This is a genomic window from Pseudooceanicola spongiae (genome assembly GCF_014899185.1).
GTDB lineage: Bacteria > Pseudomonadota > Alphaproteobacteria > Rhodobacterales > Rhodobacteraceae > Pseudooceanicola > Pseudooceanicola spongiae.
The window spans coordinates 969,619-1,082,529 of record NZ_CP045201.1; the positions used below are offsets into that span (position 1 = coordinate 969,619).

Consider the following 112,911-nt stretch of genomic DNA (forward strand, 5'->3'; position numbering starts at 1 on the left):
CCCGCAAGACTTGGGTTTTCAGGCTGTGCTTCGTGCACCTGCGCAACGTGAGGGTCCTGCCTCCTTGGCTGTGCCTGAAAGGCCCACCTTGACCTTGACCTCGAGGGTATTCTGTTTTCGTCTCGAGATTTTCAATCTCCCGCGTGGTGAAGATCAGAGTTTAGGTCAGCGCGGGACGACCTCAGGAATAGACCAACCATCCCTACCCCGCCCGAAAAGTCATTACAGCCTGGGACAGCTCTTCCGGTCGTTCGCATCACGCGCAGCGAGATCGAAAGCGCAGTTGCAGAACCTTTGAGCGAGCTCACTTTTGTCTGGCCTGCGGCAAGGAGCCAGTCCGATCGAAAGGAGAAAAATTTCAATGTTCTGCAGATGTCGCCAGACACTTTATCAAGCTCAGACATTTCACGAGGCTGCTCAGAACACGCCGTGTTGCAGCTAGCAAAATGGTCATGTTGCAGAGGCATATGCCGGAAAAGTGAGTGCCGCGAAAAAACTCAGGCCAGTCGGGCCGAAGACGTGAACTCCGCAATATGCCCTACAGCTTTGCGTTGCGTTCCATGAGTACGGAATGCACTTGTCGCACGCCTCAGGGCTGCCGCTTCGGCTTGCAATGCATAGACCGCCGCGTTGGTTTCTTCGAGGGCCGCCACGTTGTTTTGAGATATGCGGTCCAGATCTTTCGTTGATTTGGAAATCTCCTCGATCCCGCTCGCAGTTTCATTCGACACGTTCACGATTTGCCGGATCTGTGATGAGGCGATATCGATTCCTCCGACAATGTCCTGGAATGCCCTGCCGGATGCCTGAACGAGTTCAACACCGCGATCAATGTTGCCCCCTGACGCTTCAATCAGATCTGCGATTTCACCTGCAGCTTCGGCAGAGCGTCGAGCAAGTGCGCGGACTTCGGTGGCCACGACGGCAAAGCCACGCCCCGCATCCCCTGCGCGCGCGGCTTCGACGCCCGCGTTCAAAGCCAGGAGATTGGTTTGAAAGGATATTTCGTCAATAACATGCAGTATGCTACCGATCGCTGATGATGAACTTTGTATAGCATCCATTGCGTCAACCGCCCGCCTGACGACGTCATAGCCAGCGGTCGCTCCCGACGAGACGCCCTCTACGGAAAGGCAGGCCGTCTCTGCAAAATCCGCTGCTGCCTTCACAGTCCTGGACATATGTTCAAGCTGCACAGCGGTACTTTCCAGCATCGAGGCATTCGTTTCCGAGCGTTTTGCCAGATCACTGGCCACAGTCGCGATCTCGCGCGACGAGACATCAACCGTTTCAGAGGATTCAGATATCCCCGCCAGAGTTTCCCCCAGTGTCTGCGTGGCGGTATTCATTTCCTTCGCAATCTGGGAAAATATGCCCGCGAAGTTTTCCGGCATGCGCTGAGTCAGATTTCCTGCAGCCATTTCCTGCAAGCCGCACAGAACCGCTCCCAGCCCCGTATTTGCAGCCTCGCCAACCTTGTTCAGCCCCTCGCATATTTCCGCAAACACGCCCTCTTTATCATCCGTGCGCAGGGATTTTGAGAAGTCGCCTGCAGCACAGGCCCGCACGACCTGCCCGATGTCCTCGACGATGGCGCGTTCTCTTGCATGCTTTGCCTGCATCGCCAGCTCTCGCTCTGCGGCGTCGCGTGCCTGCGCTTGCGCTTGGTCCACCCGCGATTTTTCCCTCTCGCGCTGCCGCTCGTGCTGCTGTTCAAGTGCGAGACGCTCACTCTCCTTGCGGCTGCGCGTCTCTGACAGACTTTGTCGAAAAGCATCAAGTGCCCGCGCAACCGGGCCAAGTTCGTCTGTTCTGCCCGGATCCAGTTTCCAACTGAGCTGATCAGTCGTTTCACTCATCACCGCAATAATGTCGCTGTCGAGATCGCTGAAACTGCGCGTCAGGGTGCGGAAAAGATAGATCACCCCCAAGGCCGTCACGATCGCTGCAAGAACGGAAAACACCCCGAGTTGCCACATCATGCGCGTATTGGCGGCGGTGACATCGTCGGTGATCGCAGTCAGCTGCGTGGCGAGTTTTTCTCGGTGGACGTCCATGACAGTCACAAGATTATCCATCGCGGCGCTCATCACCTCAGCCACCTCATCGAAGGCCTCCATCTGCGGGTTGCCCCCTTGCGGACCGGAATCTATATATGCTTTCGCCATTTTCTTTCCGCCCTGGTAGAAAGACGGGAAGGCGTTCAGAAGTCCGTCAAGCGCAACGGCAACATCGGAAATCCCCAGCATCTTGGCATGGTCCCTTGCCAGAGCGACGTCCTTTTCAAAGGTGTCGGCATAGACCTGAGCCTCACTGAAGCCGTCATCAAATCCGGGGGCTGCCCGGGTTGCCGAAATATCGGTCAGCCATTGCTGGACCTGGATCACATCGGTCTTTACGTCCTTCACCGCAGAAAACAGGGGCATCAGGTGATCCGTGAGGGCGCGGGACACATGCGCACTTTGCTCCATCCGCGTGTTCTGGACAATCAGCAACGAAATCGTCGTGAGTATTCCACCCCATGCCAGAAGTGTGACCAGCGCGAGAACGCTGAAAATCTTTCTCTTAAGGGTCATGTCTGACGGTCTCCGACGATGTGCTGTAAAGCTCCCGAGCATTTGCTGCATTTCATAACGTCATTATTATTTGGTGAACTCCCGCCGGTGCATCCTTATGGCATTTCTGTCTCTTTTTTGGTTTCTGCTCCCTGGAAGCGAATGCCTCGATATCCGCGTGACGCCGAGGGAGGTCGCGTTGGTCGTAGCTGACGTGGGTTCCCCCGCTTCACCTATCGCGTCAGCGGCGATAGCGTTTGCTTCAGCCGTTCTGCGAGGCCAAATCAGACCGGGTTCGGCGACATGCCAGTCAAGCGCATGAACTCCGGGTTGAAAATCGACTTTTTGGCAAATCCCGCAGCCAGCCAGATTTCAAGAACTGTCTTGTCGGAGTCCGTCTGCAACCGGCGAAGAGCCGGTGCGCAACGAGCGTCATGTCTGTGGTCCAGATCAATCGGATCAGAGCGAGGATGAGCACAAGTGTCGCCAACAGCGGCCGTGGCCCGAACTGCATGGCACGCGATCTCGGGGGCAGATGGCGTCGTCGCATCCTCAATTATGCAAAAGGATGTCCTTTATCGCGTTTCAGGGCGCCAGCGATGGGGAGACTGCAGACAGTCGCCTGTATTGCAACCTCCCCTGAAAGGATCGCGACATGGTCTCCGTTAAGCAATTTCTGACATCCGCCACTTTGGTCGCCGTGCTGGGGCTGGCAGGCTGGGCCGTTTGTACGTTGACCCGTCCCGCCTATGACGGGCGCGCCGGCATCGCCTATGGTCACGCCTTCGCGCCAGCACGGCAGGACGACGTCGCCTTTCACATCTGGTATCCTGCCCAGCCCGGTGGCCGGGCGGTCACCGTCGGCGGCAATGGCGTCTTCCATGGCACCCCGGCGGGCCGAAACGCGCCGCATGCGCCGGGGCGCTTTCCGCTGGTCATCATCTCGCACGGGGCGGGTGGCAATGCGGGGCAGTTCGGCTGGATCGCGTCGACGCTGGCCCAGGCGGGCTTCGTGGTCGTTCTGCCAAACCACCCGGGCACGACATCGGGCAATGCCTCTGCCCTGGCCGCCCTGCGGGTTTGGGAGCGTCCTAAGGATGTCTCTGCCGTCCTGGACGAGATCGCGGGCAACCCCGAGGAGTATCCCTTCGTCGATATCGATCGCGTGGCGGCGCTGGGGTTTTCCGCAGGCGGCTATACCGCCATGGCGCTCATGGGGGCGCGCGTCGATCCGGGGCGCTTGCAAAGCTACTGTGACAGCGGCGATCACGGGATGTCGGATTGCGCCTTCCTTGCGCACTTCGGGGTCGATCCGCAGGATTTCGATCTGACGGACGCGGCGCAGGACCTGACAGATCCACGCATCCGCACTGCCGTCGTTATTGATCCCGGCATCGTCGAGACACTGACCCCGCGCAGCCTGTCTCACATCACTCGACCCATGGCGCTGATTAACCTCGGGGATGCAGGCCGCGTGCCGCGCGGGGTGGACGCCGTGGCAGCGGCGGCGCTGATCCCGCAGGCCGAGTTTATCCGCGTCAACGACGCGATCCACTTCAGCTTTCTTGCAGAGTGCAAGCCCAAGGGGGCGGCGATCCTGCGCGATGAAGCCGAGCCGGATCCGCTTTGCGACGACGCGGGCGGGCGGGGACGGGCCGCTATCCATGCAGACCTGAAGCGGATCATCGTCGACTATCTGAGGCAGCATATGTCGCTAGGTGAACGACAGATCGGTTCCTGAAGGCGGAGCCTGTCGGCCCTCAAAAGCCGCCTGCCCGTCTGTCTCTACCCCGCATTCTCAACAGTGCTGCATCTGGAGCTGCTCAGAAAGCTGTCAACGTGGCGCTGTCAGCGAAAGAGAGCCATCAGGATGGCAAACTGGCCTAGACCGCCTCTCGGATCGTCTGGAAAATCAGGCTCAGATCCTCTGTTCCAATGCCTCCGAACGCGAGCCTCAGGGCCTGCAGAGTGGCGAGGGTCGTGGTAAACGGCTCGGCGCCCGACACCAGAACGCCCTGCTCTTTCAGGCGCGACACGATCGGTTCGGCCCTGATGCCCTTGTCGAGCGGCAACCAGACAAACCCCTTGTTGCGATGCGACAGGATCGCTGCCTCCCCCAAGACGGACCGGCAGATCTTCTGGCGCTCGGCCCCGTGTCGCCTGCGGGTCTCTTCGGAGCGGCACAGCGTGCCGTCCGCCACCTAGCCGGAGACCAGTGCGGAAATCAGCGCCGGGGCATTCCAGGTTATGGCCCGGATCGCCTCAAGCAGACCACCCGTTTGCGTTGGTGGGGCAATCAGGTAGCCCAGACGCAGCGCCGTCCCGAGGCTCTTTAAAAAGCTCCCGACATGGATCGTGCGTTCCGGCGCCAGAGCGACGAGGCTGGGCGGAGGGGCCGGCTCCAGAAAAGCATAGGCGGCGTCTTCGATGATCAGAAGGTCATGTTTGCGGGCGATTTCGATCAGACGCAGGCGCGTCGGCTCATCCATGACGGCCCCCAGCGGATTGTGAACGGTCGGCATCAGATAGACCCCTCGCAGCCTCGTCGCACGGCACTGTCTGTCCAGATCGTCAGGGTCCATCACGCCCTCCCACCCCTCGACCGGCACAAGGTTTAGCCCTTGCAATGCCGCAACCGATTTGAAGCCGGGATAGCTCAGCGGGTCGGTGGCGATCGCCTCGCCCAGCTGCAGGACCCCGAGGGCGATGCTCGCCAGCCCATGCTGACCGCCCGAGGTGACCAGAAGGCGGTCCGATCAATCTCGCCAAGGCGCGGCAGGAGGCTTTCGGCAAGGCTCCGGCGTTCATGCGTCCTGCCGCCGTGCGGCTGGTAGCGCAACATCGCCTCAAGATCGCCCGCCGCCGCAAGCCGCCGTAACCCTCCGCATCCTCCACCGCGCCCGGCATATTGAACACGAGGTCGACAAAGCCATCGGCGTCCGTCTGCTGAACCCCGAGCGTCAGCGGCAAGCCGAAATCGCGCAGGAACATGCCGCGACCGGCTTCGTCGACGATGCAGCCCCGGCGCTCCAGCTCGCCATAGGCCCGCGTTGCCGTGGCGATGGCGACACTGAACTGCTGCGCAAGCGCAGGATGCGTCGGTAGTTTGGTTCCGGGAGCCAGTCTGCCCTCCCGAATTGCCGCCGCGATCATGTCGGCCAGACGTATCTACCGGGCTGTCCTCATCCGCTCATTGTATCTAGGACAATAGAAAAATTGTCATGCGGAATGGCGCGTGGCATCCCGATCTCATGTCCCGCGTGTTTCCCGTTGCCCTGCTCGCTCTTGCCCTCTTTACGGTGAGGTTTGCCGTGAACCTTCAGGCCCCGCTCTATGATGTCTATGCGGCGGGACATGAGCTCCGGGCGACGGCGGTGACGGTTGCTTTCGCCGCCTATGTCGGGGGTCTCATGCCGACGCTCTTGCTGCTGGGCGGGCTGTCGGACCGGATCGGGCGACGCGCGCCGATTGCCCTCGCGCTGATCCTTGGCACGCTAGCGACAGCGCTGCTGCTGCGGCTGCCGGTCTTTCCCGCGGGTACATGGATGTTCGGGGCGGCGATGGCGCTGGCCGGGTCCACGACCGGCATGACCATCGCTGTCGTCCCGCTGGAGCTTGCGGCCAACGATCTTGGCGGATGGACGGGCCTCGTGATCTTTCTGGCGATGTTCGTCGCGTTCCTCTGCCAGCCGTTCGCGCGACGCATGACCAAGGACCGGGCGCGCGCGACGGCCGGCCTGTTCGTCTACGCCTACGTCGGGTTTTCACTTCCGGTCATCGCCAGCGATGCCTTGGCCGACCGGCTCGGCCTTTTGGCGGCGATGGTGGTTTTCGCCGTCGTTCAGAGCGCCATGACAGGTCTCATCGTCAAGCTCTGGAAAACGCGCACTGATCCGCTGGGCCAGCCGCAAAAACCGGGTTGAGATGCGATGAGTGAGACCTTCGCCCCTGCCCCACCTCAGGCCCGTCGCCTTTGTGCCGACGGGCCTGGCACTTTCTCAGACCAGAAGCGCACGCAAGGCGTCGAGCGTGCGCTCAATGCCCGCCTCTGTGGTCATAACGCCGGGCGACATCCGCAGGATCTGGCTGCGGTTATCGACGTAGATCTGCTGCTCGCGCAGGGCGGCCACCACATCTGCGGCGGGGATGTGATCTGGCAGGATGACCATCAGGCTGCCACCGCGCTTTTCGGGGTCCGACGGGCTGGCCAGCTGCAGTCCCATGCCTTCCAGCCCCGCCTGTAGCAGCGTCGTCAGAGCACGGTTCCCCGCTGCGATTGCCGCATCATCCTGCGCCATGCGCCACTGCATCGCGGGCAGACTGGCGAGGGCCGAAACGCTCGACGGGGTGCCGCTGTCGAGGCGGCGGGCATCATCGGCAAACGCGAAGGCATCCAGCGCCCATGAGAACGGATTGTCCTGCGAAAACCAGCCGCGCATCTCAGGCTCGCTGCGGGCCAGAAGGTCGCTGTCCATGTAGATGATGCCCGCGCCGGGGGTGCCGCACATCCACTTCAGGCTGGTCGACAGGGCGAAATCCACCTTCGGGGTCGTGACGTCATAGGGCAAAAGGCCCGCGCCCTGCGTCAGATCCACCCCGATCAGCGACCCCATGGCGCGGCCATGCGCGACCAGTCGTGGAATATCGAGGCGGTGCGAACTGGTCGAACTGACCCAGGTGAGCAAGGCCAGCGCCACGCCTTCGTCCCACTCCGCCATCATGTCCTCTTCCTCGACCCAATGCCCGCCCTGCCGGATCGGCACGGTGGTCAGGGTGAAGCCAAAGCGCTGCGACAGCCCGGTCAGCAGGAAGTGCAGCGAGGGAAAGCCGTCTTCGGACACAAGCACCTTCTTGCCACGTAAAGTGCCCTCGGGCAGCGCGCCGATCACGGCCATCAGGCCCGTGGTCACGCTCTCTGTCGTGGTGACAGTGCCCTTGGGCGCATGGATCAGCTGGGCCCAGAGGTCGATGAATTGCTGGCGCTTGCCCAGCACATCGCCCCATTGATCGCCATTGGGCGCGCCCCAGACATCTGCAAAGCCCGCAAGGGCCGCGGTCATATCTTCGCGCTTACCCTCGTATTGACCGATGGAGTGGTAGAGCAGATAGGCGTCGCCCTTTCCCGGGAGTGTGGACATGGTGGTCTCCGTTCATATGTGCGGTGCAAGGCCTGCGCCTGTTGATGGCGCGCGCGACAGAGCGCGTCTCAGCGATAGCCCCGCTTGAAATGTTGTTCGAGCCAGCCGGTCAGGCGCACCAGCGGCCACAGGATCGCGATATAGAGCAGCGCTGCCAGCACCAGCGGTGTCGGGTTGGCAAACAGCGCCTGCGCATCGGTGGCTTGCTTGAGCAGATCATCCATCGCCACGACCGACGCCAGCGAGGTGTCCTTCATGATGGCAACGCCATAAGAGGCCAGCGGCGGGATCATCATGCGGAAGGCCTGAGGCAGGACGACCTTGCGCATCGTTGTCGCGAACGACAGGCCAAGCGCGTCACAGGCTTCGAACTGCCCTTTAGGCACCGCTTCGATGCCCGCGCGCACCACCTCGGCCGTATAGGCCGCCAGCACCAGCGCCAGCGCAATGGTCGCGGCCACGAAGGACGAAAACACGATCCCCGCAAAGGGCAGCGCGTAATAGACAAGGATCAGCACGACCAGAACCGGGATGGCGCGAAAGATATCGATGTAGAACACCGCCAGCAGACGCAGCCACTTGGGCGCATAGAGCCGCACCAGACAGATCAGCACGCCGAGCACGCCCCCCACCACGATCGCCGCCGTGCCGAGGAAAATCGTGTTCAACATCCCGCGCATGAGAATGGGAAACGCACGGCGCATCACGTCGAGGTTGAAGAAGATGTCGAAGATTTCCATGGCGTGCTCCGATCAGGTCGCGGTGGTGTGGCGGGCCGACAGCTCAGGGCGCAGACCGCGAGGGATGCGGTCTGCGCCCGAAAAATCAGTCAGCCGAGGTTGGGATCGGCAGCGGCGTGACGGTCACGCTGTCCGCAGCCGGGGCAACGCCGAGCCATTTTTCATAGAGCGTCGCCATGGTGCCGTCTTCCTTCATGGCGGAAATGGCATCGTTGAACCCCTGCAGATGCGCGGAGTCTTTCGGCAGCATGATGGCAAACTTGTCGCCGGTCGGGATCTCGGCCGCGACCTCAAGCATATTCATCTGCGGTTGCGCAAAGGCATAGCGCAGGCTGACGATGTCGTTCACCGCCGCATCGATGCGCCCGCTGCGCAGATCGGTCAGCATGTTTGCGGTGGTGTCGTAGCTGGAATAGGCCTTGTAGCCCAGCTCGTCCTCACGCTCTTTCAGCCAGTTTTCCGGGAAAGACGTCGCGATCGAACCGATGCGCTTGCCCTTGAGGTCCTCGATGCTGCTGATGCCCGCATCCTTCTTGGTGCCCACACCAAGCGCGCCGGAGAAATATGGCTGCGTGAAGGACTGCGCCTCAAGGCGTTCATCCGTGATCGTGAGCGAGGAAATCACGGCATCCACACGGCCCGAGGCTGTCGCCACGAAAAGGGCGCGAAAGTCGAGGCCATCAATCTCGGTAGTCGTGCCGAGGCGGGCGGCGATCTCATTGATGATGTCGACTTCGAAGCCCTCAAAGTCACCCGCTTCGTTCTTGAATTCCCAAGGCGGATTCGCCGGATAGGAGCCGATCTTGAGGGCATCCTGCGCCATGGCCGCGACGCCGGAAAACGTGGTCAGCGCCGCAACTGCGAGGCCGGTGAGCAGAGTTCTTCTGGATGACATTGTGGTATCCCTTGTTGTGAGGTGCAGCGCGTTTTCGCGTCTTGGCATCGCTATCGCTGACATGTTTCGTATACGGATACAAACATTTTGTTTAGACTTAAAGCTTCTTATAGTGCGCTATACGCAGATTATGCTAAGCTGCCTGAAATTTAGCGTGTCGCTTCAGTATACAATTTGGGGATGATTATGGCCGAAATGCCCAAGCGCCACATGAAGGACAAGATTTACGAAACCTACCTCGGGCGCATCCAGAGGGGCGAGATCACCTATGACGACCGGCTCGTTGACACCGCGGTCGCCGAGGAATTTCATGTCTCGCGGATGCCGGTGCGCGATGCCCTGATGCGCCTGACCCATGAGGGGTATCTCGACAGCACGACGCGCGGCTTCACCTTGCCCAACCTGCAGCACGCCCAGATCCTCGACATCTTCGAACTGCGTCGCCTGCTGGAGCCTCGCGCGGCGGCGCTGGCCACAGCCAGGCTGACCGAGGCTGATCTGGAAACGCTGGCTCAGGCTGTCGCGCGATCCGAGCGCACCCTTGAGACGGGCGATATCGAGAGCCTCTATGCCGCGTCAGAGGACATTCGCCGTACCTGGATCATGGCTGTGCCGAACGTTGAGCTGCGCGAAACCATCCTGCGCTACATGGCGCAAATTCAGTCTGTCCGCCTCGTGACCCTGCGGGACGAGGAATCGCATCACACGCTGGTAGACCTGCACCGCCAGATGCTGAGGGCCTTTTCAAGCCGCAACGCCGCCCATGTGGAGCTTTTGCTGCTGCGCTACGTCTTCGCCGGTGAAGCGAGTTTCCTGCGGATCAAGGGATTGTCTGGCGCGCGGGAGGACAAGAACTGATCGCTGCGGAGGCTAACCGACCGAGCTTGGCACTCTCTATACGACGGTTGCGGCTCGCTGAACCATAGGTATTGCCTGTGTCTTTGCAGAACCGAGGCGCAGGCTCAGCGCAACACCCATGCCCTCGGCAAGACCCAAGGCTGCCGCCATTCTACACGTGCCTGACAATCAGGCAAATCGGTGTGGGACCAAAACAACGCACGCCAAACCTTTGCCAAATCTGCGAAGCTGAACCAGTCCCTCGCACCAACAAATCGATTGGTAAAAGCCGGTCGCAAGACTGGAATCGGCCACGTCCGCCTGATCAAAGCTCCAAACACTCGGAATTTCGCTTCATACCCAACAATATTTTGAAAAGTGGTGCACCCAACAGGATTCGAACCTGTGGCCTCTGCCTTCGGAGGGCAGCGCTCTATCCAGCTGAGCTATGGGTGCCTGCGGGGGTCTATAGCGGCTCGCAGGAATCTCTGCAATGGCTTGCGCACCGCTGGCGTACAGTTTTCCCGCTCATGCCTTCACGGCCTGCGCCAGCATCGTCATCTGCGGGATCATCGTCGCGATGCTGACGTCGGTAAAGCCGCCATCGCTCAGCGTGTCCGTCAGCCAGCCGGCATCCAGCGATCGCGCCTCTGGCGTGAAGGCCGTGTGCTGCAGCTGCCAGAGCGCCGCCAGCGACGGCCCGGTACGATCCGCCTCGACAATGAAATCATGGATCAGGATCTTGCCGCCGGGGTTCAGCACGGACAGCGCCTTTTCGATCAACCCGTCATGCGAGTCCCCCGGAACCCCGGAAAACAGATAGGACATCAGCACGACATCCTGCCCCTCGGGCCAATCGGCCTCCAGCGCGTTGCCTTCGCGGTAGCTGATGCGATCGCTCAGCCCGGCCTCCTCGACATAGGCGCGCCCTAGGCTCGCCACATTGGGAAACTCCAGAACGGTCGCGCTCAGATCGTCGAAGGCCTTGCACAGGGTGATGTCGAAGGCCGCGGTGCCCCCGCCGACATCCAGCAACGCCTTGCCGCCCGACAGATCCAGCGAGCGCGCCAGTTGCCGCGCCGGGCCCAGCGATCCAGCATGCTGGCTCTCGGAATAAAGCCGCGCCTCCTCGGGGTCGGAAAACCAGTCGGCATAGCTCTGCGTCGTGCCCTCCTCCATGGTGCCCATCAGCGCGCCCTCGATCTGGTCCAGCAGCGGATACATCTGCTTGCCGACCTGCAGGCGGATATAGTCGCCAAAGTCATACTTGGCCCCCTTGACCAGAAACGCCTCCGCCGCCGGAGAGTTGGAAAACACCACATCCTGCACACTGACAAGCCCGAGCCCGGCCAGCGCCGTCAGCAGCGTCATCGCACGATCCTCATGGATACCCTCGGCCTGCGCCAGTGCGGCCGCCGTCATCGGCGCCTCGGCCAGATGGGAAAACACCTTCAGCTCAAGAGCCGCGAACAGCGCCTTCGACCCCATGAATCCGAATGCGATGTGCGAAATTTCGTCAGCTTCGGTCAAAAGGGTCATGGAAAGCTCCTGTGTTTCGGAAAATCTACCCCGAGCCTAGGCCCCTTCCCGTCCCATTGATACCCATATGCCGAAAAACGACACACCAAGTGTCGCATCTGCGCAATTCAACCGCAAACGACAACGGCGCGAAGGCCCCTCGTGCCCCGCGCCGCTTCTTCTTGCCTTCATATTCCCGCCGGAGGCATGCCTGCCCCCGCGACCCGCGCCTCAGGCGAACAGATCGTGCGCCAGTTCCAGCGCCTCGATCAGCACATCCACCTCGGCCTCGGTGTTGTACATGGCAAAGCTGGCCCGGCAACTCGCCGTGATCCCCAGCGTTTCCATCAGCGGGCCAGCGCAGTGATGCCCGGCGCGCACGGCGACGCCCTTCTTGTCGAGGATGGTCGAGATGTCATGGGCATGTGCCGCACCGTCCAGCGTAAAGCTGAAGATACCGCCCTTGCCCGGCGCATTGCCCTGCACGTTCAGCCAGTTCAGCCCCTTCAGACGATCACTCGCATAAGCGGTCAGCTGCATTTCCCGCTCATGAATGGCCTGCATCCCGATGCCGGTCATGTAATCCAGCGCCACGCCGAGGCCGATCATCTGCACGATACCGGGGGTGCCGGCCTCAAACTTCATCGGCGGATCGTTGTAGATCACCGTGTCACGCGTGACCTCCCGGATCATGTCGCCGCCGCCCATGAAGGGGCGCATCTCGGCCAGCCGCTCGGCACGGCAATAGATCGCACCAGAGCCCGACGGCCCATAGAGCTTGTGCCCGGTGATCGCAAAGAAATCGCAGCCGATGTCCTGCACGTCGACGGGCATGTGCACCGCCGATTGCGAGCCATCGATCAGGCTCGCCACACCGCGGGCGCGCGCCGCCGCACAGATCGTTTTGACGTCGACAATCGTGCCCAGCACATTCGACATCTGGGTCACGGCGACCAGTTTGGTCTTTGGCCCCATCGCCTCGATGACCCTCTGGGGGTCCAGACTGCCGTCTGCCTCGACCTCGACCCATTTCAGCACCACGCCCATGCGTTCGCGCAGGAAATGCCAGGGCACGATATTGGCGTGATGCTCCATCACCGACAGCACGATCTCGTCGCCGGCCTGCAGATGCGGCATCGCCCAGGCATAGGCCACCATGTTGATGCCCTCGGTGGTGCCCGAGTTCATCACGATCTCATCTTCGCTGCCCGCATTCAGGAACCGCGCGATGGTGCCGCGCACGGCCTCGTACTTGTCGGTGGCGAGGTTCGATAGGTAATGCAAACCCCTGTGCACATTGGCATATTCCTGCGAATAGGCCTGCGTGATCGCGTCAATCACCACCTGCGGCTTCTGCGCCGAGGCGCCATTGTCGAGATAGACCAGCGGCTTGCCGTTGACCTGCCGCGACAGGATCGGGAAATCGGCACGGATTGCGTTCACGTCGAACATATCAGACCTCCACGGGCGCAACGCCCATAGCAGACAGCAGCACCGACAACAGCAGCACCGCCGAAACAAAAGTAACGCCCACAACGCCAACCGCCTTGAGGCGGGTGTCAAAGCCATGGGCGGCCGCGACGAAGCAGATCATCATGTAGATGCCCCAGATCCCCGCCGCCATGCCGACCATCCACGCCAGACCGGGCACGATCATGCCAACCACGCTGAGCACGACCTGCGCCGTCAGCCGCAGGATCTGCAGCCAGAGCGTCACGCGCAGCAGCGTCGTTGTGGTGCCATGGCCGCCGAACATCCGCCCGACAGCGGCCAGAATGGCGGCACTGCCCCAGACCACACCGCCGACCAGCGTCGCCAGCACGATGGGCGAGGCAAAGCCGCCGGAAAAGAAATCGACCGGCAGCAGGATACCGTAGAGCAGCCCGTTCAGCACCGCGACCAGCGCCAGCGTCAGCGGCACGACCGCCGGGTTCAGCGGTGTGCTGACCAGCAGCGGAGCGGCGGCCATCGGGTTCAGAATGCTTTGACGCGCAAGGTCAAGCCAGGATGAAGTCATGCGTGTCGGCTCCCCGATTGCGGGCTGAAGTGGGCTTCGATCAGCCCAGCCGTCCAGAAAACAAGGACGGCGAGGCACCATAATATTCCGACCGCGATCTTCGCCGGGCCGGGGCCGATGAAACCTCCGACCAGACCGTCCAGCAGCATCAGCGGCAAGGCTGCCGCCAGCGCCCAGAACAGCGCGATCCGGCTGGCATAGCCGCTGCCCTGCCCGCCAAAAAGACGCGCCAGCAGATGCGACAGCGCCGCCAGCACGTACATAAGCAGTGGCAGGATGAAGACCAGACCCAGCAGCGATCCCCCCAGCAACATTTGCAGATCTTCGCCACTGGCGTCCGCCACGCGCACCAGCCGGGGCCATTGCGCAACGAAGGCCATCGCGCCCACGCCCATGGCCAGCACCAGCGCACGATCCTCGCGCACGCCCGCCGACAGCAAGTGTCGGAGGACGCGGCGCGGATGCACATAGGTCGCCGCGATATTGCCGAGCAGCGACATCAGTCGATGCGTCGATCCAGCCAGGCGCTCAGACGCTCCAGCAGGACGTCACGCAGGGCTTCGTCCTCGATCTCCTCCAGCGCCTGCGCCAGAAACGCTAGTGTCAGAAGATTGGTCGCCTCGGCCTCGCTGACGCCACGGGCGCGCAGATAGAACAGCGCGTCCTCGTCGATGGCCCCGGTGGTCGAGCCGTGCGAACAGGCGACATCATCGGCATAGATCTCAAGCTCGGGCTTGGCGAGGAACTCACTGTCGCCGTCCAGCAGCAGCGCCTGGCTCAGCTGATAGCCATCGGTCTTCTGCGCCCCGGCCTTGACCAGGATCTTGCCCTGGAACACGCCCTTGGCACCGTTCCGCAGCACCTTCTTGAACACCTGACGGCTTTCGCAGTTCAGCGCGTCATGCGTCACGAACACCGTGTCGTCATGCAGAAAGTCACCGTCGCCCATGCAGGCACCCGCGACATGCGCCACCGCGTCATCGCCCAGCATCTCGATGATGCATTCGTTGCGCGTCAGCACGCCATTGGCGGTCATAGTGAAGCTCTTGAACAGAGCCTCCGCCTTGAGACGCGCAAAGATATGCGTCACGGCCCGGCGCTCATGATCGCGCCCCTGAGCGCGGACATGGTGGAACTTCGCCCCCTTGCCGACCTCGACCTCCATTACCTTGTTGAAGCGCGCGGCTGCAGGGCCGTTCTCCAGCAGGGTCAGCTCGGCCCCGTCATCCAGCTTGATGACATGGTGCATCATAACGTCCGAGGCTTCGTCGCGGTGATGATAGACGATCGAGACCGCCTTTTCCGTCTGCCCGCTGACCCGGATCAGCAGGCCATCGGTCGCCGCCCAGGTGTTCAGCGCCGCCAGAGGGCGCGGCACCGGATCCTGGCCAGCGGTCTCCAGCTTGCCGTAAAGGGCCTTGGCCCAGTGGATGTCCGAGTTGGCCTGCGACAGCCGTTCGATCGTGACGCCATTGGGCGCGAGAGCGTCGCTCTCCTCGGGATCGAAGACACCATCGACGAAGACGATCTTCACCCGGTCGACCCCGTCAAAGATCTGCGCTTCCCCTGCGTCGAACACCGCGGCTTTAGGGGCCTCGGGTTGCACCAGACTTTGCGGCTTGGTGAACTTCCAGTATTCATCGCGCGGGCCCGGAAGACCCATGGCACGCAGCCGGCTCAGCGCATCCGCGCGCAGATCCGCACTCCAGCCGCGCACGACGGGCGGCGTGATCGCCTTGATCCGAGCGTCCGTGGCGTCGATCTTGGCCTGCGTCAGCTTCGGTTTGCTCGGTGCAATCATGCCTGCGCCTCCGCCAGCAGATCCTTGTAGCCGTTCTCTTCAACATCCAGCGCCAGCTCGGGGCCGCCGGTCTTGATGATGCGGCCGTTCGACATGATGTGCACGACGTCCGGTTTGATGTGGTCCAGCAGGCGCTGGTAGTGGGTGATCACCAGGAAGGACCGCTTGCCGTCGCGCAGCGCGTTGACGCCTTCCGACACCAGTTTCATCGCATCGACGTCGAGGCCGGAGTCGGTCTCGTCCAGGATGCACATCTTCGGCTCAAGCATGGCCATCTGCAGGATCTCGTTGCGCTTCTTCTCGCCGCCGGAAAAGCCGACGTTGACCGGGCGCTTCAGCATCTCGGCGTCGATCTTCAGGCTCTTGGCCTTTTCGCGTACCGCTTTCAGGAACTCGGCGGCGGTCAGCTCGTCTTCGCCACGGGCCTTGCGCTGCGAATTCACCGCGGTGCGCAGGAAGGTCATGTTGCCGACGCCGGGGATCTCGACCGGGTACTGGAACGCCAGGAACAGACCGGCAGCGGCGCGCGCTTCGGGGTCCATCGACAGCAGGTCATTGCCCTCCAGCGTCGCCGAGCCTTCGGTCACCTCATAGCCGCCCTTGCCCGACAGGACATAAGACAGCGTCGACTTGCCCGAGCCGTTCGGCCCCATGATCGCATGGACCATGCCGGGTTCGATCTTGAGGTCGACACCCTTCAGGATCTGTTTATCTTCTTCTTCAAGTTTGACGTGCAGGTTGTTGATTTCCAGCATGTTTTGTCCTTTCGTCGCGCAGCGCCTCAGGCGTGCGTCATCATTCTGAATACGTCCAACAGACGGTCCCCAGGGACCGCCATCGGCGCTATGTCAAAGACGGCCAGTCGGCCGATATGTGTCGGTTGGCCCACAAATGCCTCGATCTCGTGGTACTCTGGGCGGTTAACATAATCATCAAACAGCAGGGTCACGGGCCGCGTGATGCGAAACGCCGTGGCCAGCACGCAGCCGGTGCGAAACCGGCCATCCACCAGCACCACATCCGGGTGCGGCATGTCGGGCCGGTCCCAGACCGCCATCGGATAGGCCGCGAAACTGCGCCAAGCGCTGTCATCCAGCGGATAGCCCCAGTTCTCCATCTGCCCGATATCGGCATGCACCACCTCAACGCGCGAGGCCGGTGGATTGGCGGCAAACCAGTCGCGCATCATCTGCGCCCAGGTGCCGTCGCTTTCCACGCTGGTGACATGTTTGCCCGGCATTTCTGCCGCCATCACGGTGGACCCGCCAGAGCCATACTCCAGGATCACCCCGGCCTCGGCGTAGGCCAGCCGCACCGCCTCAACCACCTTCGGTGGAAAGGTCAGCTCGGGCCGCTTGGGCATGGCAGTCTGCAGCGCCGGGTTCATCTTACGCGACCACCACCGCCGTGCCGGACACGCTCACCATCAGCATCGAGTCCCCAACCACTTCGTAGTCGAGGTCGACGCCCACCACCGCATTGGCCCCAAGCGAGGCCGCGCGCTGTTCCAGCTCGCGCATCGCCGTGTCGCGGGCATCCTGCAGCTTGCTCTCATAGGCACCCGAGCGGCCACCTATGATATCGGTGATCCCGGCGAAGAAATCACGCACCACATTGGCGCCCATAATGGCCTCACCCACCACGATACCGCGGTATTCGGTGATCTTGCGGCCCTCGATGCTGTTGGTCGTCGTCAGGATCATGTCGTTTTCCTAGTACCATCGTCAGGCGCGCCCCGGCAGGGACACGCCGCAAGGCGGGCCTGATCAGCCCACCGACCCTTCCAGCGAAATCGCAACCAGCTGCTGCGCTTCCATGGCGAACTCCATCGGCAGCGCCTGCAGCACGTCGCGGCAGAAGCCGTTGACCACCAGCGCCACCGCTGCCTCTTCGTCCATGCCGCGCTGACGGCAATAGAACAGCTGCTCGTCATCGACCTTGGAGGTCGTCGCCTCATGCTCAACCCGCGAGGAGTTATTCTTTACCTCGATATAAGGCACGGTATGCGCCCCACATTCCGAACCGATCAGCAGGCTGTCGCACTGGGTATAGTTGCGGCTGTTCTTGGCCTTCGGGTGCATCGAGACAAGCCCGCGATAGGTGTTCTGCGCCTTACCGGCGCTGATCCCTTTCGAGACGATCCGGCTCTTGGTGTTCTTGCCAAGGTGGACCATCTTCGTGCCGGTGTCGGCCTGCTGCATGTTGTTGGCGATGGCGATCGAGTAGAACTCGCCCTGGCTGTCATCGCCGCGCAGGATGCACGACGGATACTTCCAGGTCACGGCAGAGCCGGTTTCGACCTGCGTCCACATCACCTTGGAGCGATCGCCGCGGCAATCGGCACGCTTGGTGACGAAGTTGTAGATCCCGCCCTTGCCGTTTTCATCGCCCGGATACCAGTTCTGCACCGTGGAGTATTTCACCTCGGCATCTTCCAGCAGCACGATCTCGACCACGGCTGCGTGCAGTTGCGCCACGTCGCGTTGCGGCGCGGTGCAGCCCTCAAGGTAGCTGACATAAGCCCCCTTGTCGCAGATGATCAGGGTGCGTTCGAACTGGCCGGTGTTCTCCGCATTGATGCGGAAATAGGTGCTCAGCTCCATCGGGCAGCGCACGCCCGGCGGGACGTAAACGAACGAGCCATCCGAGAAGACAGCCGAGTTCAGCGTCGCATAGAAGTTGTCCGACACCGGCACGACCGAGCCGAGGTATTTCTGCACCAGCTCGGGGTGGTCGCGGATCGCTTCCGAGATCGAGCAGAAGATCACGCCAGCGGCCTTCAGTTCCTTCTGGAACGTCGTACCGACCGAGACGGAGTCAAACACCGCATCCACGGCGACACGGCGTTCTTCCACCGGCTCGTCGCCCTCGGGCACTTCGACCCCGGCCAGGATCATCTGTTCCTTCAGCGGAATGCCGAGCTTTTTATACGTTTCCAGCAGTTTCGGGTCCACGTCGTCCAGCGACTGCGGCTTCACCTCCATGCTTTTCGGCCGGGCATAGTAGTATTGGTTCTGGAAGTTGATCTTGGGATAGTCGACCATGGCCCAGGTCGGCTCTTCCTTTTCCAGCCAGCGACGATAGGCCTGCAGACGCCACTCAAGCATCCACTCCGGCTCGCCGTTCTTGCTCGAGATCAGACGAACGATATCCTCGTTCAGCCCCATCGGGGCATAGTCCATCTCGATATCCGTATTCCAGCCGTACTTATAGGCGCCGCCAACCTTGCGGACCGCATCTACGGTCTCTTGATCGACGCCCTCTTTGACGTCTGCATTGGTGACATCGGGCGTGTCCATCTTGGTCATGGCATCCTCGTCCTGTTCGCTTGCTCACGCCGCTCTGGCGTGATGTTTCGTCCGTTGCGCCAGCCAGATTTTGGCAAAGCGCTCAATTTCGTCGTCCGTCGTCCACGGACCCAAGGACACCCGCAGCGCACCGCTGGCAGCCTCGTCATCATATCCCATGGCCCGCAGCACCTTGCTGGCGCGCACCTTGCCACTGGAGCAGGCCGATCCGGCGCTGACCGCGATGCCAGCCAGATCCATCTGCATCACCTGCGTTTCGCCCTTCCACCCGGGCGAGATCAGGTTGGAGGTATTGGGAAGGCGCATTGGCCCTGTCCCGGCCCTGTCGTCAACCCCTGCAATCACCAGATCGGGGCAGGTATCGCGCAGCATCGCCTCCATCCGGTCGCGGCGCGCGCCGACTTCGTCCCAGACACCGCCAGCAAGATCTTTCGCGGCGGCCTCAGCAGCCGCACCGAACCCGGCGATGCCGATGACGTTTTCTGTACCCGCGCGACGGCCCATTTCCTGACCGCCTCCGCGGATCTGCGCCGCCAGATCGGTGCCGCGTTTCAGAACCAGCGCGCCTATGCCTTTCGGCCCGCCCAGCTTGTGCGCCGAGACCAGTCCCATCTGGCACCCGAGCCAGTTGAACGCAATGGGCAGCTTACCGAAAGCCTGTGTCAGATCGCTGACAGCCAGACCCTCCGGCAGGCTTTGCACCACGCCGGTTTCGCTGTTTGCAAGTTGCAAAGCCGACTTTGCAGGCTCTGCAACGCTGACACGCCCAAGGCCATCGACGGGCAGATCTTCGCCACCCCAGGCCAGCATCGCGTCATGTTCAATCTGCGCCATGGCAAGGCCACGCCCCGCCAAGGCCAGCGCCGCCCCTTCGGTCGAGCCTGAGACGAAAACGATATCCGCCCCCTCGGCCCCAAGCGCGGCAGCAACCTGTGCCCGCGACCGCTCGATCAGCGACTTCGCCCCGCGCCCCTCGGCATGCACCGAGGACGGGTTGCCCGAGACATCCATCGCCGCAATCATCGCCTCGCGCGCCTCAGAGCGCAGCGGCGTTGTCGCGTTATGATCCAGATAGACCCGAGCCATCGCAGTATTACCTTCCACGCCAACCCTGTGGCGTCTTGTTGTCATATATAGGGTGCGGATCGCCCGACGGGCAGCCCCTCACGCCTCGTCGATGATCTCGAAGAGGTTCGGCACCGCAGGACAGGGCGCGAGTTCATTGCGCACCACATCGCCCAGCGTGGTCTGGTGCAGGAACACATAGACATGTGCGCTCAGCCCCTCCCACAAACGGTTCGTCATCGACTGGGCGCGGCTGCCGGATGTCCCACCCGAGGCGCCTGCCCCCTTGTGCATCGCGCTCACCGTCTCATCGACGGCGGCCAGAATATCGACCACCCGGATCTCCATCGCGGGCTTGGCCAGACGATAGCCGCCCCCCGGCCCGCGCACACTGTCCACCAGACCTGAGCGCCGTAGCTTGACGAAAAGTTGTTCCAGATAGGGCAGCGACACTGACTGGCGTTTGGAAATATCACCAAGCGCCACCAGCGAATCCGGCGGTTGCAGGGCAATATCGGCCAGCGCGACCATGGCGTAACGCCCCTTGGTACTTAGTTTCACGCGGAACTCCTTGCCCGAGAGGTTGATTTCATTGACCTTAGCGCCCGCGCAGACTATCTGGCTGGATAGCCCGCGCCGGACCCGTCCGGCCGGTTTAGAACATTTCTAAGGTGCCCGATAAAATTCGTCAAGAATATAGCACCACACACGAGGATTCTCCATAATGCCCGAGGTCATCTTTCCCGGACCCGAAGGTCGCCTTGAAGGGCGTTACCACCCACAAAAAGACCGTGACGCGCCGATTGCCATCGTGTTGCATCCGCACCCGCAGTTTGGCGGGACGATGAACAACAAGATCGTCTACAATCTGCACTACGCCTTCTACAACATGGGCTTCACCGTGCTGCGGTTCAACTTCCGTGGCGTGGGCCGTAGCCAGGGCGAATACGATCAGGGGATTGGCGAGCTGTCTGATGCTGCCTCCGCCCTCGATTACCTGCAGTCGATGAACAACAACTCCAAGCATTGCTGGGTTGCTGGCTTCTCGTTCGGTGCCTGGATCGGCATGCAACTGCTGATGCGCCGGCCCGAGATCACCGGCTTCATCTCGGTCAGCCCGCCTGCCAATATGTACGACTTTTCGTTCCTGGCGCCCTGCCCGGCGTCCGGTCTGATCATCAACGGCGGCGCCGACCGTGTCGCGCCCCCCGCCGACACCACGACGCTTGTCTCCAAGCTGCAAGAGCAGAAGGGCATCACCGTCACCCATGACGAAGTTCCGGGTGCGGGCCACTTCTTCTCCGAAGGCGATCAGATGGAAAACATGATCGGCACCGTCAGCGACTACGTCAAACGTCGCCTCACGGAAACCAGCCGCTAAGCTTCTCTCCACGGTCCCCACGATGGGGGCCGTGGCCCCCTGTCCCTGCCTTGCGCTTGGCGCGCGACCGGCATACCCCTGCGCCAAACGCCGCAGACCGGACAGGACCCCATGGATATCACACGCCTCGACGCCCAGCTCGCCTTCCTGACCGAGGCTGATCGGCTCAAAAGCGTCACCCGCGCCACCACCCTGACCAATCAGTCGCGCGCCGAAAACTCGGCCGAGCATTCCTGGCAAGCCGCCCTCGCCGCGATGATCTTCCTGCCCGACCTCGCGCCTGAGCGTCTGGATCGCGTTCTGTCGATGATCCTGCTGCATGATCTGGTTGAGATCGACGCAGGCGACCAACCCATTGATCTGCCTCATGATACCGTCGCACTGGCCGAGGCTGAGCACGCCGCCGCCACGCGCCTCTTTGCCTTGCTGCCCGCCGATCAGGGCGCCCGTTTCCACGCCCTATGGTCCGAGTTCGAAGCCAACGAGACCCCCGACGCCCGACTCGCCAAGTCCATCGACTACGCCGTGCCGGTCATTCAGGTCTGGGCCGCCAATCCGCGCCGCGCCGATCACGCCTTGGTCGCCCGCGACAACTGCGCCACCGGCCGCGCCCGCCTGATCCACGAGACTCTGCCCGACCTTTTCGCCCATCTCGAGTCCGAGCTCTCGGGCACCGATCCCGACACCATCGCCCGCACGACCTTCGTGGCCGAGGCTGACAAGCTGAAAAACATCGTCCGCGCGACGACCCTCTGCGATGCCTCGCGGTTTGAGAACTCCGCCGAACACTCCTGGCACCTCGCGCTCTACGCGCTGACGCTGGCCGAACACGCCCCAGAAGGCGTCTCGTCCTTCCGCGTTATCCGTATGCTTTTGCTGCATGATCTGGTTGAGATCGACGCCGGCGACGCCCCGATCTACGCCCAGACCGAGGCCTCTCAGGCCGCCATGGCCGATCTTGAGGAGGCCGCCGCCGCTCGCCTCTTCGGCCTTCTGCCGACCGAACAAGGCGCGGCTCTCAACGCCCTCTGGCATGAGTTCGAGGGTTCGCAAACCCCTGATGCCCGCTTTGCAAAGGCGCTGGACCGCTTCCAACCGCCAATGCAGAACATCGCCTCCAAGGGCGTCTCCTGGCGCAGCCACAACGTGACCTACGAGATGGTCGATGCCCGAGTCGGCGCCGCCGTGCGCCGCTCCGTCCCCGAACTCTGGGCGCATGTCAGCCCGAAAATCGCCGCACTTCTGTCCTGAGGCCCGCAAGGCTCTGTCTTAACCGCTGCGCCCGAAAAGAGTGAACATGAGCGACGGCCTGTATCCGCTGCGTTCCGCCCGCTGGTGTCGCTCTCTCTTTTGGACATCGCGCGATGCCTTGGCCTTTACCGCGCCACTCTGTCAGAACCGGCTCCGCCCTATGTTCGTCGCGTTTGGGCCACTGTCATAGGGCCGGTACAGCCTGCTCGCTGCTCTCTCTATCCTTCGCAGGGAACGCGCAGCCCTCTGTTCTCCCTCCCGCCGCTCTGCCTGCACCGCTCCACGCTATGATTGTCTACCTGGCTGATTTTCCTGCGGCCGGTGTACTCTGACCGCTCGCATGCTTTTAACTTTCGCACGGACCGCGCAGGCCTCTGGCCTCTGCCACGCCGATCCGCCATTCTGGGTCCGACCCCAGAAGGACCGGCGCATGGACCCCTATTTCGATCTCGGCAGCTACAGCTTTGCCGTCACCACATCCTCGACCGAGGGGCAGATCTGGTTCGATCGCGGCCTGATCTGGACCTATGGCTACCACCACGAGGAAGCCATCGCGTGCTTCCGCCGCGCCATTCAGGCCGACCCTGCCTGCGCCATGGCCCACTGGGGCATCGCCTATGCCTCAGGTCCGAACTACAACTACCCATGGGCGCTTCAGGACGACAAGACCCGCAGCACTGCTTTGGCTCAGGCAACAGACGCGATGCGCACCGCCCTCGCTCTGACTGACCGCGTGAGCCCGCTTGAGGCCGCGCTGATCAATGCTTTGCCCGCGCGCTATCCGCAAAGCACCCCGAACCCCGATTTGCATATTTGGGATCATGACTTTGCAAATGCGATGCGCGACGTCCACGCCAACTTTGACACATCGCCCGAGGTGGCCACGATCTTCGCCGAAAGCCTGCTGAACCTGACCCCTTGGAAGATGTGGGATCTCACCACCGGCGACCCGACCAGCCCCGCCACGCTCGAGTGCCGCAGGGTGCTGGAGGCCGCACTGGCTCGTCCTGACGCGCTGCAGCACCCGGGACTGCTGCATCTCTACATTCACCTGATGGAGATGTCGCCGACCCCCGAAGCCGCGCTCCCTGCCGCCGACGCCCTGCGCACGTTGGTGCCCGATGCGGGCCACCTCGTCCACATGCCCACCCATATCGACGTGCTCTGCGGCGACTACGCCAATGTCGTCGCCTGGAACCAGCGCGCCGTCGCTGCCGACATGAAGTGGTACCAGACCCGCGGCGGCATGGATTTCTACACCGGCTACCGTCAACATAACCTTCACTTTGTCCTCTATGGCGCTCTTTTCCTTGGACAATACGACCCCGCCATGCAGGCCGTTCGTGACTTGCGCGCGACAACCCCCGACGACATGCTGCGCATCGAAAGCCCACCCATGGCCGATTTCTTTGAGGCTTTCCTTGGGTTCGAGCCTCATGTTCTGATCCGTTTCGGCCGCTGGCAGCAACTGATCGAGATGCCGTTGCCAGACGATCCTGACCTGTTCCGCTGCCTCACCACCTTCACGCTCTACGGCAAGGCGCTCGCCCATGCCGCGCTCAACAACGTCGCTGAAGCCATTGAGGCAGAAGGCATCTTCCTCGCATCTGCCGCCCGCGTCCCCGCCACCCGCCTGCTGCACAACAACCGGGTCATCGACCTGATCGAGGTCGCGAAGGCCATGTTGCGGGGCGAAATCCTTTACCGCCAGGGCGATTTCGACGCCGCCTTCGCTGAATTGCGTCGCTCCATCGCGCTTGATGACGCGCTGCCCTATGATGAGCCTTGGGGCTGGATGCAACCGCCGCGCCATGCCCTCGGCGCGCTGTTGTTTGAGCAGGGTCACATTGCCGAGGCCGAGGATACCTATCGCATTGACCTTGGCCTCAACAATACTCTGTCACGCGCTTCTATCCATCCCGATAATGTATGGTCTCTGAAGGGCTTGCATGACTGTCTTAAAGCGCGAAATGACACTGCAGAATTGCCTCTCATTCGCCAGCGCCTAGACTTTGCCCTGGCCCGCGCCGACACAGAAGTTGCCGCCTCGTGCTTTTGCGCCCAAGCTGCCATGGACCCGAAATGCTGCGCCTCACCTAGCTGACTTCGGTCAGATATCTATTGACGAGGTATTATTATCTGACCTAAGTCAGCGACATGACCCATGATCCCATCGCCCGTCTCCGCCGTTTCAACCGCGCCGTCACCACCGAGGTCGGGGCGCTGGATCACTCCTTCCTTGGTCGCGGCCGCCCCCTTGGCGCCGCGCGCGTATTGAATGCGATCGGTCAGGGTTTCACAGAAGTGTCTGAAATCCGTGATTATCTCGGCCTTGACTCGGGCTTGATGAGCCGGCTTTTGCGCAGTCTAGAAGGCGAAGGTCTGCTGACGACGACACCCGATGAAGCCGATGCCCGCCGCCGTATCGCCCGTCTGACAGAGGCTGGCCAAGCAGAGTTTACCGCCTACGAAAGCCTGTCGGATAGCCGTGCCGAGGCGCTCTTTTCACGTCACCCCAAGCCACAGGCGCTGCTCGCTGCGATGGATCTGGTCGCCTCCGTGCTCGGGCGCGACCGCATTCTGATCACCGAACAGGATCCGCGATGCCAGGCCGCAGTTTTTTGCCTCGGTGAATACTATAGCGAGCTTGCGCGACGTTTTGAGCGCGGCTTCGACGTTTCGCTGTCCTGCGATCCCGACGCCGCCGACATGATCCGACCGCGGGGCGTGTTCCTCGTCGCGCTCTCCGACGGACTGCCGTTGGGGTGTGTTGGCCTGAAAGGGTCCGGTGCCTCTGCTGATCCGATGGACTTGGATCAGGCCGACTCGCCTCGCAAGGCAGAGATCAAGCGTCTCTGGGTCTCGCCCGCCGCTCGCGGCCTTGGGCTGGCGCGGGACCTGATGACCCGTGTCGAAGAGATCGCCTGCGATCTCGGCTACACACATCTGCGGCTGGACACCAACAGCGCGCTCCCCGAGGCGGTGAACCTCTATCGCGCCTCTGGCTGGGTCGAGATTGATCGTTTCAACGATGATCCTTACCCAGATTTTTTCTTTGAAAAGAAGATCGGTCGCTCGCCTGGCGTTTCCTGACCTTGATAGTGCCGGCAGGCTTCGCCGAGAGATTTGCAAATAGGCACACCAAAATTTGCAGAATTGCAGCAAGTGCCTTTGCAAAGTAGCGACATGGCATTTGCAAATTGCGCTAGCCACGACATTCAAAACAGCTCAGCGAGGCAGCGAGAACAATCGCGGCAGCAAATTCGCACCATCGATGCAGGCCGTGCAGCGAAGCCCCGCACCGACCAGATACCGACGCGACACCGTTCTGATACCGACCTGGAAAATCAGCGATTTCCAGTGCTTGCACGAATGCACAATCCGTCAGCTGCGGGCCTTCGCCTTCTTCTCTTTGGTCACCACAATTTCCGCCAGATCCCGGGCGATCGCAAAGGCACCCTTGATCCGCTCTCCATCGCTTTTCCAGTCGCTTTGCAGCACGATACGGTTATCCTTGACCCGTGCCGTGCCACCCTGATCGCGGATGAAGGCCACCAACCCCTCAGGGCTTGCGAACTTGTCGTTGTGGAACTGGATCGTGGCCCCCCTCGGCCCCGCGTCCAGCTTGGCGATCCCGGCCCGCTTGCACATCGCCTTGATCCGGACAACCAGCAGCAAGGTATTGACCTCCTTGGGCAATTTCCCAAAACGGTCGATCAGTTCAGCCGCGAACCCTTCCAGCTCGACCTTCTTCGACAGGCTTGAGAGGCGCCGATAGAGCCCCAGCCGCAGGTCCAGATCCGGCACATAGTCTTCGGGGATCAGCACCGGCACACCCAGGTTCAGCTGCGGCGCCCATTGCCCATCGCTCTCGGTCAGGCCTTCCAGCTCTCCGGAGCGGATCTTGGCAATCGCCTCCTCCAGCATCGACTGGTACAGCTCATACCCAACGTCCCGCATGTTGCCCGACTGCTCCTCGCCCAGCAAATTGCCGGCGCCGCGAATATCAAGGTCTTGAGATGCAAGCGTAAATCCGGCGCCCAGCGTGTCGAGACTGCTCAGCACCCGCAGTCGTTTCTGCGCGGCATCCGTCAGTTTCATACGCGGTGTCGTCGTCATGTAGGCATAGGCGCGGGTCTTGGCGCGGCCAACGCGGCCACGGATCTGGTAGAGCTGCGCGAGGCCGAACATATCCGCGCGGTGCACGATCATCGTATTGGCGCGCGGGATGTCGAGGCCGCTTTCCACGATCGTCGTGGCCAGCAAAACATCGTATTTCCCATCGTAAAACGCGTTCATCCGCTTGTCGAGATCGCCTGCCGCCATCTGCCCGTGCGCCACAACGAAGCTGACCTCAGGCACCTGCGTTTTCAGAAACTCCTCGATCTCGGGAAGATCGCTCAGCCGTGGCACCACGAAGAAGCTTTGGCCCCCACGATAATGCTCTCTTAACAGGGCCTCGCGTACGGTGACGGCATCGAATTCACTGACGTAGGTGCGGATCGCCAGACGGTCGACCGGCGGCGTCCCGATGATGGAAAGGTCACGCACACCAGACAGGCTGAGTTGCAGCGTCCGCGGGATTGGCGTCGCCGTCAGCGTCAGCACATGAACGTCAGAGCGCATCTGCTTCAGACGTTCCTTATGCGACACCCCGAAGCGTTGCTCTTCGTCGATGATCAGCAGGCCGAGGTTCCGGAAGTTGATCCCCTTGGCCAGCAGCGCATGCGTGCCGACCGCAATATCGACAGTGCCATCGGCAATGCCAGCGCGGGTGCGCGTTGCGTCCGATGCGCTAACAAAGCGCGACAATGCATTGACTTCAATCGGAAATCCACGAAACCGCTCGGCAAATCCCTGATAGTGCTGGCGGGCCAGCAGGGTCGTCGGGGCAATTACGGCGACCTGAGCGCCGGACATCGCGGCAACAAAGGCCGCCCGAAGCGCAACCTCGGTCTTGCCAAAGCCGACGTCACCGCAGATCAGCCGATCCATCGGATGGCCGGACTCCATATCCGTCAGCACATCGTGAATGGCGCTCAGCTGGTCATCGGTCTCCTGGTAGGGAAAACGCGCCTGAAACGCGTCCCATTCGCCTGAGGGCGGGTCCATGATCGGCGCTCGCCGCAGCGCGCGTTCGGCGGCAACGCGGATCAGCTTGTCGGCCATCTCGCGGATGCGTTCTTTCAGCCGGGCCTTCTTGGCCTGCCAGGCGCCACCGCCCAGCTTGTCGAGGAAGCCTTCCTCGTGGCCATATTTCGAGAGCAGTTCGATATTCTCGACGGGCAAATAAAGCCGAGCGTTTTCAGCATATTCAAGCAGAATGCACTCATGCGCTGCGCCGGCGGCGGTGATCACTTCCAGCCCATGATAGCGCCCGATGCCGTGATCCACATGGACCACCAGATCGCCTGTGCTCAGGCTCTGCGTTTCGGTCAGGAAATTCTCGGCCCGCTTGCGCTTGCGTGCGCCGCGGATCAGCCGGTCGCCCAGAACGTCCTGCTCGGAAATCACCGTCAGGGCGCGGTCGCGCCACTTGCCAGTGAACCCGTGCTCCAATGGCCAGATCGCAAGATGCAGCCCGGTCTTGCCGAGGCGAGAGGCATCATTCAGCGACACAGCACCGCCCAGCCCTTCGTCCTCGATCAGCCCTTCAAGACGCTCTCGCGCGCCCTCGGAATAGGACGCAACGACCACCGGACCGTCGTGAAGTTTCGCACGAATATGATCTGCCAGAGCGCTGAAAAGGTTGATATTTTCAAGCTGCCGTTCGGGTGAGAAATTGCGCCCCTGACGCCCTCCGGCATCCAGAACGTTCACCCCCGGCGACTGTGGCAAGGGCGACAGCTGGATCACCCGACGCGCGCCAATCGCCGCCTCCCATGCGGCATCCGTCAGATAGAGCAGCGCTGGCGGCACCGGTTTGTAGACCGAGTCCATGCGCCCCTTTTGCCCCAGGGCAATGCGGCGGGTTTCGTATTGGTCCGTGATCGTGTCCCACCGCGACAGCCGCGCCGGGGTGACCTGATCGTCCAGCGTGATGGTCGCGTCCGGCAGGTAGTCGAACAGCGTCTCGAGCCGCTCATGAAAGAACGGCAGCCAGTGCTCGATCCCCTGCTGTTTGCGCCCGGCGCTGACAGCCTCGTACAGCGGGTCATCGGTGCCGGCAGCGCCAAACTCGATGCGATAGTTCTGGCGGAACCGGGTGATCGCGGCATCGTCCAGAATGACTTCGGAAACCGGAGCAAGTTCAATGACATCCAGCTTATCAGTGGTGCGCTGCGTGGCCGCATCAAAGCGGCGTGCGCCGTCCAGAACATCGCCGAACAGGTCGAGGCGCACCGGCCCGCCACTGCCCGCAGGATAGATGTCGATGATCCCGCCGCGCAGCGCGTAATCGCCGGGCTCCGTGACCGCATTGCTCTGCGAAAAGCCCATGCGGACAAGGAAATTGCGCAGGGCTTTTTCGTCGATCCGGTCGCCAACGCGGGCGGTGAAGGCGGCGTCGCGCAGCACCTCGCGGGCGGGCACTTTCTGGGTCGCGGCGCTCATTGTCGTCAGCAGGATGAACCGGCTGGGCATGCCGTGCACCAGTCCCGCCAGCGTCGCCATCCGCATCGCCGAGATATCGGCATTGGGCGAAACCCGGTCATAGGGCAGACAGTCCCAGGCCGGAAATGTCAGCACCGGGATGTCGGGCGCAAAGAAGTGCAGCGCATCAACCATGGCGGCCAAGCGCTTGTCATCACGTGCAATATGCACGACGGGACCAGCACTTTTGTGGGCCTCTGCGATCAACAGAGCGGCGTCGAACCCCTCGGGCGCACCGCCGAGGGTGATATGCGTTTTATTGGCCATTTTCAGCGCCCCAATACGCCGAGTGAGGCGTTGATGAACATTCCCCAGGTCGAGGTGACGAGGATCGCCAACAACCCGATCGCCTGGATCGCGATGCGCAGGCGGCGCAGTCGCAGGTAAAGATCTTCTGTGCCCGGCTGCTCGCGGGCGATTTTATGTGCGGCCCGCACGCTCAGCAGCCACACAAGCGACAGAGGCAGCGCCAAAAGAAACAAAGCCTGCGCAAATTCAACGCCGTAGCGAAAGCCCAGCAAGGCCAGCGCTGTCAGGGCAAAGCCCCCCAGACCTGCAATCAGCAGCCAGGAGGTGTCCGAGATCGTGAGGATGCGATTGACGTTGATGCGCACAAGATCCTGCAGATCGGCCTCTGCCTTCGCGCCCTTGTTCTGGGCGCGCAGGATCACATCGAAGGGCACGCCAAGCACCCAATGGCTGGCGGATGACCAGACCACAGCCAAGGCGATCCAGAACCACAGGTTTGAAAACGACCGCAGGTCAATGAGTTCGAAAATACTGGCCGCCGCGCCCACTGGCCCTCTGTCCTTTCGTACACCGTGACGGCTGTCGGATCGCTCCGGTGCCACGGCCTGTCTTGTCTGTCAGGCGGATATAGCCCGACTTTACGGGGTTGCCTACCCCCGGCCCCGCAGGATCACGCGGCTGAGAGCCGCGCAGCGCGACACCCTGCCCCTTGAGCTTGGGTCCGGTTCTGTGCGACCCCTCTGTCGCGGGCCCCGACCGGCCCCTCAGCAGCCCCGAGGTCTCCCTATGCAGCCGATTTTCGCCCCCTTTCCAGCCACCCGCCTGCGGCGCACCCGCAAATCCGCCGCGATCCGCGATCTGGTGCAGGAAAATTCGCTCAGCGTCAGCGACCTGATCTGGCCGGTCTTCGTGACCGAGGGTGACAATCATATCGAGCCCGTGCCCTCCATGCGCGGCGTGTTCCGCCGCAGCGTGGATCGCATTGCCGAGGCCGCGCGCGAGGCGTTTGATCTTGGGATCCCGGCGATCTGCCTGTTCCCCTATACCCCCGCCGACAAGCGCACCGCCGATTGCGCCGAGGCCTGGAACCCGGGAAACCTCACCAACCGGGCCATCCGCGCCATCAAGGCCGCCGTGCCAGAGATGCTGGTGATGACGGACGTCGCGCTCGACCCCTATTCCGACACTGGTCAGGATGGCTTTGTCGTCGACGGAGAGGTCGTGAATGACCCCACGGTCGAGGCGCTTGTGAAACAGACCCTGTCGCAGGCTGAAGCGGGCGCCGACATCATCGGCCCCTCCGACATGATGGACCACCGCATCGGCGCCATGCGCGACGCGCTTGAGGCCGCTGATTTTCAGAATGTCATGATCCTCAGCTACGCCGCCAAATACGCCTCGGCGTTCTACGGACCGTTCCGCGATGCGGTTGGTGCTTCGGGGGCGCTGAAGGGCGACAAGAAGACCTATCAGATGAACCCGGCCAATTCGGACGAGGCGCTGCGCCTTGTCGCGCGTGATCTGTCGGAGGGCGCGGATATGGTGATGATCAAGCCCGGCATGCCCTACCTCGACATCTGCCGCCGCGTGAAGGACCAGTTCGGCGTGCCGACCTTTGCCTATCAGGTGTCGGGTGAATACGCGATGATCCAGGCCGCGGCCCAGAACGGCTGGATCGATGGCGACAAGGCCATGCTTGAGAGCCTGATGGCCTTCAAACGTGCCGGATGTGACGGCGTTCTCAGCTACTTTGCCCCTGCTTTTGCCGCTCATATCAACGGCGTCTGAGCGCGCGCAGACCCGGTCCGCCGCGCCCGGTCTTCATCATTTGGTGACACGGCGCGGTGCAGGCTTTATACTGCGCGGGAGATGCCGGAAAACCGGTGCATGGCCTCCCAAGGGGGCCTTCAGGCAGGAGCATCCCCGGCGCATGGGGACATAGACAGGCAGTGACATGAGCAATCTGACAAGACGATCCTTCGCATTCGCGGCCCTTGCCGCCCTTCCGGCGCTGGCCGCCTGCAGCGGTGGTGTCGGCAACTCTGGCCCCGCCCAGATCGACGCGCGTGTGGATGCGACCCTGTCGCAAATGTACTCCCAATTCCCGGGCACACGCGATCTCGCGCAGAAATCCGCCGGTATGCTGGTGATGCCGCTGATCACTGAGGCAGGTTTTGGCCTGGGCGGTGGGTACGGTCGCGGCGCGCTGCGCGTCGGTGGCGGCACGGTCGAATACTACTCCGCCACGCAGGCCAATGTCGGTCTGCAGATCGGCGCCCAGCAATATGCCCACGTGCTGTTTTTCATGACACAGGAGGCGCTTGCCGAATTCCGCCGCTCGGACGGTTGGGTCGCCAGTGCCGACGCCGAGGTGGTGTTCAGCGATCAGGGCGAAACCCTGCGCGCCGATACCACGACCTCGCTGTCGCCGGTGATTGCCGTGATTTTTGCGCAAGCCGGCTTGAAGATCGGGGCCACGGTCGAAGGACTGAAATACTCCCGCATCCTTCCGTAAGCGGACAGGCCAACCGGCTGCGGCGCTCTTTCTGCGCCGCAGCACTAAATCGTGACGCGCGGTGATGACACTCAGCGCAACGATTTCGAAAGGCTCGCGTTAGGGTGGTGCACTCCCCCTTTGACGCGAAAGGAACAGCCCATGCGGCTTCCGCTGATTTCCCCCGATGATCTGACCGATGTTCAGAAGCCTCTTTACGAGGATATGCACAAAGGCATTGGCAGCAATTTCAACAGCTTCAAGGCGGTCGCCGAGGATGGCGCGCTGATGGGCCCGTGGAATCCATGGCTGCACGAGCCCAAGATCGGCGGCGCCATCTGGGATCTGACCAAGGTCATGAGCATGGAAGCCACCCTGCCCGAGGAAGCCCGTCAGGTCGCCATCCTCGTCACCGGTGCCCAGTTCGATGCGGCTTATGAGCTTTACGCTCATGTGGCCGTCGCCGAATCTGCCGGCATGGACAAGGACCGGATTGCCACCATCGTCGCCGGCACCCGTCCCTCTGGCATGAGCGAGCCTGAGGCCGTCAGTTACGACGTGGCCATTTCGCTGGCGTCGGGGCGCAAACTGGCACGCGCCACCTATGATCGCGCGGTAGAGACCTTCGGCCAGCACGGCACGAACGAGCTGATCTACCTCGTTGGCCTCTATTGCCTTGTCAGCGTCACCCTGAACGGCTTTGCCGTGCCCGTGCCAGATGAGGCGCAGTAGCGCTCAGTGGTAGCGAAATTCACCCACGACATTGCGCCATTCGCCTGAGCTGAGCTGCTTTCGGTGTGAAAACCGCACCGAATGCAGCGGCCCCTCGATCTTGGTCTGCCAATATTCGATGAATTTGAACAGCCTTGGGTGGTCCGGTGCGATGTCATAATCCTGCCAGACAAAGCTGTTCAACACATGGATATGATCCGGCATGCGGTAGAAAAATTCCGCCGTTGTCAGCCCGTATCCCTTCAACATCAGCTCGGTTTCGCTCTGCGCCATTTTTGTGCCCCTGAAGTTGCCTCCAGAAAACCATCGCACGGGGAAATTAATTTTCAACAAAAACAGCATGTTGGCAGTCTAACGTCAGTGCTGCCAAGACGGGGTTGCACCAACCATTGCACCCCAGATAAGCCCGGTGTTATAGTCCGCTCAACAATATATAGCGAACAAACGCAGACAGGCCTGTCCATTGACCGATACTCCGGAACCTCCTGAAAACGAAACAGAAAACGTACCCGCACCCGCGAGCGGACCGACGATTTCGATCGCCGATGAAATGCGTTCCTCCTACCTCGACTATGCGATGTCGGTTATTGTCAGCCGTGCGATCCCTGATCTGCGCGACGGCCTAAAACCTGTGCACCGCCGCATCATCTTCGCGATGAACGAGGTCGGAAACACCTACGACAAGCCCTATCGGAAGTCGTCGCGCCCCGTCGCGGACACCATGGGCAAGTATCACCCCCACGGCGACTCGGCGATCTATGACGCGCTGGTGCGGATGGCGCAGGACTTTTCGATGTCCCTGCCTCTGCTCGACGGTCAGGGTAACTTCGGCTCGATGGACGGCGACAAGGCTGCGGCGTTCCGCTATACCGAAGTGCGCATGGCCAAGACCGCCAGTTACCTGATCGACGATATCGACAAGGATACGGTCGATTTCCAGGACAACTACGATGGCAAGGACCGCGAACCTTCTGTTCTGCCTGCGAAATTCCCCAACATGCTGGTCAACGGCGCGGGCGGTATCGCTGTCGGCATGGCGACCAACATTCCGCCGCACAACCTGGGCGAAGTGATCGATGCCACGCTGGCGCTGATCGAAAACCCCGACATGTCGATCGAGGATCTGATCGAATACGTGCCGGGTCCCGACTTCCCGACAGGTGCAATCCTGCTCGGCCGTTCCGGCGCGCGCAAAGCCTATCTTGAAGGCCGCGGTTCCTGCATCATCCGCTCCAAGACCCATATCGAAGAGCTGCGCAAAGACCGCTTCGCCATCATCATCGACGAGATTCCCTATCAGGTGAACAAGTCGGTCATGATCGAGAAGATCGCCGAACTGGTGCGCGAAAAGCGCGTCGACGGCATTGCCCACGTTCAGGACGAAAGCGACCGTCAGGGCGTGCGCGTCGTGATCGAGCTGAAGCGTGACGCGACCGCCGAGGTCGTGTTGAACCAGCTGTTCCGCTTTACCCCGATGCAGACCTATTTCGGCTGTAACATGCTGGCGCTGAACGGTGGTAAACCGGAAACGCTGACGCTTTATGGCTTCCTGTCGGCCTTTGTTGATTTCCGCGAAGAAGTCGTCGCCCGCCGCACCGCTTTCCTGTTGCGCAAGGCGCGGGAACGCAGCCATGTGCTCTGCGGTCTGGCTGTCGCCGTCTCCAACGTTGATGAAATCGTCGCGACGATCCGTGGCTCGGCCGATGCGGCTGAAGCGCGCGAACAGTTGATGACCCGTCGCTGGCCGGCTGGGGCGATTGCCGAATATATCTCGCTGATCGACGATCCGACCCATAAGATGAACGACGACGGCACCTATAACCTGTCCGAGACGCAAGCCCGCGCCATTCTGGAGCTGCGTCTGCAGCGCCTGACCCAGATCGGCGTCAAGGAAGTCACGGACGAGCTGCAGGAACTTGCCTCGAAAATCCGCGAATACCTCGAAATTCTCGGCAGCCGCGAGCGGATCATGGAGATCATCTCGAACGAGCTGCGTGAGATCAAGACGCTGTTTGCCGTCCCCCGTCGTACCGAAATCGTCGATTGGGGCGGTGATATGGACGACGAGGACCTGATCGAGCGTGAGGACATGGTCGTCACCGTTACGGCGGGTGGCTACATTCGCCGCACGCCGCTGGCCGATTTCCGTGCGCAACGTCGCGGCGGTAAGGGCGTGTCCGGTGGCTCGATGAAGGAAGACGACGCGGTCACCTCGCTGTTCGTCGCCAATACCCATACGCAGCTGCTGTTCTTCACGACCGAAGGCATGGTCTACAAGCTCAAGACCTGGCGTCTGCCGCTTGGCAGCCGCACGTCCAAGGGCAAGGCGATCGTCAACATCCTGCCGATTCCGACCGGTGTGTCGATCGCGGCCATCATGCCCGTCGACCGTCCCGAGGAAGAATGGGAAGACCTGCAGATCGTCTTCGCGACCTCTGCTGGCGACGTGCGCCGCAATGCGCTGTCGGACTTCACCAATGTCATGCGCAACGGCAAGATCGCAATGGATCTGCCCGAGGGTGTCGAGCTGGTGAATGCCCGCATCGCGTCGGAGGATGACGATGTCATGCTGATCACCGACTCCGGTCGTGCGATCCGCTTCTCGACCACCGCCGTGCGCGTCTTCAAGGGCCGAAAATCGACCGGTGTCCGCGGTATTCGCCTCTCCGGTGAGGATCGTGTCGTGTCGATGGCAATCATCCGCCACTTCGAGGCAAGCGCCGAAGAACGCGCCGCCTACCTCAAGATGCGCCGTGCCATGGCCGGTCTTGCTGACGACGCGGAAAGCGATGACGAAGACGCTGTCGCCGCTGACCCGAACTTCTCCAACGAACGCTATGCCGAGATGTCGGCGGTCGAGAACCTGATCCTGACGATCACCGCCAATGGTGCCGGCAAGCTGTCGTCCTCGCATGATTATCCAGTGCGCGGCCGTGGCGGCATGGGCGTGACAGCGATGGACAAGGCCATGCGTGGCGGCGCCATCGTTGCCTCCTTCCCGGTCGAGATGGACGACCAGATCATGCTGGCCACGACGCGCGGCCAGTCGATCCGGGTGCCCGTCGACGGAATCTCGTTCCGCTCGCGCAACGCCGGTGGTGTGCGTGTGTTCAATACGGGGGCCGACGAACAGGTCGTGTCGGTCGCACGTATTGTCGATCAGGGCGATGAAGAAACTGAAGGCAGTGCCGAAGGATAACAGCACTGTCCTGCGCCTTGGGGGCCGGGAAATCGTGAAGAACTGGGACGACCTGCGCTATCTGGTGGCCGTGCACAAGACAGGCTCGATGAGCGCGGCGGCACGGTTGCTGGACACCAATCCGGCAACCGTGTCCCGCCGCCTCGCCCGGCTCTCGGAAACCCTCGGCTTCGATCTGTTTCTCAAAACCCCTCAGGGCTGGGCTGCGAACGAGGCGATTGGCGATCTCATCGAATGCATAACCGCCTTCGAGAATGAGATTGAAAGTTACCTCAATGCTCGCGACAACAGCGATGCTTCTGCCATGCGTGGGCGTATCAATATCGGCTGTCCGCCCTCGATAGCGTCCTATGTGATGTATCCTGGGCTGAAAGATTTTATCGCGGAAAATCCTGGGCTTGAGATCACCTTCACCAGCCAGTTCTATCAGGATGCCTTGGGCGATAACGATCTCTTCGTTTCGGCCACGCGGCCGCAGCAGGGGCGGCTTGTGGTGCGTTTTGTCGGCAAATACGCGACCAACGTCTACGCTTATCCCGACAGCCCGCGTGATGGCGCCTGGGTTGGGCTGCATGCCCGGCATGACCGGTTCCCGCCTTCTCAACAGGCGCGCTCGATCATGGGCGGCGGCGATCCGATTATCCGTGTTGAGACCCTGCATGAAGTGGTCAATACGGTTCGGGCCACGCGCCTGCCGGGGCTGATGCCAAGGATCGGCGCCAAAGAAGACCCTGCCCTGCGCCTCTATGATCCTGACAGCCGGCCCATGCAGACGCCGCTGTATCTCTGCTTTCATGAGACCCGCCGCAAGGACCCTCTGCTGCAACTGGTCGCCGACTGGATCGCCTCGCGCTTCAATTCCTTCGCTGAACTTTAAGCGCATTGCAAAAATGCAATGGCAGGTATGTCCATGGGCCTTCTTGTCGCTCTTTGCCAACCCCTTCATACTATCCGCACGGGCATTGTTTCTTATCGGATGCACGGCGTGAAAAACATTTGGACCCGAGCGTTTAGTCGTTCCGCGTCCGTTTTCTGCATGCCGTATGTCAAGGAAATGATCTCTGACTTTGGTTGTTTTTTTCCAGAGTATATCGATTTTTTCGGTGTCCCTAGAAGGGTTGTTTTAACACGCGTGTTCAGCGGCGGATTGAGTTCCCCAATTCGTAACAACCTTTCGAACAACGGTTTGACGCTTCTACCCCGTCAATCCCTTCAACTGGGTCGGCCTGAACAGCCGACCCATTTTTTATGAGCAGACCCGCTTGCAGCGCCTTGCTTGCGCTGGCTGTGAGCGTGAAAAGCTCTTGGTCAACTGTGTCTCAGACACTGCATCTACGGGCAAATTTTCGGGCAAACTGGAAATTATGTCAGCATTGCCCCAATTAAGCTCCAGAACATCGGTCCGCGGTCAACGGGCCCAGTATTTGATGGAACAAAGATATGAATACTAATCAAAGGATCGCGCGCCTCACACATCTGGGTCGTATCGGGCTGTTTGCCGTGCCGCTGGCTGTTCTCTCCGCAGCTCCCGCGCGTGCGGAGCTGACGTTGAACGGGACGTTCGAGGTTGAGCTGGCGCGCAACTCCGACACCCTGATCAATACCAAACGTGTCGAGGGTTCGTTCGCCGGTATGGTCTGGCATAACTTCGGCGCTCAGTTCGATCTCGGCATCGGCAAGCACGAACAATACACTTCGACCTCGCCTTCTGCCGGCGCGCATGTCTTCTACAAGCCGTCCGAGGAAGCCGCGGTTGGTGTTTACCTCGCCGCCGAGGATCGCCGGCCTGGCAATTCCTACTTCTACGGTGTTGAGGGCGCCTATCGCACGGAACGCTATGGTATTGAGGGCTACCTCGCCATGCGCGACGACATTGCCGAAACCACGACCGGTCATCGCGTCGGCTTTGATGCCACCTATTCCTTTGCAGATCTGTCGCAGCTCAGCGTGCTGACGGGCGCCGTCTACGATGATGGCGGCCCGCTTGAGCGTGGATATGGCTATGTCGGCGCGTCATACGAGATTTCGGATGGCTTTGCCCTGGGCGGCACGGTGGGGCGTACCGACAATGGCGCAACGGTCGCGGCGATCAGCGCGACCCTGACCTTCGGCAAGGGCAGCACCTTTGGCCGCCGCGACAGCTTCGGCCTCTACCCCGGCTACTAAGCCAATGGATGCGGAAAGGGCCGGAGCGAACTCCGGCCCCTCTCCCTAAAGTCCGTAAATTTCCGAGAACTTCGCCTCGATATAGTCGAGCAATGGCGCTGCCGTGGGTGCGGCACCGCAAGCCTGCGTGATGACCTCGCGTGGTTCATACAGACCGCCATGGCGTTGCACCTTGTCCCGCAACCATGTTGTCGCCGGGGCGGTATTGCCCGCCGCAAGAGCAGTGTCGAGGTCTGGAACATCAGCGCGCAGCGCATTCGACAGACAGCCCGCATAGACATTGCCCAGCGAATAGGTCGCGAAATAGCCAAACAGGCCCAGCGACCAATGCACATCCTGCAAACATCCGAGCGAGGCTTTAGGAACGTCATAGCCAAAGTCCGCCTTGAAGCGCGTGTTCCAGGCGCTCTCAAGATCCGCAACGGGCAAATCGCCCGAGATCAACGCGCGCTCCAAATCGAAGCGCAGCATGATGTGCAGGTTATACTGCAACTCGTCCGACTCGGTGCGGATGAAGTCCTTCTGCACCCGGTTCACCGCAGCATAGAAGGCGTCGGCATCTGCAACGCCGATATCACCGAAGGCCGTCTTCATTTCCTCGAACATCCAGCCAGTGAACGCGCGCGAGCGGCCCAGCTGGTTCTCATAGATCCGGCTCTGACTTTCATGAACGCCCATCGACACGCCACCGCCAAGCGGCGTCAGCGCATAGCCTGCGTCAATGTTCTGCTCATAGCAGGCGTGGCCGACTTCGTGGATCGTTGAATAGAAGCAATTGAACGGATCGGTGGCACTGGTGCGGGTGGTGATCCGCACGTCACTGCCCGATCCCGACGAGAACGGATGCACCGCCATATCGATGCGTCCCCGGCTGAGGTCATAGCCGAACGCCAGAGCCAGCTTGGCGGTAAAGGCCATCTGCTCGGCCTCGCCAAAGGTGCCGCTCAGCCCTGCAGGCGCGGGCTTTTCCAGCACCTTGCCGCGCAGCTCGACCAGCCGGGGGCGCATTTCGGCAAACATCGCCTCTAGCTGAACCGCCGTGGCGCCCGGCTCATAGTCCTCCAGCAGCGCGTCGTAGGTGTCGCCGCCATTCGCCAGCGCCTGCCCCTCTTGCTGACGCAGTGCGACCACACGGGCCAAAACCGGCGCGAAGCTGGCAAAGTCGTCCTTGCCGCGCGCCTCGGCCCAGTGCCCCTGAGCCACAGAGGTGACCCGCGCCAGCTCAGACGCCAGATCGGCGGGCACGCGACTCGCCCGCTCAAAACTGCGCCGGATATGGCGCAGCTGCGCCGCATCGACTTCGGACAGGCTCTCGCCCTCTGCTGCGGCCAGCCAATCTCCGATGCGCGGATCGGTGCGCCGGGCATGCAGGACGGACTCGATCGCCGCCATCTCTTCGCCGCGTTGGTCGGCCGCGCCGCGCGGCATCATGGTTTCCTGATCCCAGCCAAGCCGGCCCGCGATCTGGCCCAGAGCCTCGGTGTCTTTCTGATAGGTAAACAGGTCGGTCAAAGCGGTCATGGCTCAGCCTCTTACACTGGTGGAGACAGGATAGGCCGCCGCAAAGCGCGCCCGGATGATCAGCACGAAGAGCGCCACCGCCATCAGCTGGTGAGTGATCGCGACATGCGACATCGCCGCGGTCATCACGGCCGCGATCCCGAGGCAGACCTGAAGGATCATCGCCAGCCAGGCGGCCGTGAAGGCCGAACGCGTCGTGCGGTTGACCGAGCGGCGGCCGCGCAGAAACGCCACCGTACCGAAGGCAAACAGCAGATAGCCCGACATCCGGTGAATGAACTGAACCAGTCCGGGGTTCTCAAGGAAGTTGCGCCAGAGCGGTTCGATATCAAAGGCATAGGGCGGGAAGAACTGCCCGCCCATTGTCGGCCAGTCGGTGTAGGAGCGGCCCGCATCGATGCCCGCGACAAGCGCCCCCAAGAGGATCTGCAGGAAGGCAAAGTGCATCCAGCCGGTCGCCAGACCGAACTGCTTTTTCTCGCGGACCCGGCGGGCCTGCATCAGGTCACGCTCCTCCCGGCCCAGCAGCAGGACGTACCAGCTGATCGTGCCGAGGATGATGAACGCGAGGCCAAGGTGCGTCGCCAGACGGTAGGATGCAACGCTCAGCATCCCCTCGCCGAGGCCGGATGCGACCATCCACCAGCCAATCGCCCCCTGAAGGCCACCGAGAGCGCCAATCAGAACGCAGCGCTTCTTCCAGCCCGTCGGGATCTTGCCAGCCGCCCAAAGCCCGAAAAAGCCGAGCGCCCAGACCATGCCGATCAGGCGACCAAGGTTACGGTGGCCCCATTCCCACCAGTAGATCGATTTGAAATCAGACGGTTGCATCCAGCTGTTCTGCTCGGTGAACTGCGGGATCTGCTGGTATTTCTCGAACTCGGATTGCCAGTCGGCGGCGTTCATCGGGGGTAGAGCCCCATGGATCGGTTTCCACTCGGTAATCGACAACCCGCTGTCGCTGAGGCGGGTCCACCCGCCAACGCCGATCATTGCCACGACCAGCGCGAACAACAGGATCAGCCACCAGCGGACAGCGCGGCGCGATCCGCGCCGGGCGCCGTCGATCACGCCGGTGCGGACCTCGGGTTTCTGGTCATGGCTGACCTCTTCGAAAATGCTGCGCTTCTGGCTCATCTTCCGGCTCTCCTTATGCGTTGGCGACCGTAGAACCGGCGCGCGGTGGCGGCAAGTCAGTCGCCACGTTCTTTCCATCGGACCATCTGACGCAGGACGCCATGTAGCGTCTGCACGTCCGAGCGTGTCAGCGGCATCCGCGACCACAGATTGCGCAGGTTCAGCTTCATGCTGTCGGCCTTGATCTCGGGAAAGAAGAAGCCCGCCTGATCAAGACGCTCGTCGTAATGCTCGGCCAGCTTCTCGACTTCGATCTGGCTGGCCCATTCGGAGCCGGCCATCTCGACCCGCTCGGCCGCGATCTCGCCCGTCTGGCGGCGCCACTCATAGGCGGTCAGCAGCACACATTGTGCGAGGTTGAGCGAGGCAAACTCCGGGTTCACCGGGACCGAGATGATGGCATTGGCGCGGGCGATATCGTCGTTCTCAAGCCCAGCCCTTTCCGGACCGAACAGCACAGCAACCTTTTCACCAGCAGCGATCTTTTCGCGCGCCATCTCCATCGCGCGCTCGGGCGAGACGACGGGTTTGGTGAGGTCGCGGTTGCGCGCGGTGGTGGCAAATACGAAGTGGCAATCTTCAAGTGCTGCGGCAGTGGTCTCGTACAGCCCCGCCTCGTCCAGCAAACGCCCCGCGCCGCTGGCCATGGCCACGGCCTTCTGATTGGGCCAGCCGTCGCGCGGCGCCACCAGTCGCATCCGGTCGAGGCCGAAATTCCACATGGCGCGCGCGGCTCCGCCGATATTCTCGCCCATCTGCGGGCGGACGAGGACAAAAGCTGGCTGGGACATGCGCACTCCGATGGTTCGGCTTTGTTTTACAGGCCCTCTCCTAGCCAAGCTGGGCTGGGGTGTCGAGAGGGGGCGCTGCTATGATCGGGACTGGCGCCTGTGGCTGAGTGCGGGTGCCTCCGGCGGGAGTATTATCGGCAAGAAGAAGGCGGGGCTGGCTTTGCAATCTCTTTGCGTCCCCCTGAATTCCGGGGTATATCGGCCAAAATTCAAGAGGATCGCCCATGTCCGAGGACGAGCAGCCGCAGATCTATCTGATCTCCCCACCCGATTTCGACCTGATGGAGTTTCCCACCCGTCTGGCCGCCGTGCTGGATTCGCAGGAAATCGCCTGTGTGCGTCTGGCGCTGGCCACGCATGATGAGGACCGTCTGTGCCGTGCTGCCGATGCGCTGCGCGAGGTCACCCATGCCCGCGACGTGGCGTTGGTGATCGATCGGCATATCCTGCTGGCCGAACGCCTTGGCCTGGACGGCGTGCACCTGGAAGATGGTGCGCGCTCCGTGCGCAAGGCGCGCAAGGCGCTTGGCCCGGATGCGGTCATTGGCAGCTATTGTGCCGCCTCGCGCCATGAGGGCATGAACGCCGGTGAAGCGGGCTGTGACTATATCAGCTTCGGCCCTGTCACGGAAACGGCTCTGGTTGACGGCGAAGTCGCCGATACCGAGCTGTTTGAGTGGTGGTCGCAGATGATCGAGCTGCCGGTCGTCGCCGAAGGTGGGCTGGACCCCAACATCATTGCCCTGCTTGCCCCCGTCACCGATTTCTTCGGCATTGGCGACGAGATCTGGCGCGAAGACGATGCGGTCGAAGCGCTGAAGCGGCTGACCTTCGCCTTCAACGGTTGATCTGGTAATCCCAGGGCATTCCCCCGCGCACTGCCTCTTCGCAGGCGCGGGCGAGCGCCTTGCGGTTGGCGAAATCACTGACGCTCAGCGGTTCGTGATAGATCACTTCCACCATACCCTGACGGCGCGCACCCAGAACCTTGCTCAGGTGGCTGCCGAATTCCATATCCCCCCACCAGCCGTAAAAGCCTGGCGCCGCACCTTTGGCGGCGCGGTAGATCACGGTGACGGGCTGGATCTTGAGGCGGTCCCGCAGGGCAGCGTCGAAAAACGGCCCGAACAGGGTCGCCTTGAAGGGCAGCACACGGCGACCATCGGTTGATGTGCCTTCGGGGAAAAACAGCAGCTTGTCGCCTGCCAGCAGCCGGTCGAGGAAGACGTTCTGCTGCGCCTTGGCCTCGCGCCGGTCACGGTTGATGAAGACGGTGCCGGTAGCGCGGGCCAGCAGGCCGATGCCCGGCCAGCTGCGCACTTCGGCCTTGGAGACGAAGACCACCCGCATCGGCGCCGACAAGGTAAAGATGTCGATCCAGCTGGAATGATTGGCCACCACTGCGCCCGCGCCCGTCATGGGAAGGCCGGAGTAGCGCAGCCTGATGCCGCTGATGGCGAAGAACGCCTTGCAGACGCCTTGCTGGAGATAGCGCGACAAGGGCCGGTTGCCGCCCCAGATCTGACGTTCGACAAGGCGCACCAAAACAAGCAGCACGAAGCCGATCAGGCAGGTCAGTGCGAACGGTATCGCACGCAGGACGAAGATCACCCAACCGAGCCTGTCCAGCCGCGGCTCGGGCGGCGGCGGGCTTTCTGATCTCCAGGTGTCGCTCATCGTGCTGCGCCTTGCGGCCGGGTGTAGAGGCGCGTCTGCTTTTCATTCAACCGCGTCATGTCGAGGATCAGGCAGACGTCTATCGTATTGAAATCGTGATCGATAAAGGCGCCCTCGCCGACAAAACCACCCAGCTTGAGGTAGCCCTTGATCAGCGCCGGTACAGCCTTCATCGCTGCCACGCGGTCCAGATCCGCCTCAGCCATCTGGTCCATCTGCAGAAAGTTGCTGTCTTGCGCGCGCACCCGCAATTCGGGCGGAGCCAGATATCGCGCGTGCAGCAGCGACAGCGAGGGCGCAAGCGCCTCGGTATCCGTGCCATGGAACGAGGCGACGCCGAACAGCACCTCGATATCGCGGGCAGCAACATACTCCGACAGCGCAGTCCAGAGCTGGTACATCGCCTCGCCGCCACGATAATCGGGATGCAGGCAGGACCGGCCCAGCTCCAGCAGTTTGCGCCCCGAGGAGGTGAGCGCGCTGAGGTCATATTCATCCGCGCTATAGAACTGCCCCATGGCGCGGGCTCGGTCATCCGTCAGCAGCCGGTAGACCCCGACCACCTGTTCGCGCAAACCGCCCGGCCGGGCGTGATCCAACAACAGCAAGTGGTCGAAAAACGGATCAAAGCGATCGCGTTCCAGCTGGGCTGCGTGATCCACCATGTCGCCGCTGCCGCCAAGCTCCTCGACGAAGACGCGATAGCGCAGGTGCTGGGCGGCGGCCAGATCCTCTTCGCTGAGGGCCAGTCGGGTTTCAAACTGCGGGGCGGCTGCGGTCATGCGTCGGCTCACGTCCTTGCGGCAGGTTCGGGGGATGTCGCGCCCGGGCACAGGCCCGCATCTCACCCCAAGACTTTGTGGCGTTTTATGAGACACAGGACAGGCATGCAAGACACCTGGCCGCGCGCTATTCATTCAGTGGAGCACAAGCCTCGGTTGTGTTAACCATTCATAAACCAATTACCGGCCTGACTGGTCGAACACCGGGATCAAGTCTATCTGGGAGCCTTCAATGACCACCTTCCCTGCTTCGGGAAAATTCACCGTGATGCGTCCGCCAATATTGGATTGCACCTGCCCGATACCCCATTCCGGCAAGGTCGGATGGCGGACGCGCATGCCCGGCTCCAAAAGATCATTCAGATCGCCCATGATGTGTCCCGTCTCTGTTTGTAAAAAGTTGAAAGGCCGCTGACTGTGCAGAATAGCCACCTCCTCGCCTCGCTGATAGGGTCGCGTATCTGTCACGATCTGATTTCCCCCGTGGGTGCCATTCAGAACGGCATCGAACTGCTGGCGCTCGAAGGCGCGGTCCGGGGCCCCGAGATGCTGCTGATCTCGGATTCCGTCAGCGCCGCCTCCGCCAAGATCCGCTTTCTGCGCGTCGCGTTCGGACTTCCCGGGCATGGGCAAAAGATCGGCCCGCTTGAGGTGACGCGCATTCTCGATGACCTCAGCCAGTCCGGCCGCGTCACCTTTGACTGGACGCCACAGGGCAGTTTTGAGCGGTCTGACATTCAGGAGGTCTTCCTGGCGCTGCTCTGCCTTGAAAGCGCGATGCCCTTCGGTGGCACCATCACCGTGACCCGCCCCGATGACAGCGCCGTCGGGTGGGAAGTTTCGGGCCCGGCGCAAACAGCGCGCCCCGACCCTGCGGTTTGGAAAACCCTTCAGACTGGCGATGGCGCCGATGCGGTCATGCCCGCACATGTGCAGTTCGCCCTGCTGCCCGCGCTGGTGAAAGAGCGATTCGGCGCGATCCGGCTGATCGAGACCGACGTCAGTCTGACCATCCAATTCTAGCGGCCAAAGAGGAGGGGTGCAAAAGGTCTCCCTCTGCGCCCCCTCCATCTCACCCATTTCGTCCTAGTCGCGCAGACTGCCGTTTCCGACCACCAGATATTTGAAGCTTGTCAGCTGCTCGGCTCCGACCGGGCCACGCGCATGCATCTTGCCGGTGGCGATGCCGATTTCGGCGCCCATGCCAAATTCGCCGCCATCGGCGAACTGGGTCGAGGCGTTGCGCATCAGTATGGCACTGTCGAGCCGCTCAAAGAACCGCGACGCCACCGCATCATCCGCCGTGACGATCGCATCGGTGTGGTTGGAGCCATAGGTGCGGATATGGGCAATCGCGTCATCGACCCCATCCACCACCTTGGCCGCACAGATCATGTCGAGGAATTCATGCCCGAAATCATCGGGTTGCGCCTCAATGACGCCCTCGATCGCGGCCAAATCCCCTGCCCCACGCACCTCCACACCGGCCTGTACAAGCGCATCGATGACAAGGCTGCCGTGGGCCGCATAAAACGCCCGGTCGACCAGCAGACACTCCATCGAGCCGCAGATCCCTGTGCGCCGCGTCTTGGCGTTCAGCACGATCTCGACCGCCATCGCAGGATTGGCATCAGCCCCGACGTAGATGTGGCAAATCCCTTCAAGATGGGCAAACACCGGCACCCGCGCCTCGCGCTGCACCAGACCGACCAGCCCCTTGCCGCCGCGCGGCACGATCACGTCGATATAGCTTGTCATGGTCAGCATTTCGCTGACGGCGGCGCGGTCCCGCGTCGGCACCAGCTGAATGGCCGCCTCTGGCAGGCCCGCCGATACCAGCCCCTCAACGAGGCATTGGTGGATCATGGACGAGGAATGAAAGCTCTCGGAGCCACCGCGCAGGATCACCGCATTACCGGATTTCAGGCACAGTGCACCGGCATCGGCAGTCACGTTCGGGCGGCTCTCGTAGATCACGCCAATCACCCCAAGCGGCGTGCGCACCCGGCTGATATGCAGACCCGAGGGCATGTCCCATTCGGTCAGCACTTCGCCGACCGGATCGCGTTGTTCTGCAATCGCGCGCAGGCTGTCGATGATGCCACGGACACGGTCTTCGTCCAGCTTCAGACGGTCCATCATCGCCGGGCTCAGGCCCTTTTCAGCGCCATACGCCATATCTTTGGCATTGGCCTCAAGGATCGCGGCCATGTTGCGCTGAACGGCTTCAGCCGCGCCAATCAGTGCCGCATGTTTGCGCTCTGCACTTGCAAAGGCCAGCTCGGCTGCGGCGGCCTTGGCGGCATGCCCGATACGTTCCATCAGGCTGTGAACGTCTTCCCCGTCTTTCATATCGTCTCTCCCGTCCCCAAGATCTCACTCTGCGCCGAGGCGTGGCCAAACTGAGCGCGATGGCTCAGGACCATGTCATCGCGGTGCACCAGCGCGGCGCGGCCCGGATAGCCCAGGATCGCCTCGATTTCCTGGCTGCGATGGCCCGCCAGCGCCTGCGCTTCATCCAGCGTATAGCGCGTCAACCCCTGGCCGAGGATATCCCCGCCCGGCCCGACAATCTCCACCGGATCGCCACGGCCAAAGCGGCCTGTCACCCGCGTGACACCCGCAGGCAGCAGAGACCGCCCCTGTTCCAGCGCCCGCACAGCGCCCGCGTCGACGATGATCTGCCCGCGCGTCTTCATCGCGACGATCCAGCCCTTGCGCGCCGCTTGCGGATCGCCCTGTGCGGTGAACCAGGTCGACGGTGCGCCGTTCTGCAAAGCTTTCAGTGGGTTGGTCCGTGATCCTAATGTGATTGCCATGGCGCAGCCTGCCGAAGTTGCGGTCTTTGCGGCCATCACTTTGGTCTTCATCCCGCCCTTGGACAGGCTTGATGCGGCGTCGCCCGCCATCGCCTCGATCTCGGGGGTGATATGTTCGATCACGTCCAGACGCCGGGCGGTCGGATCCAGATTGGGGTTCGCCGTGTACAGCCCATCGACGTCCGACAGCAGCACCAGCCGGTCCGCCCCGACCGTCACCGCGACCTGCGCGGCAAGGCGATCGTTGTCGCCATAGCGGATCTCATCCGTCGCGATGGTGTCGTTTTCATTGACGATCGGCACCGCGCCAAGGCTCAGCAGCTGATCCAGAGTAGCACGAGAGTTGAGGTAGCGGCGCCGGTTCTCGCTGTCTTCCAGCGTCACCAGCACCTGCGCGACGATGATCCCGTGCGCGCCGAGCGCCTTGTCATAGGCCGCGGCCAGACCGATCTGGCCCACGGCCGCAGCCGCCTGCGCCTGTTCCAGCGGCAGCGCGCCAAGCCCGAGGCCCAACACGCCGCGTCCAAGCGCGATAGAGCCGGAGGAGACCAGAACAACCTCGGTCCCGCTGTCGCGCAAAGCAGCGACATCCTGCGCGAGGCCTGTCAGCCAACCCTCGCGCAGACGTCCGGTAGAGGAGTCGACCAACAGGGCCGACCCGATTTTAACAACGACACGTTTTGCACCTGTCAGGGACGCCACGCCTCATCCTCCTCGGCCTCGAGGCCATTGCGTTCTTTCAGACGGTTTGCGTCGATTTTCGAGCGCAGCGCCCGCAGAACCTCTGTCAGCCCTTCGCCCGAGGCGCCGGACATGAACATCACCGGCCCGCCGGTGACTTCCTCAAGGAAGGTCCGCTGCATCTCGCGCAGCTCGTCATCCAGAGCATCGATCTTGTTCAGAACCGTAATACGCGGCTTGTCGACCAGCCCTTCGCCATAGGCATTCAGCTCGCCGATGATCGTCTCGTAATCGTCGGCAACCTCGTCCGAGGTGCCATCGACGAGATGCAGCAGAACCGCACAGCGCTCGACATGGCCGAGAAACATGTCGCCAAGGCCCCGCCCTTCGGAGGCGCCCTCGATCAGGCCGGGAATATCGGCGACGACGAACTCAACGCCATCGACCCCAACAACCCCGAGGTTCGGGTGCAGCGTGGTAAATGGATAATCCGCCACTTTCGGGCGCGCGTTGGAGGTCGCCGCCAGAAACGTCGACTTGCCCGCGTTCGGCAGGCCCAGCAGACCAACGTCGGCGATCAGCTTCAGGCGCAGCCAGATGGTGCGCTCGATTTCTTCCTGACCGGGGTTGGCGCGGCGCGGCGCCTGGTTCACCGAGGTCTTGAAGTGCGCGTTGCCGAAGCCGCCGTTGCCGCCCTTGGCCAGCATCACGCGTTGACCGACTTCGGTCATGTCGGCGATGACGGTCTCTTCGTCCTCATCGAGGATTTCGGTGCCGACGGGCACGCGCAGGATGATGTCTTCGCCATCGGCACCGGTGCGCAGGTTGCCCATGCCACCCTGCCCGTTGCGGGCAAAAAAGTGCTGTTGATAGCGGAAATCGATCAGCGTGTTCAGGCCGTCCACGGCCTCGGCGATGACATCGCCACCGCGTCCGCCGTTGCCGCCGTTGGGTCCACCGAATTCGATGTACTTCTCGCGCCGGAACGAGATGCTGCCGTTACCGCCAGCACCCGACCGGATATAGACCTTTGCGAGATCGAGGAATTTCATTGTCTCACTCCTACCGCAAAGGTGCTCTAGCTCAGCGCACCGGACGGCTCAATCGAGTTTTCGTATATAAGTCCACGTGGCCACAGTTGCGGCCCGGGCCACCGAATAGGTTTCTGCATCGCCCACGTATTCAAAACCGTTTTTGGTCAGAACACGGGCCGAGGCCGGGTTGTCTTGGAACACGCTGGCAAAGATCGACCGATCTGCCAACGGATTTGCCTGCACGAGAGCCGTGACGGCCGCCGAGGCGACACTGGCGTTCCACCAGGCAGGGGCCACCCAATAGCCGATCTCGGACTGTGCGTCTTCAATCCGCTTCAGGCTGATGATGCCTTTCAGCTCCGCGCCGCCGAAACGGCTCGAATCCATCGCCCAGATCACCTCATGCGGGTTCGGGGCCATGGCGCGGGCGATGAACGACTCGGTCGTGCCCGGCGGCAGCGGATGCGGCACCGAGGTGGTCATATTGGCCACCCGTGGATCTGCCGCATACATGCCGATCAGACCCGTATCCGACAGCCGCAGCGGCCGCAAATCCAGTCCCTCGGCTTCGATCACCGGCTGGGCGATCATCATGTCGTCGTTCATGTGGTGTTCCTCCTGCTGAGGGTTCGACTGGGAAGGCCCATATCGCCACCGAAAACGGCGAAGGGGACCGGCGCTATTGCCGATCCCCTTCTTGTCATCATGTGATGAAGGTCGGCTTACTCAGCGGCCTCGGCCACTGGCATGACCGAAATGAAGGTACGACCCTTGAGGCCCTTGCGGAACTCAACGTTGCCTTCAACGGTTGCGAAGATCGTGTGATCCTTGCCCATGCCAACGCCCATGCCCGGATACCATTTGGTACCGCGCTGACGCGCCAGGATGTTGCCGGGGATTACGGCTTCGCCGCCGTACTTCTTGATACCGAGGCGGCGACCGGCAGAGTCGCGACCGTTGCGGGATGAGCCGCCAGCTTTCTTGTGTGCCATATCGGTGGTCTCCTTTTCCTGATCTTACTCGGCGAGGGCTTTGGCCTGATCGACCCAGCCTTCTTTTTCGATTTTGCCTTTCAGCGCCAGCTCTTCGTCGATGCGGGCGATGTCAGCGTCGGTCCAAGCGGCAACCTGTGCGAAGCTGGTGATGCCAGCGTCGTTCAGTTTCGTGGCCATTGCGGGGCCAACACCGGACAGTTTCTTCAGATCGTCACCACCGGCAGCGGCCGTGGTCGAAGCGGAGGACGAAACCGACCCCGAACCGATCGCAGCTTTGACACCGGAGTCATCTGCGCCAGAGGCCAGAATGTCCGTGACACGGATCAGGGTCAGCTTCTGACGGTGACCCTTGGTGCGCTTGGACGAGTGCTTCCGGCGACGTTTGACGAAGTGGATGAGTTTCTCACCCTTGATCTGGTCGACGACTTCGGCCTGCACGCCGGCGCCAGCCACGAGGGGCGCGCCAACGGTGATCGTGTCACCACCCAGCATCAGGATGTCGTTGAATTGGATCTTGTCACCAGCGTCAGCCGCCAGTTTCTCGACGCGCAACAGGTCACCGGACTGGACCTTGTATTGCTTGCCGCCGGTCTTGATAACCGCAAACATAGTGTTCTTCCTCTTCTGACGCGTCCTGCGGCCCCCTTGCGGGTGTTCGTGACCTTTGTCGTCAGAGCGGTCTCTGACAGGTCGCCTTTGAACAGCGCGCCCGTCGATGCGGGCGAAATTGAAATGCCCGGCAAGGCGTTTGCCCTCCGGGATGGGCGGCTTATCCTGTGTCAGGCCTGTCTTGTCAAGCCCTGCACGCCCGTCGCCGGGCGGCAAATCACGCTCACAATTCCTGCCCCGACATCAAGGACGAGATCGACTGCCCCAGCGAACGGTAGATGTCGTTGTAGAGCATGCCGAAGCCGTCGAACAGCACCTGGTTCAGCGCCGCACCCGCGTCGCTTCTCGACAGATCGACATAGGCCTGCAGGTCGGCGCGCGCCAGCCCACCATAGGCCTGCAGCAGGTAACCGTTCAGCCAGCGCGCCGAGTCCGCCCGCGTTTCCTCTTCCTGCTCCCAGACATCCGACAGGATCTGCGTCTCGTCGATGTCATAGCCACCACCCTCGATCAGCCCGAGGTAGAAGTTGTAATTCGCCGTCAGCGCGCCGCTGACATTCTGCTCGACCAGATCATTGGCCGCGATATAGCCCCCGATCAGACGTCCCAGTTCCGGATCGCGGGCCGCGATATCCTCGCCGCGTGTCTCTGCGGCGTCCTCGATCCCGTCGTCCAGAAAATCACGGCGTGCGGTCAGTTCCGCCGGCACTAGCCGGACGCCCGCGCCCTCGCTGAAAAAAGCGATCAGCTGCGCCATCTGCGCGTCCGAGGCCCGGCTCTCAAGCCCCGAGACGAAAGCGCCCCGCATCACCCCGTCCATCGTCGCGACGTCGTAGATCTGCTGCACGCGGGCGTCGAAGCTGGTCACGACACGGTTGGGGAAATACTCCTCCGCCATGTCCGCGCCCAGCTTCAGCCCCTCCTTGCGCATCACGCCCAGCAGCTCCGGCATCTCCATCAGCTCATAGAGCGCCTCAGCCTGCCCAGTGTCGGCGGCGGCGGGGTGTCCCGCCAGCACGCCACAGCTCAGCACGCCCCAGATCAGGGCGAGGTTCAGCACACCACGCGACAGGTGCACCCGCGGCACGCTTTACAGATCCTGCGCCGGCTGGATGCCATGCAGACGGGCCGCCACCGCTTCAAAGCGGTTCGCCATGATCTCGTATTGCACCGCGTTCATCAGGTCATAGACGCGCTGCATCCCCGGATCTTCCAGCGCCTTGGCATAGGTCGCCAGCTCCTCGGTGGTGAAATCGCGATAGGTATAGGCGGAGTTGGCCAGCGCCTGCGCCTTGTTGGCATCGCGCATCGCCTCGGCTTGCGTCAGCAGAGACTGTTTCAGCGCCTCATCATCCACCTTGAACTCGATCACACCGGCATCGCGCGCCGCGGTCAGAAACCGGAACTGGATCTCGACAATCGCCTTCTCGGAGTTGTCCGAGCTGTCGACCGCCCGGTTCAGCCGGTCCAGCTCGGCGATCCGATCGGTTTCGCCCTCGTTGAGAATCCGGTCCAGCTCGGCCGCGGCGTTCTCGGCCCGGTCATCGCGTTCCGCCATATGCGAGGTGTTTTCGGTCTCGACCAGACGCTTGCCCAGATCCGAGCCATAGAAACCCTGCGCGACTTTCAGGTCGTCTTCCTTGATCGTGCCCTCAAGGATATCGATTCCCATGTCCTGCATGGTTTTGACGTCGAACACGTCCTTGGTCAGAATCGTCCAGGTGGTGGCAAAATCCGACCCCTCCAGCCCCAGCATCTGCGGGCCCCCTGCCGCGGACAGCTTGATGCTCTCCAGCGCAACGTCAAACCCGGTGATCTGCAGAAAGTTCTCCAGCTCCTCGCGGCTGGCTGCGCGTCCGGGCAGCGCCATCGCGGCCAGCAGCACCAATGCGCTCAGCCCCATCGTCAGCGCTGTCATTGCGCCGCGCAGGCCTGTCTGGGCCAATGCTGCATGGGCGCCTGCCCCCTTCGAACGCGCAACGGCTGCGGTATATGTCTTCATCACTCACTCTCCCTCAATGGGCACCTGATCGGCGAAATTCCTGCGCCACCCCCTGCCCGCGCACCTGCGCAGCCGGGTCGCGGCGGCCTCGACTGCAGAGCCTAGGGCAAATACATTCCCCCGCAATGCAAAACGCCTCTTGCACCCTCGGGCAATCGTGTTTAAACGGCGCCCACCACACCAACGGAGAGGTGCCGGAGTGGTCGAACGGGGCGGTCTCGAAAACCGTTGAGCCTTTACGGGTTCCCAGGGTTCGAATCCCTGTCTCTCCGCCACTTTCCCTACTCGGGAAAGTTTATTCAAGAAAACCAGTCGTTTGGTCCATCCCCCTCGGGGGTGACCAACCGGCTGGTTTCCTGTTTTACGCCCCTTCCAACCTCAATGACCGTCAGAGGCTGCTTTTCGCCGATGCTCCCGGCTGCGCAGGTTGCGGGTGCGTAGCTTGGCGCACCCGTGATCAACAGTTCGTCATCTGCGGGCGTCAGGCCCCGGCCCGTGCCGCCTCGGCCATCGCCGCCGCGTGCCGCAGCGCCAGCATCATCGAGGCCGGATCGGCGACGCCCTGCCCGGCAATATCGAACGCTGTGCCATGATCGGGCGAGGTCCGCACGAAAGGCAGACCCAGCGTGATGTTCACCCCCTGCTCCAGCCCGAGGTATTTCACCGGGATCAGCCCCTGATCGTGATACTGCGCCACCACGACATCGAACTGTCCGCGGCGCGCCTGCATGAACACCGTATCGCCCGGCCAGGGCCCGCTGACGTCCATCCCCTCGGCCCGCGCCTGCGCAATGGCGGGAGCGATGATCTCGATCTCCTCGCGCCCAAACAGCCCGGATTCGCCCGCATGGGGGTTCAGCCCGGCCACAGCGATGCGCGGAGCCTCGATCCCAAACGCCCGGCACCCCTCATGCGCCAGCCGGATCGCGCGCATGTTGGCGTCGAAATCCGCCAGTTTGATGGCATCACGCAACGCCACATGGATCGTCACCAGCACGGTGCGGATCACGTCATTGGCCAGCATCATCACCACTTCGACACCGCCTGCGTAGTGCGCCAGCATCTCGGTATGGCCCGGAAACGGCACGCCTGCGGCCGACAGGGCCTCCTTGTGGATCGGCGCCGTCACGACGCCTGCCACGCGGCCCGACATCGCCGCCTCGATGGCGGCACGAATCGCGTCAAAGGCCGCCTGACCCGCGATCTGCGAGACCGCGCCATAGGGCACCGGCGCGACCATCTTGGCGCCGGTCTCGACCAGCCGCAGATGCCTGTCCGACAGCGCGGCCTCGCCCGGATCGTTCACGATTTGAAGGGTGTAGTCGGGCGCCACCAGCGCCAGTGCCCGCGCGGCGAACACCCGATGCCCGAACAACACAGCGTCAGGGGCATCCTTGGCGATCATCGCGCGCAGGGCAATTTCAGGTCCGATCCCGGCGGGATCGCCAAGGGTCACGGCAAGCGGGGTATCGCGGGATATCTGTTTCATACCCCGCACCATAGCCAAAGCCCGCGCCGCGAAAAGCCCGTTCTCAGGCCCCGTCTTCTCTCAGGCCCCGTCTTCTCTCAGGCGTCGTCGTCGCTCTCGCTCTCGGCGTCGGTGCCACGCCCCCTGAACCCGGTCGCCACGACGAATTTCTCCGAAGAATCCGACCGCGACGACGGCGGCTTCATGTTCGCCACCTTGGTGAACTTCTGCTTCAGCAGCTTCTGCAGCTCTCCCTCGGTGCCCCCGGCCAGAACCTTGGCGACAAAGGTGCCACCCTCTTCCAGCACGTCGAACGCCAGATAGGCGGCGGCCTCGCAAAGCGCGATAATGCGCAGGTGGTCGGTCTGTTTGTGCCCCGAGGAGGAGGCCGCCATATCGCTCATCACGACATCGGCCCGTCCACCCAGCCATTCCTTGACCTGCAGATCCGCGTCATCGCTCATGAAGTCCAGCTGATAGACCTCAGCGCCCGGCACCGGATCGACCTCCTGAAGGTCAACCCCGACGATCCGTCCAACCGCCTTGCCGCTCTTCTCGCCAAGCGCATTGATCCGTGGCACGGCGACCTGAATCCAGCCCCCCGGCGCACAGCCAAGGTCCAGCACCCGCGCGCCGGGCACCAGAAAGCGGAACTTGTCGTCCAGCTCCATGATCTTGAACGCGGCGCGCCCGCGATAGCCCTCGGCCTTGGCGCGCACCACATAAGGATCGTTCAGCTGCCGTTGCAGCCACCGGGTCGAGGACAGAGTGCGCCCACGTGCGGTCTTCACCTTCACGGTCAGATCCCGCTGCCCCCGTCCGGAGGTATTCTTGCCAGTCGGTTTCTTCGCCACGCCGCGCCTCTTCTTCTTGCTCAAAATACTCCGGGGGAATCGGTCTTGGCCGATGGGGGCAGCGCCCCCTTCTCCCCCCGCAATGACAGACCAGACCTGCTATCTGAAAACGACAGGCTCAGAAAGGCCCATCTTCCAACACCCCATCCGCCGACATCTGCGCATAGAGCAGGCCTTCCCGCAAACCCCGGTCTGCCACGCTCAGCCGATCCGTCGGCCAGCAGCGCAGCAGCGCCTGCAGAATGGCCGAACCGGACATGATCAGCGCCTGACGGTCCTGCCCGATGCGCGGGTCGCGCCTGCGCCCCTCCTGCCCCAGTTCCAGATAGCCCCGGATCACCTTGTCGATCTGATCCGAAGTCATCCTCAGCCCATCGACCTTGGTGCGGTCATAGCGCTTCAGCCCCAGATGGCTCGCCGCAACCGTGGTCACGGTGCCGGAGGTGCCGACGATCTGAAACCCCTCGCGGGCCTGCTCATCCTTGTAGGGCGCGAATTCCGCCAGACTTTCCTCAAAGAACCACGACATCAGCGCAAAGCGCGCCGAATCGTCCTCGACATCGCGGAACTGGTCGCGCAGCGTCGCCACGCCGAGGGGAACCGAGATCCAGTCGACCACCTTGGCGGCAGGAAACGGGCTCTCGGGCGGGTGAAATCCGGCATGCAGACGCATGATGGCACGGGGCCGCTCGCGATGCGGCACGCTTGTCAGATCGATCCACACCAGCTCGGTCGAGCCGCCGCCGATGTCGACCACCAGCAGCTGGTCCGTGCGCGTACTCACCAGCGGCGCGCAGGAGATCACCGCCAGACGCGCCTCTTCCTCCGGCTCGATGATCTCCAGCTGCAGCCCGGTCTCGCGCCGCACCTGCTGGATGAACCCCGCGCCGTTGGTGGCCCGCCGGCAGGCCTCGGTCGCCACCAGACGCATCCGCGTCACCTTGTGCCGCTTCAGCTTTTGCGAACAGATTCGCATCGCCTGAATGGTGCGCGCCATCGAGGATCGTGACAGCCGTCCTGATTGCTCCAGCCCGGACCCGAGCTGAACCGACTTCGAAAAGCTGTCGACCACATGGAACTGACTGCCCTTTGGCTGGGCAATCAACATGCGGCAACTGTTGGTTCCCAGATCAAGCGCAGCATATAGCTCCGACGGATCGGGGATCTTGGGCGCGGGGCTTTCGACCGGCTTCGGGAATGCGCCCGCACCTTTGGGACGCCTGGGCGCCATGGTTGCGCCCTCCATATATCGTGTTGCCTTTGAAACTAATCCTTAGACACCCACCGTGCAAGGCGCTTCACACAAGCGACACGCGGGCAGCATCGCCTGCCTTGCACAGCCGCGCGCGATCTGGTGTCTATGCCCCTCGAATACCGCATTCCACGACAGCAAAAGGACCGCCCCCATGCCCGACGTCACCATCGTCTACTGGCGCGACATTCCCGCTCAGGTCATCGTCGGCAAGGGCCGCCGCGCCTCCAAGGCCGTCCTGCCCGAGCGTTTCGAGCAGGCCATCGACCGTGCCGCGATGAAAACCGGCGCGGCCGAGACCGACGCCTACCTGGCTGAGTGGCGCAAAGGCGACCCCTATCCTGTCGAAGGTGAGCCTCAGGACGTCGCAACCAGCGAAATCACCCGCCTCGATGCGGAGTATGATCAGGAACGACTGAAAGCCCTGATCGCCGGTGACGGCTGGGCCTGAGGTCCCCCTCAGCGGGTCCGCCCGCCCGGCTATCGGAGATCCATGCGCATGAGCCTGCTTCCCTTCCGTCGCAAATCTGCCCATCCCGACACGACCGCGCCTGCTCTGGATGGCATCCTTGCGGGCTATTCGATCGAGGTGATGCCGCGCACGGCGGACAAGGTCTCCGATTTCCGCGCCCTGCTGCCCAAGGGCACCCGCGTCTATATCGCCCATATCGACGGCACCGAGATCGCGGATATGGTCGCCACCGCCCGACGCCTCGCCGCTGAGGGGTTCGAGGTGATGCCGCACTTTCCGGCCCGCCTGATCCCCGACGCCGCCACGCTGACCGACTGGATCGCCCGCTATCAGGGCGAGGCGGGCGTGCGTCAGGCCCTGCTGCTCGGCGGCGGCCTCGCCACCCCGCGCGGGGCCTTCGACAACTCCATGCAGCTGATCGAGACCGGCGCCTTCGATCGCGCCGGCTTCACCCATCTGCACGTCGCCGGTCACCCCGAGGGCAACCGCGACATCGACCCCGATGGCAGCGACGCCATGGTGATGCAGGCCCTGCGTTGGAAACAGGCCTTTGCCGAGCGTTCCGATGCCCGCATGGCCATGGCGACCCAGTTCGCCTTCGAGGCCGCGCCCGTCATCGCCTGGGCGGAGCGCCTGAAAGCCGAAGGTATCACCCTGCCCATCCACCTCGGCATCGCGGGCCCCGCCAAGCTGCAGACGCTGATCCGCTTTGCCATCGCCTGCGGTGTCGGCCCTTCGCTGAAGGTCCTGCAAAAGCGCGCGCTGGATGTCACCAAATTGCTGCTGCCCTACGAGCCGACCGAGATCCTCTCTGACCTCGCCGCCCACAAGCGCCGCGACCCCGACAGCCTGATCGAACAGATCCACCTCTTCCCACTCGGTGGCATCAAGACGGCCGCGCAGTTCGCCATCGACCACGGTGGCGCCGCGACCCTGCCGATGCACGCCAAGGCCTGAGCGCCCCCACGCTTCCCAAGGCCGTTGTTCGCCGCTAGAGCTATGCTCCGCAGGTCGCCTCCGCGTCTGCGACTTGCACCTATGCGATACCAACGTCATACCGACCCAATACCGACGCGCTTTTTGAAGGATCACCTATGACCCGCACCGTGCTTGAATCCGCTTCCAAGACCGTGACCATCGGCTTTGACGAGCCCTTCTGCGTCATCGGCGAACGCATCAACCCCACCGGCCGCAAGAAACTCGCCGCCGAGCTTGAGGCCGGTGATTACTCCACGGTCGAGATGGACGCGCTGGCACAGGTCGCCTGCGGTGCCGCCGTTCTGGATATCAACGCCGGTGTTGTCTACAACTCCAACCCCAACCCGAACGAGACAGAGCCGCCGTTGATGCGCGCTGTTATTGAGCTTGTTCAAGGGCTTGTGGACGTTCCTTTGTGCATCGACAGCTCCGTTCCCGCTGCGCTCGAGGCCGGTTTGGCTGCCGCAAATGGCCGCCCTCTGGTCAACTCCGTGACCGGCGAGGAAGACCGGCTTGAGCTGGTTTTGCCGCTGATCAAGAAATACAACGTGCCGGTCGTGGCGATCTCCAACGATGATACCGGCATCTCGGAAGACCCCGATGTGCGATTCGAAGTCGCCAAGAAGATCGTCCAGCGCGCCGCCGACTTCGGCATCCCGGCCCATGATATCGTGGTCGATCCGCTGGTGATGCCGATCGGTGCCATGGCCACTGCCGGTCACCAGGTCTTTGCTTTGGTACGCAGATTGCGCGAAGAGCTGGGCGTGAACACGACCTGCGGCGCGTCCAACATCTCGTTCGGGCTGCCGAATCGTCATGGCGTCAACGCCGCCTTCCTGCCGATGGCGATTGCCTCCGGCATGACCTCCGCCATCATGAATCCGCTCCGCCAGCCGGAAATGGAAGCTGTGAAGGCCGCCAACCTTCTGATGAACAACGATGCCAACGGAGGGGAGTGGATCCGCTTCGCCCGCGTCGTTGAGGCCATTAAGGACGGCGCGACGTTTGAGGAAGCCGCCAAGGCTTCTGCCGCTGCCGGGACCGGCCGTGGCGGTCGCCGCCGCCGTCGCTGATCAGGTCCAGCGACAAACGACTGATTTTGTGGAAACTCATACAGCCGCGCCCCTTAGACCGGGCGCGGTTTTGCTTTGCTTGGCTCGCTCTTCAGGCCCGCCAGAGCAATTCTTTCAATTTTTGGCAAATACAAATTTGAAACAGGGATTGCGCGCGGAACGCCTCGACAGCCTGACATTCTCAGCGTCTTTCAGGCTCCGGATCAGGAGGTTTACCTCTATCTCTCGGGACAGCTAAGAAACTGACAAGGCTACATAAACGTGCCGAAGCCTTACTCCTGAAAGACCGCTAGTCCGCTCTAGAACAGACGCATGCTCCCGGGCCCATGATCTACAAACCGGTTCCTGGTTTCAGCTCCACGCCCACTGCATCCTGCAAAATCCAGATAAACCCTGAGGCAGTGTAACTTCGTCTTAACGGCCCGCGCTCTATCACCGCTGTAACGCAATGGAACGATGGGAGTCCGGCATGATTTTGCTCCGCCCGCTTGCTACTGGCAGGTGGCCATGACCGAGCCACTGGTCCTTCAACAAAAACTGGATCTTCCAGCAGCAGCACCTCTGGCAGAAGAGCTCAAGGCCCGCCTTGACAGCGATGTCGTCGTCGATGTCGGCCAGGTTACACAGATTGGTGCCTTGTGCCTTCAGGTCCTGCTTTCGGCGGCAACTTCGCTCAAGGCAGCAGATCACAGCATGAGCTTGATCAATGTGAATGATCGCGTGGTCGAACAACTGGCCCAGATGGGCTTTTCCCCCGAAACCGTGGCGGAGGGCCGGGTATGACTCTGACAGTTCTGGCAGTAGATGACAGTCGTACCATGCGCGATATGATCCGTATGGCGCTGATGCCCGCAGGCTTCACCGTCCACCTTGCCGAAGATGGCGTCCATGGGATTGAGGTTCTGGGCGGCATTGCCCCTGGTGACATCGACGCGATCATCACGGACATCAACATGCCGCGCATGGATGGCTTCGGCTTCATCGATGCCGTGCGCGAGCAGTATGATCACCGGGCCACACCTATCCTGGTGCTCACCACGGAAAGCTCTCCCGAACTCAAGATGCGGGCCCGAGAGGCCGGGGCCACCGGTTGGATCGTCAAACCATTCGACCCTGCGAAACTGGTCAAGGCCCTGCAAATGGTAGCCGGATAGGAGCGCGATTATGTCCGAACAGAATGATCCGATGGCCGAAATCCGCGCCTCCTTCTTCATAGAATGCGAGGAGCTGCTTGAGGCGTTGCAGGATGGTCTGCAGGAACTTGACGAAGGCGGAGACGACCCCGAGACGATCAACGTCGTCTTCCGGGCTGTCCATTCGATCAAGGGCGGCGCGGGCGCCTTTGGCCTTGAGGCACTGGTACGTTTCGCCCACCGCTTTGAAACTGTGATGGACGAAGTGCGCGGCGGGCGGATGACGCCGGATGCGGACACGATGAAGCTGTTTTTCCTCGCGGCGGACCATGTGTCGGATCTTGTGCGGGCCTGCCGCGACGAAGCTCCGATCCCTGAATCCACCAGTGAGGAACTGCTTGCCCGGCTCGATGAACTGCTCGGCGATGAGGTCGAAACCGAAGAGGCTGACGCCAGCGACTTTACGCCTCTCGGCTTTTCCATGTCGCTCGACTTGCCTGATCTGGAGCCTGAGGGGAGCACCTTCGAAATCCGCTTCAAGCCCGAGCAGGAGCTTTTCGCGACAGGCAACGAACCTGCGACGCTGTTGCGCAACCTCTGCGCGCTTGGCGAGGCCACGGTACGGTGCAACTCTTCAGAGCTGCCAGATCTCGAGGATCTCGCGGCCGAGGCACCCTATATCGAATGGAATATTACTCTCAAGACCGAAGCCGCTGAGGCAGAAGTCCGCGATATCTTTGAGTTTGTCGATGGTCTTTGCGTGCTGGAGATCACCAGCACCAGTCCTGACGCAGGCGATGACGTGCCGGACGTTGATATCGACGCTGGTATCGAAGTGCCCGCCGTCCTTGAGGTTGTCGCTCCCTCCCCGTCGCAACCTTCAGCGCCAGTTTCCAAGAAATCGACGAAGGACAGTGGTGAGGAAGCGGGAGGCGAACCTGAATCGAAAAAGGGCACCGCGCCCGCGGCGAAATCTGTCGTACGTGTCGATCTTGAGCGGATCGAACGTCTGGTCAACCTCGTCGGCGAACTCGTCATCAACCAGGCCATGCTGTCACAAAGCCTAGATCAGGCCGGGTTGTCGCCGCACTCTGATGCCATGAACGGGTTGGAGGAGTTCCAGCGCCTGACGCGGGACATTCAGGACAGCGTCATGATGATCCGTGCGCAGCCTGTGAAGTCCCTGTTTCAGCGCATGTCACGTATTGTGCGTGAAGCCTCCGCTGCAGTCGAGAAGGACGTCCGTCTCGTTACTGAAGGTGAGGCGACAGAGGTTGACAAAACCGTCATCGAACGACTGGCCGATCCGCTGACCCACATGATCCGCAATGCCGTCGACCACGGTCTTGAAAAGTCTGACACACGTCTGGCCAACGGCAAGTCGCGCGCGGGCACCGTGACATTGATGGCCGCGCACCGCTCCGGTCGCGTGATCATCGAGGTGACGGATGATGGCGCTGGCATCAATCGCGAACGCGTCTTTGAAATTGCCGTCGCCAAAGGTCTGGTGCCGCCGGATGCCCAACTCTCGGACGGAGAAATCGATAACCTTCTGTTCTTGCCCGGGTTTTCAACAGCCAGTCAGGTTTCGGCACTGTCCGGGCGCGGCGTCGGAATGGATGTCGTCAAGACCTCCATTCAATCGCTCGGTGGGCGGATCACGATTTCTTCCGAGGCTGGAAAGGGCACGAAGTTTTCGATCAGCTTGCCCCTGACACTCGCCGTGCTCGACGGCATGGTGGTAAATGTCGCTGGCGAGACCCTTGTTCTGCCGCTCAACGTGGTGGTCGAGACCCTCTCCCTCGGGCCGGAAGACGTTCAGATGCTCCGCCCTGGTGCCTATGTTGTCAGGGTTCGCGGTGGCTTTGTGCCCCTCTATGACCTTGGCGTCATGCTGGGCTACCGGGCGCATCGCAAGACGGATGCCGGCGCAATCGTTTTGCTGATTTCGCTCGACGATGGCAGTCGTGCAGCGCTGGTGATCGACGGAATTCAGGACCAGCGTCAGGTCGTGATCAAGGGGCTGGATGACAGCTTCTATCGCGCCCCTGGCATCGCCGCAGCCACGATCCTCGGCGACGGCCAGATCGCTCTCATTCTTGACCCGGCGGATGTCATCGCCGGTATGGGTAACCCGCGCGGTGCGGATATCATGCTCTCGGAAAGGAAGATCGCAAATGAGTGATCAGGGACAGACAAACGACCTGGAGCTGCTCACGTTTCGTGTAGCTGATCAGGAGTATTCACTGGATATCATGTCCGTGCGCGAGATCCGAGGCTGGACCCGCACCACCCCGATGCCCCATGCACCAGACTTCATGCGAGGTGTCATCAATCTGCGTGGGACGGTGCTGCCCGTGATGGATCTGGCGCGTCGCCTCAACCTTCCCTCCCATGAAACAAATGACCGAAATGTCATTATCGTGGTCAAGCTGCAGGGAACGCTGACGGGCCTCCTGGTCGATGCGGTGTCGGATATCGTTGCCATCACGGAAGATGATCTCCAGGCACCTCCGGATATCTCGTCCGATCCGCAGCTTTCCGTTGTCCGCGCCCTGACGGTGATTGACGATCGTATGATCCGTGTCCTGGATCTCAGTGCTGTCGTACCAAACACCAGTGATGAGGCGGCATGACCAGTCCGGGTCGGGATCCAGGGACGATCGCTATGGACCCGCAGTCCTTCCAGGCGATCGCCGCATTGGCCAAGGAAGAGGCTGGCCTCATTCTGCCGACTGGCAAGATGACTATGGTTCAGTCGCGCCTGCGCAAGCGGCTGGCTGAGACGGGGCAAGCCTCCTACGAAAGTTACTGCAAGTTCGTCTGCTCCTCCGCAGGAACAGAAGAACGGCGCTACATGATTTCGGCGCTCACCACGAACGTTTCGCATTTCTTTCGCGAGTCACATCACTTCGATATCTTGCGCACCAAGGTGCTACCCGTGCTGAAGCAAAAGGCCCGCAACGGTGAGCGGATCAGGATCTGGTCCGCCGGTTGTTCCAGCGGGCAGGAACCCTACTCGATCTCCATGTGCCTTCAGGCTGCCGCACCCGAACTCGCGCAGAGCGATGTGCTTATCTTGGGAACTGACATTGATCCCGCGATACTGGAAAAGGCCGAGGCCGCAGAATACTCAGAACAGCAGATCGCCGGGATCCCCGACGATATGCGTCGCAACTACCTTGAACACAACAAGGCAAACCAGACCTATCGCGTCACGCCAGCGATCAAACGCCTAGTGCGGTTTCGCGAACTCAACCTGCTGCGGGACTGGCCGATGAAGGGGCACTTCGACGTCGTCTTCTGTCGCAACGTCGTGATCTATTTCGACCCGGAAACCCAGGCATCACTTTGGCCCCGTTTCCGGCAACGTATCACCAACGAAGGCTGGATTTTTCTCGGCCATTCGGAGCGGATCGCAGACTCGGCGATCTCCTTGTTCGAACCCAACGGAATGACGGCTTATCGGGTTGCCGGTTCCAAAGCATCCTCAGTCGGGAAGGAATGATTGAATGGCTTTGCGAGACCAGATCAGAATCATGGTTGTTGACGACATGTCCACCAGCCGGGGCCTCATTACGCAGGCACTGGATGCATTCGGCATCGGCAATGTCGCTTCGGCGTCCGACGGTGCCGGCGCTCTGAAGGAACTTGAGGCCAAGCCGGTCCACCTTGTGATCTCGGATTACAACATGCCTGGCATGGACGGTTTGCAACTGCTGCATCAACTCCGCACCGGTGCGAAAACCAAAGGTGTCGGATTTATCCTGATCACGGGCAAGGCCGACAAGGCCATCATTGATCAGGGCAAAAAGCTGGGCATGAACAACTTCCTCAAGAAACCGTTTGAGCCGAATGAACTACGCGCCTGCATCGAAGCGGTGGTCGGACGGCTGTAATGATTGAGCCTGCTCAGAACATGTCCGGAGGCGACCCTTCGGATCCCGTTGATATCAGCGCCGCCGATCTGGCGACGGTTCTCGCGGGACAGGTCTCAGGACTACAGGGCATGACCGCAGGGCTGGAGGAGGCTCTCTCCGCCAGCCTTTGCTCCTGCAATCCTCTGACTGAGGCCGCCTTCGTGACGTTTCAACGCATCGACTATATGCGGCAATCGCTGAAGGATATCGAAGGGCTCCTGCTGGAATTTGGTCCAAATTTGGGTTGGCTGGATAAAAGCATTATCACGAAAGAGGCCTTTTCCCGCTCTGTCGATATGGCCGACAGCATCAGCCCTATGTTGAAGCGAGAGGTCGGCGCTCCGGTGGATGAGCCATCAAGCCAGGCCGGAGATCTTGATCTTTGGTGATATGGTCGCTGGCCTGTTGACGCCAGAGGACGCATTTAAAGTTGCAGCTCGTCAGCCTGAGACTGGCGGGCTGTCTTTGTATCTGGCGCATGATATTTCGCAAGATTACGGAAAAGCCGCGTCGATCAAACGAAAATTCACGTCTCTTCTTCAGTTTGTTAAAACTCTTTTCTCGACTCTCGTTTCGAAAATATGGCTCGGCCATTTATCCGGGCCCCTAAAAAGCGAACCCGGTTCCTGCACCCGGTTCGTTTTTTGGGACTATGACGCTCTCCTAAAAATACCATTTGTTCAGTGTTCTACATGCCGCCACCCTCTCGACAAAAACGCGTCAGTCGGGCTAGATCGTGTCTGAACAAACATATGTATGCTGGCAATGACCAAGCGAAGCCATATCATGTGGCGCGACAGCCCTGTATGCAGTGAGAAAGTGGAGCGCGTAGCAGAATGATGCGCCGGGAATACCTCGAACAACTGACCAACGCTCAATCCATTGAAGAGCTGTGGAATATTCATTGTGCCAAGATGGCGGAATTCGGCTTTGATCGGCTATTGTATGGATTTACTCGGTATCGCACATCCACATCTCTTGGCGATCCGGAAGATTTTGTCATTCTGACAAACCACTCCCCCGAATACCGGAAACAATTCCTCGACAATGGTCTCTATTTCCATGCGCCCATGGTCCGCTGGGCGCTGGACAATGAAGGCGCCTGTTCTTGGCGTATTCTGAGCGAGATGACCGCAAGCGGTACGCTGACCGAGAGCGAGCGAAAGGTGATCGCGTTCAATCGCAGCATGGAGGTGACGGCAGGCTATTCGATCTCTTTCAAGTCGATTTCTCCGCGCACCAAGGGGGCCATCGCCCTGACCGCCGCGCCGGGCATGACGCAGGCCAGTGTCGATGCGATCTGGGCTGAGCATGGCCGCGACATCGTGATCATGAACAACGTCGCGCACCTCAAGATCCTGTCCCTGCCCTATTACGGGCCAGCCCGGGAACTGACCCGCCGTCAGCGCGAAGCGCTGCAATGGGTCGGCGACGGCAAGACAACGCAGGATATCGCCCTGCTGATGGGGCTGACCTCTGCGACCGTCGAAAAGCACCTTAGACTTGCGCGCGACACGCTGAACGTCGAGACGACAGCTCAGGCTGTGCTGAAAGCGGCCTTCCTCAACCAGATGTTCATTTTCGATGCATGATCGTACGGCGGTCTGAACCGCTGGATAAATGTTAACGCTCTCAACACCCGAAACCCCATGTTTTAAGGGATTTCTCAAGGTTCGGTAAACCAAGGTATGGATTACCTTACTTTCTACCCGGCGTTAAAAAAGACATTGTGCAGGTGTTCCGTGAGTGGTGGCATTTAGGCCATGGAGCACCGGCCCGTACCCCTGCGATCACAGGGCCATACGCGTCGACCGGGCAACCGGACGCCGGCTGGAGAGCGTATTGATCCGCTCTTCATCCGGCACAGCAATGGCGGATACGTTAACATCCCCGTTTCCAAACCCCCATTGCTTGAATGGCGGTGCCGGTTGTCCCGACCGGCACCGTTTTCGTTCGCCCGCCCCTCAGCACCAGTCATCTCGTGATAAGCTCATGCAGAAAGGGCCGGAGGTTTCCCCCCGGCCCTGATCCGATAGCGCAAAACCAATCCCGAAAGGATCAGCCCTTGGCGGCTTTTGCCACTTCGGCTGCGAAATCTTCGACTTCTTTTTCAATGCCTTCGCCGACTTCGAGACGCACGAAGCCAACGACTTCAACGCCAGCTTCCTTGGCAGCCGCCTCGACCGTCAGGTCGGGGTTGATGACAAAGGCCTGACCCAGCAGGGTCACTTCGCCGAGGTATTTCTTCATGCGGCCTTTGATCATGTTTTCGATGATCGCTTCCGGCTTGCCGGATTCGCGGGCCTGCTCGGTCAGCACAGACCGCTCACGCTCGACCAGCGCCGGGTCGAGATCGGCTTCGCCGAGCGACGCGGGGTTGGCAGCGGCGATGTGCATCGCAACCTGACGACCGAAGTCTTCGTTGTCACCTTTCAGCGCAACCAGAACACCGATCTTGCCCATGCCTTCAGCCGCAGCGTTGTGCACGTAGGACACGACCTGCTCGCCTTCCAGCGTCGCCATCCGGCGCAGGGTCATGTTTTCGCCGATGGTGGCGATCTTGTCGGTGATCAGCGTCTCGACAGCTTTGCCGTTCACGTCTGCGGTCTTCAGCGCGTCCAGATCGGACACACCGAGGGCAGCCGATGCGATCGACGCAACCATTTGCTGGAATTCAGCATTCTTGCCAACAAAGTCGGTTTCCGAGTTCACTTCGACAGCAACACCCTTGCCATCTTGCACGGCCAGAGCGACGAGGCCCTCGGCTGCGGTACGGCCGGCCTTCTTGGCGGCTTTCGCCAGGCCTTTGGTGCGCAGCCAGTCAACGGCCGCTTCGATGTCGCCATCGGTCTCGGTCAGCGCCTTTTTGGCATCCATCATGCCTGCGCCGGTCATCTCGCGCAGTTCTTTAACCTGAGCAGCAGTGATCGCCATGGGGGATCTCCTTACGTCTGAAATGGGGTCCGGCCGCGGATATCACGCGGCCGGTGACAGTTCTGTAACGGCCCGCCCCTTTGGTGAAATCACACCGGGGACGTGGCCGAAATCCTTAGGCTTCAGCGACAGTTTCTTCGACGGGGGCGTCGAGGAATTCACCCATGTCAACGCCAGCGGCGCCGAGCTGAGCGGTCATGCCGTCGAGCGCTGCGCGCGATGCCAGATCGCAATAGAGCGAGATGGCGCGTGCGGCGTCGTCGTTGCCGGGGATGATGTAGTCGATGCCATCGGGCGAGCAGTTGGTGTCGACGATGGCGACAACCGGGATGCCCAGCTTCTTGGCTTCCAGGATGGCCAGCGCTTCTTTCTTGACGTCGATGACGAAAAGCAGGTCGGGAACGCCGCCCATTTCACGAATGCCGCCGAGCGACGCTTGCAGTTTGGTCTGCTCACGTTCCATGCCAAGACGCTCTTTCTTGGTCAGGCCTTCGGCACCACCTTCGAGCTTCTCATCGACTTCTTTCAGACGGTTGATCGACTGGGAAACGGTTTTCCAGTTGGTCAGCGTGCCGCCGAGCCAGCGGTGGTTCATGTAGTATTGTGCGCATTTTTCAGCGGCTTCGGCGATCGGCGCTGCGGCCTGACGCTTGGTGCCAACGAACAGAACGCGGCCGTTTTTCGCGACGGTGTCACGAATGACCTGCAGAGCCTGGTCGAGCATCGGCAGAGTTTGCGTCAGATCCATGATGTGGATGCCGTTGCGCGCGCCGTAGATGTATTCGCCCATACGGGGATTCCAGCGCTGCGTCTGGTGGCCGAAGTGTACGCCGGCTTCAAGCAGCTGACGCATGGTGAACTCAGGAAGAGCCATGTCTATATCCTTTCCGGTTTACGCCTTGGCGAGGGGTGTGAACCAGAACCGCCCTGCAAAGGGGGACAAGGTCAACCGGTGGACGCATGGGGATGTCTCTCCCATAGGCCCGCCCCCGCCTGCGGGATTGAGTGGCGCTGCATTACACGCCCTTTTGCGCCATTGCAACCCCAGAGCGGTGCAACCTGCGCGACCCCCGGCAAACGCCTTCAGATAAAGGCCCGCTCCAGCAGCGTGTAAAAGCCCAGACTGGCCACGGCGACCGCGACCGGCAGCGCGACACGGGTGCGGTACCAGGCCTGATTCCGGGTCCAGACACCCAGCACCACGAAGGCCAGCAGCAGCACCGCAATCTGGCCCAGCCCCACGCCGATGCTGAAGCCTGCCAGCTCCGGCAGCGCCTGCCCCTTGGGCCAGCCGGTCTCGCGCAGGATCCGTGCCCAGCTCAGCCCCTGCAGCAGCCCGACGCCAAAAACCAGCGACGTGCGAAACCACGTCACACCGCTGGCGGAACTGGCAGAGAAGATCGTCTCGATTGCCAGCAGCGTGATCGACAAGGCCAGCAACGGCCCCAGAATCTGCATGGGCAGATCGATCATGCCGAAGGTGCCGAGGGCCAGCGTCGCACTCTGCGCCACAGCGAACGCGACCGCCTGCCAGAGCAATGGCTTGAGAAAGGGCGACAGGATGAACAACGCCAAAAGGAACAGCATATGGTCGCCACCGAACGGCAGGATCTGGTCAAATCCGACAGCGATGAAATCCAGCAAAGTCGTCAACGCGGAAACAGCGTCCGAAGACCCTCCGGTGTCGGCCATCGCACCCACGGCCCCCGACAGGCTCAGACCTGCCGCTATCAACATCACTGCACCACAACGAAGGCTCAACCGCCCCGGAACTTGCGAAACAAATCTGCGCACTGCGCCAACCTCTTAAGACTAAAAATCAGTGACTTTCTGAATAGGGAAAAATTGAAACACTTCCTTGAACAGTTCAAGCGCCAAGGCAGACTTTTGCGGTTTTGCACGCGGCGGTGCCAAAAGCCTGTGCATCGAAGTCTGTGGGGGCGCAGGGCAAGCTCACACCGACCGCGCGGCGCGCTCCGGCATTTTCCTTGCGCTTGGCACAGACAGCGCTAACAAGGCGCCATGAACAAGCCATCCGACATCCTCTGTATCGGCGCCGTCCTGTGGGACATCATCGGGCGCTCTGCCAGCCATATGCGTCAGGGCTCCGATGTGCCCGGTCGCATCACCCGCCTGCCCGGTGGCGTCGCGATGAACATCGCCATGACGCTGGCCCGCTTCGGCATGCGCCCGGCCCTGCTGACCGCCATCGGCCGCGACCCCGAGGGCGACGAGCTGGTGCGTGCCTGCGCCGATCTCGGCATGGACACCGACCATATCTATCGCTCCGAGGATCTGCCGACCGACCGCTATATGGCCGTCGAGGGCGCCAATGGCCTGATCGCCGCCGTCGCCGACGCCCATTCGCTTGAGGCTGCGGGCTCCAAGATCCTGCGCCCGCTGATGGATGGCACGCTCGGCTCGGCCGAGGCGCCCTATGCGGGCCCCGTCGCGCTCGATGGCAACCTGACGCTTAATCTGCTGGAGGAGATCGCCGCATCGCCCGCTTTCGCGCGTGCTGACCTGCGCGTCGCCCCGGCCTCGCCCGGCAAGGCCGAGCGTCTGCGCCCCTTCCTCGCCCATGGCCGCGCCCTGCTCTATGTGAACCTTGAGGAAGCCGGGCTGCTCTGCCAGCGCGAATTCACCTCCTCCGAAGCCGCAGCCGCAGGCCTTTTGAAACGCGGTGCCACCCGTGTTCTGGTCACCGATGGCGGCGGCGCGGCCTGCGACGGCACTGCCGAGGGGCTGATCAGCCAAGCCCCGCCCGCCGTTCTGGTGACCCGCGTCACCGGCGCGGGCGACACCTTCATGGCCGCCCATATTGTGGCTGAGGCCGAGGGCGCGCCGCGCGCCGAGGCCCTGCAACGCGCCCTGATGGCCGCTGCGCGCTATGTCTCCGGCGATACCGCGCTTTAATTCCGACACACTAGAGACCACAGAAAAGGACATCCCCATGGCGATGATCACCAAATCGGCCGAGCTTTTGAAAGCACAGGAAACCGGCCAGCCCATCGTCGCGCTGGAAAGCACGATCATCACGCATGGCATGCCGTTTCCGCAGAACCTCGAAACCGCCCGCATGGTCGAGGATGACATCCGCGCCGCTGGCGCCGTGCCCGCCACCATGGCCGTGCTCAACGGCACCCTGCACGCCGGGCTTGAGCCTGAGCAGCTGGAAGCCCTCGCGCAGGCCAAGGACGTCGACAAGGTCAGCCGCGCCGATATGGCCGTCTGCATGTCGCTGGGCCGCACCGGTGCCACGACCGTGGCCGCGACGATGATCGCTGCCCGCCTCGCCGGCATCTCGGTCTTTGCCACTGGCGGCATCGGTGGCGTGCACCGCGGCGCCGAGCAGACCTTCGACATCTCCGCTGACCTCGCCGAGCTGGGCCAGACCGCCGTGACGGTCGTCGCCGCTGGCGCCAAGGCCATCCTCGACGTGCCGAAAACGCTTGAGGTGCTGGAAACCTACGGCGTGCCCGTCATCGCCTATGGCCAGCCCGACATGCCCGCCTTCTGGTCGCGCCACTCCGATCTGCCCGCCCCGCTCAGCATGTCGCGCGCCGAAGACATCGCCGCCTCGCACAAGATGCGCGCCGCCCTCGGCCTGCCCGGTGGTCAGCTGATCGCCAACCCGGTGCCCGAAGCGGACGAGATCCCGGCCGAGCAGATCAACCCGATCATCGCGCAAGCTCTGGCCGAGGCCGAGGCGCAGGGCATCACCGCCAAGAAGGTGACCCCCTTCCTGCTGCAGCGCATTTTTGAGCTGACCGAGGGCCGTTCGCTGGTGACCAATATCGCGCTCGTGCGCAACAACGCCCGTCTGGCCGCCGAAATCGCCCGCCATCTTGTCTGAGCCACTGGCGCAGGCGTTGATCACAAAGATTAACGCCTGCGCCCCATTGTCGCAAAGCGCCCCAGTGCCTAGGTTTGTCTCCGATGCACGCACCCTGTTCGGAACCTAAATGAACGACCCGCTCAACGACCATGCGCCCAACAAACCCAAAGTGTTCGCACGCCTGCGCTCATCCTTCCTGACCGGCATCGTCGTCATCCTGCCGGTGGCGCTGACGATCTGGCTGCTCTGGTCTCTGCTAGGCTGGGTTGACGGCTTTGTGCTGCCGCTGGTCCCCGAACGCTTCCAGCCCGAAGAATACATCGGCATCAACCTGCGCGGCGTCGGGATCATCTTCTTTCTGATCTTCACCATCATCATCGGCTGGGTCGCCAAGGGCCTGATCGGGCGCTCGCTGATCCGCTACGGCGAAAGCATCGTCAACCGCATGCCGGTGGTCCGCTCGATCTACTCGGGCGTCAAGCAGATCGCCGAAACCGTCTTTGCCCAGCAAGAGCGCAGCTTTGAACAGGCCTGCCTCGTGCAATATCCGCGCCGGGGCATCTGGGCCATCGGCTTCGTCTCGACCGAGGCAAAGGGCGAGATTTCGGTGCGTGCGGAAACCGGATCGCGGCTCTTGTCGGTCTTCGTGCCGACCACGCCGAACCCGACCTCGGGCTTCCTGCTGTATTTCCCCGAAGAAGACGTCACCATCCTCGACATGTCGATCGAGGATGCGGCCAAACTGGTGATCTCCGCCGGCCTCGTCTACCCGACCCCGAAAGAGCCCGCCAAGCCGCTGATCCGCGACGCGAAGTGATCCGCGCCGCGGCCGAGCGCTCAATCGCGGCGTCTCAGTTGAACATCTCTCTCAGATTGACGGTCGAGACCTTGTTCAGATCGTCACGATGCTCCGCGAGGAACGTCTCGGCCGAGGCCCGTCCCGCCGCTTTCAGCGCGTTCAGCAGATAGGCATTCGGGAACATCTTGGTGACCATCGACAGGTCCAGCATGATCTTGTCGTCCGACACCATATGCACCAGCACACGCTTCATCTGGCCCTCGGTGACCTTGCCCTCCTCGATCAGCCGCTGCACGAACTCGATGGCGCGCATCTCGCGCAGCAGCGACGAATTGAAGCTGATCTCGTTGATCCGGTTCTGGATCTGATTGGGCAGCATCGGCACTTCGTCGCGTTCCAGCGGGTTGATGTTGATCACCATAATGTCGTCTGGCAAGTCCTGGCGATACAACGGAAACAGCGCCGGGTTGCCACTGAAACCGCCGTCCCAGAACGCCTCCATCCGGCCAGAGCGTTCGTCAAAGAATTCCACCGCCGTGAACACCGTCGGCAAACAGGCCGAGGCCAGCAGCGCCTCCGTCGTCAGCTCAGGCCCGCTGAACACGCGGATCTTGCCGTCACGCACCTTGGTGGCGCAGACGAACAGTTCCGGCCCCTCGCCGTCATGCACTGCGGTAAAGTCGAACTGTTCGACGATCTTGCGCAGCGGATTGCGGTAGAACGGCCCGAGCGCATAGGGCGTCGTCACCAGCGCCAGCATGTCCGAGATGGTGCCCGCATAGGACATCTCCATCGCCCGGCCGATATCCATGCTGCCCGGCACCGGCACCCCCGCCATCATCCAGGGCCAGAGACCGCCTTCCTTGACCGCCCCCATCTGCGCCCAGAACCAGTCGAGCTCGGCGCGCGCGCCCTCGCGCCCGCCCTTGACCCAACCGGCCTTCAGCGCCGCGCCGTTCATGGCCCCGGCCGAGGTGCCCGACATGGCGGCGATCTCAAGGTCTTCGTCTTCCAGCAGCCGGTCCAGAACACCCCAGGTATAGGCGCCATGGGCCCCGCCGCCCTGCAGCGCCAGATTGATCCGTTTCTTCTCTGCCATCGCGCTCTCTCCTGACTGACTATCTCGTCACATCCAGCCAGATCAGCCTCTGTGCGACATCCGATTTGACACAACCCTAGCAGATGCTGCACTGCAGCGATAGCGTGGAGGCAGACGGCCGGTCAACACAATCGCGGCACAGGGCAGGCCAGCCCCGGTGTACGAGGCCGGCCCGCACGTCGCGCTGTTATTCCGCCGTCCAGCCGCCATCGACACTGATCGCGGTGCCGGTGATCTGATCCGCACTCGGCGAACACAGGAAAATCGCGATACCGCCGACCTGCTCGACCGTGGCGAACTCCTTGCTCGGGGTCTTGGCCAGGATGACCTTCTCGATCACCTCGTCCTCGCTCATGTTGTATTCTTTTGCGGTGTCGGGGATCTGCGCCTCGACCAGCGGGGTCAGCACATAGCCGGGGCAGATCGCATTGACCGTGATGGGCTCTTTCGCGGTTTCCAGCGCGACGGTCTTGGTCATGCCGACGATGCCATGCTTGGCGCTGACATAGGCCGATTTGAACGGGCTCGCGCGCAGACCATGGGCGCTGGAGATGTTGATGATCCGCCCCCAGCCCGCCTTGCGCATCCGTGGCAGCGCCATCGCCGTGGTGTGGAACGCCGACGTCAGGTTGATCGCGATGATCGCATCCCATTTCGCCACGGGGAATTCATCGATCGGCGCCACATACTGAATCCCGGCGTTGTTCACCAGAATATCGCAGCCCGGCGCCTTTTCGATCAGCGCGCGGCACTGATCGCCCTTCGACATGTCGGCCTGAATATAGACCGCCTTGACGCCAAACTCTGCCGCAAGGTCGGCGGCGATTTTGTGATCTGCTTCGGTGTCGCTGAAGGAATTCAGCACGACATCCGCCCCGGCCTTGGCCAGTTCCTTCGCGATGCCCAGTCCGATGCCCGAGGTGGAGCCTGTGATGATGGCCGTTTTACCGCTCAAACTCATGGCTAATCTCCTTGTCCCGTCCGGACCGCCCGGACTTGCTGACAACACAATAATGCTGCGTCTGCGAAAAGCGAGGGGGTCGCGCAATCGCTGCGTGCATAATCGCCGTTTTGTGAAGCGCCGCGACGCGACCGAGAGCCGCCCTGACCCTCTCACCCTGCCCCGGCGCAACCCGCGCAAACCCGATTCTCGCACCGTTCAGTTACCGTTCAGATACCGACGCAATACCGACAGTGATTTCTGGCCATCAGACACAAAAAAAACGCCAGCGCGAAGCTGGCGTTCAGTTATTGAGGCAGGTTTCATACAGGCAAGAAACCTATCGAGCAGTGATCTCTTTATAGGCGTTATAACGCCGTCATGGAAGCTAAAAGTTTGAAAAGACGTGAATCCGAAGTTACGGTCTGCGCCAAACAAACAAGGGCAGAACAGGATGGCGCGCCATATGAGAGCGGATTTTTTCCCCATAGGTCGCCTGACGGCACTCGGGTTCGGCTTATTGACCGCCGGGTCGATTCTCGCGGGGATGGCGCAGGCCGAGCCTCAGCACGCCATAGCTATGTATGGCGACCCCGCTTTGCCACCGGATTTTGTAGCCCTTCCCTACGTAAACGCCGATGCGCCGACGGGTGGCACGCTGGTGGATGGCAACACCGGCGGCTTTGACTCGCTCAATCCCTTCATCGTGCGCGGCACGCCGCCCTGGCAGCTGCGATTTCTGACCCACGAGTCCCTGATGTACCGCAGTCAGGACGAACCCTTCACCGTCTACGGCCTGCTCGCCGAATCGGTTGAGACGGGTCCGAATCGCGACTGGGTGGAATTCACCCTGCGCCCCGAAGCGCGGTTTTCCGACGGCGCCCCCGTCACCGCCGAAGATGTGATCTGGTCATACGAGACCCTCGGCACCGAGGGCAACGCGCGTTATCTCGGCCTCTGGTCCTCGATCGACAGAATTGAAAAGACCGGCCCGCGCAAGGTCCGCCTGACCTTCAAGACCGAGAACCGCGAGCTGGCGCTGGTCGCCGGTCTGCTGCCGATCCTGAAAAAGGCGCAGTGGGACGACAAGGATTTCACCAAATCCGGGCTGACGGATATTCCTGTCGGATCAGCCCCTTACGTGGTCGACAGCTTTGTGGCCGGACGCAATGTCGTGCTGAAACGCGACCCGAATTACTGGGGCAAGGATCTGCCCGTGCGCCGTGGTACCAACAATATCGACACCATCCGGATCGAGTTCTACGGCGACCAGAACGTGCTGTTCGAGGCCTTCAAGGCGGGCAACATCAGCTTCATCCGCGAATTCAATGCCGAGAAATGGGCTCGTGATTACGATTTCCCTGCGGTGCAGCGCGGCGATGTCATCCAGACCGAGATCCCCAGCCAGCGTCCCTCCGGGATCACCGGGTTCGTGATGAACACCCGGCGCGCGCCTTTCGACGACATCCGCGTGCGCGACGCGCTGATCCATGCGTTCAATTTCGAATACATTAACGAGACGATCACCGGTGGACGCCAGCCGCGCATCACCTCGTACTTTTCGCACTCGAATCTGTCGATGCAGCCCGGTCCCGCCACGGGACGCGTCAAAGAGTTGCTGGAGCCTTTCGCGAGCGAGCTGCCCGAAGGCGCGCTGGAGGGCTACGCCCTGCCCGAAGGCGACGGCTCTGCGCGCAACCGCAAGAACCTCGCCCTCGCCGCGGCGGAGCTTGAAGCTGCTGGCTGGGGGGTCGAGAACGGCAAACGCGTCAACGCTGCCGGCCAGCCCCTGACCTTCAACATCCTGCTGCGCCAGGGCGATCAGCAGAACCAGTCGATCATCGATATCTACCTCAAGGCCTTGGAACGCTTGGGAATTGAGGCGCGCGTGACCACGGTCGACGATGCGCAATACACCATGCGGATTCAGGATTTCGACTTCGACATGACCGATATCCGGCGCCAGTTCTCGCTCTCTCCGGGCAATGAGCAGCGCCTCTACTGGGGGACCGAAACGGCGGATGAGCCGGGATCGCGCAATCTCATGGGCCTGAAAAGCGCCGCGGCCGATGCGATGATCGACGCCATGTTGCAAAGCCGCAGCGCCGAGGATTTCACCTCGGCCGTGCGCGCCCTCGACCGGGTTCTGACCAGCGGACGCTATGTGATTCCGATCTTCCTGTTCGACACGGGCCGTATCGCCCACGTCAAGGATCTGACCTGGTCCGGGAAAATTCCGATCTATGGCGACGGCGTGAACTTCATGCCCGAAACCTGGTATTTCGCCGGAAAATAGGGCGGACATAGGCACCGCTCCGGAACGTCATAGCCTCGGCTCGCGTTATCCTTTCAACAGCAAAAGGATAACGCTCATGCAATGGATCGCCATTTCAAAACACTGGACCGCCTTTCTTCCCGCCATCCTGCAGCGTTGGCCCGAGGCCGAGGAAGATGATCTCATCTCGCTCGACGGCACCCAGACGTCGCTTGCGTCCTACCTTGCGAAGAAGACCGGCCGGCCGATTTCCGAGCTTGATGAAGAGCTTGAGGAATGGCGTGCGGGGGCGACACCTGCTGATATCCGAATGGATGAAAGCGAGGATATGCGCAATATCGATGCCTCGGCGCAGTATGTGCCCGTTGGCGAAGACCCTTCGGATGATGATGCGGCTTTTGGGGATGATGGGGCGGAGCAGAACCCCGTCGGGCGCACAGGCTGAAACGGCGGGAGCCTCCGGCGGAAGTATTTTTGGCAAGATGACGGGGTGGGCCGGCGCGCTTGTGCGAGTGGCCCGCTCTGGCTTGCGGGTAGGAGGAATGCCTGTGCGCGGATCAGGCGAGCGAGGTGACCCAGAGGATTGTCGCGTCGTCGTCGCTGAGCGAGACCACGTTGTGGCCCATGGAGGCGTCGTAATAGGCGCTGTCGCCGCGCCGCATCTCGATCGGTTCGTAAAATTCGGTGTAGAGACGGATGACGCCTGTCAGGACATAGAGGAACTCCTCTCCGTCGTGGCGTACCCAGCCGTCGAATTCTTCCATTGTGCGGGCGCGGATGCGGGCGCGGTAAGGCAGCATCTGCTTCTTCACCAATGTGGCGGCGAGCAGTTCATGCTCGTAGGTGGCCGTGGCATAGGCGCTGCCGTCGCCGGATTTGGTGAACGACATGCGGCCCATGACCTGTGCGGCTTTGGGGGCTGTAAACAGTTGCGGCACTGAGATATTCAGGCCTGTCGCCAGTTTCTTCAGCGCATCATAGGTGGGCGACATCTGACCGTTTTCGATCTTGGACAGGGTGGAGCGTGCGAGGCCCGCCTGCGCGGCGGCCTGTTCCAGCGTCCAGTCACGCGCCTTGCGCAATTCGCGCACACGCTCGCCCAGATCCAGCGGCACGGTACTGGCATCCTCTCCGCTTTCGCGGGCGATACGGATCAATTGGCGTGGGTCAGTTTCACTCATGGCACTGGCTATAGGCAGGCGATGCGGCGCTGGCAACTGTCCTGCGTGCTCTTGCCAGCAGAACCTGCATTGCCTAGCTAGATCCCATGCTCTGCGATGTCGATCCGGCGGCTGCCGCGCTCTGCACTGCCCGACGCTCCGCTTCACAAGGTCGCCGCAGCCCGGCTGGCCAACACAACAACCGCGCTTTCCTGCATGGCCCGATCTGCTGGCCGACCCGTATGGAAAGCCGCTGCGCCCTGCGCGCCCAATGGGAGGCTCACTTTGTCCGTCAAGCTCGATATTCTCTCCGATCCGATCTGCCCCTGGTGCTATATCGGCAAGACCCAGCTGGACCGCGCCCTGGCGCAGCGCCCGGCGCATCCGTTTGTTGTCGAGTGGCACCCGTTTCAACTGAACCCGGAGATGCCGCGCGAGGGGATGAACCGGCACGACTATCTTGCCGCGCGCTTTGGTGGCGATGCAGGCTTTGAGCGCGCCGAGGCGCAGCTCTCTGCCGCCGCGGCTGCTGCCGGAGCTGAGATCAACCTTGCGGCGCTGGCCCGCATCCCCAACACGCTGGACGCGCACCGCCTGATCCACTGGGGCGGGCTGGAGAATTGTCAGAGCCTTGTCGTCGATGGATTGTTCGCCGCCAATTTCCGCGACGGTCGCGACATCGGTCAGCATGACGTGCTGGCGGATATCGCCGACAGCGCCGGGATGGATGCCGCCCTTGTGACGCGCCTGCTGCAATCGGACGCTGATCTGCAGGCCATCCGCGACCGCGATGCCCATTCGCGTGAGATGGGCATCAGCTCGGTGCCCACCTTCGTGGTGGCCAATCAGCATGCGGTGCCCGGTGCGCAGCCGGTGGAGCTCTGGCTGAAGGTCATTGACGAGATCACCCAGAAGATCGCCACAGACGAGCAGACCGAGGTCTGACAGCCGGGCCATTGTTCATTTTCGCACATCCGTCTCCGCACTGCGGGGAAGGATGTGCGTCTGGTGTGGCGACCCGAAATCTGCTAGCGGCCAGCCCATTCAACTTTGAAAGGACTGCCCATGGCGCGTCGATTGCACCCGGTGGAATTCGTAGCCCTGATGGCGATGATGATGGCGACCGTCGCCTTCTCGATCGATGCGATGCTGCCTGCCCTCTCCGAGATCGCGGCAGAGCTTTCGCCCGACAACGTCAACAACGCCCAATTCGTCCTCTCGGCCTTCATGATCGGTATGGGGGTCGGCACGCTGTTCTCTGGCCCGCTGTCGGACAGTTTCGGGCGCAAGACGGTGATCCTGTTCAGCGCCGCGATCTATATCCTCGGTGCCGTGCTGGCCTGGCGCGCCCCCACGCTGGAGCTGCTGGTGATGGCGCGCATGCTGCAGGGGCTTGGCGCCGCCGGTCCGCGCGTCATCTCGATCGCCATCATCCGTGACCTCTATTCGGGACGCGAGATGGCCAAGCTCGTCTCTTTCGTGATGATGGTCTTTACCATTTTCCCCGCCATGGCGCCGCTTCTGGGGGCTCTGATCGTGGAATATGGCAATGGCTGGCGCACCCTGTTTCTGGTGTTCTTCGGCTTCTCGGCCCTCAGCTCGCTCTGGCTGGCGACCCGTCTGGACGAACCTCTGCCAGTGGAACGCCGCGTGCCCTTCCGACTGAAAAAGCTCGGGGTGGCGCTGGTGCAGATGCTGTCGATCCCGATGGTGCGTCTGACGCTGTTGGTGCAGGTCATGATCGTGTCCATGATGTTCACCACGATCAGCCTGATCGAGCCCGCCTTCTCGGTGGTCTTTGAACGCTCTGCCGAATTCCCCTATTGGTTCTTCGCACTTGGCGGGATGGCGGCGACATCCTCAATGGTGAACGCGATCTTTGTGGTGCGCTACGGCATGCGCAAGATCATCACACTGGCGGTTGGCGGCTTTCTGGTCGTCAGCCTGGTGATGATGGCGATGTACCTCTTCGGGCCCGGCGGCACGCCTCAGTTCATCGTCTACATGATCTGGATGGCCGCGCTCTACTACCAGATCGGCCTGACACTGGGGAACCTCAACGCCCTCGCGATGGAGCCGCTGGGCCATATCGCGGGCCTTGCCGCTTCGGTCATGGGGGCGATTTCCACCGTCGTCGGCGCCGTCGTCTCGACCCTCGTGGCGCAGACCTTCAACGGCACCATCCTGCCGCAGCTGCTGGCCTGCACGATTTTTGCGCTGATCGCCCTGCCCGTCATGCTGCGGGTCGGCAAGCTTGAGCGGATCCGCGACCAGTAAACGCAGCCCATTTTTGCCAATAAAACGCGCGCCGGTCGCCCCGGCGCGCGTTTTTGTTTCGTTAGCGCCACCAACCGGGCCGATTTGTCGCAATCACATTTCAGTATACAAAGGCATACACAGCTTTTCGTGCACCAATCTTTAGGCTATGGAGGCGCAGAACCCCCCAAAGACCCCGATTCCTGTCAGGTGCAAGGAGCCTTCCCATGACAAAGATCAAGGTAGCCAATCCCGTTGTTGAACTCGACGGCGATGAAATGACCCGCATTATCTGGGACTTCATCAAGCAAAAGCTGATCCTGCCCTATCTCGATATCGACCTGCTGTACTACGACCTCGGGATCGAGGAGCGTGACCGCACCGACGATCAGGTCACCATCGACGCCGCCAACAAGATCAAGGAGATCGGCGTTGGCGTAAAATGCGCCACCATCACCCCGGACGAGGCGCGGGTCGAGGAATTCGGCCTCAAGAAGATGTGGAAATCGCCCAACGGCACCATCCGTAACATCCTCGGCGGTGTTGTCTTCCGCCAGCCGATCATCTGCCGCAACGTGCCCCGCCTCGTGCCCGGCTGGACCTCGCCCATCGTGGTGGGCCGTCACGCCTTCGGCGATCAGTACAAGGCCACCGACTTCACCTTCCCCGGCTCCGGTCAGCTGACGATGAAATTCGTCGGCGACGACGGCACCGTGATCGAGAAGATCGTCTATGATGCGCCCTCCGCCGGGGTCTACATGGGCATGTACAACCTCGACCAGTCGATCCGCGATTTTGCCCGCGCCTCGTTCAACTACGGTCTGTCGCTGGGCTGGCCGGTATACCTCTCGACCAAGAACACCATCCTCAAGGCCTATGACGGCCGCTTCAAGGACCTGTTCCAGGAGATTTTCGAGGCCGAGTTCGAGGACAAGTTCAAGACCGCCGGCATCTGGTACGAACACCGCCTGATCGACGACATGGTCGCCTGCGCGCTGAAATGGAACGGCAAGTTCGTATGGGCCCTGAAGAACTATGATGGTGACGTGCAGTCCGACACCGTGGCGCAGGGCTTTGGCTCGCTCGGCATGATGACCAGCCAGCTGATGACCCCCGATGGCCAGATTGTCGAGGCCGAGGCCGCGCATGGCACCGTCACCCGCCACTACCGTCAGCACCAGGAAGGCAAGTCGACCTCGACCAACTCTATCGCCTCGATCTACGCCTGGACCGGCGCGTTGAAGCACCGTGCCAAGCTCGACGACAACACCGCCCTGATGACCTTCGCCACGACGCTGGAAAAGGTCGTGGTCGATACGGTCGAGAGCGGATCGATGACAAAGGATCTGGCGCTGCTGGTTGGACCCGATCAGGGCTGGCTGACCACCATCGGCTTCCTCGAAAAGGTCGATCAGAACCTCAACAAGGCGCTGGCGGGCTAAGCCTGTCCCAGACAGGTCGCGAAATTTGCAGGGGGCGTGTCGCAGGGCACGCCCCCTTTAGCATTCATGAACCGGCGCATTCACGCCGATCGGGGGCGAAGGCCTGCACTGACGCAATACCGTCAAGATACCGACGTAAGACAGCGGTGTGATTTGCCGGGGTAACCAACCGTTAACCCGCAACTTGCTAAAACGTTAAATAGTTAACTCCGGGGCCGGCGAGCGGCCCTGGAACAGGCACCAATACCGATTTCATGCTCTGGGAAATCCGTCTCTCAGACGCCCTTTGCACGACCATCTTTTCGCACTCCTGCCCCTCGCCGCCCTGCGTCGCGGCGCTACCTACCACGCTCAGGCAGGACAACCAGAACGAGGACATCATGCGGGCATTGCACAATTTTCCGCGCACGGACGCCTTTCAGATCGACACCCTGATCGACGAGGTCATCGCGGATGCACTCCGCGCCCTGCGCGCCACCAACCGCCCCGATATCTGGACTCTGGCGCTGCACTGCAGCCCGTTCCGCCACACGCTCTCGGTCAGTGCCGATACCCGTTCCAATTCGGACGAGGTGGTGGCGCGGATGAACACTTTCTCACGCATCCACTTCAAACAGGAAATCGAGGATGGCAACTTCGCCAGCGCCCAGCTTTGGCAGGCAAATGCCGGGCGCAATATGGGTCTTGCCGACTTTGACCTGCCCGATCTGGCGACACGCGCGCTGCCCGAAACCGTGATCCGCGGCGCTGATTTCTATCTCTCCCTGACGGAGGGCATGATGCGGCACCACCCCGCGTTGCTGTCGTGCTGCGCCGACAAAGCGCCTGTCCTGTTTGCCACCTCGACCGCCGACGAAGAGCTTGGCATGGTCTGGAGCGCCCGCTAACCCTCTGCTGATGCACATGAAAAAAGGCCGACCCCAAGGGATCGGCCTTTCCGTCAGACCCACGTTAAGGGTCGACTAACCGTTCGGCGACAGCGATCAAGCCGCCTGACGGTTATGGGTGCCCTCTTCAATCTCTTCGGCAATCTTGCTGACGAAAGCGTCGAGGTCGCCGGGGTTGCGCGAGGTCACGATGCCCTTGTCGCAGGCCACCTGGCTGTCCTCCCAGAGACCGCCGGCATTGATCACGTCAGTCTTGATCGACGGATAGGAGGTTACGGCGCGTCCCTTGACGATATCAGCCTCGACCAGCATCCAAGGCCCATGGCAAATCGCGCCGATCACCTTGCCGGCGGTGTGAAATGCCTTCACCAGCGCCACAGCTTCGGGGATGGTGCGCAGGATGTCGGGGTTGATCTGACCGCCCGGCAAGACCAGCGCGTCATAGTCAGCCACCATGACGCCAGAGATCGCCAGATCGGCCTCGGCCTCACGGCCCCAATTGTCTTCGTCCCAACCCTTGATCGGAGTGCCGTCGGGCGTGGCGACATGCACGGTCGCCCCCTTGGCGCGCAGCTGGTCGCGCGGCACTTCCAGCTCGGACTGCTCGAAGCCATTGGTGGACAGGATCAGGATGCGTGCGTCTTTGATATTAGGCATGATGTTACCTTTCTCTTTTATTTCCGGTGTCATGCAGGCGGATTGGCCCGACATGACGGGGCGTTCTCTGCCCCTCGGCAACACAACCGTTGCCGCCGCGCATCGTTCCACAAAGAATTGGCCAGAGGCAGGAACCTGCTGATCCTTGCAGCACAATTGCTCCGCTTCGCGACGTCACAGCGCGCGCTGACCTGATTTTGCTGTCGCCCGCCCACGCACCCGATTACAAAGGAAGCAATGCTGACCTATTATCCGGTGCCCCATGCCCTCTCCCCTGACGATCCCGAATGAACTCCGCCAGAACCACACCCCTCTGGAGGATGTGCAGGGCCTCTCGATCGCGCTGCTGACGGCCTCGGTCGGGCTGGTGTTCCTGACCCACCTCGGATTTCTGACCGGGCAGACCGCGGGCCTGGCGCTGATCATCGCCTATGTGACCGGCTGGGATTTCGGGCCGGTGTTCTTTCTGGTCAACCTGCCGTTCTACGCCCTCGCCTGGAAGCGCCTGGGCGCCGAGTTCACTCTAAAATCGATGCTTTGCGTGACGATCCTCTCGGTGACGGTGGACTACATGCCGCTGGGATTGTCGTTTGACTACCTCAACCCGGTGCTGGGCACAGCGATCTTTGGCGTGCTGACGGGCTATGGTCTGCTCGGCGTATTTCGCCACAAGGGCAGCCTCGGCGGGCTCGGCGTGATCGCCCTGTTGATCCAGGACCGCACCGGATTTCGCGCCGGATACGTCCAGCTGATCGTCGATGCGATGTTGTTTGCGGTGGCGTTTTTCCTATTTGACACGCGCACCGTGGGATATTCGTTGTTCGGAGCCCTGATCCTGAATGGCGTGATCGCCTTCAACCACCGGCGCGACCGCTATATCGCGGACTAGAGTGCTGGACACAAAGGCCCGCCCCGCTTACCAAACCGCAATACCGACAGGGGCAGTCCATGACCGATGACACCAGCAAACCGCACAACCACTCCTTGCTCGAAGACGTGCAGGGCATCTTGTTCGGGTCGACCATGGCCGGTCTCGGCATCGTCATCCTGACCCATCTCGGCCTTGTCACCGGCCAGACTGCGGGCCTCGCGGTGCTGATTTCCTACGTCACGGGGTGGAGCTTCGGGGCGGTGTTCTTTGTGCTCAACCTGCCCTTTTACTGGCTCGGCTATTCCCGCATGGGCCTGCGCTTTACCATCAAGACCTTCATCGCCGTGGCGCTTTTGTCGGTGCTGACAAAGTTTCTGGCCACGCAGATCAGTTTTGACACCCTGACGCCCTGGACCGGCGCCGTGATCTTCGGGATGATCATCGGATCGGGCCTTCTGGCGCTCTTCCGGCACGGTGCGTCGCTCGGCGGAGTCGGTATTCTCGCCCTCTATCTGCAGGATAAGACGGGGTTTCGGGCTGGCTACACCCAGCTATGCTTTGACGCCTGCGTCTTTGCGGCGGCGCTGTTCGTGTTGCCGCTGATGTCGGTGATCTGGTCGCTGCTCGGCGCACTGGTCATCAATCTGGTCATCGCGATCAACCACCGCAAAGACTGGTACGTTGCCACCTGAGGAGGCGGAATTGCCCACCTATCTGACGCTGATCATCGCCGTGATTGCCGAAACCATCGGCACAACCGCCCTGCAGGCCAGCCAGCAGTTCACCAGGCCGATCCCTGCGGTGATCACCGTGATCGGCTATGCGGCGGCGTTTTATTTCCTGTCTCTGACCCTGCGCACCCTGCCCGTCGGCGTCGTCTATGCACTCTGGAGCGGACTTGGCATCGTCCTGATCGCCATCATCGGCTTTGTCGTGTTCGGGCAAAAGCTCGACCTCGCGGCGATTCTGGGCATGGGGCTGATCTTTGCCGGCATCGCCGTGATCCAGCTCCTGTCCAACACCACGACCCACTGACCCTCCCGGGTAAGGCGCACCGAAGGCACAGCAGCGAAGAAGGCGCGCAACCGCCCCTTCTTCTTGCTCTTAATACTCCCGCCGGAGGCCCGGTCGACAGGCCGGAAACCTTACCAGAGCATGGTCAACCGCTTGATAAGGCTCGAAGTATCCCACCGCGCTCCGCCGAGTTTCTGCACGTCCTTGTAGAACTGATCGACCAGAGCCGTCACCGGAAGGCTGGCCCCGATCTCATCCCCGGTGCTCAGGCAAATCCCGAGATCCTTGCGCATCCAGTCGACGGCAAATCCGTGTTCGAACTCATCCGCCAGCATGGTCTTGTAGCGGTTGCTCATCTGCCAGCTGCCCGCGGCCCCGGCGCTGATGACCTCGACCACCTTTTCACCATCCAGCCCGGCTTTCTGGCAGAAATGTAGTGCCTCACTGAGGCCCTGAACCGCCCCGGCGATGGCGATCTGGTTGCACATCTTGGTGATCTGCCCCGCGCCGCTTTCGCCGATCAGGCGGCAGATCTTGGCATAGGCGGCAATCACCGGCTCGGCGCTGGCAAAGACATCGGCGTCGCCGCCACACATCACCGACAGTGCGCCATTCTCGGCCCCCGCCTGCCCGCCAGAGATCGGCGCATCGACAAACCCGAGGCCCTTTTCCTTGGCAATATCATAGAGTTCTCGGGTGACCTTCGCGGAAACTGTCGTGTGATCAACCAGCACCGCACCGGGCTTCATGCCGGAAAAAGCGCCAGTCTCGCCGGTGCAAACCGCACGCAGATCATCGTCGTTGCCAACGCAGGTCATCACGAAATCGGCGTCCTTGGCTGCCTCGGCTGGCGTTGTGGCAAAGGCACCGCCGTGCTCGGACACCCAAGCTTCCGCTTTGGCGGTGGTCCGGTTGTAGACGGTCACTTCGTGGCCCTTGGCGGCCAGATGACCGGCCATCGGATAGCCCATCACACCCAATCCCAGAAACGCGACTTTCACCATGGTTCAATCCCTTGTATTGCAGCAGTCGCACAAAGTAGTGTCGGCCCGAGGCCCGGAACGCAAGAGCCGGACCCGATCGCCGGGCGACAGGCCGGGGAATTGCCCGGGACAAGGCAAGGGATCTGAATGAGACGTGTTTTCCGATGGCTGCTCCGCATCGCGGGGGGCATGATCATTCTCTCCGTTCTCACCGTTTCCGGGGTCTACTACCTCGCGTCCCGGTCCCTGCCCGACTATGACAAGACATTGAGCGTCAAGGGTATTTCCGCCCCCGTCGAGATCGTGCGCGACAATGCCAACGTGCCTCATATCTTCGGCAAGTCCGACGCGGACGTCTATTTCGGCTTGGGCTATGCCCATGCGCAGGATCGCCTCTGGCAGATGATCACCATGCGCCGCACCGTGCAGGGCCGCCTGTCAGAGGTCTTCGGCATGCGCACTCTGGCCATCGACAAGCTGATGCGCCGCTATGACCTCTATGCCCTCGCCATCAAATCAGTCGCCGCACAGGATGCGCGCACCACGACCGCGCTGAACGCCTATGCTGCAGGCGTCAACGCGCGCCTGGACGAGATCAACCGTGACGCTCTGGGGCGCGGTGCGCCCGAGATGTTCCTGTTCAACGTCCCCGTAGCACCCTGGCAACCCGCTGATTCCATTGCCATCGGCAAGCTGATGGCGGTCCAGCTCTCGGGCAGTCTCTCGTCCGAGATTGAGCGGGCGCGTGTCTCTCTCGCCCTGCCGGATCGCAAGATGCTGGCCGATATCCTGCCCGACGTTCCGGGCAAGGGCATCGCCGAACTGCCCGATTACGCCAGCCTCGTGCCCGGCGAAGAGCTGAACCGCTTCGCGCAGTCCAGCGGCCCCGGCCTGCCCGATAGTCCGCTGAGCCCGTTTCCCGCACCGGGGCTTGAGGGTGCCTCGAACGCCTTTGCCGCCGCGCCCTCGCGCTCGGCCTCAGGGGGGACACTGCTGGCGAACGACCCGCACCTCGGCTTCACCGCCCCGACGATCTGGTACCTCGCGCGGCTTGAGCTGCAGCAGGGTGGCGTCATCGGCGGCACGATTCCCGGCATTCCCTCCGTGTTGACCGGGCGCTCGCATTTCCTCGGCTGGGGGCTGACCTCGTCCTACCTTGACGACCTCGACGTCTATATGGAGGAGATAAACCCCGAGAATACCGAGGAATACCGCACGCCTGACGGCTGGAAACGCTTCAAGACCCGCAAGTCGATCATCGAGATCAAGGACGAAGCCCCCGTCACCCTGACCCTGCGCTGGACCGACAACGGCCCGGTGCTGCCCGGCAGCCATTACAACCTCGATACCGTCACGCCTCCGGGCTATGTCGCCTCGGTCAACTGGACCGCTCTGTCGGATCACGACACGACCCTGACCGCCGGGGTCGAGCTGATGTATGCCCGCAACGTCCAACAGGCGATCGAGGCGACGAAAGTTCAGATCGCGCCCTCGCAGAACCTGATGCTGGCCGATGCCGACACCATCGCCTTCAAGACCATCGGCGCCATGCCGGAACGCGACCCCGCTCACGACAGCCAGGGCCGCATGCCGAGCCTTGGATGGCGCGCCGAGAACCGCTGGAAAGGCATCCTGCCGAATGCCGACAACCCTGAGATCATCTCTCCCGAGAGCGGTATTCTGGGCAATACCAACAACAAGACGGTGGATCGCCCTTTCCCCTACCACGTCACCTTCGACTGGGGCGACACGCAGCGCATTCACCGCCTGCAACGGCTGATGCAATCGCGTCAGGTGCACACCCGCGACAGCTTCATCGAGGCGCAGCTCGACACCGTGTCTTTTACCGCGCGCACCCTGCTGCCGCTGATCGGCAAGGATCTGTGGTTCACCGGCGAACCCGCCCCCAAGGGCACGCCGGAACGTCTGCGGCAGGATGCGCTGACCCTGCTGGCCGAATGGAACGGTGAGATGAACGAGCATATGCCCGAGCCGCTGATCTACGCCGCCTGGGTTGCTGCCCTGCAAGACCGTCTGATCCGCGATGAACTGGGCCCCGTGGCCGATGACTTCACCCATGTGCAGCCGGTGTTCATCGAACGGGTGTTCCGTGACGTCGATGGCGCCTCGCGCTGGTGCGACATCATCCAGTCGACCCCGGTCGAGACCTGCACAGATATCGCCCGCCAGAGCCTTGATGCTGCGCTGATCTGGATCTCCGAACGCTATGGCGACAACCTGGAATCGCTGCGTTGGGGCGATGTGCACCAGGCGGCGCAGGATCACCCGACGCTCGGCAATATCCCGATCCTGCGCTACTTCGTGAACATCCGCCAGAGCACCTCGGGCGGCGACAATACGCTGATGCGCGGCGCGACCAAAGGCACCGGCAGTGATCCCTATCTCAACGTGCACGGCGCGGGGTATCGCGGGGTCTATGACTTCGCCGATCCCGACAGTTCGGTCTTCATCACCTCGACAGGGCAATCCGGGCACCCGCTGTCACGCCACTATGACGACCTGGCGCAGCTGTGGCGGCGCGGTGAATATATCCCGATGTCGCTCGATACGGCGCTGGCACGGGCGGCGGCCGTGGGCATCACCCATCTCAACCCCGCCGCGCCCTAGCCGTTTGCCTCTGGCGCAGACGCGCTAGATGCTAGGACCAGACCTAAATCTTAGGCCAGACACGGAATCTACAGGAGCACGCCATGAAATCTCTTCCCTTAGGCAAAACCGGCCTGATGACCTCTCCCATCGTGTTCGGCGGCAACGTCTTCGGCTGGACGGCGGACGAGCCGCTCAGCTATCGCCTGCTCGATCAGATGGTTGAGGCCGGACTGAACACCATCGACACCGCCGATGTCTATTCCCGCTGGGCCGACGGCAATTCGGGTGGCGAGAGCGAGACGGTCATCGGCAACTGGCTGGCGGCCAATCCCGGCAAGCGCGACAGCGTCGTGCTGATCACCAAGGTCGGCTCGGACATGGGGGGCGAGGGCGAAAAGGGCCTCAAGGCCGCCTGGATCGAAAAGGCGGTTGAGAACTCGCTGTCGCGCCTCAAGACCGATGTGATCGACCTCTACCTCTCGCACTGGCCCGATGAAGACACCTCGGACGAGGAAACCCTGACCGCCTTTGACGCGCTGCTGAAGGCCGGCAAGGTCCGTGCCATTGGCACCTCGAACCGCGACCGCGCGCAGATGGAGCGTGCCGCCAAAGCCGCCGCCGATGCGGGCCTGCCCCGCTATGACGTGCTGCAGCCCGAATACAACCTCCACGCCCGAGGCACGTTCGAGGGGCCGCTGGCCGACTACTGCATCGACAACGACATCGGCGTGATCACCTATTTCTCGCTCGCGTCGGGCTTTCTGTCGGGCAAGTACCGCAGCCAGGATGATGTCAGCGGCGAACGTGCCCGCATGGTCGGCAAATACCTCGACGACCGGGGCATGCGAATCCTCGCCGCACTGGACGCAATCGCGGCCGACACGGGCGCGACACAGGCCGAGATCGCCCTCGCCTGGCTGCGCCAGAAACCCGGTGTCACGGCTCCGATTGCCTCGGCGACGAAACCCGCCCAGCTCGACAGCCTGATCAAGGCCGCGACGCTGGATCTGTCGGACGAGGCGATGGCGGCGCTCGACGCGACGCTCTGAGCCCGCACAGGGGCGAAAAAGCCACCCTTTCTGCGTGGCAGCGAGGGGTATGGGGAATTGAATTGACCCCCATGCCCCTCTCTGCCATTCAGGTCTTCCAGAGGCAGCAGGACATGCAGACATGAAGGTCATCATCTGCGGAGCCGGACAAGTGGGCTGGCAGATTGCCCGCCATCTTTCGGGCGAAAACAACGATGTTACCGTTGTGGACAACAATCCCGACCTGGTCCGCCGCGCAACAGATACGCTCGACGTGCAGGGCATTGCAGGCTTTGCCTCCTATCCCGATATTCTTGAGCGCGCCGGCGCGCGCGACGCCGATATGATCATCGCCGCGACCTTCTCGGACGAGGTAAATATGGTGATCTGTCAGGTCGCGCATTCGGTGTTTTCGGTGCCGCGCAAGATCGCCCGGCTGCGCGCGCGCTCCTACCTCGATGCGATCTATTCCGACCTCTACCGCCGCGATCACATGCCCATCGACGTCGTGATCTCGCCCGAGCTTGAGGTGGCCGAGGCCGCTTTGCAACGTCTTGCCGCGCCCGCCGCCTTTGACGTGGAGCAGTTCCTTGACGGCAAGGCGCAACTGCTGGGCATCACGATTGACGACGATTGCCCTGTGGTCAACACGCCGCTGCGCCAGCTGACGGACCTGTTTTCGACCCTGCGCGCGGTCGTTGTCGGCATCCGCCGCGAAGGCCGCCTGTTTGCCCCCGATCCCAACGACCAGATCTTTCCACAGGACGAATGCTATGTCTGCGCCCATACCGATGACATCTCGCGCACGCTTGAGGTCTTCGGCAAGACCAACCGCCAGCAGGAACGCGTTGTCATCGTCGGTGGCGGCAATGTCGGCCTGACCGTCGCCAAGGCGCTTGAGGAAAAGGGCCGCCGCATCCGCGCCAAGGTGATCGAGAAGAACCGCAAATGTGCCGAACTCGCCGCTGACGCGCTGGAACGCACGATCGTGCTGAACGGCGACGGCCTTGATTCCGCGCTGCTGGCCGAGGCCGGGATTGGTCGCGCCGATGCCATCCTTTGCGTCACCGACGATGACAAGACCAACATGCTGACCGCCGTGCGCGCCAAATCCCTTGGCTGTCCGATGGCGATTGCCCTGATCAACGATCCCACGCTGGTGCCCCTGCTCGGCCCGCTCGGGATCGACGCCTATATCAACCCGCGTTCGACCACCGTGTCCTCGATCCTGCGCCACATCCGCCATGGCCGTGTGCGCGGCGTCTATTCCATCGGCGACGCCGAGGCCGAGGTGATCGAGGCCGAAGTCCTGTCGACCTCGCCGATGACCGGCAAGATGATCCGCGACATCGCCTTCCCCGAAGGTGTGCTGGTCGGCGCCGTGATGAAGGACGGCAACGTGATCAGGCCAAGCGCGGATATGGTGATCGACGAAGGCGACACCATCGTGATCTTCGCCCTCGCCAACGACGTGCCAGAGGTGGAGCGGCTGCTGCAAGTCTCCATCGACTACTTCTAGGGCCCGGCTCGCAGCATATGCGCAAGCCAATCCATAACACGATCGAAGGGTTGCCGCTGTTTCTGGTGCTCTTCGTCTTCCTGTCGGTGTCGATGCTGCTGCCCGCCGCCGTGGCTCTGGTGCAGGAGGAATTCCTGACCGCGCGCAACTTCTTTTATACCTCGCTGCTGGGCACCTCCGGGGCGGTTCTGGTGGCTGTGGCGCGCGGCAATCGCCCCTTCCTGATCACCGGGCGCACCGACCTCTATGCGCTGCTGTCGCTGTTTGCGGCCTTCCTGCTGCTGCCGGTCCTGCTGGCCCTGCCGTTCTGGGAAAGCCTCAAGGACACCCGCTTCGTCAATGCCTACGCCGAGATGGTCTCCTGTTTCACCACCACCGGCATGACCTTTTTCGACGATCCCCGTCGCCTCACGGCCCCGCTGCACCTCTGGCGCGCTCAGGTCGGCTGGATGGGCGGTTTCCTGATCTGGGTGGCGGCCGCCGCCGTCATGGCCCCCCTCTCGCTCGGCGGGTTCGAGGTGACGGCAGCCGGGCGCGAACAGGGCGACACCCGCATCGACCGGTTTCAGCGCGCGGGCGTCATCCGCCGCATGGTGCGCGGCAGCGTCCACCTCGGGCCGATCTACGTCGGGCTGACCGGCACGCTCTGGGTCGCGCTGCTGATCGCGGGCGACAAGCCGCTGGTGGCGCTGACCCATGCGATGTCGACGCTCTCCACCTCCGGGATCTCGCCGATTGGTGGCACGCAGAACGCCGCCTCGGGCGTCTCGGGCGAAATCGCCATTGCCCTGTTCATGCTCTTCGCCCTGTCGCGGGTCGCATTTTCGTCCGACACCGTCACTTCGCGCATCGGCTTGCACCGCGATCCTGAATTCCGCATGGGCCTCGCCATCGTCATCGCCGTGCCGCTGCTGCTGTTCCTGCGCCACTGGATCGCCGCTTTTGACGTCGACTCGGGCGAGGATATCTGGCTCGGCTTCGGCGCGCTCTGGGGCAGCATGTTCACCGTACTGTCGTTCCTGACGACGACCGGCTGGGAAAGCACCCACTGGGACACCGCGCAGGCCTGGTCGGGCCTGTCGACCCCCGGCATGATCCTCATGGGCCTCGCGATGATCGGCGGCGGCGTCGCCACCACGGCGGGCGGCGTCAAGCTGCTGCGCGTCTACGCGCTATACCTCAACGGCAAGCAGGAGCTTGAGCGTCTGGTCCATCCCTCCTCGGTCAGCGGCACCGGCATCGCCGGGCGTCGCATCCGCCGCCACGGGGCGTTCCACGCCTGGGTCTTCTTCATGCTCTTCGCGCTCAGCCTCTCGGCTTCCATGGCGCTGCTGGCCCTGTTCGGCATCAACTTCGAGCAGGCCACGGTGCTGGCCGTCGCGGCGCTCTCGAACACCGGCCCCGTCACGATCCATGGCGGAGCCGAGCCGATTGCCACCGCTTTTCTGCCCGCCGGCGCCAAGATGGTGCTCAGCGGCATCATGATTCTGGGCCGCCTGGAGCTGCTGGCGATCATCGCCCTGTTCAACCCCGATCTGTGGCGCGATTGACGAAAAGCGACCCAAGGGTCAACATTGCGGTTTAGGGGGGTTTAAACTTGCCCGCCGGCACTCCATAATCATGAAAAGATCTGAAAAGCCGCCACCGGCAATTAACAAGAAAAAAAGGCTTAGCGAGAATGGCTTCCGACAGACAGAACCTCCAGGATGCTTTCCTGAATCACGTCCGCAAAACCAAGGTTCCGGTCACCATCTTCCTGATTAACGGCGTCAAGCTGCAGGGTGTGATCACCTGGTTCGACAATTTCTGTGTGCTGCTGCGCCGCGACGGCCAGGCACAGCTGGTTTACAAGCACGCAATTTCCACGATCATGCCGTCGCAGCCGATCTCTCTCTATGAAGGCGAAGACAACAATTGATCCCGCATGAGGCAGCGTCGACACGCGCCTTCGTGATCCACCCCGACATGCGGCGCGATGATACGCGCCACGCTCCGATCTATGCTCTGGGCGAGGCCACAAGCCTTGCCCTCGCATTGCCGGGGCTTGAAGTCGTTGGCTCCGAAGTCGTCCGTCTGGCCACCCCGCAGCCGAAAACCCTCTTCGGCTCGGGCAAAGTACTCGAACTCAAGGCCATGTTCGCGGCCGCCGAGGCCGAGCTGGTCCTGATCGACGGACCCGTCAGCCCCAAGCAGCAGCGCAATCTGGAAAAGGCCTGGAACGTCAAGATCCTCGACCGCACCGGGCTGATCCTCGAGATCTTCTCGGACCGCGCCCGCACGCGCGAAGGCGTGCTGCAGGTGGAAATGGCAGCACTGTCCTATCAGCGCACGCGCCTCGTGCGCGCCTGGACCCACCTTGAGCGTCAGCGTGGCGGCCTCGGCTTCGTCGGTGGCCCCGGCGAAACCCAGATCGAGGCGGACCGTCGTGCCATCGACGAACAGATCATCAGCTTGAAACGCCAGCTCGGCAAGGTCGTGCGCACGCGCGAGCTGCACCGCGCCGGGCGCGCCAAGGTGCCCTTCCCGATCGTCGCGCTCGTCGGCTACACCAACGCCGGCAAATCGACCCTGTTCAACCGGCTGACCGGTGCCGATGTGCTGGCGAAAGACATGCTCTTTGCCACGCTCGACCCGACCATGCGTCGCGTCAAGCTCGATACCGGTGCTGAGATCATCCTCTCCGACACCGTGGGCTTCATCTCCAACCTGCCGACACAGCTCGTCGCCTCCTTCCGCGCCACGCTGGAAGAGGTGCTCGAGGCCGATCTGGTGCTGCACGTCCGCGACATCTCGCACCCCGAGACGGAAGAGCAGAAGGCCGACGTCGAGGATATCCTCTCTAACCTCGGCATGCCCGAACACATCCCGGTGCTGGAGCTCTGGAACAAGATCGACCTGCTGGGCGAAGAAAAGGCCCATGCCCTCGCCCTGCGCGCGGAACGCGAAGAGGGCGTGCTCGCGATCTCCTCGATCACCGGGTTCGGCCTGCCACGCCTTCTCGAAATGGTCACGACGACCCTGGATTCCGAGCGCCACGAGACAACACTGACGCTGGCCTTCAGTGCCGGACGCGAACGCGCCTGGCTGTTTCGCGAAGGTGTCGTGCAAGCCGAGCGCCAGACAGAAGAGGCCACCGAAGTCGATGTCCTCTGGACAGCGCGCCAGTCAGCGCGGTTCCGCGACCTCTGACACGAGTCCTCTATTGGTTTCCCTGTCTTGAAATATCCCCGCCGGAGGCCTGGTCCGGCAGAGCCGGACCAGATCTTGCCTGGGTCGCAAATGGCGCGATGCGCCATCGCTTCGCGGAGGATATTTGCAACAGGGAAACCGAAAAGGAAGGTCTCAGCGGGCAGAACTCTCCGCCTTTTTTTCCCATCGCCCCGAATCCTCGGACCAATAGACGGCGGCGCAGCCAGCGCCGGTGAGTGTTTTCCACTGGTTGCGGGCATGGGCCACGGCCTCGGGGTCGGTGCCGTCGAAGAGGATGCAGGTGCGTTTTGCCGCCGTGACCTCTTCTGCGCTCAGGGCGGCGCCGTCGATGCTCATCACGCAGTCGGGATCATTTGCCGCCACGCCGAGGGTCAGCAGGATCGGCTGCAGCTCGGGGTGCGGGTCCTTGTCCTGGCCGTGGGGCAGAAAATCCTCGTCCCGCCCGAGCCACAGTTTCTGATCCAGCCAGTCGAGCCGGTCAGCATCCTGACCGCGCACCGCGACGCGCCAGCCCGCACCAATGGCGCGGGGCAGCAGGCTTTGCAGGGCCGTGTCCACCGAGGAAAACGTCAGGTGGTAGAAATAGACCTCGCCCATGGCGGCCGCCCTCCGCTCAGGCCTCGAACCCGTCCTGCACCAGACGGTTCAGCGCCATCACGCCCCAGCCGGTGGCCCCCGCAGGCGCCGTTGCCGTCTCTCCCTTGACCGAGGCGACCCCGGCGATGTCGAGGTGGATCCAGGGCGTCTCGTCCTTGACGAAGCGTTTGAGGTATTGCGCGGCGACGATCGCGCCACCGGGCCGGCCGCCGACGTTCTTCATGTCCGCGATGCGGCTTTTCAGCGTGTCGTCATAGGCCTGGCCCATCGGCAGGCGCCAGGCGCCTTCGCCCTCGGCCCCGGCCGCCTTGAGGAAGGCATTGCACAGCGGATCGGAGTTGGAGAACACCCCGGCATTCTCATGCCCCAGGGCCACAATGCAGGCGCCGGTCAGCGTTGCGAGGTCGATCATCGCCTTGGGCTGGAACCGTTCCTGCGCGTACCACATCACGTCGCAGAGCACGAGGCGCCCCTCCGCATCGGTGTTGATCACCTCGACCGTATCGCCCTTCATCGTCGTCACCACGTCGCCCGGGCGCACCGCATTGCCCGACGGCATGTTCTCGACGATCCCGACGATGCCGACGACTTTGGCGGGGGCCTTGCGCAGCGCCAGCGTCTTCATGGTGCCCGCCACAGTGCCCGCGCCGCCCATGTCCATCGTCATGTCCTCCATGCCGGCCGCGCCCTTCAGCGAGATACCGCCCGTATCGAAGACCACGCCCTTGCCGATCAGCGCCAGCGGCGCCTCGTCCGGGGCGCCGCCCTTCCAGTGCATCACCACCACCTTGGAGGGGCTGTCAGAGCCCTGCCCGACCGCCAGCAGCGCGCCCATCCCCAGCTCGCGCAACTGATCTTCGACCAGGATCTCGATCTCGATCCCGAAAGAGGACAGCTCGGCCAGCAGGTCGGCGAAATGCGTCGTGGTCAGAACATTGGCCGGGGCATTGATCAGATCGCGGGTGAAAAAGACGCCCGATGCGATGGCCTCAAGCGCGGTCATGTCAACCTCGGGTTTCGAGCACATCACGGTGACAGCGCCCTTCGCCGGGGCCTTTTCGGTCTTTTGCGCATCATAGTCATAGGCGCGCAGCATCATCCCCAGAGCCAGCTCGTTCGGGGTGTTGAGATTGCCGGCCAGCACCAGGGCGCCCTCTGCCCCAACGGTCTTGGCCAGTTTCGCGCCGGTCTTGCGCAGCAGGGCCGTCTCGGCGCGTCGCGGCAGCAGCACCACGTCCAGCGCCTCGGCCACCAGACCCTGCGGCCAGGCAAGGGTGATCACATCGCCGGCTTTCTTCTTGGCAAAGCTCTCGGCCTCGGTCAGGCGGGCCAGTGCGCCCCGGGTCAGCTTGTTGACGCGCCGCGCCACCACCGACAGCCCGCCTTCGGGATCGATGACCACAGCGACGCGTCCCTTCCGGGTCGCGATGGCGTCTAGGTCGGTCTCGGCAAAGGTCAGCGCCAGGGGTTGGGTCACGGGGGTCACTCCTCGAAATCAGAAATTGCGCGCTTGGCGAGGCCTGCGGACAGGCCGGCCCCGCGCTGTTTGAGCGGGAGGCTACCGCCTTGGCCAGCCATTGACCAGATTGCAGTTTTCCCGCCCCGCCAAACCCGCTAGAGTGACCTGCACCGCCTGCCAGAGTGCAGGACGCACCGTGCCATGGGCCAGCCCCCTGCGCCGGATAAAACATAACTGCACTCGGGGGATATGCGTGCCACGATTCGACAGATACCTGCTGTCGCAACTGATGACGCTGTTCGCCTTCTTTGCGCTCGTCCTTGTTGCGATCTACTGGATCAACAGCGCCGTGCGTCTGTTCGACCAGCTGATATCGGACAATCAGTCGAGCTGGGTGTTTCTCGAATATACCGCGCTGACCCTGCCCAACGTCATCCGCAACACGCTGCCGATGTCGGTCTTTGCCGCTGCCGTCTATGTGACCAACCGTCTGTCGGGCGACAGTGAGCTGGTGGTCATGCAGGCCACCGGGTTTTCGCCCTGGCGGCTGGCGCGTCCGGCGCTGATCTTCGGGCTGATCACGACGATGATGATGATGGTGATGACAAACTACCTCGTGCCCGCCAGCCAGCAGCAGATCCAGCGCCGCAACCACGAGATCGCGCAGAACGTCACCGCCCGCCTGCTGAGCGAGGGCAGTTTTCTGCATCCCTCGGCCGGTGTCACCTTCTATATCCGCGCCATCGACGAAGACGGCACGCTGCACGACGTCTTCCTGTCCGACCGCCGCACCCCGCTGGAGCCGCAGACCTATACCGCCGCGCGCGCCTATATCATCAACGCCAACGATGATCCCGACGGCGTGCCCGAGCCGAAGATGGTCATGGTCGATGGTCTGGCGCAGGACTTCCACAGTGAAACCGGCAAGCTCTTCACCACGCATTTTCAGGATTTCTCCTATGATATCGGCGGGCTGGTGAACGCCTCGGATTACCTCGGCGTCTCGCTGCGCACTGCCCCCACCTGGCAGATGATGACCCAGCCCGAGGCGATTTCCAAAGTGACCGGCGACCAGATCGGACGAATCGTGCAGGAAGCCCATGGTCGCGTCACCCAGTCCCTGCTCTGCATCGTCGCCGCGCTGATCGGCTTTTCGGCGCTGCAGATCGGCGGGTTCAGCCGCTTCGGGGTCTGGAAGCAGATCATCTTCGCAATCCTGCTGCTGGTCATCGTCAAATTTGCCGAAGGTGTGGTGACGGGCCCTGTGCGCAAGAATGCCGTGCTCTGGCCGCTGCTCTATCTGCCGGTCGTCCTCGGTCTGGTCATGTCGGTGCTGCTGCTGTGGTGGGCCGCGCGTCCCCGCCGCCCCCGACGCCGCGCCCGCATGGCCGAGGTTGCCGCATGATCCTGCACCGCTACTTTGCCCGCCGGTTTCTGCGCGCCTTCCTCGGCATCTTTGCCGTGTTCTTCCTGCTGACCGGCATGATCGACCTCGTCGAACAGATGCGCAAACTCTCCAACGTAGATGTCAGCCTAGGCCGCGTGCTGGAGCTGGTGCTGCTCAATATCCCCAAGGGGATCTACGACATCCTGCCGCTGATCATGATCCTGGCGACGCTGGCGCTGTTTCTGACCCTGGCGCGCAGCTCCGAACTGGTCGTGGTGCGCGCCGCCGGGCGTTCGGCGCTGCACACGCTGGTGTCGCCGCTGATCGTCGCCTTTGTGATCGGCGTGCTGACGGTCGCGGTGCTGAACCCCATCGTCGCCTCGACCAGCACCCGCTATACCGATCTCTACGAGAAATACCGCTCCGGCGGGGCCGACACCCTGTCGCTCTCCGCCGAAGGGCTCTGGCTGCGTCAGGGCGGCGACGAGGGGCAGACCGTGATCCGTGCCGCCCGCGCCAATCCGCAGGCGACCGAGCTTTACGACGTCACCATGCTGACCTATGCGCCGCAGACCCCGACCGGCGGTGGCGGCCCGGTGCGCCGGATCGAGGCCGCAAAGGCGCAGCTGGTCCGCGGTGCCTGGGCGCTGCAGGACGTCAAGATCTGGCCGCTGGAAAATGGCGTCAACTCCGAGGCAGGCTCGCAGCAGATGGCCACCTATGAGCTGCCCTCGACCCTGACCGAGGAACGCATCCGCGACAGCTTCGGCGAACCCTCCGCCATCCCGATCTGGGAACTTCCTGCCTATATCGCGCAATTGGAACAGGCGGGCTTTTCGGCGCGCCGCCACTCGGTCTGGTTCCAGATGGAGCTGGCCCGGCCGCTGTTTCTGGTCGCCATGGTGATGATCGCTTCGGCCTTCACCATGCGCCCGGCGCGCTTTGGCAAAACGGGCGAGGCCGTCACCGCGACGATCCTGCTCGGATTCACCCTTTATTACATCCGCAATTTCGCGCAGGTGCTGGGAGAGAACGGTCAGATTCCGATCCTTCTGGCCGCATGGGCCCCGCCGGTGGCGTCGGTCCTGCTTGCAATTGGTATCCTGTTACAGATGGAGGACGGCTGATGCCGACCCCCCGCACTGCTCTGAAATCCGAACTCCGCAGGCCGCTGGCGCTGCTGCGCAGGCTCGCCTGTGCCACGGCGCTCAGTGCGCCGGCCTTCTGCGCCGCCACGCTGCTGCCGCTCGCCGCACAGGCACAGGCACAGGCCCAAGGTCAGGCAGAGACCCGCGACGACGCCGTGCTGATTGCCGACCGGGTCTATCTCGACGGGCGCAAGCGCATCATCGCCGAGGGCAATGTCGAGGCGCTGCAGGGCACCTCGCGGCTGCGTGCCGCCCGCGTCGTCTATGATCAGGACACCGAAGAGCTGACGCTGGAAGGCCCGATCACCCTGACCGAGGAATCCGACACCCCCGGCGGCCCGGTCAATACCGTGGTGCTGGCGGATTCGGGTGCTCTGGACCGCGACATGCGCAACGGCCTGCTGAACGGCGCGCGCATGATGCTGGACCAGCAGGTGCAGATCGCCGCCACGCAGCTGTCGCGGGTCGAGGGGCGCTACTCCCAGCTCTACAAGACCACCGTTTCCTCCTGCCACGTCTGCAGCGAGGACAGCTCGCCGCTCTGGCAGATCCGTGCCAGCCGCGTCGTGCACGACAATGTTGAACGCCAGCTCTACTTCGACAATGCGATTGTCGAGATCAAGGGCGTGCCGGTGCTCTACCTGCCGCACCTGCGCCTGCCCGATCCGACACAGCGCCGCGCCACCGGCCTGCTGCTGCCCTCGATCGAGCGGAATTCGCTGCTCGGCACCGGGCTCAAGCTGCCCTATTTCATCAATATCGACGATCAGCGCGACCTGACTCTGACGCCCTATATCTCGTCCGAAACCACCACGCTGGAATACCGCTACCGGCAGGCCTTCTCAAATGGCGCGCTCTCGTTCAGCGGCGCGCTCTCAAAGGATAACCTGCGCCCCGGTGCCCTGCGTGGCTATGTCGAGGCGGCGGGCAAGTTCTATCTGCCCCGCGATTTTGAGCTGAAGTTCAATGTCGAGGCCGTCGGCGACGACGCCTATCTCAACAACTACAGCTATTCCGACAAGGACCGCCTCAAGAGCCAGGTCTCGGTAGAGCGGGCCGAGCGCGATGAATGGAACCGCGCCGCACTGACCTTCTACCACTCGATGCGCACGACCGAGGATAACGCCACCATCCCCTCGACCATCGGCGATGCGAATTATGAAAAGAGGTTGTTTCCCAGTCAGTTGGGCGGCGAACTTCGCCTTGCTTTCGATCTGCACGGGCACTTCCGGTCCTCCGATCAGGACATCGACGGGCCCGATACCGACACGATCACCGACGGCCGCGATGTCACCCGCATGACGGCGACGGCGAACTGGCTGCGCACCTGGACCCTGCCGATGGGCGTGCGCGCCGAGGTGCTGGGCGGCGTCGCCATCGACAATTTCCGCACCCAGCAGGACAGCGCCCTGCCGTCCAGCCAGACCGGGGTCACCCCGACGACCGCCATCACCCTGCGCTGGCCGCTGCAAAAGGTCAGCGCCTCGGGCACGACGCAGGTTCTGGAGCCGGTCGCCCAGATCGCCTGGTCCGGTGGTCACGCGCTCGACATCGCCAATGACGAATCCACCCGTCCCGAGCTGGACGAGGGCAACCTGCTCTCCCTGACCCGCTTTGCCTCGCCCGACCGGCGCGAACGCGGGTTGCGCGGCGCCTATGGCCTGCAATGGAGCCGCTTCACCCCCTCCGGCTGGCAAAGTCAGCTGGTGCTCGGTCAGGTGGTTCAGGATCACCCCGATTCCGCGATGACCCGGTCCTCGGGCCTGCAGGAGACCTTCTCGGATCTGCTGGTGGCCGGTCAGATCCAGACGCCCGGCGGCTTCTCGATCACGGCGCGCGGTCTGTTTGACACCGAGTTCCAGACCAACAAGGCCGAGGGGCGCGCCGCCTGGTCGTTCAGCCGCACCTATCTCGCGGCCTCCTACATCTGGCTGGGGCCGGATGCGGTGGAAGAACGCCCCGACGTCCTGTCGGAATGGGCGCTGAGCGGCTCCTATCAGGTGACGCCGAACTGGGGCACATCGGCGAATATCCGCTATGATATCGCGTCGGATTCTCCCGCTGCCGCTGGCCTTGGCATCACCTATGTGAATGAATGTGTGGACGTCGCCCTGTCTGTTAGCCGCAGTTTTACCTCCTCCACCGTGGTGACACCCTCGACCGCCTTCGCCTTCACCGTCGGTCTGCGCGGCTTTTCCGCAGGCTCCGCGGGCGGGCCGATACAGGGTCAATGCAGGAACTGATTGAGACCGGGACACAAAACGATATAGAAAGACCGCGAAACACAGGCTCCTTTCCCTCCCGGACCGGGGCTTGGACACCATCGCAAGACCCATAGGCACGCAGCCGACACCAAGGCCCAAGGGGCAGATTCAGACCCTACAGCCGGTGTCGCCCGGCCCCCCCGCCGACCGACAGGCAAGATCGAAGACAGGCAGAGATGACAATGACCAACCGCCCGTATATCCGCCCTGCGCAGCACCCCACCAGCCGGCACTGGCTGCGCGGCATGACCACGGCGCTGCTTGTCGGGATGACCGCAGTGACCAGCACCGCCATTCCCGCCGCGGCGCAAAGCTTTGGCCCCGCGATCCGCGTCAACGACAAGGTCATCACGCAGTATGAGATCGACCAGCGCGTCCGCCTGCTGCAACTTCTCAACGCCCCCGGTGATCCGCGCGCGCTGGCCCGCGATCAGCTGATCGAAGACCGCCTCAAGCTCGGCGCGACCGAACAGTTCGGCGTCAAGACCGACGAGGCCGCGATTGCCGATGGCATCAAAGAATTCGCCGGACGCGCCAATATGGAGCCCGATGCCTTCCTTGCCGCAATTGCCCGCGATGGCGTCTCCAAGCAGACCTTCCGCGACTTTATCGCCGCCGGTGTCGCCTGGCGCACGCTGATCCGTGGCCGCTATGGCAACAAGGTCGAAATCTCCGAAGGCGACGTCGACCGCGCCATTGCCAGTCAGGCCAATGTCGGCGGCGTGCGGGTGCTGATCTCCGAGATCTTCATTCCCACCGCCCAGGACCCGGCACAGGCTCAGGCGCTGGCAAACCAGATCAGCCAGATCCGCTCGGTCTCGGAGTTTTCCTCCGCCGCCATGAAATATTCCGCCGCCTCGACCCGCGACAATGGCGGCAAGGTCGACTGGATGGACATCACCAGCCTGCCGCCCACCTTGCAATCGGTGCTGATGGGCCTCTCCACCGGTCAGGTCTCGCAGCCGCTGCCGGTCGATGGCGCGCTGGCGCTGTTCCAGCTGCGCGGCATGCAGGAAACCACCGCCGCCAAGGTCAGCTACTCTGCCATCGACTATGCGATCTACTACATCGACGGGGGCCGCACCCCCGAAGCTCTGGGCCGCGCCAAGCAGATCACCGACAAGATCGACACCTGCGATGATCTCTACGCTGTCGCCAAGGGTCAGCCCGAACAGGTGCTGGCGCGCGAAACCAAGGCCCCCGGCGAGATCCCGCAGGACATCGCGATCGAGCTGGCCAAGCTCGACGACAACGAGACCTCCGTCAACCTGACCGCCAACAACGGCCAGACGCTGGAGCTGGTGATGCTCTGTGGTCGCACCCCCTCGAACGCGCCCGAAACCGAGGATGGCAAGGTCAACCGCGCCGAGATCGTGACCCAGCTGCAGAACCGCCGTCTGGCCTCCTATGCCGATGGCTACCTCGCCCAGCTGCGCGCCGAAGCGCGTATTGTCGAGTAACGCATGGCAACCATCGACGGCCTGCCGCCCCTGCGTGATGTCATCAACACGCATGGGCTCTCTGCGCGCAAATCTCTGGGGCAGAACTTCCTGCTCGACCTCAACCTCACCGCCAAGATCGCCCGGCAAGCCGGCGATCTGACGGGCTGTGATGTGCTGGAGGTTGGCCCCGGTCCCGGCGGCCTGACCCGAGGCCTGCTGTCCGAGGGCGCGCGCCGCGTGCTGGCGATCGAGAAAGACCGCCGCTGCCTGCCCGCTCTGGCCGAAATCGCGGATCACTACCCCGGTCGCTTGCAGGTGATTGAGGGCGACGCGCTCGAAATCAACCCGCTGGCCTATCTGACGCCGCCGATCCGCATCTGCTCGAACCTGCCCTACAATGTCGGGACCGAGCTGCTGGTGCGCTGGCTGACGCCGCCGGAGTGGCCGCCCTTCTGGCAGAGCCTGACGCTGATGTTCCAGCGCGAAGTGGCCGAGCGCATCGTCGCCACCCCCGGCTCCAAGGCCTATGGCCGTCTGGCGCTGCTGGTCTCCTGGCGGGCCGAGGCGCGTATCGCGATCAATCTGCCCCCCGAGGCCTTCACGCCGCCGCCCAAGGTCTCCTCCGCCGTGGTGCACCTGACAGCCCTGCCCGAGCCGCGCTATCCCGCCGATCCCAAGGTGCTGGAGCGTGTTGTCGCGCAGGCTTTCAACCAGCGTCGCAAGATGCTGCGCGCCGCGCTGAAAGGTCTGGTCCCGGATCTGGAGGATCGTCTGATCGCCTCCGGCATCCAGCCCACCGACCGCGCCGAAACCGTTGGCCTTGAACAGTTCTGCGCCCTTGCGCGCAACGTCAAAGCCAGCTGAGCCGGTCTCACGCAGGCGACCCCAAACTATCGGCAGACACGAAAAAGGCGGCTCTGAAACAGAGCCGCCTTTTTTCATCTCTCACCGGGTCCCGAGGTTACTCGGCGGCGGTCTTGTTGCTGTCGTCCGAGGAGGCATCCGTGCTCGCGTCGCCAGCGTCCTGCTGCGCAGGCTCAACCGGCTTCTTGGCGCGGGGTGCGCGTTTGCGCGGTGCGGGCTTTTCGCTGTTCTCCGGTGTTTCCACCAGCATCGAGCTGTTCTCGTCCGAAGTGTCGATCACATCGTCCGGCACGGTATTGCGGGCCCGTGTGCGACGCGGTGTTTTCGCCGGTGCAGCAGCCTCTTCCGTATGGACGGCAGGCTTGCGGTTGCTGCGCGGACGGCTTGGCTTGTCCTGCTGGGTCGACGCCGGAGCCTGATCGGTGGTTTCTACCGCACGCTCCTGCTGAACAGTCTCAGCGCGCGTGTCGTCGTTGCGCTGGTTGTCCTGCCGACCATGATCCTGACGGGGCGCGTCCTGACGATTGCCGTCATGCTGCGGCGCGTTGTCCTGCCGGGTATACTCGCCCCGGCTGTCGTTGCGCCCGTTGCCATCGCCACGCGAGCTGTCGCGGTTGCCATTGTCGCGATTGTTATCGCGGTTCTGGTTGTCCCGGTTCTGAGTGTCGCGGTTCTGGTGATCCCGGTTCTGGTTGTCCCGGTTGCCATTGTCGCGAGACTGATTGTCACGGTTCTGAGTGTCGCGACTGTTGTTGTCACGCCCCTGATCATCCCCCTGACCCGAGTGGCCATTGCCGTCACGGTCCTGACGATTGCCGCCATTGCCGTTGCCGTTCTGACTCCCGTTGCCGTTCTGGCCGCCACGGTCATTGTTGGTCTGACGCTGGCGGTTGTCCTGATCCTGCTGCTGGCGCTGGTCCAGCTCGCGCTGTGCCTCGGCCAGCATGCGCAGATAGTGCTCTGCGTGCTGCTGGAAGTTTTCAGTGGCAACCCGATCACCGGACAGCTGAGCGTCACGCGCCAGCTGGTTGTACTTGTCGATGATCTGTTGCGGCGTGCCGCGCACCTTGCCCTCAGGCCCCGACGAATCGAAGACGCGGTTGGTGATATTGCCGACGGTGCGGCTGCGGGACTTGCTCCGCGAGCGTGATTTAGAAGATCTCATAAGGTCTGCTGTCCAGCCTTGTTCTCTTAAGCTGCCTATTCGCCCCTGCAACGCCTCATTGCGTCGTAAGCGGGGGGGTCGGCTCTTGTCTGGCTTGGTATCTGGGGGGAGAGCTAAACAATGAGCTTCCGCGTCCCGGATACGTTCGACTAACCATGCCGAAGCACAAAAGACAAGAGGGAACTGACAGTTTTAGGCAGATTTCCAAATTTTCAATGACACATCCCAGATATTCATTTGTGAACATCACCCGGGGCTTGCACCGCTCCTGAGGGCACTGACCACCCTGTCCTTGCCGCCGAGGTCGCTGTGCACCTGCACCTGCGCCAGTCCAGCGTCGCGAAAGATCTGCTGCACCGCCGGGCCCTGCTGCCAGCCGATCTCGACCAGCAAGCGGCCACCATTGCGCAGATGCCGCCCCGCGCCCGCCGCAATCACCCGGTACGGCGACAGCCCGTCGCCGCCCGGCGTCAGCGCCATGCGCGGCTCATGCAGCACTTCGGGCGACAGCTCCGCCATCTCCGCCTCCGAGATATAGGGCGGGTTCGACACGATCAGATCAAACGCCCCCTCGATCGCGTCAAACCAATCCGACAGCACGAAAGAGGCGCGCGCCGCCACCCCCAGATCCGCCGCATTGCCCGCCGCCACCTGCAAGGCAGCCGGCGACAGATCGGCACCGACCCCGGTGGCCTCGCCCCGCTCCGCCAGCAATGTCAGCAGCACACAGCCCGAGCCGAGCCCCAGATCCAGCACATCGCGAAACGGCGCCTGCAGGGCCTGTTCGATCAGTGTCTCGGTCTCGGGCCTGGGGTCGAGCACATCCGCGCTGACCTGAAACGCCCGGCCATAGAACAACCGGCTGCCGGTGATATGGGACAGCGGCTCACGCGCCGCGCGCCGCGCCACCAGAGCCGCAAACTCCGCCTCCTGCGCCGCGCTCAGCCCTGCGGGCATGTCGACCACCAGCCGTTCCGCCGCGATCCCCAGCAGATGCGCCAGCAGACGGCGGGCATCGCGCATCGCGTCCTCGACCCCCGCCGCGCGCAGCCGCACCGAGGCATCGCGCAGAATCAGCCCGGTCGGCGTCACCCCGCCGCCTCGGCCAGCAGCGTCGCCTGATGGTCGGCAATCAGCGCATCGATCACCTCGTCCAGATCGCCCTGCATCACCTGATCCAGCTTGTAGAGCGTCAGGTTGATCCGGTGATCCGTCATGCGCCCCTGCGGGAAGTTATACGTCCGGATCCGCTCCGAACGATCCCCGCTGCCCACCTGCGCCCGCCGGTCGGCCGAGCGCGCGTCATCCGCCTTCTGCCGCTCCATGTCGAACAGCCGGTTGCGCAGCACCTGCATGGCAATCGCGCGGTTCTGGTGCTGGCTCTTCTCGGCCGAGGTCACGACAATCCCGCTTGGGATATGGGTGATCCGCACCGCCGAGTCGGTTGTGTTGACGTGCTGCCCGCCCGCGCCCGAAGCGCGCATGGTGTCGATACGGATGTCGTTGGCGTCGATCTTGATATCGACTTCCTCGGCCTCGGGCAGCACCGCCACCGTCGCCGCCGAGGTATGGATGCGCCCGCCGCTCTCGGTGGTCGGCACCCGTTGCACCCGGTGCACGCCGCTCTCGAATTTCAGCCGGGCAAAAACGTTGTCGCCCCGGATTGCCGCAGTCAGCTCCTTGATGCCGCCCAGCTCGGTCAGCTGCTGCTCGACGATCTCGAACTTCCAGCCGCGCGCCTCGCAGTAGCGCTGGTACATCCGCAGCAGATCCGCCGCGAACAGCGCCGCCTCGTCGCCGCCGGTGCCGGGCCGGATCTCGATCATCGCCGGGCGCGAATCAGCCGCATCCTTCGGCAACAGCGCCAGCTGCACCTCATGCTCCAGCCCGGGCAATTGCGCGCGCAGACCATAGAGCTCTTCCTCGGCCAGCGCCTTCATTTCCGGATCGGCCAGCATCGCCTCGGCTTCGCGCAGCCCCTCGATCAGCGCCTGATAGCGGCGCACCGCCTCAACCACCGGCTTCAGCTCGGCATATTCGCGCGACAACGCAGCGAAGTCGCCGCCGCCGGCGGACATTTTCGCTTCCAGATATTCATATCGGCCCGTGATGAGGGCTAGCCTGTCTTCCGAAATCATGGCGCGACCTGTCCATGATCATCGCGCCTTGGTCAAGCCCCGCGCGGGGGCTGGAGGCCGCTCAGCGCTGCGGCTGCGCCAGCCCGCTCTGCCACTGCGCAAGCCGCGCGGCGTTGACGCCAAAGTCCTTCTCGCCAAACCGCTGTCGCGCCCAGAGCGTCAGCACATCGCCCTGCTGCTGCGCCGTGGTGTAGTCGGGAAAGCCCATCACCTTGGAGCGCGTCACCCAGGTCATCATCCCCGCCTCGACACTGCCCGCCAGAACACTGGTGCGCGGCGTCGCGGCGGCCACCGCGCTCAACCGCGCCAGACCATCCGGCCCGGCATCGATGCTGAGGCGCGCGCCCTTGCTGGCGGTTTCGGGCATCTGGTTCCAGACCTCAGGGTCCGAGGGCGCCAGACGCACCCAAAGCCCCAGCCCGACAGCGGCCACGACGATCAGCAACGCGAGGATGGACAGAAACCGCATGGGGATACCTCTCAGATGTTCTTCGCCATGGCGTGGTTTGCCCCCGTCACGCCCCTCAAATGGGGTCGCAGAAGGTCAAAACCGCACCGTTCACTTACCGTCGCAATACCGACCGGATACCGACATCCCGATCTGGCGGTTTTTCGGTCTCAGACGCCCTCGCGCCGGGTCCAGCACCACAGCGCAATGATCTCCATCGCGACATGCGCGCCAGCGATCGCCGTCGCCCCGGTCGTGTCAAACGGCGGCGAGACTTCGACGATATCGCCACCCTGCAGATTGACCCCTGCAATGCCGCGTAAAATCGCCGCCGCCTGCGCACTGGAGAGGCCGCCCCACACCGGCGTCCCCGTGCCCGGCGCGAACGCAGGGTCGAGGCAATCGATGTCGAAACTCAGGTAAGCGGGCCTGTCCCCGACGATTTCACGTATCTTTTCGGCGGTCTTTTTTGGACCGATTTCATGCACTTGCGGGGCGTCGATAATGTTCATACCCCAAGTTTCGTCATTGACGGTGCGGATGCCGATCTGCACGCTGGTCGCCGGGTCGATCAGACCCAGCTTGATGGCCTTGTAGAACATGGTGCCGTGGTCGATCCGGCTCATGTCATCGTCCTGCCAGGTGTCGGAGTGGGCATCGAAGTGGATCAGCGACAGAGGCCCGAACTTCTCCGCGTAAGCCTTTAGAATCGGGAAGGAAATATAGTGATCCCCGCCCAGAACAACGCTGCCGGCCCCTTGGTTGAGGATGCCTTGGATATGCGCGGTCAGGGTGTCGGGAAAGTCCGCGACCTTGGCATAATCGAACGCCAGATCGCCATAATCCGCGATGGCAAACTCTCCCAGCGGATCAAACCCCCAGCCATAGGGCGGATCATAGGGTTGCAGGGTCGACGCCTCGCGGATCGCCCGCGGCCCCAGACGTGTGCCGCTGCGATTGGTCACCGCCTGATCGAAGGGCACCCCCGTCACCGCAAGGTCGAACCCGCTGAGGTCTTTGGTATAGCGCCGCCGCAGGAAACTGGTGGCGCCACCGAAGGCGTTCTCGAAGCTGGCGCCACGTGAGCTATCACGGGTAAACGCCTGATCAACTTGTGTTTTCGCGTCTTCCAAAGCCATGCTTCAAGCCTCCTCAACCTGCTTCAGTGACCGCTCAAGCGGCAGCGCGGTCTCCACAAGCCGGGCAAAAAAGCTGGCCCCGACGGGCGCGATGCGGTCGTTGAAATCGTATTTCGTCTGATGCACAGCGGCCGTGTCGCCTTGCCCGATGAACAGGAAAGCGCCGGGCCGCGCATTCAGCATGAACGAGAAATCCTCGGCCCCCATCTCTCGTCCCTGATCCCAGAAGACCATGCCAGGCCCCGAGATTTCCCGAGCGATATCAGCGGCAAAGGCCGCACGCTCGGGGTTGTTGACCGTCGCCGGATACCAGCGTTCGTAGATCAGTTCTGCCTCGACCCCATAGGCCGCCGCCTGACCCTTAACGATCTCGTTCAGGCGTTTTTCGACCATATCCTGCACTTTGGGATCATAGGTGCGGATGGTGCCATTGATATAGGCAGTCTCCGGTATGACGTTCTCGGCGCTGCCAGTGTGGATCTGAGTGATCGAAATCACCAAGTCTTCCAATGGGTTATGGTTGCGCGTGATGATATTCTGGATCGCCGTGACCATGCCGATGACCGCTGGAATCGGGTCGCGGGTTTCCTGAGGAGTGGCGGCATGCCCCCCCACGCCCTTGATATGGATATGCAGCGTATCGACCGCCGCCATGATCGGCCCCGGCGTGGTCATGAACGACCCCTCGGGCAACCCCGGCGCATTGTGCAGCGCATAGACCTCTGAGACGTCAAAGCGGTCCATGATCCCGGCCTCGACCATCCGACCTCCGCCGCCGCCATCCTCTTCTGCAGGCTGAAAGATCAGCGCCACGCGACCGGAAAATTTCCGTGTCTCTGCAAGGTACTTGGCTGCTCCAAGCAACATCGAGCTATGACCGTCGTGACCGCAGGCGTGCATCCGCCCGGGCGTCACAGAGGCGTATTCAGCGCCGGTTTCTTCCTGCATCGGCAGCGCATCCATATCGGCACGCAGCGCGACAGTGGGGCCGCTACCCTGCCCGTTCACGATCGCGACGATGCCGGTTTTTGCGATGCCTTCATGAATCTCATCAACGCCGAATTCGCGCAGACGCTCGGCAATGAAACGCGCAGTTTCATGGCATTCAAAGCCCAGTTCCGGGTTGGCATGGATGTGTTTGCGCCAGCCCTCCATCTCAGAGGCCAGGCCGGCAATTCTGTTCACCACGGGCATCGGCTGGACTCCTTCTCATGCTGCCGTCAGGGTGCACAAAAGCTGAAACCGAGAGGGGCTGCAATGCCTGACACGCGCCAAGATCCGATCCACGACGTTCCCGCGGGCCTTCCCCGCCTTCTGCAGATCATGCGCCGGTTGCGTGATCCCGAAACCGGCTGCCCCTGGGACATCGAACAGGATTTCGCCTCGATCGCGCCCTATACAATTGAGGAAGCCTATGAGGTCGCCGACGCCATTGAGCGTGACGCCATGGGAGAGCTGGAGGGCGAGTTGGGTGACCTCCTCCTTCAGGTGATTTTCCACGCGCAAATAGCTGAAGAGAAAGATATTTTCGATTTTGACAGTGTTGCGGAACGGGTCGCGCAGAAGATGATCAGCCGGCATCCGCATATCTTTGGCACCGAGAGCCGCGACAAGAGCCCGGAGCAACAGACCGTCGACTGGGAGCGGATCAAGGCCGCAGAGCGTGCCTCGAACAAAGAGACACGCGTTCTTGATGGCGTCGCCATGGGCCTGCCAGCCCTGATGCGCGCGGTTAAGTTGCAAAATCGTGCAGCGCGTGTCGGCTTCGACTGGCCAGACGCCGCCAATGTTCTGGACAAGATCGTCGAGGAAGCAGCCGAGCTGGTCGAAGCCCGCGATGAGCTGACGCAGGCCGAGGTTGAGGAAGAATATGGTGACCTGTTGTTTGTCATGGCCAATCTCGGGCGCCATCTGAAACTGGATCCCGAGCAGGCCCTGCGAAATGCAAATGCCAAATTCACACGTCGTTTCAACATGATCGAGGACGCTCTTGCAGTAGACGGCAGAAAGCCGCAGGACAGTGACCTTGCCGAGCTTGACGCTCTGTGGGATCAGGCCAAACTGCAGGAAAAAGTGGCGCAGTAAGCTGCCGCTGTCCTCACACTTCAATCCGGCAGATGCTCTGCCCCTTCAAGCCGACAGGAAGACCGCCATGTCCGCCACGCGCTATACCACCCTCCTCCTTGCCCCGCTCGCGCTTGGGGTCGTCCCAGCCTTCGCTGATGACGTGAACCTCTATTCCTATCGCCAGCCGGAGCTGATTGCCCCGCTGGTCGAGGCTTTCACCAAGGAAACCGGGATCAACGTCAACGTCGCGTTTCTTGAACAGGGCATGGTTGAGCGTCTGAAGGCCGAGGGCGATCGCTCCCCCGCGGATCTGGTGCTGACGGTTGATATCGCGCGCCTTTCGGCCATTGTCGACGCAGGCGTCACGCAGCCCATCGAAAGCGCCCTGCTCGAAGAAAAGGTGCCGGCCGCCTTCCATGATCCGAAAGGTCATTGGTGGGGGCTGACCAGCCGCGCGCGCATCGTTTATGCCAGCAAGGAGCGCGTCGCCGATGGTGAGGTCACGACTTACGAGGATCTGGCCAATCCGAAATGGCAGGGCCGCATCTGCACCCGGTCGGGGACGCACCCCTATAATATCGCGCTGACCGCCGCCTATTTGCATCACCACGGCGAAGACGAGACCAAGCAGTGGCTCACGGCGCTGAAATCAAATCTGGCGCGCAAGCCGCAGGGCAATGACCGCGCGCAGGTCAAGGCGATCTGGGCGGGCGAGTGCGATATCTCGATCGGGAACACCTATTATCTGGGCGAAATGCTGGCCGATCCCACAGAACGCGCTTGGGCCGAGACCGTACGCCCGGTTTTCCCGACTTTTGAGAACGGTGGCGCACACGTGAATATCTCGGGCATCGCGATGACGAAATCCGCGCCCCACAAAGAGAATGCACTGAAATTCGTCGAATTTCTGGTCTCTCCTGAGGCGCAGCAGATCTATGCCAACGCCAATTATGAATACCCCATCGTTCCCGGTGTCGACCCCGCGCCTCTGGTGAAAAGCTGGGGGGATTTCACACCCGATGACGTCAACCTGATCGAACTGGCCAAACTGCGCCCCGATGCGTTGCGTCTGATGGAAGAGGTTGATTTCGACGGCTAATCGCGTCACGAGCGGGGCACGCATCGTTTCGGGTTCGCGCGGCCCTGCTTCTGCAGGCTGCCCGAACCCGAGGGATTTCCGCCGGTCCCCTCTGCCCCCATGGACATTGCACCGGGGGCGCGCCACATTCGCCGCGATTTCGACACAGGAGTGCCCATGGCCCGCAAGATCATCATCGACACAGACCCCGGGCAGGATGATGCCGTGGCAATCCTTCTGGCACTGGCCAGCCCTGACGAGATCGAGGTGCTCGGACTCACCGCCGTCGCCGGGAATGTCCCTCTCGCGCTGACGGAAAAGAACGCGCGCATCACCTGTGAGCTGGCAGGCCGCCCTGACATCAAGGTCTTTGCAGGCTGCGACAAACCGCTGGGCCGGGTGCTGGTCACCGCCGAGCATGTGCATGGTCAGACCGGGCTGAACGGCCCGGTACTGCCCGACCCGGAAATGCCCTTGCAGGCGCAACATGGCGTCGACTTCATCATCGACACGCTGCGCGCTGAGCCTGCAGGCACCGTCACCCTTTGCCCTCTAGGGCCTCTGACCAATATCGCGACGGCCTTTAATAAAGCCCCGGATATCATTGAGAAGGTTCAGGAAATCGTCCTGATGGGTGGCGCTTATTTCGAGGTCGGCAATATTACTCCCGCGGCCGAGTTCAACATCTATGTTGACCCACAGGCGGCGGAGATCGTCTTTCACTCCGGCGTGCCGCTTGTCGTCATGCCGCTGGACGTGACCCATAAGATTCTGGTGACCAAGGCCCGCAGCACACCACTGCGTGATCTCGGCACCAAGGTCGGCATCGCCGTGGCCGAGATGACCGATTTCTTTGAGCGTTTCGACGCTGAAAAATACGGCGCCGAGGGGGCTCCGCTGCATGACCCCTGCGTCACCGCCTACCTGATCAAGCCTGAGCTGTTCTCGGGGCGCTACATCAACGTCGAGATTGAGACGCAGTCCGAACTGACCATGGGCATGACCGTTGCCGACTGGTGGCGGGTCAGTGATCGTGCACCGAATGCAATGTTCATGGGCGATGTCGATGCCGATGGCTTCTTTACCCTGCTGACGGAGCGGCTGGCCCGACTATGACCACTTCATTGCATTTGGCGAATGCGGCGGACCTTGAGCGGCTTCTGCCAATGGTGCGCGCCTGCCACGAAGAGCTCGGCTATGCGTTGCTCACCCCCGAGGCGCTGAGCGAGTCCGTCTTGCCCCTGTTGGAGGGCGATCCGCATGGCGCGATCTATATCATTGGCCCGTACCGTGCGCCGATTGGCTATGCCGCACTGTCCTTTGGCTGGTCGCTGGAGTTTGGTGGCCTGGATGGCAGCGTGCAGCAGATCTGGATCCGTCCGGGTGTGAGGGGCCGCGGAATTGGCACCGAGGTGCTCTCCTCGATCCCCCGTGCGCTTGCGCAGGCTGGTTTGACGGCGCTTCATCTCGAGGTCAAACGCGGCGACGAAAAAACCCGCCGCCTGTATCACCTCAGCGGGTTTCGCGCCCGCGACGATTATATGCTGATGTCACGGCGCTTCTGACTGGTTTTCGCGGGTCTCTGGCAATTCACATCGCGCCCACCTAGGTTAAGCACATGAAACCCAGCATTCCCTTCGACAATTCCTACGCCGCCTTGCCCGATGGCTTTTTCGCGCGTAGCAAACCGCGCGCGGCCACGGCGCCACGCCTGCTTGCCTTCAACGCGCCCCTCGCCAGCGAGCTGGGAATAGACGCAGGCTCGGACGAAGCGGCGCTCGCGCAAGCCTTTGCAGGCAATGCGCTGCCTGAAGGTGCCGATCCGCTGGCGCAGGCCTATGCCGGTCACCAGTTCGGAGGCTTTTCGCCCCAGCTCGGGGACGGACGCGCCCTGCTGATTGGCGAAGTCGTGGACCGCCAAGGGAAACGGCGCGATTTGCAGCTGAAAGGGTCAGGTCGCACGCCATTTTCACGCGGCGGCGACGGTCTTGCGGCGATCGGGCCGGTCCTGCGCGAATATCTGATGTCCGAGGCGATGTTTGCTCTCGGGGTTCCGACCACACGCTCTCTCGCGGCCGTGGCGACTGGCGATGAGGTGTTTCGCGAAACCCCACTGCCCGGGGCCGTGCTGACGCGGGTTGCCTCTTCTCATCTTCGCGTTGGGACATTCGAGTTTTTCGCCGCAAGGCGCGATGCGTCCCGTATGCGGCAGTTGCTGGAATTCGCGATTGCACGGCACTTTCCGCATGCCAGCACACCGCTTGAGTTCCTGCAGGCCGTCATCGCCGCGCAGGCCGAGCTGGTCGCCCACTGGATGTCGATCGGGTTTATTCACGGTGTGATGAATACCGACAACACCACTATTTCCGGCGAGACCATCGATTACGGCCCCTGTGCTTTCATGGACAATTTCCATCCCGCGACGGTCTATTCCTCGATCGATCGTCAGGGGCGGTATGCCTACGACAACCAACGCCATGTTCTGCCTTGGAATATGGCACAGCTGGCCTCCTCGCTCTTGCTGCTGGAAGACAACACTGACAGCTCGCTGCAGGCCTACACTCAGGCGGTTCACGACATGCCGGGACAGATCGATGCGGCATGGCTGCGCCGGTTCGGTGCCAAGCTGGGGATATCTGCTGCCACAGAAGACGATCGCCCGCTGATCGAGGCGCTACTGGCCCTGATGGCCAATCAAGGCGCCGATTTCACCAACACTTTCCGCGCTCTGTCCTCGGGCGACGTCCGGGCGGCAGCTGCTCTGTTCTCGGATCCGGCGCCTTTGCAGGACTGGGCTGAGGGCTGGCAAAGCAGACTGGCCGCCGAATACGCCCCGTGCGACCTCATGCGCTCCGTCAATCCGGCGGTGATCGCGCGAAACCATCGTGTGGACCAAGCGCTGGTGGCGGCCATGAACGATAACCTGCAGCCGTTTCAGGATCTGCACAGGGTTCTCGCCACGCCGTTTGACCTTGCTGAGACGGATGCAGACTACGCTCAGCCGCCGCGCCCGGAAGAAGAGATCACGGCAACCTTCTGCGGAACCTAGTTCTTGCGG

107 protein-coding genes, 2 tRNA genes and 3 pseudogenes (2 of these 112 cut by a window edge) are annotated in these 112,911 nt (G+C 62.3%); 56 read left to right on the top strand and 56 right to left on the bottom strand.

Features of this window, described 5'->3' with window-relative positions; genetic code table 11:
- A pseudogene (locus tag F3W81_RS21110) lies at positions 1-62 on the top strand (IS3 family transposase); its annotated part reaches 183 nt to the left of the window's first position; the annotation flags it as partial.
- A 435-nt stretch (positions 63-497) separates the two neighbouring features.
- Here F3W81_RS21110 and F3W81_RS04550 read toward each other — a convergent pair.
- Positions 498-2,576 carry a methyl-accepting chemotaxis protein gene (locus tag F3W81_RS04550; RefSeq protein WP_193082468.1) on the bottom strand — a complete coding sequence of 693 codons (2,079 nt, stop codon included), beginning with the start codon at positions 2,574-2,576 and terminating at the stop codon, positions 498-500.
- 634 nt (positions 2,577-3,210) lie between these two features.
- Between F3W81_RS04550 and F3W81_RS04555 the strand changes: the two genes are divergently transcribed.
- Entirely contained in the window at positions 3,211-4,296 is a 1,086-nt protein-coding gene (locus F3W81_RS04555) for an alpha/beta hydrolase family protein (RefSeq protein WP_193082469.1), read from the top strand.
- Positions 4,297-4,438: 142 nt separating this feature from the next.
- Here F3W81_RS04555 and F3W81_RS20730 read toward each other — a convergent pair whose 3' ends face one another.
- The 3 genes and pseudogenes from F3W81_RS20730 to F3W81_RS20995 all read right to left on the bottom strand — a co-directional run.
- Positions 4,439-4,756, bottom strand: a complete 318-nt coding sequence (locus F3W81_RS20730) for an aminotransferase-like domain-containing protein (RefSeq protein WP_226941857.1) — start codon at positions 4,754-4,756, stop codon at positions 4,439-4,441.
- The gene (locus F3W81_RS20735) at positions 4,757-5,299 is read right to left on the bottom strand and encodes an aminotransferase class I/II-fold pyridoxal phosphate-dependent enzyme (protein ID WP_226941954.1); all 543 of its coding nucleotides are present in this window, start codon (positions 5,297-5,299) and stop codon (positions 4,757-4,759) included.
- 301 nt (positions 5,300-5,600) lie between these two features.
- Positions 5,601-5,708, bottom strand: a pseudogene (locus F3W81_RS20995) (GntR family transcriptional regulator); the annotation flags it as partial.
- 158 nt (positions 5,709-5,866) lie between these two features.
- On the opposite strand from F3W81_RS20995, the gene F3W81_RS04565 reads away from it, so the two are divergent.
- A complete protein-coding gene (locus F3W81_RS04565; RefSeq protein WP_407692459.1) occupies positions 5,867-6,478 on the top strand; it encodes a hypothetical protein in 612 nt (203 codons plus the stop codon).
- 75 nt (positions 6,479-6,553) lie between these two features.
- Here the strand turns inward: F3W81_RS04565 and F3W81_RS04570 are convergent, their stop codons facing one another.
- From F3W81_RS04570 to F3W81_RS04580, 3 genes are all read right to left on the bottom strand, one after another.
- On the bottom strand, positions 6,554-7,693 hold the full coding sequence (locus F3W81_RS04570) for an aminotransferase class V-fold PLP-dependent enzyme (protein ID WP_193082470.1): 1,140 nt from the start codon (positions 7,691-7,693) through the stop codon (positions 6,554-6,556).
- Positions 7,694-7,761: 68 nt separating this feature from the next.
- Positions 7,762-8,433, bottom strand: coding sequence for an amino acid ABC transporter permease (locus F3W81_RS04575; protein ID WP_193082471.1), 672 nt, complete (start codon positions 8,431-8,433; stop codon positions 7,762-7,764).
- 85 nt (positions 8,434-8,518) lie between these two features.
- Positions 8,519-9,328 carry an ABC transporter substrate-binding protein gene (locus tag F3W81_RS04580; RefSeq protein ID WP_193082472.1) on the bottom strand — a complete coding sequence of 270 codons (810 nt, stop codon included), beginning with the start codon at positions 9,326-9,328 and terminating at the stop codon, positions 8,519-8,521.
- Positions 9,329-9,514: 186 nt separating this feature from the next.
- Here F3W81_RS04580 and F3W81_RS04585 point away from each other — a divergent pair, with 186 nt between their 5' ends.
- The gene (locus F3W81_RS04585) at positions 9,515-10,186 is read left to right on the top strand and encodes a GntR family transcriptional regulator (protein WP_193082473.1); all 672 of its coding nucleotides are present in this window, start codon (positions 9,515-9,517) and stop codon (positions 10,184-10,186) included.
- Between the two features lie 358 nt (positions 10,187-10,544).
- On the opposite strand, the gene F3W81_RS04590 is transcribed toward F3W81_RS04585, so the two are convergent.
- The 12 genes from F3W81_RS04590 to iscR all read right to left on the bottom strand — a co-directional run bounded on the left by F3W81_RS04590 (position 10,545) and on the right by iscR (position 20,435).
- Positions 10,545-10,621: transfer RNA gene (locus F3W81_RS04590), tRNA-Arg, on the bottom strand.
- 72 nt (positions 10,622-10,693) lie between these two features.
- Entirely contained in the window at positions 10,694-11,704 is a 1,011-nt protein-coding gene (locus F3W81_RS04595) for a methyltransferase family protein (RefSeq protein ID WP_193082474.1), read from the bottom strand.
- 210 nt (positions 11,705-11,914) lie between these two features.
- A complete protein-coding gene (locus F3W81_RS04600) occupies positions 11,915-13,135 on the bottom strand; it encodes a cysteine desulfurase (protein WP_193082475.1) in 1,221 nt (406 codons plus the stop codon).
- A gap of 1 nt (position 13,136) precedes the next feature.
- Positions 13,137-13,700, bottom strand: coding sequence for a YIP1 family protein (locus tag F3W81_RS04605; protein ID WP_193082476.1), 564 nt, complete (start codon positions 13,698-13,700; stop codon positions 13,137-13,139).
- Entirely contained in the window at positions 13,697-14,200 is a 504-nt protein-coding gene (locus F3W81_RS04610; protein WP_193082477.1) for a YIP1 family protein, read from the bottom strand. The genes F3W81_RS04605 and F3W81_RS04610 overlap by 4 nt, the downstream gene beginning before the upstream one ends.
- Entirely contained in the window at positions 14,200-15,501 is a 1,302-nt protein-coding gene (sufD, locus tag F3W81_RS04615; protein WP_193082478.1) for a Fe-S cluster assembly protein SufD, read from the bottom strand. The genes F3W81_RS04610 and sufD overlap by 1 nt, the downstream gene beginning before the upstream one ends.
- A complete protein-coding gene (sufC, locus tag F3W81_RS04620) occupies positions 15,498-16,256 on the bottom strand; it encodes a Fe-S cluster assembly ATPase SufC (RefSeq protein WP_193082479.1) in 759 nt (252 codons plus the stop codon). The genes sufD and sufC overlap by 4 nt, the downstream gene beginning before the upstream one ends.
- Before the next feature lie 26 nt (positions 16,257-16,282).
- The gene (locus tag F3W81_RS04625) at positions 16,283-16,864 is read right to left on the bottom strand and encodes an SAM-dependent methyltransferase (protein WP_226941858.1); all 582 of its coding nucleotides are present in this window, start codon (positions 16,862-16,864) and stop codon (positions 16,283-16,285) included.
- 25 nt (positions 16,865-16,889) lie between these two features.
- Positions 16,890-17,204 carry a heavy metal-binding domain-containing protein gene (locus F3W81_RS04630; RefSeq protein ID WP_193082481.1) on the bottom strand — a complete coding sequence of 105 codons (315 nt, stop codon included), beginning with the start codon at positions 17,202-17,204 and terminating at the stop codon, positions 16,890-16,892.
- A 63-nt stretch (positions 17,205-17,267) separates the two neighbouring features.
- On the bottom strand, positions 17,268-18,809 hold the full coding sequence (gene sufB, locus F3W81_RS04635; protein ID WP_226941859.1) for a Fe-S cluster assembly protein SufB: 1,542 nt from the start codon (positions 18,807-18,809) through the stop codon (positions 17,268-17,270).
- 24 nt (positions 18,810-18,833) lie between these two features.
- Positions 18,834-19,895 carry a cysteine desulfurase family protein gene (locus tag F3W81_RS04640; RefSeq protein ID WP_193082482.1) on the bottom strand — a complete coding sequence of 354 codons (1,062 nt, stop codon included), beginning with the start codon at positions 19,893-19,895 and terminating at the stop codon, positions 18,834-18,836.
- A 78-nt stretch (positions 19,896-19,973) separates the two neighbouring features.
- Positions 19,974-20,435 (bottom strand): Fe-S cluster assembly transcriptional regulator IscR, encoded by a 462-nt coding sequence (iscR, locus tag F3W81_RS04645; RefSeq protein ID WP_193082483.1) that lies wholly within the window; start codon positions 20,433-20,435, stop codon positions 19,974-19,976.
- 163 nt (positions 20,436-20,598) lie between these two features.
- Here iscR and F3W81_RS04650 point away from each other — a divergent pair, with 163 nt between their 5' ends.
- From F3W81_RS04650 to F3W81_RS04665, 4 genes are all read left to right on the top strand, one after another.
- Positions 20,599-21,255: an alpha/beta hydrolase gene (locus F3W81_RS04650; RefSeq protein WP_193082484.1), complete on the top strand. Its 657-nt coding sequence runs from the start codon at positions 20,599-20,601 to the stop codon at positions 21,253-21,255.
- 111 nt (positions 21,256-21,366) lie between these two features.
- On the top strand, positions 21,367-22,506 hold the full coding sequence (locus F3W81_RS04655; protein WP_193082485.1) for an HD domain-containing protein: 1,140 nt from the start codon (positions 21,367-21,369) through the stop codon (positions 22,504-22,506).
- Positions 22,507-22,936: 430 nt separating this feature from the next.
- A complete protein-coding gene (locus F3W81_RS04660; protein ID WP_193082486.1) occupies positions 22,937-24,610 on the top strand; it encodes a tetratricopeptide repeat protein in 1,674 nt (557 codons plus the stop codon).
- Positions 24,611-24,663: 53 nt separating this feature from the next.
- Positions 24,664-25,599, top strand: coding sequence for a bifunctional helix-turn-helix transcriptional regulator/GNAT family N-acetyltransferase (locus F3W81_RS04665; RefSeq protein ID WP_193082487.1), 936 nt, complete (start codon positions 24,664-24,666; stop codon positions 25,597-25,599).
- 291 nt (positions 25,600-25,890) lie between these two features.
- Here the strand turns inward: F3W81_RS04665 and mfd are convergent, their stop codons facing one another.
- Both mfd and F3W81_RS04675 read right to left on the bottom strand, forming a co-directional pair.
- On the bottom strand, positions 25,891-29,364 hold the full coding sequence (gene mfd / locus F3W81_RS04670) for a transcription-repair coupling factor (protein ID WP_193082488.1): 3,474 nt from the start codon (positions 29,362-29,364) through the stop codon (positions 25,891-25,893).
- A 2-nt stretch (positions 29,365-29,366) separates the two neighbouring features.
- Positions 29,367-29,894: a component of SufBCD complex gene (locus F3W81_RS04675; protein WP_193082489.1), complete on the bottom strand. Its 528-nt coding sequence runs from the start codon at positions 29,892-29,894 to the stop codon at positions 29,367-29,369.
- A 238-nt stretch (positions 29,895-30,132) separates the two neighbouring features.
- Between F3W81_RS04675 and hemB the strand changes: the two genes are divergently transcribed.
- The 3 genes from hemB (at position 30,133) to F3W81_RS04690 (ending at position 32,572) form a co-directional block, all read left to right on the top strand.
- Positions 30,133-31,134, top strand: coding sequence for a porphobilinogen synthase (gene hemB / locus F3W81_RS04680; RefSeq protein ID WP_193082490.1), 1,002 nt, complete (start codon positions 30,133-30,135; stop codon positions 31,132-31,134).
- Between the two features lie 166 nt (positions 31,135-31,300).
- Positions 31,301-31,861, top strand: a complete 561-nt coding sequence (locus tag F3W81_RS04685; protein ID WP_193082491.1) for a lipid-binding SYLF domain-containing protein — start codon at positions 31,301-31,303, stop codon at positions 31,859-31,861.
- Positions 31,862-32,002: 141 nt separating this feature from the next.
- Positions 32,003-32,572, top strand: a complete 570-nt coding sequence (locus F3W81_RS04690; RefSeq protein WP_193082492.1) for a carboxymuconolactone decarboxylase family protein — start codon at positions 32,003-32,005, stop codon at positions 32,570-32,572.
- Between the two features lie 3 nt (positions 32,573-32,575).
- On the opposite strand, the gene F3W81_RS04695 is transcribed toward F3W81_RS04690, so the two are convergent.
- Positions 32,576-32,845, bottom strand: coding sequence for an usg protein (locus F3W81_RS04695; RefSeq protein WP_193082493.1), 270 nt, complete (start codon positions 32,843-32,845; stop codon positions 32,576-32,578).
- A 190-nt stretch (positions 32,846-33,035) separates the two neighbouring features.
- Here F3W81_RS04695 and gyrA point away from each other — a divergent pair, with 190 nt between their 5' ends.
- The 3 genes from gyrA (at position 33,036) to F3W81_RS04710 (ending at position 37,937) form a co-directional block, all read left to right on the top strand.
- Complete coding sequence (gene gyrA, locus F3W81_RS04700; RefSeq protein ID WP_193082494.1) at positions 33,036-35,771, top strand: DNA gyrase subunit A; 2,736 nt, start codon at positions 33,036-33,038, stop codon at positions 35,769-35,771.
- Positions 35,740-36,648: a LysR family transcriptional regulator gene (locus F3W81_RS04705; RefSeq protein ID WP_226941860.1), complete on the top strand. Its 909-nt coding sequence runs from the start codon at positions 35,740-35,742 to the stop codon at positions 36,646-36,648. Before gyrA ends, F3W81_RS04705 begins: the two co-directional genes overlap by 32 nt.
- A 563-nt stretch (positions 36,649-37,211) precedes the next feature.
- Complete coding sequence (locus F3W81_RS04710; RefSeq protein WP_193082495.1) at positions 37,212-37,937, top strand: hypothetical protein; 726 nt, start codon at positions 37,212-37,214, stop codon at positions 37,935-37,937.
- 45 nt (positions 37,938-37,982) lie between these two features.
- On the opposite strand, the gene F3W81_RS04715 is transcribed toward F3W81_RS04710, so the two are convergent.
- From F3W81_RS04715 to F3W81_RS04725, 3 genes are read right to left on the bottom strand one after another with little or no spacing between them, the layout of a single operon-like run.
- Positions 37,983-39,458: a carboxypeptidase M32 gene (locus F3W81_RS04715; RefSeq protein WP_193082496.1), complete on the bottom strand. Its 1,476-nt coding sequence runs from the start codon at positions 39,456-39,458 to the stop codon at positions 37,983-37,985.
- 3 nt (positions 39,459-39,461) lie between these two features.
- A complete protein-coding gene (ctaA, locus tag F3W81_RS04720) occupies positions 39,462-40,595 on the bottom strand; it encodes a heme A synthase (RefSeq protein ID WP_193082497.1) in 1,134 nt (377 codons plus the stop codon).
- A 56-nt stretch (positions 40,596-40,651) separates the two neighbouring features.
- Positions 40,652-41,386: an RNA methyltransferase gene (locus F3W81_RS04725; protein ID WP_193082498.1), complete on the bottom strand. Its 735-nt coding sequence runs from the start codon at positions 41,384-41,386 to the stop codon at positions 40,652-40,654.
- Positions 41,387-41,610: 224 nt separating this feature from the next.
- Between F3W81_RS04725 and F3W81_RS04730 the strand changes: the two genes are divergently transcribed.
- Positions 41,611-42,234, top strand: a complete 624-nt coding sequence (locus F3W81_RS04730; RefSeq protein ID WP_193082499.1) for a thiamine phosphate synthase — start codon at positions 41,611-41,613, stop codon at positions 42,232-42,234.
- Here F3W81_RS04730 and F3W81_RS04735 read toward each other — a convergent pair.
- The 3 genes from F3W81_RS04735 to F3W81_RS04745 all read right to left on the bottom strand — a co-directional run bounded on the left by F3W81_RS04735 (position 42,224) and on the right by F3W81_RS04745 (position 44,217).
- Complete coding sequence (locus F3W81_RS04735) at positions 42,224-43,063, bottom strand: lysophospholipid acyltransferase family protein (RefSeq protein WP_193082500.1); 840 nt, start codon at positions 43,061-43,063, stop codon at positions 42,224-42,226. The two genes, F3W81_RS04730 and F3W81_RS04735, sit on opposite strands and share 11 nt — an antisense overlap.
- Complete coding sequence (locus tag F3W81_RS04740) at positions 43,060-43,845, bottom strand: GNAT family N-acetyltransferase (protein ID WP_193082501.1); 786 nt, start codon at positions 43,843-43,845, stop codon at positions 43,060-43,062. The genes F3W81_RS04735 and F3W81_RS04740 overlap by 4 nt, the downstream gene beginning before the upstream one ends.
- Before the next feature lie 180 nt (positions 43,846-44,025).
- Positions 44,026-44,217, bottom strand: a complete 192-nt coding sequence (locus F3W81_RS04745; RefSeq protein ID WP_193082502.1) for a DUF3553 domain-containing protein — start codon at positions 44,215-44,217, stop codon at positions 44,026-44,028.
- 45 nt (positions 44,218-44,262) lie between these two features.
- Here F3W81_RS04745 and F3W81_RS04750 point away from each other — a divergent pair, with 45 nt between their 5' ends.
- On the top strand, positions 44,263-44,868 hold the full coding sequence (locus F3W81_RS04750; protein ID WP_193082503.1) for a histidine phosphotransferase family protein: 606 nt from the start codon (positions 44,263-44,265) through the stop codon (positions 44,866-44,868).
- A gap of 63 nt (positions 44,869-44,931) precedes the next feature.
- Here F3W81_RS04750 and F3W81_RS04755 read toward each other — a convergent pair whose 3' ends face one another.
- From F3W81_RS04755 to F3W81_RS04790, 8 genes are all read right to left on the bottom strand, one after another.
- Complete coding sequence (locus tag F3W81_RS04755; protein ID WP_193082504.1) at positions 44,932-46,197, bottom strand: glutamate-5-semialdehyde dehydrogenase; 1,266 nt, start codon at positions 46,195-46,197, stop codon at positions 44,932-44,934.
- Entirely contained in the window at positions 46,194-47,366 is a 1,173-nt protein-coding gene (proB, locus tag F3W81_RS04760; protein ID WP_193082505.1) for a glutamate 5-kinase, read from the bottom strand. Before proB ends, F3W81_RS04755 begins: the two co-directional genes overlap by 4 nt.
- Complete coding sequence (obgE, locus tag F3W81_RS04765; protein WP_193082506.1) at positions 47,354-48,397, bottom strand: GTPase ObgE; 1,044 nt, start codon at positions 48,395-48,397, stop codon at positions 47,354-47,356. The genes proB and obgE overlap by 13 nt, the downstream gene beginning before the upstream one ends.
- A 48-nt stretch (positions 48,398-48,445) precedes the next feature.
- Positions 48,446-48,985, bottom strand: a complete 540-nt coding sequence (locus F3W81_RS04770; RefSeq protein ID WP_193082507.1) for a GNAT family N-acetyltransferase — start codon at positions 48,983-48,985, stop codon at positions 48,446-48,448.
- 116 nt (positions 48,986-49,101) lie between these two features.
- Positions 49,102-49,371: a 50S ribosomal protein L27 gene (gene rpmA / locus F3W81_RS04775; protein ID WP_193082508.1), complete on the bottom strand. Its 270-nt coding sequence runs from the start codon at positions 49,369-49,371 to the stop codon at positions 49,102-49,104.
- Positions 49,372-49,395: 24 nt separating this feature from the next.
- Positions 49,396-49,983 (bottom strand): 50S ribosomal protein L21, encoded by a 588-nt coding sequence (rplU, locus tag F3W81_RS04780; RefSeq protein WP_193082509.1) that lies wholly within the window; start codon positions 49,981-49,983, stop codon positions 49,396-49,398.
- A 223-nt stretch (positions 49,984-50,206) separates the two neighbouring features.
- Entirely contained in the window at positions 50,207-51,070 is an 864-nt protein-coding gene (locus tag F3W81_RS04785; protein ID WP_193082510.1) for a hypothetical protein, read from the bottom strand.
- A gap of 3 nt (positions 51,071-51,073) precedes the next feature.
- Entirely contained in the window at positions 51,074-51,985 is a 912-nt protein-coding gene (locus tag F3W81_RS04790; RefSeq protein ID WP_226941861.1) for a DUF2059 domain-containing protein, read from the bottom strand.
- Positions 51,986-52,170: 185 nt separating this feature from the next.
- On the opposite strand from F3W81_RS04790, the gene F3W81_RS04795 reads away from it, so the two are divergent.
- Positions 52,171-52,260 (top strand) — tRNA-Ser (locus F3W81_RS04795).
- A 206-nt stretch (positions 52,261-52,466) separates the two neighbouring features.
- Here the strand turns inward: F3W81_RS04795 and pdxA are convergent.
- From pdxA to F3W81_RS04810, 3 genes are all read right to left on the bottom strand, one after another.
- Positions 52,467-53,474: a 4-hydroxythreonine-4-phosphate dehydrogenase PdxA gene (gene pdxA, locus F3W81_RS04800; RefSeq protein WP_193082511.1), complete on the bottom strand. Its 1,008-nt coding sequence runs from the start codon at positions 53,472-53,474 to the stop codon at positions 52,467-52,469.
- A 77-nt stretch (positions 53,475-53,551) separates the two neighbouring features.
- Positions 53,552-54,307, bottom strand: a complete 756-nt coding sequence (locus F3W81_RS04805; protein WP_193082512.1) for an RlmE family RNA methyltransferase — start codon at positions 54,305-54,307, stop codon at positions 53,552-53,554.
- Between the two features lie 118 nt (positions 54,308-54,425).
- Positions 54,426-55,538 (bottom strand): Ppx/GppA phosphatase family protein, encoded by a 1,113-nt coding sequence (locus F3W81_RS04810; protein WP_193082513.1) that lies wholly within the window; start codon positions 55,536-55,538, stop codon positions 54,426-54,428.
- A 175-nt stretch (positions 55,539-55,713) separates the two neighbouring features.
- Between F3W81_RS04810 and F3W81_RS04815 the strand changes: the two genes are divergently transcribed.
- From F3W81_RS04815 to F3W81_RS04865, 11 genes are all read left to right on the top strand, one after another.
- Positions 55,714-56,010, top strand: coding sequence for a virulence factor (locus F3W81_RS04815; RefSeq protein ID WP_193082514.1), 297 nt, complete (start codon positions 55,714-55,716; stop codon positions 56,008-56,010).
- 48 nt (positions 56,011-56,058) lie between these two features.
- Positions 56,059-56,988 carry a methylenetetrahydrofolate reductase gene (locus tag F3W81_RS04820; RefSeq protein ID WP_193082515.1) on the top strand — a complete coding sequence of 310 codons (930 nt, stop codon included), beginning with the start codon at positions 56,059-56,061 and terminating at the stop codon, positions 56,986-56,988.
- 137 nt (positions 56,989-57,125) lie between these two features.
- A complete protein-coding gene (locus tag F3W81_RS04825; protein WP_193082516.1) occupies positions 57,126-58,082 on the top strand; it encodes a methyltetrahydrofolate cobalamin methyltransferase in 957 nt (318 codons plus the stop codon).
- Between the two features lie 507 nt (positions 58,083-58,589).
- Positions 58,590-58,865, top strand: a complete 276-nt coding sequence (locus F3W81_RS04830; RefSeq protein WP_193082517.1) for an STAS domain-containing protein — start codon at positions 58,590-58,592, stop codon at positions 58,863-58,865.
- The gene (locus tag F3W81_RS04835) at positions 58,862-59,236 is read left to right on the top strand and encodes a response regulator (protein WP_193082518.1); all 375 of its coding nucleotides are present in this window, start codon (positions 58,862-58,864) and stop codon (positions 59,234-59,236) included. The genes F3W81_RS04830 and F3W81_RS04835 overlap by 4 nt, the downstream gene beginning before the upstream one ends.
- A 10-nt stretch (positions 59,237-59,246) precedes the next feature.
- Positions 59,247-61,400 carry a chemotaxis protein CheA gene (locus tag F3W81_RS04840; protein WP_193082519.1) on the top strand — a complete coding sequence of 718 codons (2,154 nt, stop codon included), beginning with the start codon at positions 59,247-59,249 and terminating at the stop codon, positions 61,398-61,400.
- Complete coding sequence (locus F3W81_RS04845) at positions 61,393-61,851, top strand: chemotaxis protein CheW (protein WP_193082520.1); 459 nt, start codon at positions 61,393-61,395, stop codon at positions 61,849-61,851. The genes F3W81_RS04840 and F3W81_RS04845 overlap by 8 nt, the downstream gene beginning before the upstream one ends.
- A gap of 32 nt (positions 61,852-61,883) precedes the next feature.
- Entirely contained in the window at positions 61,884-62,723 is an 840-nt protein-coding gene (locus F3W81_RS04850) for a CheR family methyltransferase (RefSeq protein WP_226941862.1), read from the top strand.
- A 4-nt stretch (positions 62,724-62,727) separates the two neighbouring features.
- Complete coding sequence (locus F3W81_RS04855) at positions 62,728-63,114, top strand: response regulator (RefSeq protein ID WP_193082522.1); 387 nt, start codon at positions 62,728-62,730, stop codon at positions 63,112-63,114.
- Complete coding sequence (locus F3W81_RS04860; protein WP_193082523.1) at positions 63,114-63,524, top strand: hypothetical protein; 411 nt, start codon at positions 63,114-63,116, stop codon at positions 63,522-63,524. The genes F3W81_RS04855 and F3W81_RS04860 overlap by 1 nt, the downstream gene beginning before the upstream one ends.
- A 447-nt stretch (positions 63,525-63,971) precedes the next feature.
- Positions 63,972-64,727 (top strand): helix-turn-helix transcriptional regulator, encoded by a 756-nt coding sequence (locus tag F3W81_RS04865; RefSeq protein WP_193082524.1) that lies wholly within the window; start codon positions 63,972-63,974, stop codon positions 64,725-64,727.
- 466 nt (positions 64,728-65,193) lie between these two features.
- On the opposite strand, the gene tsf is transcribed toward F3W81_RS04865, so the two are convergent.
- The 3 genes from tsf to F3W81_RS04880 all read right to left on the bottom strand — a co-directional run bounded on the left by tsf (position 65,194) and on the right by F3W81_RS04880 (position 67,806).
- Positions 65,194-66,069 carry a translation elongation factor Ts gene (gene tsf / locus F3W81_RS04870; protein WP_193082525.1) on the bottom strand — a complete coding sequence of 292 codons (876 nt, stop codon included), beginning with the start codon at positions 66,067-66,069 and terminating at the stop codon, positions 65,194-65,196.
- A 115-nt stretch (positions 66,070-66,184) separates the two neighbouring features.
- Positions 66,185-66,943, bottom strand: coding sequence for a 30S ribosomal protein S2 (rpsB, locus tag F3W81_RS04875; protein WP_193082526.1), 759 nt, complete (start codon positions 66,941-66,943; stop codon positions 66,185-66,187).
- A 209-nt stretch (positions 66,944-67,152) separates the two neighbouring features.
- Positions 67,153-67,806: a HupE/UreJ family protein gene (locus tag F3W81_RS04880; protein WP_193082527.1), complete on the bottom strand. Its 654-nt coding sequence runs from the start codon at positions 67,804-67,806 to the stop codon at positions 67,153-67,155.
- Between the two features lie 285 nt (positions 67,807-68,091).
- On the opposite strand from F3W81_RS04880, the gene F3W81_RS04885 reads away from it, so the two are divergent.
- The 3 genes from F3W81_RS04885 (at position 68,092) to F3W81_RS04895 (ending at position 70,724) form a co-directional block, all read left to right on the top strand.
- Positions 68,092-68,985 carry a PfkB family carbohydrate kinase gene (locus F3W81_RS04885; RefSeq protein ID WP_193082528.1) on the top strand — a complete coding sequence of 298 codons (894 nt, stop codon included), beginning with the start codon at positions 68,092-68,094 and terminating at the stop codon, positions 68,983-68,985.
- Between the two features lie 37 nt (positions 68,986-69,022).
- Positions 69,023-69,925 (top strand): pseudouridine-5'-phosphate glycosidase, encoded by a 903-nt coding sequence (locus tag F3W81_RS04890; RefSeq protein WP_193082529.1) that lies wholly within the window; start codon positions 69,023-69,025, stop codon positions 69,923-69,925.
- 109 nt (positions 69,926-70,034) lie between these two features.
- Entirely contained in the window at positions 70,035-70,724 is a 690-nt protein-coding gene (locus F3W81_RS04895; RefSeq protein ID WP_193082530.1) for a DUF502 domain-containing protein, read from the top strand.
- Between the two features lie 34 nt (positions 70,725-70,758).
- Here the strand turns inward: F3W81_RS04895 and F3W81_RS04900 are convergent, their stop codons facing one another.
- Both F3W81_RS04900 and F3W81_RS04905 read right to left on the bottom strand, forming a co-directional pair.
- Positions 70,759-71,805, bottom strand: coding sequence for a patatin-like phospholipase family protein (locus F3W81_RS04900; protein ID WP_193082531.1), 1,047 nt, complete (start codon positions 71,803-71,805; stop codon positions 70,759-70,761).
- Positions 71,806-71,992: 187 nt separating this feature from the next.
- The gene (locus F3W81_RS04905) at positions 71,993-72,766 is read right to left on the bottom strand and encodes a 3-hydroxybutyrate dehydrogenase (RefSeq protein WP_193082532.1); all 774 of its coding nucleotides are present in this window, start codon (positions 72,764-72,766) and stop codon (positions 71,993-71,995) included.
- Between the two features lie 445 nt (positions 72,767-73,211).
- Here F3W81_RS04905 and F3W81_RS04910 point away from each other — a divergent pair, with 445 nt between their 5' ends.
- Entirely contained in the window at positions 73,212-75,041 is a 1,830-nt protein-coding gene (locus F3W81_RS04910) for an extracellular solute-binding protein (protein ID WP_193082533.1), read from the top strand.
- A 76-nt stretch (positions 75,042-75,117) separates the two neighbouring features.
- Entirely contained in the window at positions 75,118-75,465 is a 348-nt protein-coding gene (locus tag F3W81_RS04915; RefSeq protein ID WP_193082534.1) for a hypothetical protein, read from the top strand.
- A 112-nt stretch (positions 75,466-75,577) separates the two neighbouring features.
- Here F3W81_RS04915 and F3W81_RS04920 read toward each other — a convergent pair whose 3' ends face one another.
- Positions 75,578-76,201, bottom strand: a complete 624-nt coding sequence (locus F3W81_RS04920) for a helix-turn-helix domain-containing protein (RefSeq protein ID WP_193082535.1) — start codon at positions 76,199-76,201, stop codon at positions 75,578-75,580.
- 264 nt (positions 76,202-76,465) lie between these two features.
- On the opposite strand from F3W81_RS04920, the gene F3W81_RS04925 reads away from it, so the two are divergent.
- The 4 genes from F3W81_RS04925 to F3W81_RS04940 all read left to right on the top strand — a co-directional run bounded on the left by F3W81_RS04925 (position 76,466) and on the right by F3W81_RS04940 (position 80,765).
- Positions 76,466-77,125, top strand: a complete 660-nt coding sequence (locus F3W81_RS04925; protein ID WP_226941863.1) for a DsbA family oxidoreductase — start codon at positions 76,466-76,468, stop codon at positions 77,123-77,125.
- 120 nt (positions 77,126-77,245) lie between these two features.
- A complete protein-coding gene (locus tag F3W81_RS04930; RefSeq protein WP_193082536.1) occupies positions 77,246-78,457 on the top strand; it encodes a multidrug effflux MFS transporter in 1,212 nt (403 codons plus the stop codon).
- Positions 78,458-78,663: 206 nt separating this feature from the next.
- A complete protein-coding gene (locus tag F3W81_RS04935) occupies positions 78,664-79,878 on the top strand; it encodes an NADP-dependent isocitrate dehydrogenase (RefSeq protein ID WP_193082537.1) in 1,215 nt (404 codons plus the stop codon).
- A 380-nt stretch (positions 79,879-80,258) separates the two neighbouring features.
- Positions 80,259-80,765 (top strand): hypothetical protein, encoded by a 507-nt coding sequence (locus F3W81_RS04940; protein ID WP_193082538.1) that lies wholly within the window; start codon positions 80,259-80,261, stop codon positions 80,763-80,765.
- Between the two features lie 96 nt (positions 80,766-80,861).
- Here F3W81_RS04940 and F3W81_RS04945 read toward each other — a convergent pair whose 3' ends face one another.
- Positions 80,862-81,422, bottom strand: coding sequence for a type 1 glutamine amidotransferase domain-containing protein (locus F3W81_RS04945; RefSeq protein ID WP_193082539.1), 561 nt, complete (start codon positions 81,420-81,422; stop codon positions 80,862-80,864).
- A gap of 262 nt (positions 81,423-81,684) precedes the next feature.
- On the opposite strand from F3W81_RS04945, the gene F3W81_RS04950 reads away from it, so the two are divergent.
- Genes F3W81_RS04950 through F3W81_RS04960 form a run of 3 tightly spaced genes read left to right on the top strand, consistent with a single transcriptional unit; the run spans position 81,685 to position 83,328 of the window.
- On the top strand, positions 81,685-82,311 hold the full coding sequence (locus tag F3W81_RS04950) for a YitT family protein (protein WP_193082540.1): 627 nt from the start codon (positions 81,685-81,687) through the stop codon (positions 82,309-82,311).
- A gap of 59 nt (positions 82,312-82,370) precedes the next feature.
- A complete protein-coding gene (locus F3W81_RS04955; RefSeq protein ID WP_193082541.1) occupies positions 82,371-82,985 on the top strand; it encodes a YitT family protein in 615 nt (204 codons plus the stop codon).
- A 10-nt stretch (positions 82,986-82,995) separates the two neighbouring features.
- Positions 82,996-83,328, top strand: a complete 333-nt coding sequence (locus F3W81_RS04960) for a DMT family transporter (RefSeq protein ID WP_193082542.1) — start codon at positions 82,996-82,998, stop codon at positions 83,326-83,328.
- Positions 83,329-83,438: 110 nt separating this feature from the next.
- Here F3W81_RS04960 and F3W81_RS04965 read toward each other — a convergent pair whose 3' ends face one another.
- Entirely contained in the window at positions 83,439-84,311 is an 873-nt protein-coding gene (locus tag F3W81_RS04965; RefSeq protein ID WP_193082543.1) for an NAD(P)-dependent oxidoreductase, read from the bottom strand.
- Between the two features lie 126 nt (positions 84,312-84,437).
- Between F3W81_RS04965 and F3W81_RS04970 the strand changes: the two genes are divergently transcribed.
- From F3W81_RS04970 to hflX, 6 genes are all read left to right on the top strand, one after another.
- Positions 84,438-86,918 carry a penicillin acylase family protein gene (locus F3W81_RS04970; protein ID WP_193082544.1) on the top strand — a complete coding sequence of 827 codons (2,481 nt, stop codon included), beginning with the start codon at positions 84,438-84,440 and terminating at the stop codon, positions 86,916-86,918.
- Positions 86,919-87,001: 83 nt separating this feature from the next.
- Positions 87,002-87,949, top strand: a complete 948-nt coding sequence (locus F3W81_RS04975) for an aldo/keto reductase (protein ID WP_193082545.1) — start codon at positions 87,002-87,004, stop codon at positions 87,947-87,949.
- Positions 87,950-88,070: 121 nt separating this feature from the next.
- The gene (gene trkA / locus F3W81_RS04980) at positions 88,071-89,447 is read left to right on the top strand and encodes a Trk system potassium transporter TrkA (protein ID WP_193082546.1); all 1,377 of its coding nucleotides are present in this window, start codon (positions 88,071-88,073) and stop codon (positions 89,445-89,447) included.
- 17 nt (positions 89,448-89,464) lie between these two features.
- The gene (locus F3W81_RS04985; RefSeq protein WP_193082547.1) at positions 89,465-90,997 is read left to right on the top strand and encodes a TrkH family potassium uptake protein; all 1,533 of its coding nucleotides are present in this window, start codon (positions 89,465-89,467) and stop codon (positions 90,995-90,997) included.
- Between the two features lie 128 nt (positions 90,998-91,125).
- Positions 91,126-91,365: an RNA chaperone Hfq gene (gene hfq, locus F3W81_RS04990; RefSeq protein ID WP_193082548.1), complete on the top strand. Its 240-nt coding sequence runs from the start codon at positions 91,126-91,128 to the stop codon at positions 91,363-91,365.
- Positions 91,365-92,636, top strand: a complete 1,272-nt coding sequence (gene hflX, locus F3W81_RS04995) for a GTPase HflX (RefSeq protein ID WP_407692473.1) — start codon at positions 91,365-91,367, stop codon at positions 92,634-92,636. Before hfq ends, hflX begins: the two co-directional genes overlap by 1 nt.
- 153 nt (positions 92,637-92,789) lie before the next feature.
- On the opposite strand, the gene F3W81_RS05000 is transcribed toward hflX, so the two are convergent.
- Together F3W81_RS05000 and F3W81_RS05005 are read right to left on the bottom strand one after the other, a co-directional pair.
- A complete protein-coding gene (locus tag F3W81_RS05000) occupies positions 92,790-93,254 on the bottom strand; it encodes a DNA polymerase III subunit chi (protein WP_193082550.1) in 465 nt (154 codons plus the stop codon).
- 16 nt (positions 93,255-93,270) lie between these two features.
- Entirely contained in the window at positions 93,271-94,731 is a 1,461-nt protein-coding gene (locus F3W81_RS05005; RefSeq protein ID WP_193082551.1) for a leucyl aminopeptidase, read from the bottom strand.
- Between the two features lie 235 nt (positions 94,732-94,966).
- On the opposite strand from F3W81_RS05005, the gene lptF reads away from it, so the two are divergent.
- From lptF to rsmA, 5 genes are all read left to right on the top strand, one after another.
- Positions 94,967-96,118, top strand: a complete 1,152-nt coding sequence (lptF, locus tag F3W81_RS05010; RefSeq protein WP_193082552.1) for an LPS export ABC transporter permease LptF — start codon at positions 94,967-94,969, stop codon at positions 96,116-96,118.
- Positions 96,115-97,227: an LPS export ABC transporter permease LptG gene (lptG, locus tag F3W81_RS05015; RefSeq protein ID WP_193082553.1), complete on the top strand. Its 1,113-nt coding sequence runs from the start codon at positions 96,115-96,117 to the stop codon at positions 97,225-97,227. The genes lptF and lptG overlap by 4 nt, the downstream gene beginning before the upstream one ends.
- A complete protein-coding gene (locus tag F3W81_RS05020) occupies positions 97,227-99,491 on the top strand; it encodes an LPS-assembly protein LptD (protein ID WP_193082554.1) in 2,265 nt (754 codons plus the stop codon). Before lptG ends, F3W81_RS05020 begins: the two co-directional genes overlap by 1 nt.
- 203 nt (positions 99,492-99,694) lie before the next feature.
- Positions 99,695-100,972, top strand: a complete 1,278-nt coding sequence (locus F3W81_RS05025) for a peptidylprolyl isomerase (protein WP_226941864.1) — start codon at positions 99,695-99,697, stop codon at positions 100,970-100,972.
- A gap of 3 nt (positions 100,973-100,975) precedes the next feature.
- Entirely contained in the window at positions 100,976-101,818 is an 843-nt protein-coding gene (rsmA, locus tag F3W81_RS05030) for a 16S rRNA (adenine(1518)-N(6)/adenine(1519)-N(6))-dimethyltransferase RsmA (protein ID WP_193082555.1), read from the top strand.
- 709 nt (positions 101,819-102,527) lie between these two features.
- On the opposite strand, the pseudogene F3W81_RS21115 reads toward rsmA, so the two are convergent.
- From F3W81_RS21115 to F3W81_RS05060, 6 genes and pseudogenes are all read right to left on the bottom strand, one after another.
- Positions 102,528-102,983 (bottom strand): annotated as a pseudogene (locus F3W81_RS21115) (DUF4167 domain-containing protein); the annotation flags it as partial.
- Between the two features lie 246 nt (positions 102,984-103,229).
- Positions 103,230-104,006, bottom strand: a complete 777-nt coding sequence (prmC, locus tag F3W81_RS05040; RefSeq protein WP_264298910.1) for a peptide chain release factor N(5)-glutamine methyltransferase — start codon at positions 104,004-104,006, stop codon at positions 103,230-103,232.
- Between the two features lie 65 nt (positions 104,007-104,071).
- Positions 104,072-105,121, bottom strand: coding sequence for a peptide chain release factor 1 (prfA, locus tag F3W81_RS05045; RefSeq protein WP_193082557.1), 1,050 nt, complete (start codon positions 105,119-105,121; stop codon positions 104,072-104,074).
- Positions 105,122-105,182: 61 nt separating this feature from the next.
- Complete coding sequence (locus F3W81_RS05050; RefSeq protein WP_193082558.1) at positions 105,183-105,590, bottom strand: DUF1499 domain-containing protein; 408 nt, start codon at positions 105,588-105,590, stop codon at positions 105,183-105,185.
- Positions 105,591-105,739: 149 nt separating this feature from the next.
- Positions 105,740-106,708 carry an agmatinase gene (speB, locus tag F3W81_RS05055; RefSeq protein WP_193082559.1) on the bottom strand — a complete coding sequence of 323 codons (969 nt, stop codon included), beginning with the start codon at positions 106,706-106,708 and terminating at the stop codon, positions 105,740-105,742.
- Between the two features lie 3 nt (positions 106,709-106,711).
- Complete coding sequence (locus F3W81_RS05060) at positions 106,712-107,902, bottom strand: M20 aminoacylase family protein (protein WP_193082560.1); 1,191 nt, start codon at positions 107,900-107,902, stop codon at positions 106,712-106,714.
- A 63-nt stretch (positions 107,903-107,965) separates the two neighbouring features.
- Between F3W81_RS05060 and mazG the strand changes: the two genes are divergently transcribed.
- The 5 genes from mazG to F3W81_RS05085 all read left to right on the top strand — a co-directional run bounded on the left by mazG (position 107,966) and on the right by F3W81_RS05085 (position 112,902).
- Positions 107,966-108,793, top strand: a complete 828-nt coding sequence (gene mazG, locus F3W81_RS05065; RefSeq protein ID WP_193082561.1) for a nucleoside triphosphate pyrophosphohydrolase — start codon at positions 107,966-107,968, stop codon at positions 108,791-108,793.
- 67 nt (positions 108,794-108,860) lie between these two features.
- Entirely contained in the window at positions 108,861-109,874 is a 1,014-nt protein-coding gene (locus F3W81_RS05070) for a Fe(3+) ABC transporter substrate-binding protein (RefSeq protein WP_193082562.1), read from the top strand.
- Between the two features lie 156 nt (positions 109,875-110,030).
- A complete protein-coding gene (locus F3W81_RS05075; protein WP_193082563.1) occupies positions 110,031-110,969 on the top strand; it encodes a nucleoside hydrolase in 939 nt (312 codons plus the stop codon).
- Complete coding sequence (locus tag F3W81_RS05080; protein WP_193082564.1) at positions 110,966-111,418, top strand: GNAT family N-acetyltransferase; 453 nt, start codon at positions 110,966-110,968, stop codon at positions 111,416-111,418. The genes F3W81_RS05075 and F3W81_RS05080 overlap by 4 nt, the downstream gene beginning before the upstream one ends.
- Before the next feature lie 53 nt (positions 111,419-111,471).
- A complete protein-coding gene (locus tag F3W81_RS05085; RefSeq protein ID WP_193082565.1) occupies positions 111,472-112,902 on the top strand; it encodes a protein adenylyltransferase SelO in 1,431 nt (476 codons plus the stop codon).
- Here the strand turns inward: F3W81_RS05085 and F3W81_RS05090 are convergent.
- Positions 112,899-112,911, bottom strand: partial view of a hypothetical protein gene (locus tag F3W81_RS05090; protein WP_193082566.1) — the end only. The gene runs 641 nt beyond the window's last position; the window shows 13 of its 654 coding nt (coding positions 642-654); its start codon lies off the right edge, out of view; it ends in the stop codon at positions 112,899-112,901. The genes F3W81_RS05085 and F3W81_RS05090 overlap by 4 nt on opposite strands.

What these genes read in the sequence shown, in the direction of transcription:
- F3W81_RS04975 (WP_193082545.1), top strand. Translation starts at nt 87,002, where the DNA reads ATGAAATCTCTTCCCTTAGGCAAAACCGGCCTGATGACCTCTCCCATC.
- F3W81_RS04865 (WP_193082524.1), top strand. Translation starts at nt 63,972, where the DNA reads ATGATGCGCCGGGAATACCTCGAACAACTGACCAACGCTCAATCCATT.
- F3W81_RS04955 (WP_193082541.1), top strand. Translation starts at nt 82,371, where the DNA reads ATGACCGATGACACCAGCAAACCGCACAACCACTCCTTGCTCGAAGAC.
- F3W81_RS05085 (WP_193082565.1), top strand. Translation starts at nt 111,472, where the DNA reads ATGAAACCCAGCATTCCCTTCGACAATTCCTACGCCGCCTTGCCCGAT.
- F3W81_RS04755 (WP_193082504.1), bottom strand. Translation starts at nt 46,197, where the DNA reads ATGAAAGACGGGGAAGACGTTCACAGCCTGATGGAACGTATCGGGCAT.
- F3W81_RS04815 (WP_193082514.1), top strand. Translation starts at nt 55,714, where the DNA reads ATGCCCGACGTCACCATCGTCTACTGGCGCGACATTCCCGCTCAGGTC.
- F3W81_RS04595 (WP_193082474.1), bottom strand. Translation starts at nt 11,704, where the DNA reads ATGACCCTTTTGACCGAAGCTGACGAAATTTCGCACATCGCATTCGGA.
- sufB (WP_226941859.1), bottom strand. Translation starts at nt 18,809, where the DNA reads ATGACCAAGATGGACACGCCCGATGTCACCAATGCAGACGTCAAAGAG.
- F3W81_RS05000 (WP_193082550.1), bottom strand. Translation starts at nt 93,254, where the DNA reads ATGGGCGAGGTCTATTTCTACCACCTGACGTTTTCCTCGGTGGACACG.
- rpmA (WP_193082508.1), bottom strand. Translation starts at nt 49,371, where the DNA reads ATGGCACACAAGAAAGCTGGCGGCTCATCCCGCAACGGTCGCGACTCT.
- F3W81_RS04605 (WP_193082476.1), bottom strand. Translation starts at nt 13,700, where the DNA reads ATGACTTCATCCTGGCTTGACCTTGCGCGTCAAAGCATTCTGAACCCG.
- F3W81_RS04770 (WP_193082507.1), bottom strand. Translation starts at nt 48,985, where the DNA reads ATGAACGACGACATGATGATCGCCCAGCCGGTGATCGAAGCCGAGGGA.
- F3W81_RS04820 (WP_193082515.1), top strand. Translation starts at nt 56,059, where the DNA reads ATGAGCCTGCTTCCCTTCCGTCGCAAATCTGCCCATCCCGACACGACC.
- hemB (WP_193082490.1), top strand. Translation starts at nt 30,133, where the DNA reads ATGCAGCCGATTTTCGCCCCCTTTCCAGCCACCCGCCTGCGGCGCACC.
- trkA (WP_193082546.1), top strand. Translation starts at nt 88,071, where the DNA reads ATGAAGGTCATCATCTGCGGAGCCGGACAAGTGGGCTGGCAGATTGCC.
- tsf (WP_193082525.1), bottom strand. Translation starts at nt 66,069, where the DNA reads ATGGCGATCACTGCTGCTCAGGTTAAAGAACTGCGCGAGATGACCGGC.
- F3W81_RS04725 (WP_193082498.1), bottom strand. Translation starts at nt 41,386, where the DNA reads ATGTCCCAGCCAGCTTTTGTCCTCGTCCGCCCGCAGATGGGCGAGAAT.
- F3W81_RS04920 (WP_193082535.1), bottom strand. Translation starts at nt 76,201, where the DNA reads ATGAGTGAAACTGACCCACGCCAATTGATCCGTATCGCCCGCGAAAGC.
- F3W81_RS04790 (WP_226941861.1), bottom strand. Translation starts at nt 51,985, where the DNA reads ATGAAGACATATACCGCAGCCGTTGCGCGTTCGAAGGGGGCAGGCGCC.
- F3W81_RS05050 (WP_193082558.1), bottom strand. Translation starts at nt 105,590, where the DNA reads ATGCGGTTTCTGTCCATCCTCGCGTTGCTGATCGTCGTGGCCGCTGTC.
- F3W81_RS04890 (WP_193082529.1), top strand. Translation starts at nt 69,023, where the DNA reads ATGGCGATGATCACCAAATCGGCCGAGCTTTTGAAAGCACAGGAAACC.
- F3W81_RS04555 (WP_193082469.1), top strand. Translation starts at nt 3,211, where the DNA reads ATGGTCTCCGTTAAGCAATTTCTGACATCCGCCACTTTGGTCGCCGTG.
- F3W81_RS04600 (WP_193082475.1), bottom strand. Translation starts at nt 13,135, where the DNA reads ATGTTCGACGTGAACGCAATCCGTGCCGATTTCCCGATCCTGTCGCGG.
- F3W81_RS04965 (WP_193082543.1), bottom strand. Translation starts at nt 84,311, where the DNA reads ATGGTGAAAGTCGCGTTTCTGGGATTGGGTGTGATGGGCTATCCGATG.
- F3W81_RS04880 (WP_193082527.1), bottom strand. Translation starts at nt 67,806, where the DNA reads ATGTTGATAGCGGCAGGTCTGAGCCTGTCGGGGGCCGTGGGTGCGATG.
- pdxA (WP_193082511.1), bottom strand. Translation starts at nt 53,474, where the DNA reads ATGAAACAGATATCCCGCGATACCCCGCTTGCCGTGACCCTTGGCGAT.
- F3W81_RS04985 (WP_193082547.1), top strand. Translation starts at nt 89,465, where the DNA reads ATGCGCAAGCCAATCCATAACACGATCGAAGGGTTGCCGCTGTTTCTG.
- obgE (WP_193082506.1), bottom strand. Translation starts at nt 48,397, where the DNA reads ATGAAATTCCTCGATCTCGCAAAGGTCTATATCCGGTCGGGTGCTGGC.
- F3W81_RS04970 (WP_193082544.1), top strand. Translation starts at nt 84,438, where the DNA reads ATGAGACGTGTTTTCCGATGGCTGCTCCGCATCGCGGGGGGCATGATC.
- F3W81_RS04830 (WP_193082517.1), top strand. Translation starts at nt 58,590, where the DNA reads ATGACCGAGCCACTGGTCCTTCAACAAAAACTGGATCTTCCAGCAGCA.
- F3W81_RS05020 (WP_193082554.1), top strand. Translation starts at nt 97,227, where the DNA reads ATGCCGACCCCCCGCACTGCTCTGAAATCCGAACTCCGCAGGCCGCTG.
- rsmA (WP_193082555.1), top strand. Translation starts at nt 100,976, where the DNA reads ATGGCAACCATCGACGGCCTGCCGCCCCTGCGTGATGTCATCAACACG.
- F3W81_RS04695 (WP_193082493.1), bottom strand. Translation starts at nt 32,845, where the DNA reads ATGGCGCAGAGCGAAACCGAGCTGATGTTGAAGGGATACGGGCTGACA.
- F3W81_RS04570 (WP_193082470.1), bottom strand. Translation starts at nt 7,693, where the DNA reads ATGTCCACACTCCCGGGAAAGGGCGACGCCTATCTGCTCTACCACTCC.
- F3W81_RS04940 (WP_193082538.1), top strand. Translation starts at nt 80,259, where the DNA reads ATGCGGGCATTGCACAATTTTCCGCGCACGGACGCCTTTCAGATCGAC.
- prmC (WP_264298910.1), bottom strand. Translation starts at nt 104,006, where the DNA reads ATGCGCGATGCCCGCCGTCTGCTGGCGCATCTGCTGGGGATCGCGGCG.
- F3W81_RS04810 (WP_193082513.1), bottom strand. Translation starts at nt 55,538, where the DNA reads ATGGCGCCCAGGCGTCCCAAAGGTGCGGGCGCATTCCCGAAGCCGGTC.
- mfd (WP_193082488.1), bottom strand. Translation starts at nt 29,364, where the DNA reads ATGGCCAATAAAACGCATATCACCCTCGGCGGTGCGCCCGAGGGGTTC.
- F3W81_RS04900 (WP_193082531.1), bottom strand. Translation starts at nt 71,805, where the DNA reads ATGGCAGAGAAGAAACGGATCAATCTGGCGCTGCAGGGCGGCGGGGCC.
- F3W81_RS04650 (WP_193082484.1), top strand. Translation starts at nt 20,599, where the DNA reads ATGCCCGAGGTCATCTTTCCCGGACCCGAAGGTCGCCTTGAAGGGCGT.
- F3W81_RS04690 (WP_193082492.1), top strand. Translation starts at nt 32,003, where the DNA reads ATGCGGCTTCCGCTGATTTCCCCCGATGATCTGACCGATGTTCAGAAG.
- F3W81_RS04625 (WP_226941858.1), bottom strand. Translation starts at nt 16,864, where the DNA reads ATGCCCAAGCGGCCCGAGCTGACCTTTCCACCGAAGGTGGTTGAGGCG.
- F3W81_RS04705 (WP_226941860.1), top strand. Translation starts at nt 35,740, where the DNA reads ATGAAGAAACTGAAGGCAGTGCCGAAGGATAACAGCACTGTCCTGCGC.
- F3W81_RS04950 (WP_193082540.1), top strand. Translation starts at nt 81,685, where the DNA reads ATGCCCTCTCCCCTGACGATCCCGAATGAACTCCGCCAGAACCACACC.
- F3W81_RS04715 (WP_193082496.1), bottom strand. Translation starts at nt 39,458, where the DNA reads ATGACCGCTTTGACCGACCTGTTTACCTATCAGAAAGACACCGAGGCT.
- F3W81_RS04825 (WP_193082516.1), top strand. Translation starts at nt 57,126, where the DNA reads ATGACCCGCACCGTGCTTGAATCCGCTTCCAAGACCGTGACCATCGGC.
- sufC (WP_193082479.1), bottom strand. Translation starts at nt 16,256, where the DNA reads ATGCTGGAAATCAACAACCTGCACGTCAAACTTGAAGAAGAAGATAAA.
- speB (WP_193082559.1), bottom strand. Translation starts at nt 106,708, where the DNA reads ATGGCTTTGGAAGACGCGAAAACACAAGTTGATCAGGCGTTTACCCGT.
- F3W81_RS04930 (WP_193082536.1), top strand. Translation starts at nt 77,246, where the DNA reads ATGGCGCGTCGATTGCACCCGGTGGAATTCGTAGCCCTGATGGCGATG.
- F3W81_RS04710 (WP_193082495.1), top strand. Translation starts at nt 37,212, where the DNA reads ATGAATACTAATCAAAGGATCGCGCGCCTCACACATCTGGGTCGTATC.
- F3W81_RS05060 (WP_193082560.1), bottom strand. Translation starts at nt 107,902, where the DNA reads ATGCCCGTGGTGAACAGAATTGCCGGCCTGGCCTCTGAGATGGAGGGC.
- F3W81_RS04640 (WP_193082482.1), bottom strand. Translation starts at nt 19,895, where the DNA reads ATGGCTCGGGTCTATCTGGATCATAACGCGACAACGCCGCTGCGCTCT.
- F3W81_RS05070 (WP_193082562.1), top strand. Translation starts at nt 108,861, where the DNA reads ATGTCCGCCACGCGCTATACCACCCTCCTCCTTGCCCCGCTCGCGCTT.
- F3W81_RS04630 (WP_193082481.1), bottom strand. Translation starts at nt 17,204, where the DNA reads ATGATCCTGACGACGACCAACAGCATCGAGGGCCGCAAGATCACCGAA.
- F3W81_RS04895 (WP_193082530.1), top strand. Translation starts at nt 70,035, where the DNA reads ATGAACGACCCGCTCAACGACCATGCGCCCAACAAACCCAAAGTGTTC.
- F3W81_RS04910 (WP_193082533.1), top strand. Translation starts at nt 73,212, where the DNA reads ATGAGAGCGGATTTTTTCCCCATAGGTCGCCTGACGGCACTCGGGTTC.
- F3W81_RS04945 (WP_193082539.1), bottom strand. Translation starts at nt 81,422, where the DNA reads ATGCCTAATATCAAAGACGCACGCATCCTGATCCTGTCCACCAATGGC.
- rplU (WP_193082509.1), bottom strand. Translation starts at nt 49,983, where the DNA reads ATGTTTGCGGTTATCAAGACCGGCGGCAAGCAATACAAGGTCCAGTCC.
- F3W81_RS04580 (WP_193082472.1), bottom strand. Translation starts at nt 9,328, where the DNA reads ATGTCATCCAGAAGAACTCTGCTCACCGGCCTCGCAGTTGCGGCGCTG.
- F3W81_RS04550 (WP_193082468.1), bottom strand. Translation starts at nt 2,576, where the DNA reads ATGACCCTTAAGAGAAAGATTTTCAGCGTTCTCGCGCTGGTCACACTT.
- F3W81_RS05080 (WP_193082564.1), top strand. Translation starts at nt 110,966, where the DNA reads ATGACCACTTCATTGCATTTGGCGAATGCGGCGGACCTTGAGCGGCTT.
- rpsB (WP_193082526.1), bottom strand. Translation starts at nt 66,943, where the DNA reads ATGGCTCTTCCTGAGTTCACCATGCGTCAGCTGCTTGAAGCCGGCGTA.
- F3W81_RS05025 (WP_226941864.1), top strand. Translation starts at nt 99,695, where the DNA reads ATGACCAACCGCCCGTATATCCGCCCTGCGCAGCACCCCACCAGCCGG.
- mazG (WP_193082561.1), top strand. Translation starts at nt 107,966, where the DNA reads ATGCCTGACACGCGCCAAGATCCGATCCACGACGTTCCCGCGGGCCTT.
- F3W81_RS04660 (WP_193082486.1), top strand. Translation starts at nt 22,937, where the DNA reads ATGGACCCCTATTTCGATCTCGGCAGCTACAGCTTTGCCGTCACCACA.
- F3W81_RS04885 (WP_193082528.1), top strand. Translation starts at nt 68,092, where the DNA reads ATGAACAAGCCATCCGACATCCTCTGTATCGGCGCCGTCCTGTGGGAC.
- F3W81_RS04850 (WP_226941862.1), top strand. Translation starts at nt 61,884, where the DNA reads ATGGACCCGCAGTCCTTCCAGGCGATCGCCGCATTGGCCAAGGAAGAG.
- F3W81_RS04845 (WP_193082520.1), top strand. Translation starts at nt 61,393, where the DNA reads ATGAGTGATCAGGGACAGACAAACGACCTGGAGCTGCTCACGTTTCGT.
- F3W81_RS04915 (WP_193082534.1), top strand. Translation starts at nt 75,118, where the DNA reads ATGCAATGGATCGCCATTTCAAAACACTGGACCGCCTTTCTTCCCGCC.
- F3W81_RS04575 (WP_193082471.1), bottom strand. Translation starts at nt 8,433, where the DNA reads ATGGAAATCTTCGACATCTTCTTCAACCTCGACGTGATGCGCCGTGCG.
- F3W81_RS04745 (WP_193082502.1), bottom strand. Translation starts at nt 44,217, where the DNA reads ATGGGCGATCTGAATGATCTTTTGGAGCCGGGCATGCGCGTCCGCCAT.
- F3W81_RS04840 (WP_193082519.1), top strand. Translation starts at nt 59,247, where the DNA reads ATGTCCGAACAGAATGATCCGATGGCCGAAATCCGCGCCTCCTTCTTC.
- F3W81_RS04835 (WP_193082518.1), top strand. Translation starts at nt 58,862, where the DNA reads ATGACTCTGACAGTTCTGGCAGTAGATGACAGTCGTACCATGCGCGAT.
- lptG (WP_193082553.1), top strand. Translation starts at nt 96,115, where the DNA reads ATGATCCTGCACCGCTACTTTGCCCGCCGGTTTCTGCGCGCCTTCCTC.
- F3W81_RS04740 (WP_193082501.1), bottom strand. Translation starts at nt 43,845, where the DNA reads ATGACCGCAGCCGCCCCGCAGTTTGAAACCCGACTGGCCCTCAGCGAA.
- prfA (WP_193082557.1), bottom strand. Translation starts at nt 105,121, where the DNA reads ATGATTTCGGAAGACAGGCTAGCCCTCATCACGGGCCGATATGAATAT.
- F3W81_RS04665 (WP_193082487.1), top strand. Translation starts at nt 24,664, where the DNA reads ATGACCCATGATCCCATCGCCCGTCTCCGCCGTTTCAACCGCGCCGTC.
- F3W81_RS04655 (WP_193082485.1), top strand. Translation starts at nt 21,367, where the DNA reads ATGGATATCACACGCCTCGACGCCCAGCTCGCCTTCCTGACCGAGGCT.
- F3W81_RS04585 (WP_193082473.1), top strand. Translation starts at nt 9,515, where the DNA reads ATGGCCGAAATGCCCAAGCGCCACATGAAGGACAAGATTTACGAAACC.
- ctaA (WP_193082497.1), bottom strand. Translation starts at nt 40,595, where the DNA reads ATGAGCCAGAAGCGCAGCATTTTCGAAGAGGTCAGCCATGACCAGAAA.
- F3W81_RS05075 (WP_193082563.1), top strand. Translation starts at nt 110,031, where the DNA reads ATGGCCCGCAAGATCATCATCGACACAGACCCCGGGCAGGATGATGCC.
- F3W81_RS04860 (WP_193082523.1), top strand. Translation starts at nt 63,114, where the DNA reads ATGATTGAGCCTGCTCAGAACATGTCCGGAGGCGACCCTTCGGATCCC.
- F3W81_RS04735 (WP_193082500.1), bottom strand. Translation starts at nt 43,063, where the DNA reads ATGAGCGACACCTGGAGATCAGAAAGCCCGCCGCCGCCCGAGCCGCGG.
- F3W81_RS04855 (WP_193082522.1), top strand. Translation starts at nt 62,728, where the DNA reads ATGGCTTTGCGAGACCAGATCAGAATCATGGTTGTTGACGACATGTCC.
- F3W81_RS04610 (WP_193082477.1), bottom strand. Translation starts at nt 14,200, where the DNA reads ATGTCGCTGCTCGGCAATATCGCGGCGACCTATGTGCATCCGCGCCGC.
- F3W81_RS04685 (WP_193082491.1), top strand. Translation starts at nt 31,301, where the DNA reads ATGAGCAATCTGACAAGACGATCCTTCGCATTCGCGGCCCTTGCCGCC.
- F3W81_RS04730 (WP_193082499.1), top strand. Translation starts at nt 41,611, where the DNA reads ATGTCCGAGGACGAGCAGCCGCAGATCTATCTGATCTCCCCACCCGAT.
- hfq (WP_193082548.1), top strand. Translation starts at nt 91,126, where the DNA reads ATGGCTTCCGACAGACAGAACCTCCAGGATGCTTTCCTGAATCACGTC.
- F3W81_RS04935 (WP_193082537.1), top strand. Translation starts at nt 78,664, where the DNA reads ATGACAAAGATCAAGGTAGCCAATCCCGTTGTTGAACTCGACGGCGAT.
- sufD (WP_193082478.1), bottom strand. Translation starts at nt 15,501, where the DNA reads ATGATTGCACCGAGCAAACCGAAGCTGACGCAGGCCAAGATCGACGCC.
- F3W81_RS04905 (WP_193082532.1), bottom strand. Translation starts at nt 72,766, where the DNA reads ATGAGTTTGAGCGGTAAAACGGCCATCATCACAGGCTCCACCTCGGGC.